We start from the raw sequence: 105,909 nt of genomic DNA, 5'->3' as shown, positions 1-105,909 counted from the left end.
CCAAGGTTGGGGTCGAGGGTTCAAATCCCTTCGCCCGCTCCAAATCTCCCAAAAGGAGATAAATGCTCAAAACCGCCGCAAGGCGGTTTTTGCATTTCTGGCCTATGGTTTGTCAGTTTCCTTAACACCGTCCCACTGAATATGCGCCTTCAGCGGCAGGTGGTCAGAGGCGACGCGTGCCAGCGCCGAATCATGCACAGTCACCGAACCAATTAATTCTTTGCGGTTGGCGATGATTCGATCCAGTGCCAAGACCGGCAGGTTGGAAGGAAAGCTCGGCACCGCTGGCGGCAGAAAACCAAATGCATCACGAAATGTATTGAGTGACGATCCCTTTCCAAGCCGCCACTCATTAAGATCGCCCATCAGAATGGTTGGCAGGCCCTCACGTTCGCCCAAAAGCTCCAGCAATGCCCTCGCCTGTTGCGCTCTCGAATGCCGCAAAAGCCCGAAATGCGCAGCAATCACCCGTAGCGCGCCACCACGCTTCAATTCAAGTTCAGTGACCAGCGCACCGCGTGGCTCAAGACCGGGCAGTTTTACCGTGTGCACATCCCGGATTTTGCCTTCCTTGAACAGCAGCACGTTACCATGCCAGCCATGCGCCTTGCCTGCCGGTGCAATGGGCACGGCGACCAAGCCATTTTCGCGCTCCAGCCTCGCCAGATCGAGCAGGCCACGTCGTTCGCCGAAGCGGGTATCGGCTTCTTGGAGGGCAATAATGTCGGCTCCGATTTCCTGAATGACGCGACTGGTTCGCTCAGGGTCAAAACGGCCGTCCCGGCCAACGCATTTATGAACATTATAAGAGGCGATCACCGGCTGTGACGTGTCCATCAACACGCCGTGCTCCTGACGGCGTCGCCGATTTTTGATGGATGCCATTAGTGCGGCTTGCAGGCTCTCCGTCTTGGTCTTTTCCCTGATACGATTCACGAAATGCCATTCTCCTGCAATTACAGATAAGGTGAGGCCAGCCACAGAACCCGCTCGGTAAAGCGGACCAGAAACGGACGTGCACGTAACGCATCAAGGCTGACCGCGGTTGCGTTCTGGCGAGCCGTCTCCATGCGTTCAGCGATCTGGCGGGCGAAGGCTTCATCCAGCACTTCGATATCGATCTCAAAATTCAACCGCAGCGAGCGCGGGTCAAGGTTCGAAGAGCCGACATAGGACCAACGGTCGTCAATCACCATCAGCTTGGAGTGGTTGAAGGCACCTTCGGCGCGCCAGATACGGCAATAGTTCCTCAAAAGCTGGTCAAACTGCGCCGTCATGGCGTGGTCCACCAGCTTGAGATTGTTGCTGGCCGGCACAATCACATCCACCTGCACGCCGCGGCGCGCGGCCGTGATGATCGACGAGATCAACTCACGGTCAGGCAGGAAATAGGGCGACATGATCAGGATAGAGGAGCGTGCGACTGAGAACGCCCCCATCAGCATCTTGTGGCTGGTTTCGATACTCTTGTCAGGACCCGATGATGCAATACGCGCCATCAACGGAGAGCCCGGTTCGGCATCCGGCAGCACGATGTCCCACACAGGGCCGTCGAGAAGCTCGTCGGTGGTAAAACGCCAGTCCTCGGCAGCAATGGTAAACAGGTCGGCGACGATTGGTCCCGTTACCTTGAAATGTGTGTCGAGCGCGAAATCCTTGCCGGCAAATTCTCCGGTAAAACCTTCTCGTATGTTCATGCCGCCGGTAAAACAGAACTGCCCGTCGACAACCAGGATCTTGCGGTGCGTGCGCAGATTGGCATAGGGCAGCCTCAATCCCATCACCACCTGACCGTTGAACACGTCAGTGGTAACACCTTCTCGCTGCAGATGACCGACGATACTTGGCACGGAATAACGGGCACCCACGGCATCCACCAGCACCCGCACCTCAACACCGCGTTTTTTTGCCTGTGAGAGCGCCTCGACAAACCGCAGGCCAATACGGTCATGGTCGAAAATATAGGTTTCCAGAATGACGCTGCGTTGCGCCGCATGGATGGCATCCAGCATCGCCTTGTAGGCCGCGTCACCAGTTTCCAGCGGCGTTATGCTGTTGCCGGACGTCATCGCATGGCGGGTCACGCGGTCGGCCAGCGTCTTCATTGCCGCAAAACGACGTCCAAACAGCCGGGTGACAGTCTCGCCATCGACGTCATATTGCACAACGCGGTCCATTATACCGCCCTGCACCAGGGAGCGGTGCTGAATGATGGAGCTGCGCCTTATGCGGTTGATGCCGACAATAAAATAGATGACCGCACCAACGATAGGTGACAGCACGATCACACCGACCCAGCCGACGGCGGAGCGAACCTCTTCTTTGGTCATCGTGGCGTGGACGGCAGCGATCGTTCCCAGGACCACGGAAAGAACGGCAAGAATATGCGGCCAATAGGTCACGAACAGATCGAGCATTCATTGAATATAATACGGTTGTTGCGGCACGCAATGCGTGCCGCAATCAAAGGCTGTACTATCGCCGGAAATCCGTCGCCCGTCTTTCAGGGCATTTTAGCGCGATGACATTTCGCGAATGGGCGGCTCAGACCCTTCCGGCAGTGGGCTGATATAGGGCTTCCCTTTACGGCGCCTGACCAGATCAGCCCGTGCAGCCTCACGCAACTGTTCACTTTCCAGCGCAGCCAGACCTGTAGCCGCCATGACCTTGGCCACTGCCACCATGCCCTTGTGGGCCGCCGGGCTCTTGCCCTGCGCGACAAGTTGCCAGGTGTGGAACTGTGTGCCGATGGCGCAGGTTGGACCATCCGCCTGCACGGTTGGTACTACCCAGCTGACATCACCTACATCAGTCGAGCCGGTGCTCAATGTCGCGCGATCATGCGAAGGCACGACAAAATCCGTCAACGGAATATCCCGCTCCGGCAAGCTGAATGCGCGCCAGGTCGCCGCGATATCGTCGGGTGACAGCGCCTTGCGGATTTCCGTGGCAAAGGCACGGTCCTGCTCATCAAACTCAGGCACGCCCAACTGCTCCCATATATCCTGCATGACATCCATTAGTGGCGTGTTGGGCAAAAGATTGGAAACGGCACTGATCACTCGGCTCTCGACCGAGGTTTCCGTCATCAGCGTTGCGCCTTTGGCAACATTTTTGACACGCTCGATCAGCGACAGCATACCGTCGAGTTCTGGCGCACGCACCACATAGCGCACCTTGGCGCGTGCTTGCACCACATTGGGGGAAATGCCGCCCGTATCCAGCACTGCGTAATGGATGCGGCAATCAGACGGCATATGTTCGCGCAGATAATTGACCCCGACATTCATCAGTTCCACCGCATCAAGCGCGCTGCGTCCCAGATGCGGGTTTGCGCCGGCATGTGCAGCACGCCCCTTGAAGGTAAAGTCGACACGGGAATTGGCCAGTGTCGTGCTGCGCTGGACCCCCGCGAAATCACTGGGATGCCAGCAGATGGCAACATCGACATCATCAAACACACCGGCCCGCACCATAAAGGCCTTTGCCGCGCCACCTTCTTCTGCCGGGCAACCATAGTAACGCACGCGGCCAGCAATACCTGTTTCCGCCAGCCAGTCCTTCAACGCAGTCGCCGCCAGCAAGGACGCCGATCCAAGCAAATTGTGGCCGCAACCATGGCCATTGGCACCTTCGGTTTCAGGATCGTGGTTGGTGGCGCCCGCCTTCTGGCTCAAACCGGCCAGCGCATCATATTCACCCAGAAACGCAATGACCGGGCCACCTTTTCCCGCTTCGCCCATCAGGGCGGTTGGAATACCCGCCAGATCGGCCATGACGTTGAAGCCCTGTTTTTCCAGCATGCTGCGGTGTGCGGCGGCCGATGCCGTCTCCATGTAACAGGTCTCGGGTGTTCCCCATACGGTGTCGCTAAGCTCTATGAAGTCCTGCTTTTTATCCTCCACAATCTGCCAGATGCGTGGACGGTTGGAATCTTGCTTTGTCATGCTGAAATACTTTCGTGACAGTCCCGGAATAGGTGCTGGGCGTGACCATAGCTTTTCATGGTAAAATGAAAAGTGTCGCTTCAGGCCAGCCATGCGTAAACAACGGTGGAATATAATAAATTGCTATGCCATGAGAGGCGGCAATGAATGCTAAAGCCTGACAGAAGTGGCGCACCATCGCCGCTCCCGGGCTTCGATTGGAATGTGAGTGTCATGTCTGAAACCGTAAACGGCAGCGTCATCGCCATATCCAGCCAGGTCATGCGCGGTTCCGTCGGCAACCGCGCGGCGGCATTTGCCCTTGAAACACTGGGCTTTCCCGTATGGTCCGTTCCCACCATTGTCATGCCATGGCATCCCGGTCAGGGACCCTCCACCCGGTTGCGTTTTCCCGACGCGGATTTTGAAAAGGCGATGGACGATCTGGCCAATGCGCCATGGACCGGTGAAGTCAAAGCTGTACTAACGGGCTATTTCGGCAGCGCTGCGCAGGTGAGAGCCGTTGCACGGCTGATAAAGACCCTGCGGGAAAAGAACCCCGACCTGATTTACGCCTGCGACCCTGTCATGGGCGACAAGGGCGGGCTTTATGTGCCGCTGGAAACCGCGCAGGCCATTCTGGACGAGCTTATTCCACTTGCCTCGATTGCCACACCAAACCGTTATGAACTTGCGTGGATGAGTGGTGCAGACCTTGAAACCAATGCCACCATCATGGATGCGGCTCTGGCGCTTGGTCCTGCACGCATGCTGGTTACTTCGGCAGTGCCGATGATGGCAGGCGGTATCGGCAATCTGTTCCTCAGCGGTAAAGCCGCCTTGCTGGCTGAACACCGTTCGATCGACAATGTGCCAAACGGCCTGGGCGATTTGCTGGGCGCACTGTTTCTGGCGCGGGTGCTGCAAGGCATGAGCGATGAGAAGGCCCTGCAACTGGCAACGGCCAGCGTTTTTGAAATACTGGCACGCACCATGAAACGTGGCATGAATGAGCTGACGCTGGAAACCGACGCCTCAAGTCTTTCTACGCCAATGGCCATGGTACAGATGCGCCACCTGATGCATCCCAGCCGGGCGAAACAAAAATAACAGCTACTCGATCTGCCAAAAAGGTGTAGATCGAGCTCATTCAGAAAATGCGAAAATACAAAATCATGCGCATTTTCCGCAATCGGGCCTGTCCCTTGCTGCTTCGGGACAGACCTCACCAACTGATTGATATTCAGTCAAAGGAAGGATAATTCGAACCCATGCAGAATTTCCCCCCATCTCTTCTGTCTGGCTACAGAAACTTCATGAGCGGTCGCTACAAGGATGAAAGCGAACGTTATCGCGCCCTGGCTGAAACCGGTCAAAAACCTCAAACACTCTTTATCGCCTGTTGCGACTCCCGCGCTGCGCCCGAAACGATTTTCGATTGCGGTCCGGGAGAACTGTTCGTGATGCGCAACGTCGCTAACATGGTTCCGCCATTTGAGCCCGACGGCCAGTACCACGGCACATCCTCGGCGATCGAATATGCCGTTCAGGTCTTGAAGGTGAAGGACATTGTTGTGATGGGCCACGGCCGCTGCGGCGGCATCCAGGCAGCTCTCGACCCCAATCTGGCGCCCTTGTCGCCCGGCGACTTCATCGGCCGCTGGATGGGCCTTGTGAAACCCGCTGCCGAGCAAATCCAGAGCAACGACATCATGACGGCTGGCGAGCGCCAGACCGCACTTGAGCGCGTCTCGATCCGAAACTCCATCAACAACCTCATGACCTTCCCGTTCCTGAAAACCCAGGTCGAAGCTGGCAAAACGAAAATTCACGGCGCATGGTTCGACATCTCGACCGGTGAACTGTGGATCATGGACAGCAAAACGGGCGACTTTCGCCGCCCGGATGTGTGATTGAATTGAAGTGGTGACGGCCAGACTTACTGGCCGTCGATCGCCTGACCAATATGGGCAATCGCCTGCTGGTAAACGCTTGCAGCATTCCAGCCCTGAATGGCGGCATAGCTCGGCTGACCGGGCTGATAACCGGCACCACGAACCCAACCGTGACCCTTGAGGAAGTTTGCCGTCGAGGCAAGTGCATCGGCGCGCGAGCCAACCAGATCAACGCGACCGTCACGGTCAGCATCAACGCCGTAACGAACCACGTTCAGCGGCAAGAACTGCGTCTGGCCAATTTCGCCGTGTGCTGCACCCTTAGCGCTGGTCGACAGTGAGCCCTTGCCGACGAGCTGCAGAGCCGCATAAAGCTGCTCTGTGAAATATTCAGAACGACGGCAGTCATAAGACAGGGTCGCAACAGCAGACAGCGTGTGCTGGTTGCCCATGAAGCTGCCAAAACCGGTTTCCATGCCCCAGATTGCAATCAGCGGGCCAGCAGGAACGCCATAAGTCTTCTCCAGCTGCGCAAATAGCGCGGCATTGTTGCGCTTCATGGTCTTGCCACGGGAAATGATCATTGCGCCACCACGTTTCTGCATGAACTGGTCGAAGGACAGCTTGAAGCTGTGTTGGCCACGGTCGGCGCGAATGGTAGCGGTATTGTAGGTCACATTGGCAAAAGCGCGGTCAAGAACCGACTTGCTGACACCCTTGGCAGCGGCTTCACTCTTGAAGGCATCAACCCACTGCGAAAAACCAGCAGACGTATTGCCACATTGCGCAGCCATTACAGGCGCAGCCACCAAACCGGCAAACATCGCCACACCAAGGGAAAGTACCTTCATTGCCCGCATCAGAAATTCGTCCTCGATTGTTACTTCAGGGGAACTTCGCCCCTGACAGCGCACGGCCTTGTTGCCGCGTATAAATTGTAAAATGCCTGCTCATGGAAGAAGCGGCAAATAAACTGGCCGTGATGCGGCTAATTTAAAACCCGCCTCTTCTTAACTGAACAGGCGGGTTATATTCAACGTTTCTTACGAAAAAGTATCAAGCAGCAGCTTTGCGTGGCTTGATAAGGCCACGGTTGACCAGAAGCTCGGCAATCTGGATTGCGTTAAGGGCTGCACCCTTCCGCAGGTTGTCGGAAACAACCCAGATGTTCAGGCCGTTTTCAACCGTTGCGTCTTCACGGATACGCGAGATGTAGGTCGCATCTTCACCAGCACTCTCGACCGGCGTGATGTAGCCGCCGTCTTCATGCTTGTCGATGACGAGGCAACCTGGCGCTTCGCGCAGGATGTCACGAGCCTGATCGGCAGTGATCTCGTTTTCGAATTCGATGTTGACGGATTCCGAGTGACCGATGAACACAGGAACGCGAACAGCCGTGCAAGTGACCTTGATCTTTGGATCAAGCATCTTCTTGGTTTCAGCAAGAACCTTCCACTCTTCCTTCGTGTAACCGTCTTCCATGAACACGTCGATGTGCGGGATCACGTTGAAGGCGATACGCTTGGTGAACTTCTTGTTCTCGACCGGGTCAGCCACGAACACTGCGCGGGTCTGCGTGAACAGTTCGTCCATGCCTTCCTTGCCAGCGCCTGAAACGGACTGATAAGTGGACACGACAACACGCTTGATCTTGGCAAAGTCATGCAGCGGCTTCAGCGCGACAACGAGCTGCGCTGTCGAGCAATTCGGGTTGGCGATGATGTTCTTCTTACCAAAAGTATTGATGGCATCCGGGTTTACTTCCGGCACGATCAACGGAACTTCCTGATCATAGCGCCATGCGGAAGAGTTATCGATGACAACGCAACCCTGTGCGCCGATCTTCGGAGACCACTTCTTGGAAATATCGCCACCCGCCGACATCAGGCAGATATCGGTGTCGGAGAAATCGTAGTTTTCGAGTTTGGAAACCTTCAGCGTACGGTCACCGTAGGAAACTTCGGTACCCTGGCTGCGTGCCGAGGCCAGCGCCACAACTTCATCTGCTGGAAACCCTCGTTCTGCGAGGATATTGAGCATCTCGCGACCTACATTACCGGTGGCGCCTGCGATTGCAACTTTGAAACCCATAATCAAGCTCTCTTTCTTCTCTCCTCTTTTTGGTGAGGGGGAACCGCATTGCTGCGATTTCCTGTTCCCCAGCCAAACCGGGGAGAGAGCGGTGGCCAGAGACGTTAGACGGTTTTAATCGTCGTTTTGGCCATAATTCGGATAGAATAAGAAAAGCGTGGTAAAGCCCCGGCTTCATCAGCCGGTCTGTTGCATGCAGCAATGTCACAGACATTCAAATGCAAGGTCGCTCTCCCTTTCGAGGCAAGCTATTAGATGGTTTAGCGGTTCTGTCAAGGCTGTATCGGCTGAAAACTGGTCGCGAAACGCCTGTCATCAGGCAAAAGCTGCGGCACTTTTGCACAAGCAAATTAGACTAAAGTCATAATGCGAAAGCATCGCTCTTCCTCTCGTTAATTTTCTGTCAATCTATTCACTGGTGCATCGTGCCTTTTCAGGCAACCCGGAGGAGAGTTGGGTTCACGCGATGCGACCATTTTACATCTGTGGAGGACAGAAAATGGCAAACGCAGCAGCCGTAAGCGGCTCGTCCCGTCCAATGACGGGAGAGGAGAAGAAGGTGATTTTCGCCTCTTCCCTCGGAACAGTTTTTGAGTGGTACGACTTCTACCTTTACGGTTCGCTGGCCATCTATATCGGCGCGACCTTCTTCAGCCAGTATCCGGAAACGACGCGCAATATCTTCGCGCTTCTTGCCTTTGCCGCTGGCTTCCTCGTTCGCCCGTTCGGCGCGCTGGTGTTTGGCCGCCTCGGCGATCTGGTCGGTCGTAAATACACCTTCCTCGTCACCATCCTCATCATGGGCGTTTCCACGTTCCTCGTTGGTGTTCTGCCGGGTGCGGACACCATCGGTATCGCCGCTCCAATCATCCTGATCATCCTGCGCATGCTGCAAGGCCTGGCACTGGGCGGTGAATACGGCGGTGCTGCCACCTATGTGGCCGAACACGCTCCTAACGGACGTCGCGGTTACTTCACCTCATGGATCCAGACAACAGCGACGCTTGGTCTGTTCCTGTCGTTGGTCGTCATTCTTGGCGTGCAGTTTGCCGTTGGCAAGGAAGCCTTTGCTGCCTGGGGCTGGCGCATTCCGTTCCTTCTGTCCGTCGCACTTCTGGGTGTTTCGGTCTGGATTCGTATGAAAATGAACGAATCCCCCGCCTTTAAAAAAATGAAGGACGAAGGCAAGCAGTCCAAGGCACCGTTGACGGAAGCTTTTGGTCAGTGGAAGAACGCCAAGATTGCCATTCTGGCGCTGATCGGTGCAGTTATCGGTCAGGCTGTGGTCTGGTACACAGGCCAGTTCTACGCGCTATTCTTCCTTCAGAGCATTTTGAAGGTTGATGGGCAATCGGCGAACATCATGGTCGCCTGCGCGCTGATCCTCGGCACCGGCTTCTTCGTACTGTTCGGTTGGCTGTCCGACAAGATCGGCCGCAAGCCGATCATCATGGCTGGCCTTCTGCTGGCGATGCTGACTTATTTCCCGCTGTTTAAAACCCTGACATGGGCCGGCAACCCGGCATTGGCACAGGCGCAGCAGGATGTTCGTGCAACGGTGACTGCCGCACCGGGCGACTGCAAATTCCAGTTCAACCCAACCGGTACTGCCAAATTCACCACCTCATGTGATATCGCAACGGCGTTCCTGACACGCAACTCCGTACCTTATGATGTTGTGATGACAGCTCCGGCCGGTACTCCAGCAACGGTTGCCGTCGGTGGCGCCACCATCAACAGCTATGACGCTGTTGCAGCGGGCGATCAGGCAGCGGCACTGAGCAACACCTTCCAGAAGCAGGTCAACATTGCCCTTCACGATGGTGGTTACCCGCTGGTCCGCGGCCCTGCAAAGGTGCCGGATGCCAAGCTGGATGCCTTCATTGCAGCCAACCCGGAACTCAATCTCAATGCAGAAGCGGTTCGCGCTGGCGAAAAGGCCGTGGTCCCGGCCGACAAGCTGGTGGCTGACAAGCTGGCAACGACGGCGGAACTGAACGGCGCATCGGAAATGGCGGTTTACACCATTGCCGGTGGTGGTGGCTTCACCATGGTGTCCGATCCGGCCGCGGTGAACTGGACAGTCATCATCGCTGTACTGACGGTTCTGGTGATCTATGTGACCATGGTCTACGGCCCGATTGCCGCTTTGCTGGTCGAACTGTTCCCGACCCGCATTCGTTACACCGGCATGTCGCTGCCATACCATATTGGTAACGGTTGGTTTGGGGGTCTGCTTCCGGCAACGGCTTTCGCGATGAGCGCGGCCAAGGGCGATATCTATTATGGCCTCTGGTACCCGATCATCTTTGCAGGGATCACGCTGGTCATCGGCCTGCTGTTCCTGCCTGAAACCAAGGACCGCGATATCCACGCAATGGATTGATCACCTTGCACGACCAAAAGAAAACCCGGCGCAAGACGCCGGGTTTTTTATATCTGCCTTTATGTTCAACACACCATCGGGCACACAGCCTTTGAGCGGCAATTCATTGTGTTGGCAGCGATTGGCTTTGCACCTCACCGCCTTGCATCCTGAACATCTGCGCAAAAAACTGTTCATCCGACAGGCGACGAAGCACCGCCGCAATCATCGCCGTTACAACCACAGCAAACACCACGCGCCCGACAAGAATGCCGTAGACGTCAGCGCCAAGCGAAATCATGATCAGCGTATCCTCGATCACGCTATGCGCAAATCCCATGAAGACGCAGGACAAAAAAATTTGACGCGGAGATACCGTTCCCGAACGAGCCTCGCGGATCAGCAGGCCGGCACCATAGGAAATTCCAAGGAATAGTCCGACAGCCGTCAGATGGCCCGCCTCGCCTCGGATACCGGCAAGCCGCAACACCGGCTCAAGGGCTTTCATCATCCATGCCATCACCCCCGTCACTTTCAGCAGTTCAAGCGCCCAGAACAGCGCAAAAAGGATAACGAACATCAAGACCATGGTTTCGCCAAGGCTCCAGAAATATTCGCTCCACTGCGGCGTGACGCTGAGCGGGATCCAGGCCGGATTAACCGGCGCCGACAACCAGTCCATGGCCTGCAAAACATGATGCAGAAGAAAGGCGTAGAGCAGACCGCCTGCAACACGCAGCACGGTGGTGACAACCATGCCAGGACCAGCCTTCTGGATAATCTTCTGCTCGATAGGTAGACCGTGCGCAAACAGGATCAGTGCCGAAAAGACAGTGATATCCGCAACAGTCAGCGACGAGACCGGCACAAGCGCAAAAATAAGCGGCACCGCGCCCCAGATCCCGACCAGCATTGCCGTCAGCCATGCCAGACCAAGTTCATTGGGCAGGCCAACCAGGCTCATCACAGGGGAAAAGGCCGGCGCGACCGCCTCGATCACTCCCATGCGCGACAGAAGCTCCGTCAGAAGGGCGATGGGAACGGTAATCCGGACAAGCACCCAATAAATATCGATGGTATCGCGCGTTTTTAGCATGAAGGTTGATAGCAGTGGCTGCATCAGAGGCTCCTTTGACTGTGCCCTGATCTGCTACCGCAGGCCCATTCGAATTTTTGGTCAAAGATTGCAGCTTCGTGCAATCTTATTGCAAATCCAATTTCATGAGCCTTATGTTGCCAGCATGGACAAGATCGATCAGAAACTACTCAACCTCATGCAACGCGATGCATCACGCACCAATGTCGAAATGGCCGACGAGGTGGGTCTTTCGCCGTCCAGTTGCCTGCGGCGGGTGCAGCGGCTCCACAAATCGGGGATCATTGATCGCATCGTGGCGATCCTCAATCCCTCGAAAGCCGGGCGTGGCATCAAGGCATGGGTGACGGTTGAGCTGAAACTGCATGGCGAACAGCATATGCGCCGGTTTCTGGATCTTGCATCTGCTGAGGCCGCCGTGACACAGGCCTATGCCGTCACCGGTGAAGCGGATGTCGTGCTGATGTTGCGACTGCGCGACATGGAAGAGTTCGATGCACTCTGTGAGCGGCTGTTTCGGGATCAAACCAATGTCGCAAGGTTCTTCACTATGGTCGTCATCCGCACGGCAAAAGAAGAAACCGCCATCCGTCTTTAAAGGACGCTGGGTTACAGCGTCCGGTAACTGCGGTTGAAATAGAGCAGCGCTTCACCCTGCCCGTTATGGCGAATGCATTGCACATCGCAGATCAATATGTCGTGGGTGCCACCATCATGAATGTCACGCACCACGCAATCCAGCGACACCATGGCACCGTCAAGCGCCGGTGAACCAGTTTCAAGCCGTGACCAGACACCGGCTGCGAAACGTTCCACCATCGGTGTCTTTCCGCCAAACAATGCACTGAGGGTCTGGTGCTCCGACGTCAGCGTGTTGATGCAGACGACGCGGTTTTTGATAACCGATGGATGGGCGGACGAGGCCCGGTTGATGCAGACCAGCATGGTTGGTGGATTGTCTGAGACACTACATACCGCTGTTGCGGCAAAGCCAGCCATGCCACCTTCCCCGTCTGTTGTCACGATATTAACCGCTGCGGCCAGATGCGACATGGCATTACGAAATGCCAAACTGTGCTCAGCCGAAGATGGTGTTGTATCCTGCGTGGTCACGGTCAGAATTTGTGCCTGCATCGGTTCATCCTGCTTTCACAACAACAGGCCCGAAATCGTATTTCAAAGGACCTGATTTCAATTTTGAAAATCGCTGCGCCAGTACCGTCGGAACAAGCGCATGGCGCAATCACGTCACGCCAGCACGCATGCCTCTTCAAAAGACAGGCGCGGCAATCGGCCGAACAATTTCGAAGGATCACCGTGGCCGAGATTGATCAAGAAGTTGGATTTCCAGCTGGTCCCGGCAAAAAATGCCTCATCGACCTTTGCCTTGTCGAAACCGGACATCGGCCCCGTATCCAGTCCCAGACTACGCGCCGCCAAGATGAGATAACCTGCCTGCAAGGTTCCATTGCGGAACGCGGTTTCCTCTGCAACGGCAGGGCTTGAGGTAAACCAGGACTTGGCATCCGCATGTGGGAAGAGTTCCGGCAGTTTCTCAAAGAACTGCGCATCGATTGCGGCGATCACCGTGACCGGTGCTGCCATGGTCTTTTCCAGATTGCCCGAAGACAAGGCCGGACGCAGTTTTTCCTTGGCCTCAGCCGAGCGCACGAACACAAAGCGCGCTGGCGAGCAATTGGCCGATGTTGGCCCCATGCGGGTCAGTTCGTAAATTTTCTGCAGTTCCGCATCGGTCACGGGCTGATCGCTCCAGCCATTATGGGTCCGTGCTTCTGTAAACAGCGCAGCCAGCGCGTTGCTATCAAGTGGCAATGTCATGACGTTCCGTTTCCGTTTTGATTGCTGCTTTTTCCTGCAACAGGAAAGCCAGCATATCCTTATTGAAGCGTGTCGCTTCAGTGATGTTGACCGCATGGGCACCGAAGTCGGCAAGCAAAAGCTTGGCGTTGGGCAAGCCATCGGCCAGCCTTATAGAGCGCGTGTAGGGCACAAGCAGATCATCTTTTGTCGCAGTCACCCAGGTCTCAGTGTCGATCGCACCAAGACGGTCATCGATATCGAATGCCCGCAGTGCCGCAATGCGTCGCAACACATTGGTCTTGCCCTGAAAATGGGCGATGCCGTGCGCTTCATCTGCAGCCATTCGCTCGGAATGTTCACTCATCCACACGGCAGGATAGAGAAACAGCGGCTGCGCTTTCACAAACGCCTCGACACCGGAATTTTCCAGAAGCGAAATGCGCGTATCGAAACACCGGCCCGAATGCGGATCCGCTTTGCTCCACGCATTGATCAGCAGCAGTTTGCCAAGCATGTCAGGCTGGCGCAGTGCCAGCTCAAGTCCAATAAGACCGCCCAGCGCATGCCCCATGAAATGAAACCGCGTCAGCTTCAATGCATCGGCAATCTGCAGCACATCGTCGACCATGGCGGAAATACCGCCCTGTTCAGGCACCTCTCCGCCGGTGCGACCAGTTCCACGATGATCATAGGTCACAACGCGGAAATGTTCGGCAAGATCAGCTATCTGTGGTGCCCAATAGCTTCCCGATCCCCCCAGTCCTGAAGACAGGAGGATCGTTTCGACATCGACGCCCTGTTGGCCGTGAACCTCGAAATACATCTGGCCTATTTCCCACCAATATGGGCAACGGTTGCAATTTCCACCAGCGCATCCGGTTTGACCAGGCCGCACTGAATGCAATAGCGGGCCGGTTTGTCACCCGGGAAATATTCGGCATAGACCTTGTTGACGGCCTGATAATTTGCCCAGTCGGTGATGAAAATATGGTTCATCGTCACATCGTCCATGGTGCCACCGGCAGTCTCAATTACCGATTTGATGGTTTCCAACACATGGCGCGTCTGCGCGCCGGCATCGCCCACATGCACAACATCGTTGTTCTTGTCGAAAGGCAGGGTGCCGGACACATAAACAACGCCATCAGCAAGGGTGCCGGGTGAATAGGGAGCAATCGGCTTCTGGGTGCCTTCCGGGACAATAATCGATTTCGGCATTTCAATTCTCCTCTTGGAACGGGTGATGACGACGTTCAGGCGTTTTCCGGTGCAGCCTGCGAAATGACGGCGCAAAAATCATTGACCGTCGCGACCCAGCCGAAAAACTTCTCGATGTTGTAGACCGTGGCCTGCTGAATGAAGTCAGGGCCGAGATGATGGGTGGCGTCTTCCAGCATCACCCCGAAATATTCGAGGTGGAATGCGTCTCGTAGCGACGATTCAACACAAACATTGGTGGCAATTCCCACAAAGACCAGATTGCGAATGCCACTCGCCCGCAGCACGCTGTCCATATTGGTGTTGAAGAACCCGCTGTAACGGGTCTTTGGCACAAGGATGTCGCCCGGCTGGGGTTGCAGCTCATCGACAATAGCGTAGTCCCAGGTGCCTTTGGCCAGTAACTTGCCCTGCAGATCCGGCCGCGCCCGCATGGTTTTTAGGGCATTGGACTTGTGCCAGTTGGGAGAACCCGGGCCACCCGCCTCGACATAGTCCTTGTCCCAGCCATTCTGGAAATAGATCACCTGCACCCCGGCAGCCCGCGCCGCATCCAGCGTTTTGCCAATATTGGCAATGGTGGATTTGGCACCGGAAATATCAAAACCAGCCAGATCGACATAACCGCCTTCGGTGGAATAGGCATTTTGCATGTCCACCACCACGACAGCCGTTTCCGATGGTTTGAGTGTGATCGGCTCTGGTCGCGCCGGCAGCGTTACACTTTGTGTGCGGCTTTTTGGGGCAACATATCCTGCAACAACGGGCTCGCTCATTCTGCAGCCTCCAGTGCAGGCTTGATGTGCTGGCGGCATTTCATCAGCGGCTGGATTTTGGTGCCAAAATCTTCAACGCCCTTCACAAAGTCATCGAAGGTCAGCAACACGCCGCCGGTCCCCGGAACCGTTGGAACTTCATCCAGCATCCTGGCCACCGTCTCATAGGACCCGACCAGCGTGCCCATGTTGATATTCACGGCAGAGACCGGGTCGGCCATCTGGCGGATATTAGTGTCGGAGCCGGATTTGGTGTCGGCAGCCCCCTGCAGACCGAGCCAGGAAATGGCCTCCTGATCAGCACCGGCCTTATAATGTTCCCACTTGGCGCGAGCCGCCTCATCCGTTTCATCGGCAATCACCATGAACAGCACAAAGGACGAGACATCACGGCCAGTCTTGGCGGTCGCTTCTATCAAACGTTCCGCGGCAGGTGCAAAAGCGGTTGGCGTGTTGACGCCAACACCAAAGCAGAAATTGTAATCAGCATATTTGGCGGAAAATTCCATGCCGGCATTGGATGAACCGGCACAGATGACCTTCATGTCAGCCTGCGGACGCGGGCTGAGACGGCAATCCTCCATCTTGAAGTAGTCGCCCTTGAAGTCACTCTGGCCATGTTCCCACAACTCACGCAGCACGGTGGCGTATTCGCCAAGATAGTCATACCGTTTGGAGAAATATTCATCGCCCGGCCACATGCCCATCTGGGAATATTCCGGACGCTGCCAACCCGTAACCAGATTGAGACCAAAACGGCCATTGGAGATGCTGTCGATGGTCGAGGCCATGCGTGCCACGATCGCCGGTGGCATGACCAGCGTTGCCGCCGTCGCAAACAGTTTGATCTTGGTTGTGACTGCCGCAAGACCGGACATCAGCGTGAAGGATTCCAGATTGTGATCCCAGAATTCCGTCTTGCCGCCAAAGCCGCGCAGCTTGATCATCGACAGCACGAAATCGAGGCCATATTTTTCGGCCTTGAGCGTAATTTCTTTGTTCAGTTCAAAAGTCGGTTTGTACTGCGGCGCATTTTCAGACAGCAGCCAGCCATTGTTACCGATAGGAATGAAAACGCCGATTTCCATGTCAACACTCTCCTGTGCCAATGCCTCAAGGGCGAGAATTCTTGACAAAAGAGAAGCAGGTTCCGTGCCAGATTATAAAATCAATATATTTCAATAATTTGGACAGTTGGTATTTTAGAGTTTTTATCAGAAGATAAAATTTTTATCATTTGATAAAATATTTTCGCCCAATAAATCGCCCGAGATCATTATTTAGGCACCTGTCGGAAATCAGCCCGCCGCTACTCAATGAGCGTAGAAATCCGGCGCTTGAAAGCTGGTGATGCGAGACTCAACAACGCACCTGCAGGACCTGCACTTGTTTGCTTCATTCGCGGTACCCAGATAGCGTCTGACATTTATGTTGCATGCGAGTATCAATGAACGACACACCCCATCCGCCCATCCGTACCGAACGCCTGACATTGCGACAATTTGCCAGAGATGATCTGGCCGCCTACAGCGCCTATCACACACGCGCCGATGTCTATCGCTTTCTTTACACCGCACCACCTGCGGCAGAAGCGCTGAAAGCCCAGTTTGAGGCAGTGCTGTCAGCACCTTTTGCAAATGATGGTGACACACTGCGTCTGGCGGTGACGCGGTCCCAGGACGGCGCACTGATCGGTGAAGTTATTTTGAAAATTGCCAGCAAGGCTGCCCTGCAGGCGGAAGTCGGCTACATCTTCAACCCCGCCTTTGCCGGTAAGGGATATGCAACGGAGGCTGTGCGCGCGATCATTGATCTGGGATTTGACCAGCTCGGCTATCACCGCATTTTTGCCCGACTAGATACACTCAATCATGGATCGATTGGCGTCGTTGAACTGCTGAATATGCGCAAGGAAGCGCACCTCATCCAGAATGACCGGTTCAACGACACCTGGGGTGATGAGTTCATCTACGCCATGCTGAAATCCGAATGGCAGGCCTCATACGCCCAAGACATGAGAAGTAACCCATGAACCTCATCGAAGAACGGGTCGCCATGGCGCGCGCCGGTACAAACCCGTTTGTTATTTCCCGCCTGCCTTCCGGCTGGCTGGTTATTGGCGATGTGCAGCCACTTCCCGGATATTGTCTACTGCTGGCCGACCCAGTTGTGCCCAGCCTCAACGCACTCGACACCAGACAGCGGATGGAATTCCTTCATGACATGGCTATGGTCGGCGACGCATTACTCGCGGTGACTGGCTGCGACCGCGTCAATTACGAAATATGGGGCAATAGTGAACCTGCCCTGCACGCCCATATTATGCCACGCTATGCGACAGAAGCCGATGGCAAACGTCAGCGGCCGGCCTGCATGGGATACTCCTGGAGCGATTCCCCCAAATCATCCAGCGATGAATATAAGGACCTCAAGGACAAGCTGCGGGCCTATCTGAAACAGAAATATCAGCCGGCCTGAGACCCAGATAGCAAAAGGGCGGGAAATCCCGCCCTTTCAAACATCAGAATTCTTCAGTCCAAATCAGCCGAGCTTTTCAACAGCATAAGCATGCACGGCGCGGAATGCATCCGACGCTGCAGCAACTGCGCGCTCTTCTTCTTCCTCGGTCAGCGCGATCTCATCGAGCGCTGCGGTGAATGTACGCCAATGCAGACCACGACCCTCTGGCGCACCGGCCAGATGGCGCGCGCCGAATTCTTCGTTCAGGCCAAGTTTGGCAGCATCCTTCAAAAGGAAGGCGGCGCCGAGATTGGAACCCTCGACCACATAAAGCCAACCCATGGCTTCCGGCAGATCAAATGCACCACCCTTGACGAAACGTGGCTCAGCAGATGGCGCAGGAACGTCAAGCCCAAGATCGGCTAGATCCTGCCTGATAAAGTCAAGACGGCGGCGACCCAACAGGTCCGGCAACATGCCATCCAGCTTTTCATTGTAGAAAAATGCATCCAGATCGCGGTGGAAAAGATACTGCGTCTGCACAAACTTGCCGAAATTTTCGCGGCTGGCAAAAGGTGCTGCACCGGTAATGAACTTGTCGAGGACCTCATGCGCTTCACGGGTCGCAGCCTTCATGCGCTTGGTGCGGCTTGCTTCTTTTTCCTGCCCAGCGGCAGCTGCCTGCGTGATGTCCATAAGGTGCCCCTCTCAAATAAGCGTGTTCCGCGACGCAATAAATCATGAGCCTATTACTCCATTTAGAGTAAAAGGCAAACCCGCATCGGGTTGCAGAGAGGTTTCTCACCCGTTTTTGGCGTTCATCCTGCATTCACATTGCAAATCGCACATTCCCGCCCGGTCACACCGCCTATGTGGCCTTGCGAGACCCGGTCGGGGGACCAAAGCTAGATTGGGTCTCGCAGAAGACAGCATGCCGTCACACCAATAAAATATAAGGGAGGACGCTTGTGACGTACGAATGGGACACGCGGAAAGCCCGCAAAAATCTTGCACTTCGAATCTGCACAAAAATGCTGGCCGCCATCGTCATCACAGCCATGCCGCTTGGCATCATGCTGTACACGATCGCGCATTGATTCTGTTTAGGTAGGAAATTTTGAAATTTATCTGGGAATGTTTGGTGGAGCTAAGCGGGATCGAACCGCTGACCTCTTGCATGCCATGCAAGAGGTCATGCCTACCTCCAGTTTCACTGCCCATCATCCACCACCCAAAAACGCTTTCATTGCAACGGATCCGGGTAAACATCACTCGAGATGTTTACCCTAGTTGTCGGAATTTATCGAACCGACTCGACAGTTATCTCAGCCCATGAGCAAATAAGGCACCCTGACACAATCGCGCTGGTGGTCTCATGAGAACTGCTCTCTCCGCTGTAATGATCGTCTGTATGGCGGCTTTGCCCGCTCGATCCGAAACCATCCTTTGGAAAGACGTCGGGAATTGGACGATCCGCATGGACCCCTCCATGGGTAATGCCTGTTACGTCTCTACCAGTTACGAAGACGGTACAATTCTCCGACTGGGGTTTAACTTTTTAGGCAATACGGGCAGGCTCTATTTTTCACTTGGCAACGCGAAATGGAAATCTCTGGAGGTTGGAAAGGATTACCCGATCCGAATTCAATTCGACAAGGAATCCCCATGGGAAGCGACCGCCTCGGTGATAGAGATCGACACGATTCGCCATTTGCACATCAACACTCAGAACACAAATTTTGCCCAGGAGTTTAGCAGGAAGCTCGGGGTTAGCGCCTATTACGCAGGCAAGGAGATTACCTCATTGAGGTTGCGGGGCTCTTCTAAGGCAATAAATGAGATGCTTGCCTGTCAGGACGTAACCAGTCAACTCATCACCAAAAAGAACCAAAAACAAAAAGAAGAAGACCCCTTCGCTGGTGACCCGCAAGTCAAAGCCTCGGATGACCCTTTCGAACTCTAGTTCGACTAAGCGCTGGCGGTTTCAGCCCCCTCACGGAATTTGTAGATGACTGGCACGTGTCAATGCGCTGCCTAGGCGGTGATGATATACCAGACTGCACCGCACCCCAGTCGTTATGACTAGGGGCATAAACCCGAAATTGCTACGCCGCACTTCCCGATTCATAGTTCGAGAATCCACAAAAGCAGTTAAGTTTGTAATGCTTGCATTTCACTGGGAAGATTTGGTGGAGCTAAGCGGGATCGAACCGCTGACCTCTTGCATGCCATGCAAGCGCTCTCCCAGCTGAGCTATAGCCCCATCAAGGGTTCCGGTTTTTCATCCGGTTCCGGGAAACCGAAGCGGTTTGTTTCCGTTCGGTGGCGGCTTATTACTTCCGCTGTTGGAAGATGGCAAGCCAAAAAATTCACCCGATGACATTTTTCTGTCATCGGGTGATTTATCAACAGGATCAGACTTCTTCGTCGTCGCCAGTCACACCAATGATACCGGACATATCGTCATCGTCATCATCTTCGTCGGCTTCGAGGAATGTGTCGTCGTCGTCGTCCAACTCGACGTCATCGTCACCGATATCTGGAATGTCATCGCCGCTGTTGTCGCCATCAGCATCTTCCAGCGACACAAGTTCGACTTCCGTGTTTTCGGTATCGACTTCTGCCACATCCTCTTCTTCTGCCTGCTCCAGCTTGGCTGCTGCTGTGCTTTCCTCGAAGTAGGACAGCGGCCAGGACTTGCCGGTGTAAGGAGAAACGATCGGGTCACGGTTGAGGTCGTAGAACTTCTTGCCGGTATCCGGGTCTACGCGCTTGGTTCCAAGTTCCGCTTTTGCCACTGTCAAAGCCTCAATTTTTTTGAATGAGTTCGGTCTGTACGCCGTGGTTCCGGCAGTAGACGATAAAATTTCTAGCCGGTCCCCATAATCGTTGCAGTGTTGCCTGTCAAAGATAAACTTCAATTACCGCATCATCGACAAGTTTTCGGCACGAACGGGATGAATGCAAGCCTTCTTTATGATATCGCCCCCTCAACAGACAAAATGCCATCAGGATAACTGCAGCATGACCTTTACCATTGCCATCGACGGACCGGCCGCAGCCGGCAAGGGCACTCTTTCGCGCCGCATTGCCGAAACATACGGGTTCCATCATCTCGATACTGGCCTTACTTACCGTGCCACTGCTAAGGCCCTGCTCGATGCCAACCTGCCGCTGGATGATGAAGCAGTCGCGGAAAAGGTCGCTCTCGAGCTGGACCTTATGGGTCTTGATCGCTCGGTGTTGTCGCGCCACGAAATTGGCGAGGCTGCATCCAAAGTTGCCGTTATGCCAGCCGTGCGCCGTGCGCTGGTTGAGGCACAGCGCAAGTTTGCGACAAAGCAGCCGGGAACCGTGCTGGATGGTCGCGACATCGGCACCGTTGTCTGCCCCGCCGCACCGGTGAAGATTTATGTGACAGCATCGGCAGAGGTTAGGGCAAAACGTCGTTACGACGAAATTTTGGCCAATGGCACGGCAGCAGATTACGACGCCATTTTTGACGATGTGAAAAAGCGCGACGAACGCGACATGGGCCGTGCCGACAGCCCTTTGAAACCAGCTGAAGACGCGCACTTGCTTGATACGACAGAAATGAGTATAGAAGCCGCGTTTAAGGCCGCGAAAACCATCATAGACGCAGCCTTGCAAAAGAATTGACGTGACGGCGGAACCGGATCATCCGGTTTCTCATTTCACGGTAATGACCCGAAACGCGTCCCCGCGCCGAATAGCCTTCTTTGAAGGCGGATGTGATTTTCGGGTGTGATCAACACCAACACCGGCGCTCTTGTGTCCTTAACGGGGCACATTCAGGAGATTTCATGTCAGTAGCAAACCCCACGCGGGAGGATTTCGCAGCCCTCCTCGAAGAATCCTTCGCTTCCAACGATCTCGCCGAAGGCTATGTTGCCAAGGGTATCGTAACGGCCATCGAAAAGGACGTTGCAATCGTTGACGTCGGCCTCAAGGTTGAAGGCCGCGTACCGCTGAAGGAATTCGGCGCCAAGTCCAAGGACGGCTCGCTCAAGGTCGGCGACGAAGTCGAAGTTTACGTTGAGCGCATCGAAAACGCTCTGGGCGAAGCAGTTCTGTCGCGCGAGAAGGCTCGCCGCGAAGAGAGCTGGGTCAAGCTCGAAGCCAAGTTCGAAGCTGGCGAACGCGTCGAAGGCGTTATCTTCAACCAGGTCAAGGGTGGTTTCACCGTCGATCTGGACGGCGCTGTTGCCTTCCTTCCACGTTCGCAGGTCGACATTCGTCCGATCCGCGACGTTACTCCACTGATGCACAACCCACAGCCGTTCGAAATCCTCAAGATGGACAAGCGCCGTGGCAACATCGTTGTATCGCGTCGTACGGTTCTCGAAGAGTCCCGCGCTGAGCAGCGTTCTGAAATCGTTCAGAACCTCGAAGAAGGCCAGGTTGTTGACGGCGTCGTCAAGAACATCACCGATTACGGTGCGTTCGTTGACCTCGGCGGCATCGACGGCCTGCTGCACGTCACCGACATGGCATGGCGCCGCGTCAATCATCCTTCGGAAATCCTCAACATTGGCCAGCAGGTCAAGGTTCAGATCATCCGTATCAACCAGGAAACCCACCGTATCTCGCTCGGCATGAAGCAGCTCGAGTCGGATCCATGGGATGGCATCTCCGCCAAGTACCCAGTTGGGAAGAAGATCTCCGGTACCGTCACCAACATCACCGACTACGGTGCATTTGTTGAGCTGGAGCCAGGCATCGAAGGCCTGATCCACATTTCCGAAATGTCCTGGACCAAGAAGAACGTACACCCCGGCAAGATCCTGTCCACAAGCCAGGAAGTTGACGTTGTCGTTCTCGAAGTTGATCCGTCCAAGCGCCGTATCTCGCTCGGTCTCAAGCAGACCCTCGAGAACCCATGGCAGGCATTTGCCTACAACCACCCAGCCGGCACTGAAGTCGAAGGCGAAGTCAAGAACAAGACCGAATTCGGCCTGTTCATCGGCCTCGAAGGCGACGTTGATGGCATGGTGCACCTGTCTGACCTCGACTGGAACCGTCCAGGCGAACAGGTTATCGAAGAATACAACAAGGGCGATGTCGTAAAGGCTGTCGTTCTGGATGTAGACGTCGAGAAGGAGCGTATTTCGCTCGGCATCAAGCAGCTCGGCAAGGACGCTGTTGGCGAAGCTGCTTCGTCCGGCGACCTGCGCAAGAACGCTGTCGTTTCGGCTGAAATCACTGCCGTTAACGAAGGTGGCATCGAAGTGAAGCTGGTCAACCACGAAGACCTGACTTCCTTCATCCGCCGTGCTGACCTTGCTCGCGACCGTGACGATCAGCGCCCTGAGCGTTTCTCGGTTGGCCAGACTGTCGACGCTCGCGTCGTCAACTTCTCGAAGAAAGACCGCAAGGTCATGCTTTCGATCAAGGCTCTGGAAATCGCAGAAGAGAAGGAAGCTGTTGCACAGTTCGGTTCGTCCGACAGCGGCGCTTCGCTCGGCGACATCCTCGGCGCAGCTCTGAAGAACCGCAGCGAGTAATCGTTACGGCTTTCGTCAGAAAGCGTTAGAAACAAAGAACCCGCCGAACCATTCGGCGGGTTTTTTATTGGCTATCGCATAACGGTATCATGTCGAAGGTGACCGATGCTTTAGGCCAATCCGCCCATACGCAAATAATAGGCTTCAGCACTCTCGCTATCGCTGGCTACAGTGCCATCATCAACTGTCTCATCGGTATTCTGCTCAGCCTCGGCTTGTTCATCCGGGGATTGCCCCTCATCGCCTTGCGCGTGAGCATCTTGCTGCCCTTCCTCACCGTCATCACTGGAAGACGGCCACCGACCGCGATGCGGAGACGAGGAATCCGGCTCGTCCTTGGCCTGCGGATTGGCCACAAAGGGCATGCCCAGACCTTCCTTGCTGAGACTAGCAAGAGCTGATTGCAGAAGCGGTTGTTCAAGTGCGGCTTTGGCATCTGCCAAGCCCAGACCCTGCGGCACGCCGTCAGCACCATGACGTGCGGCAGGCAATGGCGTTTCAGGATCTGATGATGAGGAAGCGGCAAATCCCGCAGCATTGGCCGCAACACCCGGTTTGCCGGTGTCCTGCTGCGTGCTTTCCAGCATCTGCGAAATAGCGGCGAGATAGGTAGAAGAACCGTCCGCCCGCTGCGGCAACTTCTGCCCCGCAAGCGATGTCAGCAGCAGGTTTTCCAAATCCGTTTTGGTCAGTGTGCCCTTCGGATCCATGCGCCCGCCCGCTTCAGCGTTTTTGGCGGTTTCAGCCGCGCGGCCATCAACATGCGCTCGCGGCAGAGCGCGTTCGTCACGGGAAACCAATGGCTCTGACGACGATTTCTCTGTCTTTGTTGTCGCAGCTTCATTGATGTTGCGGTTTGCCACCTTTGCAGGATTGTCGCCCGCGATATCTTCTTGCTGCAAAGCCGGTCCAGCTGCATTGATCACGTCCGGTTTGGCACCAGTTGATGACGCTGCAGTATCCTTTTTCGTCGGTGCAGCAGAAGTACTCGCAGACGCCGCTGCGGCAACACCGTGGCGTCCTCCCGTCTTTGCGTCATCAACGGTATCATCAGGTGAAACAACTACGGCCGACAACAACGCTTTTTGCGCCTGCTCTGACGCCTTTGCGCCGGCAGCGTCAGCCTGTGTCGGCGGCCCCTGCATGGTGGCAGGACGAGGCTGTTGTGATTGACCTGCAGCCTGATCTTTGACCGGCAATGCTGCAATAAGATCATTGCCGGTATTCTGGCGATAAGACGATACGACGGCCTTGGCCGCCATATCACCCTTATATCGGGTCATTTCCAAGAGAACAGCAAGCCGCGCAGCATCCGGACCTGCCGGATTTTTCAAAACCTCGGCAATGATCTTCAAGGTCAGTCCCTGCAACACCTTGGCAAGTTGCTGGTTCAGCACTTCACGCTCGCTGGAAGACAGACCGCGAATGGCCTGCACAAGTCGATTGGCGTAATCATCAACACTCTCGGCGTCCTTGCGCGGAATATTGAGTATACGTCCCAGCGCCTCAGCCAGCACTGTCACACTTTGCGATAACTGCAACTGACCGGACAGCGCCAAAACGCTGGCGCGGCCAAGATTGGTGTTTTCCTGTGGGGCAACATTGCTGGAAGCCCCGCTATTGGGCGTCATTGTGCTGGCCGCACCGCCCTGCTGCTGGCTGGTGTAGCTGTTAAACGAGATATCCGTATTCGCAACTGCACGGACAGGCGTAAGCATGACGCGCTCCATTCAGGTTGAAAGACTACCCGCAACAAATGACCTTGCGTCTGTGCTTGCTGAATGAGCGTATTGATGGTGTAAGCCCATCAATAACAAGCCGCACGGACGGTAAAATTCATGACCGCTCATGCGGGTGTCCCGGCCAGTGTCGCCTTTTTCAGCTGAAAAAACCGAACCGTTCCCAACCATGGGACACGCCTGCGAATTCACAGCAGGCGCTTTGTGAATATAAAGAATCACTGATGTAAGGATGCGTTGAAAAACTTAATAATTCGCTAACCATAAGCCGCTGGCTGTAGCTTGAGAGCTGCCACTCTTAAGGCGAGACGCCGACAAACATCCGGTAAAGGCCGTTATCGTCGGAATTGACAGAGGAAATGCTGGCCTTTGGCGGCTCAACGCTGTCAGCCATAGTCTGTTGCTGCGGCAACAGCGCATCGAGCCAACTGGCCTTGGGGTAAAGTCGAACCCGGGCCTTGGGGCGCATGTCTTCCATTTCATCGAGCGGGGTGATCGAATATTCGTCAACCGAAAACGGGTCAGCGGCCATTGATGGTGCCACGACATCCATCATGTTGCCGTTGGTCGTGCTATTATCAGCGTGAAGCATATCCAGAATGTCAGGCATTACAGAACTCACATCATGTTTCGTTCATGGCATCTGCGAATGGCACAATCACGCTGCATTGCGCTTGAGCAATTCGTATAATCCGTTGTCATCCACGCTGACCCAGAAAGGCGCGTCGCTTTTTCCGTCCTGCACGGCATCGAGAGCGTCAGCATAATCAGCCGCCTGCTCATCCAGACCCGTCTTTTCAGCATCATTATTGTCAGACGAGCCTGATGGCTCCTCTTCCGCAGCGTCCGCCTCATTGTCATTATCAGCAGTGGTTGTTTTCTCGACCGACAGTCCGGCCGATAACAGCTGGATCATCTGGGCGGCAGCGGCAGCCTCGGCATTGCCTGTGTCGTCGCCGTCCTTGCCATTCTTCGCCTGTTCCAGGCCCTCACGAACGGCTTCGTGCATGTCGATAACGTCATCCAGCTTTTGCGCGTGCTGGCGCTGCTCGATATCGGCCTCACGCTCAAGCTGCACCTCGGTGTCATTCACCTCGGTCGGGTCGCGTTTGGTCTTTTCCTGTTTTAACTCTTCAAGCGATTTGGGATCAGCCACGTCTTCCAGACGCTGGATCACCTTGCGCATTTCAAGCGTCATTCCCTGGTCGAGCTTGCTCTGCTCGTCCAGTATGCCCTTTATCTTCTGCGCGGCCTCGCCATAGGGACTGGCGACAGCGGAAATCAATTCGTTGATGGAAACACCCATGGCTTTCAGGCCGGTTGTTTCCTCAAGCTGTCTGGTGTTTTCGGGCAGGGCTGCCCGCATTGCCGTCAGATACCCTGCCAGCTGCTCATTGAATGCATCGGGATCATCAGTGGCAAGATTGCCCTGTGTTGCCAGTCGCGCAATCAGTTGCGTCGCCGCATCCGGCTTCAAACCTTTTTCCTGAGCAGTGCCATCCATCACAGAAATGATCGTCGAGACATCAAGGTTCAGCGAAGAGGCGCTGACCACTGTTGCCTCACCGGAAGAATTTGACTTTGGTACCATCTCCATAAAGGAGACGGCGTCCTGCAACCGTCGTGCAAAGGAAAAACCACTTTCATCCACGCCCTGCGTAATGCCAAGCGCAGACGCAACCCGGCCAATCAACGCGGCCATCTGGTTGCCTTCCTGCTTCAGATTACCGAAGAAATAGGCATTGATCTTTTGATTGGCAGCAGCAGTGACCGGATCATGCGTGATCTTCTCTTCAGCCGCATCATCCTTCTTCAGGCCCTTGAGCTCGTTTTCACGCTCCTGACGCCGCTCTTCTGCTTCCTCAAGCATTGAACGCATCAAATCGGATGCAATGATCCCGGAACCTGTCTGTAATGCTGGCAGCATGCGAATATCCCGACTGCATCCCTGTAGAGAATACACCCGAAGATAGGCACCAATCGTAAAGCAAGATTTAAAAGCCGGGCCCCAAAACTACCCGGTTTAAAGCAACGTAGAGCTTATCAATTGCCTTAGTACGCAGTGACTTCACGCTCCGCTACGGCCCTCAGCTATGGGCAAAAATATCAGTCTCTTCCCAGCCGAGAAGATCAAGCTTCGCCCGAGTTGGCAGGAACGCGAAACAGGCGGTTGCATGGTCTTCCCGTCCGTCACGCACCAGTCGCTCGTTCAACTTGTCACGCAAGGCATGCAGGTAAAGAACGTCGGAAGCTGCGTATTCAAGCTGTGCCTGCGACAGCTTGGCTGCCGCCCAGTCGGAAGACTGCTGCGCCTTGGAAATATCAACCTCCAGCATTTCCTTGAGATTGTCTTTCAGGCCATGCCGATCGGTGTAGGTGCGGGTCAGGCGTGACGCAATCTTGGTGCAGAATACTGGGGCAGAGGTGACCCCGAAGGTGTGGAACAGCACGGCAATATCAAAACGGCCATAGTGAAAGATCTTCTGACGCGCCGGATCGGCCAGCATCGCCACAAGGTTCGGCGCTTCGGTCTGCCCTGCCGCAATGCGAATAACATCCGCCGAACCGTCACCAGGTGAAAGTTGTACCACACACAGTCGGTCACGGCGCGGAACCAGACCGAGCGTTTCCGTATCGATGGCGATTGCCCCGGTATAACGCGCCGCATCCTCTGCACTGATATCACCCTCGTGACAGCGGATTGTCGTCGCCATTTTCTGCTCCAGACCTGATCTTTTCATCGTTCCGGCTATAGCGGAAACAGCGGTGCGACGATACCGCTTTTATATATTTTCACCATTGCCGACACTCATCGCCTGGCCTGGGCTTGCCTTCATGCTTCATCGCAAGATAGGTTGGCCGTCTTCCCTCAATTGCGACGAAAAACTCCATGACAAAAAAGCTATATCTTGCCGGACCGGAGGTATTTCTCTCCAACGCGCGCGAAATGCTGGACAGAAAAGCAGCACTGGCCCGTGAAGCCGGTTTCATACCGCTCTCGCCCGGTGATCTCGCCATTCCGCCTGCAGCAACCAAGACTGAGCATGGCTGCAACATCAACGCCATCGACGAGCAGATGATGCTTGAAGCCGACGGTGTGATTGCCAACCTCACCCCGTTTCGCGGTATCGCAGCCGATACCGGCACGACCTACGAGCTGGGTTTCATGTGTGCACTGGGCAAGCATGTTTTCGCTTACACCAATGTCGCGGACAATCATTTCACCCGCATCATGAACCATTATCACGGCATCGCCGCACAGGACGACGAAGGCCGTTATCGTGGCGCGGACGGACTGTCGATCGAGAACTTTGACATGGCTGACAACCTGATGCTGCACGGTGGCATTTTGCGCCGTGGCGGATCACTGATTGTCGGTGATGCAAAACCGGACGAAATCTACACCGATCTCACGGCATTCAAGCAATGCCTGAAGGTCGCCGCTGAAAAACTTCTGTAGCAACGGAACCGGATAACTGGACTTTTGTTGGGAACGACAAAAGTCCAGCAATGGAGACAACGGCATGAACGGAACAATCCTCATTACCGGCGCAACGGCTGGTTTCGGCCGCGCAACGGCAAAGCTTTTCATCGCCAATGGCTGGAAAGTCATCGGCACCGGCCGTCGCGCAGAACGCCTCGAGACCCTGAAACAGGAACTGGGCGACAATTTTTACGGCTCAGTTTTCGACATTACCGACGAAGCCGCCATGCGTACCGCACTTGAGGCGCTTCCCGAGGCTTTCCGCGACATTGACATCCTGGTCAACAATGCCGGCCTGGCACTTGGCACGGGAACCGCGCCACAGGTTCCGCTAAAAGACTGGCACACCATGATCGACACCAACGTGACCGGTCTGGTGAACATCACGCATAGCATTCTGCCAACCTTGATTGAGCGCCGCGGCATCATCATCAATCTGGCATCGGTTGCGGCAAACTGGCCTTACACAGGCGGTAATGTCTACGGCGCAACGAAAGCCTTCTTGCGGCAGTTTTCGCTCGGCCTGCGCTCCGACATGCATGGCAAAGGTGTGCGTGTTACGTCGATTGAACCGGGCATGTGCGAGACAGAGTTCACGCTGGTCCGTACCGGTGGCAACCAGGCTGCGTCTGACAACCTCTATAAGGGCGTCAATCCGCTGACGGCAGATGATATTGCCAACACCATTCACTGGATTGCCACCCAGCCAAAGCACATCAACATCAACAGCATCGAGATCATGCCGGTCAATCAGTCCTTTGCAGGTTTCCAAATCTATCGGGAAACCCAGTAAAACAAGGCTTTTTCGCCTGCAGTGATCAAAAACAATGCAGCAAATACCGACCTATGCAAAAATGCATTGCTGCGTTGCGAGACTTGCGCTATTCATCGGCGGAGATTGGTTTATATATCTAAACATCGAAGCGACGCACTCCTCCTCCCAGCGTCGCTAGATGTGGATCGGCGATACTCCTCCTCCCAATTGCCGATCAAGTTTAAAGCCTGCCGCACCTCCTCCCGCGGCAGGCTTTTTCCGTTTCAGAGCCCTGAAAACAAAAATCCCACGCACCGTACCTCATGCCGGCAACGGAACGATCAAGTCTGGTCGACAGGGAAAATATTCATTGAATGAATTCGGCAAATACCCGGGGGATGACCGCCGCCCAATTTGGTGTGGGCAAATCCCAACAGCCTGAGCCGGGCACACCTTGGCGGCGGCCCGAACAGCAGAGCCTAAAAGGTAAGCGAAGCTATTGAGCGACGTCGAGCGAATAACGATCGATACGACCTTGAAGCGCAGTCACGACAGCAGACAGGAACTCACGGCGGCGGGGTTCGGCGGCTGTCTGCAGCGTCACGTTCAACCGGTCACAAATCTTGCTCATAAACCCCACATGGTCGAAACGGTCAGCTTTGATGTTGACCTCAACCTCATCCATATAATGGGCCAGATGCGGCTCGAACTCCAGGTTCACATCCATCTGGTAGTGGGTGGCCATCTGTTCGGCGAGCGTCCCCATCTGTACGTAGGGTCCAAATTCGTGTCTCATCAAGTCTCCTCTTGTCTGTATGGCGACTTAGATAGGTGTTGCTTGTAACAGGTGCGAGATCAACTGCTTGATGAACATGAGACAGGAGCCGTAATCACAGCTTTGTGATTACGTAGCCGTGTAGTGGCAAGGAAGCCGGATTTCTCCGCCAACCCGCAAACCAATTTGGTGTTTTGAAAATGGCTGTATTTCGTTGGTGTCCACGAGAGGATTCGAACCTCCGACCCCAGGATTCATACCACTTCGGCTTTAGCCGCCGTCATCAGACGTTCGTGGTCTGGACTGTCCCTTCACCATGGACCTTGACGGCCGTTAGGTGCTGCCCATCCAGTCTCTACACCTTCACCGGATTTCTCCGGAGCTTGGCTCGGGATTGGCATGCTGGATGCCCAGCGAAGCGTTCCCCGACTTTGAGCAGATCGATTGTGCGGTTTCCCGGCACAACCCCCAATTTTAACTTAGGAATCCTGTGCTCTATCCTGCTGAGCTACGTGGACACTCAACGCCAGCTTCTTAACCCGCCAAAATGATTGGATCAACCGCCTTGTTGGCGTGCGCCACTGAAAATCAGGGAATGCCTGCCAAGGACCATGGGATCAATCTGCCAGCCTCTGCTCAACCAGCCGTACCCAGTACGAAACACCGTAAGGAATAACTTCGTCGTTGAAGTCATAGGCCGGGTTATGCAGGCCTGCAGTTTCACCATTACCAATGAAGATAAAGGCGCCGGGACGTTCCTTCAACATATAGGAAAAGTCCTCCCCTGCCATCGAAGGATCGACCTCGGTATTCACATTGGTATCGCCAACGATCTGGCGTGCAACCGCTGCTGCGTGATCCGTCTCAGCTGCATGGTTGAAAGTGACCGGGCAGGCGCGCTCATACTCTAAATCCGCCGTTGCACCATGCGCAGCGACAAGGCCTTCCACCACCTGATGGATACGTTTTTCCGCCAGGTCCCGAACCGTCTCATCCAATGTGCGCACCGTACCAGCCAGCACCGCTTCGTTGGGAATGATATTGAAGCTGGATCCGGACTGAAACTTGGTGACCGACACGACAATGGAGCGCGCGGGGTCAGTATTGCGCGACGCGATCAGCTGCAGGCTGCCAACCAGCTGGGCAGCGATGGCGATCGGATCGATGGTGCTGTGCGGCTGCGCAGCATGTCCGCCCCTGCCCTTTACGGTAATGAAAAACTTGTCAGGCGCTGCCATGATGCCACCCTTACGAATGGCAAATTCACCAAGTGCAATGCCCGGCATGTTGTGCATGCCGTAAACTTCATCAATGCCAAACCGGTCGATGAACCCGTCCTCAACCATGGCCAGCGCACCTGCGCCACCTTCTTCGGCCGGCTGGAAAATCACTGCAACGGAACCGTTGAAATTACGTGTTTCGGCCAGATATTTCGCAGCCCCTAGCAACATCGCCATATGCCCGTCATGTCCGCAGGCATGCATTTTGCCGGATGTTTTCGAGGCCCAGGCCTTGCCGGTTTCTTCCACCATTGGCAGCGCATCCATGTCTGCCCGCAGGCCGATAACACGGTCGCTGTCACCCTTGCCACGGATGATGCCAACCACGCCGGTGCGGCCAATACCGGTCACGATCTCGTCAACACCGAAAGATTTCAGTTTTTCTTCGACGAAGGCTGCCGTGTTGAATACGTCGTAGAGAATTTCAGGGTTCTCATGCAGATGATGCCGCCATCCGGTAATTTCTGCTTGCATTTCAGCGGCTCTGTTCAAAATCGGCATGATGAAAATTCCCGGGCCTTCAATATAAAAGTGTGAATCGTTGAGTTCGGTTGCGGATAGTGCGCCGCAGTATTGACGTAATCAATGTACTTTGCCATCCCTTGGTCATATATGGTGAATATTGCCAATCCCGGATTGAATACGGGAATTTGAGGACACGTCTTGCCACACGCACACAGATCACCTGCAGCACGCCGTTTGATAACGGCTCTGGTCGCCGCTTCCACCAGCCTGATGGCAATCGCCACAACCGCGCAGGCCAACCCCAAGATGGTGGTGGATGTCAAAAGTGGCAAGGTTATCGCTCATGAAGAAGCGTTCCGCAAATGGTACCCGGCATCACTGACCAAGCTGATGACCGCCTACATTGCATTCAGCGCCATGAAGTCGGGCAAGATCAGCCCTGAAACGGAAGTGATCGTCAGCAAACGCGCGGCCGATCAGCCCGCCAGCAAGATGTATTTCAAGCCCGGCCAGAAACTGACCATGGACAGCGCGCTCAAGCTGCTGCTGATCAAATCCGCCAACGATGTCGCCGTAGCCATTGCCGAAAGACTGGGTGGCACCAACGAAAACTTCGTGGCGCAGATGAACGCGCAGGCCGCACGGCTTGGCATGTCTTCGACCCATTTCATCAATCCGAATGGTCTGCCCGGCAAAGGCCAGTACACCACGGCCCGCGACCTTGCCGTGCTGGCGCTGATCCTCAAGCGTGAATTCCCTGAATATGCCGGTTATTTCTCGCTGGAAGGCGTGACCACCGGCAAGAAAAACTATGCCAACTACAACATGCTGGTCGGCCGCTTCGATGGCGCTGATGGCATGAAGACTGGCTTTATCTGTGCATCCGGCTTCAACCAGGTATCGTCTGCAACCCGTAACGGCCGCTCGGTGATCTCCGTTGTGCTTGGCGCAGACAGCCTTGGTGGACGTACCGACGCATCTGCAGACCTCCTGCAGATGGGCCTGACCTCGTCGTCGGGGGCAGGAACCTCGATTGCGTCGCTCGCTGCCTACGGCCCGGGACAGGATGCCGTCACCGACATCAGCTCGGAAATCTGTAATCCCAAAGCCCAGAAGGTGCGCAGCGAAGGCCGCGACGATGCCGGGCGCATGATTACCCACTCGCCCTACATTCAGGAAATGACACGCCCACCGCAATATTCCTTTGCTGGCCTCATTCCGGGCAGTGAAACCGTTGCTGCCAACGACACCAAGGGCAGTGCAGTCAATGTTCCAATCCCGATCCCGCGTCCGTCTTTCTGACTGAGCGCATAAGACAACATCGTATCATGGCACAGACACGCATTCCCGTTTCGATCATCACCGGCTTCCTCGGAGCTGGTAAATCAACGTTGCTCAACCACCTGCTGAAAGATCCTGTGATGCAGGATGCCGCCATCATCATCAATGAATTTGGTGATGTCAGCATCGATCACATGCTGGTTGAATCCTCCAGCGATGCGATTGTCGAACTGGCCGATGGCTGCCTGTGCTGCACCGTGCGCGGTGAACTGGTGGATACGCTTGCTGAACTGATGGACGGTATCCAGACCGGCAAGATCAAACCGATCAAGCGCGTGGTCATTGAAACAACTGGGCTGGCCGATCCGGCGCCGGTGATGCAGTCCGTCATGGGCAATCCAGTCATTGCCCAGAACTTTGTCCTCAACGGCATGATCACTGTTGTCGACGCTGCCAATGGGGCACAAACCCTCGACAATCATATTGAAGCGGTAAAACAGGCGGCTGTCGCCGACCGTCTGATCATCTCAAAAAAAACACTCGCCGACCCAGAAAAGCTCAAGCAGCTGATGGAGCGTCTGAAGGTGCTTAATCCGCGTGCCCCGGTTCTGGATGCGGATGACAGGGCCAACCTGACATCTGCCATTCTCGAGAATGGCCTTTATGACACGACCAGCAAACATGCAGATGTAAGCCGCTGGCTGGGTGAAGAAGATCACGCCCATCACCACCATGAACACAGCCACAGTCATGGTCATCAGCATGATGAGCATGAGCATGAGCATGAGCATGAGCATGAGCATGAGCATCATGGCCACCACCATCATCACGATGTAAACCGCCATGATGAGAGCATCCGCTCTTTTTCGATCATTCACGACCGCCCGATAGAGCCTACGGCTATCGAGATGTTCATTGACCTTTTGCGCTCCGCCCATTCCGAGCGATTGCTGCGCATGAAAGCCATTATCCAGCTGGCGGATAATCCCGAGCGACCTTTGGTCCTTCATGGTGTGCAGAACATATTCCATGCACCGGAGCGGCTTGCCGCATGGCCAGACCCGAACGACCGTCGCACCCGTATGGTGATGATCACCAAGGATCTGCCGGAAGCATTTGTGCAGGATCTTTTTGGCGCCTTCGTTGGCAAGCCACGCATCGACAAGCCGGATGCGCAGGCTTTGAGCGATAACCCGCTTGCCATTCCTGGCATGCGCATGTGACGCGCCGACTGTCTCATTCAGGGTCGTAATTGCAGCTGTGCTCACCCAACCGGGTGAGTATTTTTTTACTTTCCGACCCTATGCTCAACATTCGAATAATCACCTATTCGAAGATAATGCGATGAACGCATACGATGCACTCGATCGGTAATCGCGCATATGACGACAACGGGCTTGAAGACCGTCTCATCACAGTCGACAGTCACCGCAGCTGATGCGGCAGCGGGTATCCGCGCCATGCGCAAAGGCGATATCGATGCGGCGGAAACATTGTTCAGCGCCGCCTTTTGCAAAAAAACGCCCCCAGCCGGCTCGGAACTGCGCGCTTACATTGCCAGCCTGTTTTTTGACAGCCCACCCTATACGACCGACAATGGCAGCATCGTTCACGACGATGGCAACGGTAACATCGACAGCGCAATCTTTGCCTTGCCCATGACATTTCACACCGTGGACCGCACCACGGTGGCACGTCTGTTATGCGCCTTTGTCTCCAGCGGCGCCAAAGGGGCACTGGGTGCTGCACGTCTGGCCCGCAACGTGCGCGCCACCCAGCAGGACATGTGTTTTTCCGACACGTCATCGGCTACCAGTGCGGACCACTGCATTGCCGCCGGAGGCATTATCCTGCCAATACAAAGCCTCGACTGGCACCGGGTATTCCAACCGGTCGCAGCGCTGGCGCTGCGGCTGCAAAAGCGCATAAACCTGCCCGGCATCGATCTAATGTTACCGCTCTGCCGTATGTTCGATACGGCACTGGCCAAATGGAAGCCCGGTTTCAGACCGGTCGGTGAATTTGGTTTTCAATGCAAACTTGAGGAGCCATCGGCCTTTTTTGAACATATCGCCCCGATGACCCGCCGTTTTGCCATTCGCCCTGAATGGAGGAAAATCGAATTTGACTGGCTGATTGAAAAGGCAAAATTGAACCGTAAACTCGGCAAGCTGCAATGCGGCATCGTCGAGGACCGCCAAGGCACTGTTATCGGCGCCTTCCTGTTTTTCGGCAATAAAAAGCGGGTCGCCACGGTTTTGAACATTCTGTGCCAACCGGGCAAGGAACTGGACGTGACGCGGGAAATGTTCGCGTTTCTCAATATCGCCGGTTACGCAACCTCACAGGGCATGGCGCAACCCTTCCTGATGAACGCGCTTGGTCGACAGCGTTTGATGAGTTTCCGGCACCGCGGATATTTCTGCATCAGCACGCGTCATGACGACCTGAAACAGGCAGCGCTGTTGGGCGACATCTATATTGGCGGTCTGGCATCCGAACAATGGAGCCGGATGCTGACAGATTTCTAGCATCCACCAACGCGTCCGAACTACCACAGGAAACATGAGGGGGGCCCCTCATGCATGCTGCAAACGTTTTTCCCGACGCTGCGCCTGAATATGCGGATCAGGATCAAGTCCGGCAGCCAGAAGACGACGTGTATAGTCCTCACGCGGGTTCTCGAAAATCTGCCGCACGGTTCCGCTTTCCACCAATTCGCCTGATTTCATCACCATCACATGGTCGGCAAAGTCCCGCACTACGGGCAAATCATGCGCGATGAAAATAAACGCGATGCCCAATTCACGGCGCAGCTTGTCCAGCAGGGCGATAACCTGCGCCTGTATCGACACGTCAAGCGCCGACACGGCTTCATCGCATACGATGAGTTCCGGTTCCAAGGCGAGTGCGCGGGCAATGGCAATACGCTGCCGTTGGCCGCCCGAAAACTGGTGCGGATAACGATCGGCATGAGATGCAGAAAGACCAACCTGCAGCAGCAATTCTTCAACGCGTGCCCGCCATTTGTTCTTCGGCAGGATTTCCGGATGGATGACCCAGGCCTCGGAGATAAGTTGATAGACGGACATGCGCGGGTTCAGCGACTGCGTCGGATCCTGAAACACCATCTGCAATTGCCGGCGAAGACCATAAAGCTCCTTCTTCGGCATGGTCAGCAGATCATGCCCTTTCCATAACGCTTTGCCGGAATCGGCATCTTCCAACCGCAGCAAAGCCCGCGCCAGCGTCGACTTGCCAGAGCCACTTTCGCCAACCACAGCCATTGTTTCACCCGGCATGAGGTTGAAGGAAACACCTTTCAGCGCATGAAAGGCACCATAGGTCTTGTAGAGGTTTTCGACCTTCAACAACGGTTCGCCGGTGGCAACAGGCTCATGCATTTCACCCTGACCGGGAGCCGCCGAAATTAGCTTCTTGGTGTAGGGATGGCGCGGGTTGTGGTAGACCTCATCCGGTGTTCCCGTTTCCACGATCTCACCGGAATTCATGACAACCACACGGTCTGCAATTTCCGCCACGACGCCAAGGTCGTGGGTGATCAGCAGCAGGCCCATGCCGGTTTCTTTCTGCAACTCGCCCAGCAGTGCCAGAACCTCGGCCTGAACAGTTACGTCAAGCGCCGTTGTCGGTTCATCGGCAATGACAATATCCGGCTTCATCGCCAAAGCCATGGCAATCATCAGGCGTTGCCGCTGGCCGCCGGAAAACTGGTGCGGATATTTACCCATCGCGGTGTCAGGCGCAGGCAGGCCAACGCGCTTCAACAATTCCAGCGCCCGTGCCCGGGCCGCATCCGCGTCCACACCATGAATGCGCATGACTTCAACGATCTGCCAGCCGACCGTGTAAACCGGATTGAGATGGCTGAGCGGATCCTGAAACACCATGGCGATCCGTTTGCCATTGATGCGCTTGCGCGCATCGTCACTCATTTTCAGCAGGTCCTGCCCGGCAAACAGGATTTCACCACTGGTAATTTCCGCCGGTGGCATATCCAGCAGGTTCATGATGGTCGACGCGGAAACCGATTTACCCGATCCGCTTTCGCCGAGAATGGCAAGCGTTTCACCACGGTCCAGATGCCAGCTGATATTGCGTACCGCCTGCACGATGCCAGTCGCCGTGTGAAACTGGACAGACAGATTGCGAACCTCAAGCAGATGTTCAGCCATTTTTCTTGCCTCCGATTTCAAGTCTCCAGCGCTGCACAGGATCAAGCACGATGCGCATCCAGTTGGACAGGAGATTGAGCGACAGGGTGGTGAGGATGATTGCCAGGCCAGGCCAGAAGGCCAGCCACCAGGCATTGGTCAGATATTGTTTGCCCTGCGCGACCATCAGGCCCCAAGTCACTTCAGGTGGCTGGATGCCAATGCCCAGGAACGACAGAGACGATTCTGCCAACATCACAAAGGCAAAATCCAAGGTGGCAATGGTCACCAGTGTCGGAATGACCATCGGCAGGATATGACGGAACACGATGCGCATCGACGATGCACCCATCACCTGCGCCGCCTGCACGAACATGCGCTGGCGAATTTCCAGCACTTCAGCACGGGTGGTACGCAGATAGATCGGGATGCGGGTGATGGCCAAAACGATGACGATATTGCCGACCGAAGGCGCCAGCATGTAAAGAACGATCACGGCCAGCAGCAGTGACGGGAACGACATGATGACATCCGCCAGACGCATGATGACATTCGACACGCGCGGCGAGGAATAACCGGCAACCAGCCCGAGAAGTGCGCCAATGACACTCGAGCAGATTACGGCGGCCGCCGCAATCATCAGCGTGTTCTGTGCCGCAACAACAATGCGTGCCAGAAGCGAGCGGCCAAGCGCGTCTGCCCCCAGAAACAGCAGCCAGCCATTTTCCAGCGAAAACGGTGGCAGGTTACGTGCCCGCAGGTTCTGCGCCACTGCCGCATCTCTCAGCAGCATCGGACCGAAAATAGCGCAGAATGTCGCGAGGATCAGGAACAGGGCAGCAAAGAACGCGAACTTGTCACGCCACAACATGCCAAGCAGCACCGAAGCCTGGTTGCGAGGTTTGGCTGAAACAGCCTGTACATTTGGAAGAGTATTGGTCATGGACATGGCCTTCAGGTCCGCAAACGAGGATCGAGCAAGCTGTAGATGATGTCGATCAGCAGGTTCATGATGAAGATGGCGAGTGCCGTGACCATGATCGCGGCAAGGATGACATTGAAGTCGCGCTGCAGGATGGAATCGATCATCAGCTTTCCGACACCGGGAAAACCAAAAATCGTTTCAACAATCACCGCACCGTTCAACATGGCAGCGGCCTGATCGCCGATAACGGTGATGACCGGCAGCATGGCGTTGCGCAGTGTGTGAACGAAGATGATGGAGCGGTTACCGACGCCCTTGGCGCGCGCGGTCTTGACGTAAGCCGAACCGAAGGCCGTCAGCATAGAGCCACGCACCACCTGAAGAATGAGACCGAACGGGCGAATGAACAGCACGGCAATCGGCAGGATCCAGTGCCAGATCGTCCCCGTGCCAGAGGTTGGCACCCAACCCAGCGTCACCGAAAATACCACGATGCCAACGATGGCAATCCAGAAATCAGGAGCGGAAGCGCCGATCAGCGACAACAGGGAGACAAGCCGGTCAAATACACCGCCGGGACGGAAAGCCGCCAGCGAACCAATGACAATTGCCGCAACAGTCACCAGCGTAATGGTGATGAGCGCAAGCTGCAACGTCCAGGTGAAAGCTTCCAGCACCACATCGATGGCAGGACGTGCCTTGCGGATGGATTCGCCGAAATCAAGCTGCATCACATCGCGCACATAACGCGCAAACTGCTCGATCAGAGGATCGTTCAAACCATGCAACTCGCGGAACTTGTCGAGCATTTCCTGACTGGCGTCGATCGGCAGGAACAAGGCCGCCGGATCACCTGTCAGTCGTGACAGGAAGAACACGATAACGATAAGCGTGACCAGCGAAAAAAAGCTCGCCACGATGCGCGTGAATATCTTTTTTCCCATCGCGTCTACTCCCGAAAGAAACGGAAGGGCGAAGACAATTCTCCGCCTTTCCTTGAGGGTGGAAAGGCTTATTTGAAGCCGATTTCAGACAGTTGAAGCTGCGAGTTCGTCGCGATGGTCGGGGTGAAATCGATACGCGGATTGACGCGAGCGAAACCAACCATGTGGAACATCATCACATCTGCAACGACATCGTTGTAGAGATAAGCGATGAGGTTCTTCCAGTCTTCCGTGCGCTTGTCTCCAGTCGCAGCGGTCGCGTCAGCAATCATCTGGTCGACCTTCGGGTCGGAGATACCGGACTGACGGCCCTTGCTGTCATACTTGAAGTACATGGAGAACACCGGGTCACCGCGCGAATTGTCGTGCTGGGCAGCAACGAGCTGTGGCCCACGGTTTTCCGGATAAGGCTTGGAATACTGCTTTTCGAATTCTGCCACTTCATACATCTGCAATTTGACCTTGAAACCGACGGCTTCAAACATCTGCTGGGCAGCTTCCAGAACTTCAACGACGTTCGGGAAGTTGTTGGTACGGCCAACAATGGTGATTGGCGTATCAACGGCAACACCGTCAGCCTTGGCTTCTTCCAGCAGCTTCTTTGCGCCTTCCGGGTCAAACGGCAGTGGTTTTACATCCGGGTTCCAGCCAAGTGTGCTTGGAGGCACCATGGCAACGGCCTTGACGGCACCCTTCGGCAGCAGCGTGCCGATGAAGGCGTCGCGGTCCAGTGCCATGTTCAGAGCCTTGCGAACACGAACGTCATCCAGCGGCTTGATGGATGTATCGACGCGCATGTAGAAAGTTTCAGAGTTCAGGTAGCTGAAGTCCATCTTCGGATCGGTGGCGTCGAGCTCCGAAATATTAGTTGCCAGATCGGCTTCGCCGGCGGCCACCATGGCTGCACGAACCGCTGGGTCAGCGCGGAAGACATAGGTTGCCTTGGTCACAGCAGGCGCTGTGCCCCAATAGTCGTCGCGGCGCTCAAGCGTAATGCTCTGGCCAGCCTTCCATTCGGTCAGCTTGTATGGACCGGTGCCGATTGGCTGACGGGTAAACTCGATTGGCGTTTCCGAAGGAACGATCGTTACCAGCGTCATCAGCAGTGGCAGAATTGGCTGTGCGGGCGTCGCGGTAATGTCGATTGTCTTGTCGTCGACAACCTTGGCTTCGATTTTGGTATCACCGAAATAACGTGGCGTTTCGCACGAGATCTTGTCGCTCATCGCGCGTTCGATGGAGTGTTTGACGTCGGCAGCATCAAATGCCGAACCGTCAGAGAACTTGGCATCCTTACGTAGATGGAAACGCCATGTGCCAGGCTGGCTTTCTTCCCACGTTTCCGCCAGTCGTGGCATCAGGCCCTTGTTGGTGCGCACATCCAGTTCGGTCAGCGTCTCGGATACGTTCTGCAGAATGATACGGCCAATGTTCGAGCGCGTTGCCATGCACGGCTCAACCAGATCAACCTCTTCATCCAGAACGACAGTCACATCCTTGGAAGCCTGCGCATAACCGGTCGTGACAACCGAAGTGGCCATCAACATCCCGAGTAAAATCCGTTTGCCTTTCATCTGTTCCTCCCTTTTTGATGCAGCACCTTGCGATTTTCCGCCCACGGCTGCGCTGCGAATGCCGTTACGAATTTTCAAGCTAGATATCGCGCTCGGCCGCAGCCTGCGCACGCCGTTTGAGGCGCCCTCCTCCCGCCACGGCCAGCGTGGACAGGAAAATCACTCCGGCGCCGATCCAGGTTGAAAAACCTGCGACCTCGCCAAACAGAACCCAAGCCATGACCGCAACAAATGGCAGACGCAGGAAATCCATAGGCGCAATATGCGACGCCTCTGCCATGCTGAAGGCCTTGGTCATCAGTGTCATGTTGATCGCACCCATCACACCCTGCAGGGCAAGCAGCGAAAACTGACGAAGATCGGGCGTCGCCCAGAAGAACAGTGCCGGAATGGCCGCCAGCGGCACGGTGACGATGAGGTTCCAGGCCACCAGCGTTTCCGTATTGTCCTTGTCCGACATGCGCTTGAGCATCAGTTGCACCAGCGCCTGAAGCGCCGAACCACCCAGCGCAAACAGCAGGGCTGGCGCAACGGCGCCCGCGGCACCGGGCTGAATAATGACAAGTGTACCGAGAAACCCGGTTACCACAGCAAAGAGTTTTGTCAGCGTGAAGGCCTCACCCAGCCACAACCAGGCACCAATCATCAGAAAGATTGGCGTCATGAACATGATCGCCATCGCATCAGCGAGTGGCGCGGCGGCCAACGCCACGAAATAACAAACGAGTGCTGCCAGCTTCAAAGCGGCGCGGCTGACATGCTGGAACCTGTAACCCGATTTCAGAATGTGCGGTCGCGTCGCGATCAGCGGCAGAATAACTGCCAATCCGAAGACACTTCTGAAAAAGCCAATAACAAAGGGATGCACTTCGCCGGCAAGAAGACGGATCACCGCAGCGTCCGCAGCGGCCAGCGCTGCAGCCAGTGCAACGTAGCATGACGCCACCATAATGGTGCGATCATTTCGCTGGACATCCGCCGTAACCATGATTTCTCCCTGTGCATGCTCCCACATTCACCGACACAAGCTTGCTACAACATAGACAATTTGTCAATTCGTTCGATATTAATGTTCGAATAAGAATTTTTTAAAAAAAATAAATATATGATATTAAACAATAAAATTTACTCAAAACCTCGAAATCGACAAAAAACAAAAACAGACATAACTTGACAACATATCAAATTCAGCAATGATGAACGTGAAAAAAGCATCATAGGGAGGATGCGTAAGTGACACCGGAAGAAATAGCCGCCAGCATGGATGGGCGCATCGCCGCATCCGAAGGCGGACTGACGCAGGCATTTCTGCCCTCACCGAAAATTCAGAACCACGCAGCCTTTTTGCGGTTCCTACCTGACGGCACACTTGCCTGCGCATGGTTTGGCGGCACGCTGGAAGGAAAGTCCGACATTTCCATCCACGTCTCGACGCTGGCACCACAGAGCAATCAATGGTCTGAAGCCAGCCAGCTGAGCGACGATCCGAACCGCTCCGAACAGAACCCGATGCTGTTTGTCGAGCCGGACGGTTCCATCAGCCTTTTTCATACGGCGCAGCCTTCCGGAAATCAGGATGAAAGCCGCGTTATCGCAAGGCCGATCTCATTCGACGGCACAATGACGGCTGGCAACCCACGCGACATTGGTCTTGCAAATGGCACCTTCATCCGCGCGACCATCGTGGTGCGCGATGATGGCGCTTGGATGTTGCCTCTGTTCCTGTGCAATCCACGCCCCGGCGCACGCTGGACCGGCACTCACGACACCGCAGCCGTCGCCGTCAGCACCGACAACGGCAAGACCTGGAGTGTGACGGATGTGCCCGATAGCTTCGGCTGCGTGCATATGACGATCGTGCCACTGGACAATGGCAAGATGGTCGCCTTCTTCCGTCGCAGGCAGGCCGATTTTGTTTATCGCACGCAAAGCCTTGATGGCGGCAGAAGCTGGTCAGCACCAACTGCCACCGACGTGCCCAACAACAATTCATCGATTGCCGCTATTCGACTGCGGGACGGACGTGTGGCGCTGTTGTGCAACCCGGTATCATCAGCCGAATTTTCGCAGCGTCGTGCATCGCTCTACGACGAGTTGGAAGAACAGGACGATCGCCCGAATGCCGAAGGTGGCATCGTGCCGATCTGGGGTGTGCCACGTGCGCCCCTCACGCTTTGTGTTTCAACGGATGATGGCCACACCTTCCCGACGCGTCGTATCGTTGAAGACGGCCCCGGCAACTGCCTTTCCAACAATTCTGTTGACGGTCACAATAAGGAAATGTCCTACCCGGCCATGGTCGAAGACGGACAGGGCAACTTGCATCTGGCGTACACCTATTATCGCCGCGCCATCAAATATGTCCGCCTGAACAAGGGCTGGATAGACGGAGAAACTGCATGAGCACACTCGTTGGAATAACCATGGGCGATCCCGCAGGCGTTGGCCCGGAAATCACCATAAAGGCACTGGCCGAAATGAGCACTGAGGACCGCGCCAATACGCGGGTCTATGGCAATCTCAAACAGCTGGAAGCCGCCAAAGCAGTGCTCGGCATCGATCTGGACCTGACCGGACTGGTCGTTGACGTGGAAGTGGAAGGAGCACCCGTTGCCTGGGGTAAACTCAGCGCCATCTCCGGCGATGCCTCATTCCGCTTCATCGATACTGCCGTGAAAGATTCAATGGTCGGCAAGATTGGCTGCATCGTCACCGCGCCAATCAACAAGGAAGCACTGAATTCGGCCGGCCACCACTATGATGGCCATACCGGCATGCTGACGTCACTGACCGGCTCGAAGTCCGCCTTCATGTTACTGGCGTCCGACCGGTTAAAGGTGATCCATGTTTCGACCCATGTGTCGTTGAAGGACGCCATCAACCGCGCCAAACCAGAGCGTATTCTGGCGACCATCAAGGCCGGAAATGATCACCTGAAACGTATCGGTTATGCCAAGCCGAAGATTGCCGTGGCAGGCATTAACCCGCATTGCGGTGAAAACGGTCTGTTCGGCACCGAAGACGATGAATTCATCGCGCCGGCCGTTGCCCAGGCACGCGCCGAAGGCATGGATGTTTACGGCCCTATTTCGGCGGATACCGTGTTCCACCGCGCCTATCAGGGCGGGTTTGATCTGGTGATTGCCCAGTATCACGATCAGGGTCACATCCCGATCAAGCTGGTGGCCTTCGATACGGCCGTCAACGTCTCCGTCGGCCTGCCGATTGACCGCACCTCTGTCGATCACGGCACCGCCTTCGACATTGCCGGGACCGGCAAGGCCAATCACGTCAACATGAACGCAGCCATCGCCTATGCGCGCAAGCTGATAGCCGGGAAAAATGCACATGGCAAAGTTTGAATTCAGCGGCGTTTATTGCGCGGCAACCACCCCGGTTACGGCCGATGGCAACCCGGATTTCCAGCTGTTTACCGCCCATTGCAAAGCGCTGCTGGACGAAGGCTGCGATGGCGTCGCACTGCTTGGCACCACAGGCGAGGCAAATTCCTTCGGCCTGAAACAGCGTATGGATATTCTGGAGAAGGCGATTGCCGGTGGCGTAGCACCTGAAAAACTGCTGCCCGGCACCGCCCAGACGGCCATTGCCGACACCATTGAAATGACACGCCATGCCGTTCAGGCCGGTGTGCACGGCGTGGTCTTGCTGCCGCCATTCTACTACAAGGGTGTCAGCGCCGAAGGCATCTACCGTGCATATGCCCGTATTATCGAAGGCGTGAAAGACGACCGCCTGAAAGTGGTTCTCTATCACATTCCACAGGTATCGGGCGTCGCCATTCCGCATGAGGTTATTGCCCGCCTGCGCAAAAATTATCCCGGCGTCGTTGTTGGCATCAAGGACAGTTCAGGCGATCTGGAAAACATGAAGGCGATGATTGCCGCATTCCCGGATTTCGGCGTGCTGGCAGGTGCCGATCCGCTGCTTCTGCCGCTGATTCAAGCCGGTGGTGCAGGCTGCATTACCGCCAGCTCCAATCTTGTCGCCGCTGAACTTCGTTTTGTGTTCGACAATTGGAATGTGCTGGGCAAGGAAGCCGCAGTCAAAGCAGCACAAGACAAGATCGTCGCCTGGCGCGAACTGACCAACGCCTATGTACAACTGCCGACCGTGAAAACCATGGTTGCTAAACGTCGCGGCGACAATGGCTGGCTGCGCGTCACACCACCGCTGATCGAACTGTCGGACGCAGAACGTGCAGATGTCTGGTCGCGCATGGACGCGCTTGAAAGAGCTTGAGGGAGAACCGCCATGGATGGAATGGCTAGACCGATCACCCTGCATCAACCCAAGCGCCTTGAAATAGGCGCTGGCGCCTCTGCCAAGCTGGGCGAATGGGCCAATGGCGCATCACGCATTCTGGTGATTGCCACCGAACACACGCTTGGTTTTGTCGACCGACTGAAGCTGACTGGCGCGATCACCGTCTTTGCCGACATTCCACCGGAGCCGGATGACAAAGCGCTCAATGCAGCCATTGAAATGGCACGTAGCGTTCAGCCGGATCTGGTGGTTGGCCTCGGTGGTGGCTCGGTTCTCGATGTCGCGAAACTCGTTGCCGCTCTCTGGGACGGTCAGCAGGCGCTGGATGACGTTGTTGGCCCCAACAAGGTGGCTGGCCGCAAAACAGCGCTGGCTCAGGTGACAACAACAGCTGGCACCGGGTCTGAAGCCGGTATTCGCGCACTGATTACCGACAGCCTTAGCCATTCCAAAAAGGCGGTCGAAAGCCCCTACCTGCTGGCCGACATCGCCATTCTCGATCCGGAACTGACCTGGTCGGTACCACCGGCAGTAACCGCCGCCACGGGCATTGATGCTATGGCTCACTGTGTGGAAGCCTTCACCAATATTCGCGCCCATGACCTGATTGATGGTTATGCGCGCATGGGCATCCAACTGGTCGGCAAATATCTGGCGCGTGCCGTGGAAAACGGCAAGGATACCGAAGCCCGCGCCGGCATGATGCTCGCCTCCTATTACGGCGGCATCTGCCTCGGACCCGTCAATACTGCGGCAGGCCACGCCCTTGCCTATCCTCTCGGCACCAGGCTAGGTCTGCCGCATGGCCTGGCCAATGCCATCATCTTCCCGCATGTGCTGGCCTATAATGTGCCGGTGCGAGCGGAAAAAACTGCCGAAGTTCTTGATGCACTTGGCCTTGCTATCTCCAAGGATCCGGCCGCCGTGCTCACCGCGACCTATGGTTTCTGCAAGGCACTTGGTGTGGAAATGAAGCTGTCGGTACATGGTGCGCAGCAGGAGCACTTGCAGAGCTGGGCAGATGAAGCTCATGCCATCCGTAGACTGATGGATAACAATCCACGGGACATGTCAGCGCAGGATGTGCTGGCAATCTATAACGCCGCGTTCTGAAACCTGCCTGTCAGGCACTCCAAATTCAAAACAGCAAACAAAACCCCGGTCAAAAGCCGGGGTTTTTATATGTGCAAAACAGAAAGCCTTATGCCCCCTGGGCAAGTTCGGGCCTGCGCCCCTCAAACAACCGGTCACGCGAACCACGAAGGTGCTGGCGCATCAGGTTTCTGGCCAGATCGGAATCGCGCGTGCGGATTGCCTCGTAAATCGCGGCGTGTTCATCAAAAACATGTCGCAGTCCACTGGCTGAATTCTTCAGCGACAGGCCATGGAACTGCATTCCAATGGCAATATGATCTTTCAAGGCCTCCATGGCCGTTGAAAAATATGTATTACCCGAAGCCTGCGCAATCGACAGGTGGAACATGAAGTCGGCATCTTCGCGGTGCCTTTGCCGGCTCGTTGCATCCTGCAATGCTTCAAGCGCCAGACGAATGACCCGGATCTGCGTATCGCTGTGCCGTTCGGCAGCGCAGGCCGCCGCTTCCGGTTCCACGGTAATGCGGAATTCATAACAGTTGTGCAGATCGGCAATATTTTCCAGTGGCCCGAACCCAAGGGGTTGCTTGACCCCTTGTATGCGCACGAAACTGCCAGCCCCCTGACGCGAATACACAAGCCCTAGATCGCGTAACTTCTTCAGGGCATCACGCACTACCGGGCGCGAAACCTCAAATTCCGCCGCCAATTCATGTTCGGTAGGCAATCGTTCATCGCTCTGATAGGCGCCGGATTTGATGGCATGTTTCAGCCGTTCAAACACCACCTCGCTCAGGCTTTTACGATGTGAAATCTGCTCCACTGTCCGCATTATTTCACGCCTTCATGTCCGAGAATTTTCTCCGCCACCTGCACCAGTGTTTCCGCATCGCCGAAACCGCCCGACTTGGTGATGAAATGACGATCGCCATATTTGGCAACGGGCAAGCCTGGCATAATCTCACCCAGCAAGGTCAAAATGCGAATACCCTGCTTGTCGAAATAGGCTTCCGCCGACGCACCGCCCGACAGGAGCAAAGTGTCATAACCCGCATCAAGCGCCGCAACCGATGTTGCAAGATTGTCCGCGACTTCAACGGACGACAGTTCCGTTGCACCATCAACCGCCTGAACGAGGGTGAGCGCCGATGAAAGTGGCGCGGCAGCAACGGCTGTTTTCCCAACAGCACCACCTGGCGCAGCAATGTAATTCAGATGAGAAGCCGCATCGCGCAAGGTACCAACTTGCGAAACGGTAATCGGATCGCGCGACCCGATGGCAATCAGCAGCTTGTTGCCTTTCACGCCGACACTGTCCAGTCGCAGGCGACCCGATTGTGCCGCAAGCGCATTTGCCAGCGACAATGCGCCGACCAAAAGATCATTTTCCTGCAAAAGACCCAATGCCGCCTGCATTGCCTCAACGGTGCTGGTGTCTGGAATGATCGATCTTTCAGCAACGGTCCCCAGCCGATCAGCAATGGCGATAGGTGTTTCAACACCAAAACCGCTGATCATGCCATTGGTCACAACCCGACCAAACTCAGGAATGGCAGGCAAAACAACTGCACGCTCGAACTCAAGCGCTGAAATCTCGGCCTCGACATTGCCTTTCAGCCGTGAGTCGACCTTTTTCAAAAGCGCCATGCGGCTGACCAGCTGTTTTTGTGCCAGCGCCACACGGTTGGCGGCTTCATCCGGTGCAATTTCCCGGCTGCGGGTGGTCACGGCAACCACATCTGCGCCACCAGCAACGGCCTCACCCAGCGCAGCCTGATCGATAACGACCGTAACGGAATAACCATGAGCGGCGAAAGGAGCAGCGGAATCCAGCGCACCCGTCAAATCATCCGCAACGATCATTAACCTGTCGACTTCAAACTTCATGCTGCTGTACCGATTTTACAAATTTTCCATAAATTGGACTCTCAAAGGGCCGCAATTCCTTTGGTAAATCATCGCATAACGGGAAATGAAAACAACAAAAATTTACAAGTCGAAAACAAATTATCGCAACTTGTGTGGTTGAATGTGACCTAAATGCACATTCCCTAAACCACAAAAATATTGAGGCAGAAAACACCGGACAACAGCACCGGGTAACGCACAGACCAAGCGCCAGTAATCCCCAACCAAATAGCCGGAGCGTAGAACTCAAAACGCCTTGAATTCAAGGAATCGGACAGCGCCGGAGAAAAAAGAGGCATTCTATTTAAACTTAAAGAAAACTTCGCAAGCGCGACTTCAGAGCAAATTTCATCAAGTAAAAGAATTTCACGCGACAGTCGAAAAATAAAAATCAGGCAGACAAAACCATTCTCAAGCGCTCATATTAGCGCAAAAAACTCATTACCCATATAAAATACAACCCGTAATTTCATATATCAAAAATACCTAACCTTGAATTTCCAATTTACCCGATGACTCGCCACAAAATGAAAAATCTTGAAATATCGGCACGTTAATCACGTTTACAAAATTTTAATTACCTAATCATTTCGGGTCATTTCTTTAATGAGGTTTTCATATTAGCATAATTAACAAGTGATTAATAACAATGGACATGCATCATTTCGCGGATTCGAAATAAAAAACACAATAAGAAAGTAAAAAATGCGTATCGCTCAGGGAGGCATAAATGTTCATGGTATCTTCTAGAATGACTCATGCAGAACGCATAAACAACACATCAGTAACAAACCAGACATTACTTTTAATCGCGGATGCGGATCTGTTTTCCGAATGCCTGGTTGAGGCACTCGGCAAAAAGTTCCCCATGTGTAATGTCATCAGCATTAACCAACCACAAGCAATCGAAGACGGGTATACATCCGATGTGAAACTGGTCCTGCTGTACAGAATTGCTGGCCAGCAGTTGCAAGATGCCCTGAACAACATCCGGGAAAAACATCCTTCAGCATCGATCGGCCTCGTTATTGATGCCGTCGGCATGCTGGAATCCTATCTCAAACAGCTGGTTGAAACACGGATCATTGATGGCGTATTGCCACTCAGTCTGAGGCTGGATGTATTCATGGCCGCAGTCGATCTGTTGATCAAGGGCGGAGAACATTTCCCGTCCGCGCTGCTTGGACGCCTTGTTGAGACCAAGTCACCAACCAATGCTATGCCGCATGCTGGCACGCCCATTGGCTTGGCGTCGGCTGCAAAGCAGCACCACCATGACTTCAACGGCCTCACGACACGGGAAGTCCAGATTTTGGATCTTCTGTGTAAGGGAACCCAGAACAAGATTATCGCGGACAGGCTGCATCTGTCGGAAAATACTGTCAAAGTACATGTGCGAAACATCTATAAGAAGATGCATGTGCGTAACCGTACGGAAGCCGCATCACGCTTCTTCGCATTCGACCATGCAGAAATGACCCATCACGAATGGAAAAACTGAGCGTCGTCGTACAAAAGTTGCAGTTTGCTTTTGTACGAAACTCTCCTGAGCTCATCGCGGCTCAATGAGCTTTTTGTGAAGCAACATTGATCCGCGACACCACGTTATGCCTGACAGAAGCAGATATTAGCGCAGGTAGCAGCGAGCCTTCTGGCCAAAACCGCTCGGCGAGCAGGTATAAGGCGATGAACCGAAATCATTGACCTTGGTAACGGCAACAGCAGGCTCGCTCTCCGCTTCAACGCTTGAGACCAGCGTGACAGACGCCTTGTCATAGGCATAGGACTTCTTCGGTGCGGAAACGCGATGACTGACTTCGTTCTGGATTTTCGGTGCGCTGTTATCGGACAGAAGCGGAGTCTCGACGGCGGAACAGGACGCAACGGAAAAAGCAACAACGGCAATAGAGCACGCCATTTTGGCAAGGCGCGCAGGGTTCAATGCCCCCGCGCGGTGATGAATAATAGACATATTTGTCCCCAATGCCGCAAAGTGCGGCCAGCTGCGATGCGTTTGTGGCAAATAGCCCGTCAAACACACTCGTGTTGATATTTAACTCATGCACCTCTGACCAAGGCAAGCATGTCACACCACACACAATCGCTCCCGGTGGCCAGCACACCGAACGCCGTTTCAGGCTCGGCACGCACGCTACCCTAACCTCATTCGATTGAGTGAGGCTTGCGCTCTTGCTTGATAAGAAAGGCATTATGTAGGCATGGTTAAAAATACGTACACAATGGGATTAATCAATGTATTTCCCCGGTAATCAATTGTAATATTTCAGAATTTTCGCATTGACGAAAACAAATAACAAAATATGATCTTCTTAAAAGAATAAAAAAATGGCATGAATCAAGTAAAGTCGGCCCACAACAATAAGTAATAAAGCCGCCGGAAACTCAAAAAAATCAAAACGAGCGACACAACTACACGGAAACGGTGCTGCTGTTTCCTGGTAGGAAGGAGTGTGTGTAATGCGTAAGTTCGTTCCCGATAACAATGACTCCAACGTAAACATCTATTCGAACTGGAAACCGGGCCTCCGGGCACTTGTCAATGGCGGCGCAGGTTTTCTCGGTTCACACCTGTGCGAAAGGCTGTTGCAATGCGGCCATGAGGTTATCTGCCTCGACGACTTCTCCAGCGGCAGACGCACCAATATTGAACATCTGACGTCCAATAGCCGTTTCACTGTGGTGGAGCACGACGTGCGCAAACCCTATGATCTCGATGTATCTGTCATCTTCAATTTTGCGTCACCCGCATCCCCACCTGATTACCAGAAGGATCCGGTAGGCACGCTTTTGACCAATGTGATCGGTGCCCTGAACGTGCTGGAACTGGCACGTCGCACCGGTGCAACAGTTGTCCAGTCCTCCACATCGGAGGTCTATGGCGACCCTCTTATCAACCCGCAGCCGGAAACCTACTTCGGCAACGTCAATCCCATTGGCCCGCGTGCCTGCTACGATGAGGGAAAACGCAGCGCTGAAACGCTGTTCTTCGATTATCACCGCAATTTTGGCGTCGATATCAAGGTTGGTCGCATCTTCAACACCTATGGCCCGCGCATGCGCCAGGACGATGGTCGTGTTGTTTCCAACTTCATCGTGCAGGCCCTGCAGAACAAGGACATCACCATCTATGGCGACGGCAAACAAACCCGTTCCTTCTGCTATGTGGATGACCTGATTGAAGGTTTCCTGCGCTTCTCGGTCAAAAGCCCAGAATGCTGTGGCCCGATCAACATTGGTAATCCTGCAGAAATTCCGGTGCGGCAACTGGCAGACATCGTCATTGCCATGACCAACTCCAGCTCACGCATCATACACCTGCCAGCCGCAGTGGATGACCCGCAACAACGCCGGCCGGATATTACCCGCGCCAAAGAAGAGCTGAGATGGCAACCGCGCGTCAATCTTGAGCGGGGCCTCGCAAAGACCATCCACTATTTCGATGCGCTGCTCAGCGGTAAAAAAATGGCGGAGGCCGTATGAGATGCCCCGCTACATCCTTGTCACAGGCGGAGCCGGCTTCATAGGAAGCCATATCTGCAAGTCGTTATCGCTGTCCGGCATGGTGCCGGTGGCTTATGACAACCTGTCCACCGGCCACAGCGATGCTGTGCGCTGGGGACCGTTGATCACGGCTGACATTGCCGATCACAGCATTTTGCGGGCAACGCTTGCCGAGTTTGCCCCTTCCCACGTTATCCATTGCGCTGCCAATGCCTATGTCGGTGAATCGGTAACCGACCCGCGCAAATATTACCGCAACAACGTGGCCGGCAGCCTGACACTGCTGGAAGCCTGCATGGACCACCATGTCGAAGGACTGGTCTTTTCCAGCAGTTGCGCCACCTATGGCATTCCGGAAATCCTGCCGATCCGTGAGGAAACGCCACAAATACCGGTTAATCCCTACGGCCGTACCAAGCTTATTTTTGAAATGGCACTGGAAGACTATGCCGCAGCCTATGGGCTGCGGTTTGTCGCCCTGCGCTATTTCAATGCCGCGGGGGCTGACCCGGGCGGAGAGCTTTCCGAACGGCATGAGCCTGAAACCCACCTTGTGCCACGGGCGCTTCTAGCCGCCGCACACAAGGTTCCGCAACTGGATGTGTTCGGGAATGATTACGACACGCAAGACGGAACCTGCGTGCGTGACTACATTCATGTCAGCGATCTGGCTGACGCTCATCTCGCAGCGATCCGTTATCTTGTCGGTGGTGGCGAGACGCTGCGTGTCAATCTGGGCTCTGGCCGTGGCGCATCGGTTGCCGAAATCGTCGGTGCCATTCACCGTGTGACCGGCCAGCAGGTACCTGTCCAGTACGGCCCGCGTCGCGCCGGTGATCCACCCTCACTGTTTGCAGATATTGGTCGCGCCAAAGCCGTGCTTGGCTTCACACCATCACGCTCGGACATCGAAACGATCATCCGCACTGCTGCACCGACGTTCGGACTGGAGACCAGCCGATGAGCACGACACAGTTCATCACAACCGTTAACACCCAAAAGGCCAAACATAAGGTCCATGCCACAGTGTCTGACGCGCTGTTCGACCCGGTCTTCACCGGGTGGAACCGTATTGCCTATCTGCTGGGTATCGCAGGCTGGCTGGTAACCTTGGTTTATTTCTGGGGCTGGTGGCTGGATACTGACCACATGCTGTCGATGCCCTATTTCATCGCCGTCAGCGTCTCGGTGTTCTACGTCACCATCCTGCCTGCCTATTTCGTGCTGATTTTCCTCAATGCGAAAGTCGTCAAACCGGAGACACCCTTGCCCGAGGGGCGTGTTGCCATGGTGGTGACCAAGGCTCCATCAGAACCCTTTTCGGTGGTCAGAAAAACCATGCTGGCCATGCTCGAACAGAAAATACCGATAGAATACGACGTCTGGCTGGCCGATGAAGATCCGACACCGGAAACCAGACGCTGGTGCGGCGAACATGGCGTATTGATTTCCACCCGCAAGGGTGTGGAAGCCTATCACCGTGCACAATGGCCGCGCCGCACACGCTGCAAGGAAGGCAACCTTGCCTATTTCTACGATCATTATGGGTATGACCGTTATGACTTCGTGGCGCAGTTCGATGCGGACCACGTACCGGAACCAGACTATCTCTATGAAATCCTGAAGCCTTTTGCGGATCCCGCGGTCGGTTACGTGTCGGCACCTAGCATTTGTGACGCCAATGCCGATGAAAGCTGGGCGGCACGGGGCAGGCTATACGTCGAGGCTGGCCTGCATGGCGCGTTCCAGACCGGTTATAATAACGGCTGGGCACCCCTGTGTATCGGCTCACATTATGCCGTGCGCACCAAAGCTTTGCGCCAGGTGGGTGGCCTTGGACCGGAGCTGGCAGAAGACCACTCCACCACCTTGCTGATGAATGCGGGTGGCTGGCGTGGAGTGCATGCCTTGAACGCTATTGCCCATGGTGATGGACCTTCAACCTTCACAGATCTTGCCGTGCAGGAATTCCAGTGGTCGCGTAGTCTGGTTACAATTCTTCTGCAGTATTCGAAGCACTATGTGCCGGCACTGCCAGCCAAACTGCAATTCCAGTTTCTGTTTTCGCAGATGTGGTATCCGCTGTTTTCCGTTGTCATGGCAGTCATGTTCGTCATGCCGGTTATCGCCCTTCTCGCAGGCCGTCCACTGGTCAATGTCAGCTACCCGGAATTCATGCTGCATTTCCTGCCGTCTATCCTGATGCTGACGGTGTTCACCTTCTTCTGGCGGGCAACCGGAACCTTCAGGCCGCATGATGCACGGCCGTTCTGCTGGGAAACATTTGCCTTCCTGTTCCTGCGTTGGCCCTGGTCGCTGGCAGGCTGCCTGGTCGCCATACGTGACAGGATGAACGGTTCCTTCGTGGATTTTCGCATCACACCGAAAGGTGGCGAAAAGGCCGGATGCCTGCCGCTGCGCATCGTCGCCCCCTACATCGTGCTGGCCGGCTTCACAGCGCTTGCCATGATGCTGGCGCCGGACAGCCGCAGCACCCAGGGCTTTTACATTTTCGCAGCCATGAACGTGACGGTTTACGCCTTCCTCGTTCTGCTTTTGATGTTCCGACACGCTTCGGAAAACAGCCTTTCGGTATTGCCACGCACATGGGGCACTGCACTCGCAACAGTGTCTTCCTTCATCATCATTGCCAGTGGAGTGGTGCAACTCAACACCCATGGCCTTGGTGGCCTGGAAGCGCTGTCGCACGGCCAACCCTATGTCAGCTTTACCGAAACACGCTTCAACGCTTCCGGTGCAGGCGTTGGTGGTACCAAGACCATAAAGATGAAATTCCGGGTGAAATGGCACGGCATCCAGCCTGAACAGGAAGTGCAGGTAAAGCCGCAGCCCACTCCACCACAATACGGAATCATCATGCTGGCCAAGGCCAGACAGGATGGGTCCCTCGAGAAAGGAAGACTGTCATGAAAACTATAATCAAAAACCTCAGGCTTCCAGTCCTTCTGCTCAGCATGAGCATGCTGACACCAAGTCTGGCGCTTGCCGCAAAAGAGGTCAAAAAATCCCCACAGCTTCTGACAGCATCGGAAGTGGTGAATATGTACAAGGACAAAACCTGGCGCTGGCCAAGTGGCGGCGGACGGTTTGATTCGCAAGGTCGGCGCTTTACCGCAATGACCGAAGAAAACGGCAAGAAGTCCATCGGCGAAGGCACATGGTCAGTCGATAACCTCGGCAAGATGTGCATGAACGCCACCTGGACGACGGACGGCGAGGCCGCCAAGGCAAGGACATGTTTTTCCCATGGCAGGCTTGGCAACGTGATCTACCAGAAGCGTTTGCCAATGGGAGACTGGTACGTGTTTCGCAGTGCCAAACCCAGAGCAAGCGATGAATTTTCGAAACTTGTGAACACCGACAGCGTAACCGTTCAGGCGTTGGCGGCCAAACAGGTCATGTCAGTCAAAAAATAGTTGGAGAGGAGAAAGCCATGAAGAAGCTGAACAAAAAAATCCTGTCCGCAGCGGCTATAGCAATCCTGTTTTCCGCCGCGGCCTACCCGGTGGTCCAGTCACAGGCACAAAATGCCGCAGGCATGACAGCCGCCACCTTGCGTTCCATAACGGACAAACGCCCGACACTGCATGCCGATGGCATAAAGTTCGGCGCCTATGATCCACATGGCGACTTCGGTCAGCAACAGGGTGTAGCGACCGAACACCTCTTCCTGCCCTGGGAAGACGTGGATCTGGATAGTTTGAAAACGGCCGATGCCTATGCGTTGGAACGCAAACGCAATGTGCTGATTACCGTTGAACCCTGGTCGTGGGACGTCAGCTGGCGCCTGACCTCCGATGAGTTGCGGCGGAAAATCCTGCAAGGCGGGTATGACGAAAACATGCACGCCATTGCCCGCATGGTCTCGCAAATGAAAAGCCCTGTCATCATTCGCTGGGGCCAGGAAATGGAAGATAAATCCGGCCGCTTCTCGTGGTCCGGTTGGGCACCGAATGACTACATCACTGCCTACCGTCACATGATGGATATCGTGCGCAAGGAAGCGCCCAATGCCAAACTGATGTGGTCTCCAAAGGGTGAAGACGGCCTGCAGGCCTATTATCCCGGCGACAACTATGTCGACTTTGTGGGGCTGTCGGTGTTCGGTCTCGAGGCCTTCGACAAAATCGAACATGGCGGCCCATGGACCTTCGGACAATCCCTCAAAAAGGGATACAGTCTGGTGGAAAAATACAACAAACCGATATGGGTCGCCGAACTGGGTTATGAAGGCAATGATGCCTACATCAAACCCTGGATGAACGACGTGACGTTGAAAACCACCGAGTTCCCCAAGCTGGAGGAAGTCGTCTATTTCAACGACAAGGACGTCCATCCATGGCCGCATAACCTTGGAAAACCCGACTGGCGCGTGGTGCGCAACGACCAGACCAACTGAAGCGTTGCCATGCCAAACCACCCATAAAAAAGCCCCGCACGACAGGTGCGCGGGGCTTTGTTGTTAAGTGATACAGCCGCGATCAATCCTCTTGGATATGGCTCGTATGCTTGGTGTCGCGCATGCGGATGTAAACGATCAGCGATAGGCCAATCATGATCGTGACGTACCAGAAAAACCAATCTTCATGGCCGATCTGCTTGAACTTCAAGGCCACGAACTCTGCCGTACCGCCAAACACCGTATTGGCCAGCGCGTAAGGAAGCGCAACACCGAGTGCACGGATGTGCGCCGGGAACAGTTCCGCCTTAACGACGGCATTGATCGAGGTGTAACCGGTGACGATCAACAGACCCGCAAGAACCAGAGCGAATGCTGCAAAGGCATTTGTCGTTACAGCCAAAGTCGAGAAAATCGGATAGGTGCACAACAGACCGAGCACACCGAACCCGACCATCAGCGGCTTGCGACCGATCTTGTCGGAAAGCGCACCCGCGACAGGCTGGAACAGCATGAACACAAACAAAGCAGCTGTGGTAATCTCCGTCGCACTTTCCTTGCTGAAGCCCGACGTATTGACGAGGAACTTCTGCAGGTAGGTCGTGTAGGCATAAAAGGCCAATGTACCACCGGATGTCAGTGCCATAACCATCAACGCTTCACGCGGATAATGGCGGAACAGGGCCCAGCCACTGGACTTCGGCTTTTCAGCCGTATCAGCCTTGGCATTTTCAAAAGACTGCGTCTCAACCAGACCACGACGGATGTAGAACACCGCAATGGCGAGGAAGCCGCCAATCAGGAATGGGATACGCCAGCCCCACGAGCTGAGCTGTTCCGGCGTCAGCACACGCTGAAGAACCAAGAGAACCGCCAGCGCCAGCAACTGACCGGAAATCAGCGTGACATATTGGAAGCTTGAGAAAAAGCCGCGACGGTTCTTGCCAGCCATCTCACTGAGATAGGTGGCGCTTGCGCCATATTCACCGCCAACACTGATGCCCTGCAGCAAACGTGCAAACACCAGAATGGCTGGCGCCGCAATGCCAATGGTCTCATGGCCCGGCGTAATGGCAATCAACAGAGATCCGAGACACATCAGCGTCACCGACAGTGTAAGGCCAGCCTTGCGGCCCTTGCGGTCTGCGTAGGTTCCCATGAACCAGGCACCGATCGGGCGCATCAGGAAGCCGACCGCGAAAACGGCCGCTGCGCTCAACAATTCGGCGGTCTGGTTGCCGGAAGGAAAAAAGATCGGCGCAAAATACAACGTAAAGGCCGAATAAACATACCAGTCATACCACTCGACGAGATTGCCTGCGGAACCGCCAATAATGGATTTCAAACGGGTTTTCTGGTCCAGGACTGGAGCACCAGCCGGACTTGATGACATCTTATTCACAGTAACTCCAATTCGTAATTATCTGGAGATGAGGCGCGCGGAAGGTATGAGATGCGATATTTTGCCGCGCCATAAGACGGCTATACACCCGGATTGCTGCGATGCGCAAGTTTATGATGCACTGCAGCAATATCACATTAGACCAAAGAACTAGGCGCGAAAAACCGGTATCGTGCAGAACAGGAATTCGTTCCTGCGGAAATCTTTATCAAATTATCGATGTGAAGATTTTGGTGCCCCTTGCCGGAATCGAACCAGCACTCCTCTCGGAACCTGATTTTGAGTCAGGCGCGTCTACCAATTCCGCCAAAGGGGCAACAGGAGCGAAGTCCTGTGGTATGGCGCCGGACTATACGAATGAACCGGTTCCGGTCAACCGGTTTTTACAAAAATCAGCAATTCACGAAACTTTGCTCGATCACCGTGTCGGGCGGAACATTCACCACATTTACATTCCCGCATGTACTGGATTACAGGTTACAGCATGATGCCGGGCAGGACGGCACCCACATACCCCTCCTTTCCTGTCCCATGCGTGGGCAATTTTCATCACGCAGATACCAAAGCAAGAGTGAAATCCATGGCACAGACACAATCCGCGCAATCCGGTCTTACCATTTCTTCCGTTCTGGTCACCGCAGGTATGATCTTCACCGTCGGCTCGGCGCTTGGCTTTCAGCACATTGGCGGCTACACGCCCTGCGCGCTTTGCCTCTTGCAGCGTGATCCCTATTATTACGCCATTCCGCTCGGCATTCTCGCCATCCTCGCAAGCCTTCTGAAGCTGCCCTCATGGACCGTCAAAACACTTCTCGTGCTGATTGGTATTGCCATGCTGATCGGCGCTGGCATGGGCGTTTATCATTCCGGCGTTGAATGGGGTTTCTGGGAAGGCCCGACGACCTGCGCCACGGGCGCACCGTCGATCACAACCAATGCAGGCAGCCTGTTGAGCGACCTTAACGCCATCAAGGCACCTTCGTGCAACACCGCAGCATTGCGCGTGCTTGGTCTGTCGTTTGCGGGCTGGAACGTGATTGCAAGCGTAGCGCTGGCCGCAATCGCCTTCTACGGCGCAACCCGCAAAAAGATCTGACCGGGAACCGGCTTCATCAAGGCTGAAGCTCGGTATCCCAGTAAAGATAGTCCATCCAGCTTTCATGCAGGTAATTGGGCGGGAACAACCGCCCATTGTTATGCAGGTCCTGCACGGTTGGCTGGTATGGTCTCTGGTGCGGAAGCATGCCAGCCTGTTTCGGCAATTTACTGCCTTTGCGCAGGTTACATGGTGAACACGCCGCAACGACGTTCAGCCATGTGGTTTCACCACCATGCGCACGCGGAATAACATGATCGAATGTCAGGTCGTCATGAGAGCCGCAATACTGGCATTGGAACTTGTCGCGCAAGAAGACATTAAAGCGGGTAAAGGCAGGGTTTCTGGCCGGTTGCACATAGGTTTTGAGGCTTATGACACTCGGTAATCGTATCGAGAAACTCGGCGATGAAACCGAGTGATCATACTCTGCTATGATATTCACACGATCTAGAAAAACCGCCTTGATCGCGTCCTGCCATGACCAGAGCGACAAGGGATAATAACTCAGTGGCCTATAGTCAGCGTTCAGAACGAGCGCTGGCAAAGCCTGTGGGGAGACTGCAATCGTCAAGGGCTTCTCCTGATCGATTCGGCATCTGCATTGTGTATATTAGGTCTGTTGTTACAGTATTGTGAAGCCTATAAATGAAGCGCTCAAAGAAAGGCATATTTCAGGCGACTGGCAGCGCCTCACGCCGGGTTATCGCAGCGTAATAAGACCAGAAAAGCCGGGCCGCCACCGAGCGCCATGGCGACCATTTTTCTGACAAAACAGCCAGTTGACGAGCGGTCGGGCGCGCCTCTAGGTCAAGCGCATGGGCAACCGCAGCCTGCAAAGCGACATCCCCGGCCGGAAAAATATCCGCGTGGCCACCGCAGAACATCAGATAGACCTGCGCCGTCCATGGCCCTACCCCTTTGACGGCTGTCAATTCGGCCATCGCAGTCGCCGCATCAATCTGGCTCAAAGCTTCGAGATCCAGACCACCTTCGGCAACCGCCGTGGCAATACGTTGCAAGGTCTGCGCTTTGGCACGGGAAAGGCCAAAACCGGCGGCAATATCCGGGTGAACAGCCAGATATCGGTCCGCCGTCATCACCTGCGTCCCCGCGACAATCCGACCCCAGATCGCATCAGCACTGGCACGTGATACCATCTGAGACACGACAATACTGGCAAGACCGGCAAAGCCGGGTTCGCTGAGACGTAACGGCACCGGTCCACACCGGCTGGCAATAAGGCTTAAGGATGGATCGAGCGCAAACAGGGCCGTAAGCCCGTTGGTAATATCGTCATCCCCACGAATAACCGTCATCGAATTTCCCAGTCAAACCACAGCCTATTAGAGGGCCCAGGGTCAACACGTCCACCGACCCTTGGCAAACAGAAAAAAATAATGCCTGTAGAGATCATGTCTGATCTGCCACGTCAAAATTGCGTTACCCGTTTTGCTCCCAGCCCCAATGGGCCACTGCATCTGGGTCACGCCCTTTCTGCCTTCATGAACGCCGATATGGCCAGAGAAAACCAGGGTCGTTTTCTGCTGCGCATAGAGGATATCGATCAGACCCGCTGCACTCCGCAGTTTGAACGGGACATTTACGACGATCTGTCCTGGCTTGGCCTGTCATGGGAACAACCTGTCCGGCGACAGTCTCAGCATTTCGACGACTACCGACTTGCACTGGAAAAACTTGTTGCCATGGATCTTGCCTATCCGGCATTTATGACGCGCGGCGAAGTGAAGGCAATCGTCAAGGCATCAGAGGCAGGTGGCACGCCATGGCCACGCGATCCTGACGGCGGGGCGCTTTACCCTGATAGCGACAAACAGCGGACACCGGCCCAGCGACAAAATCGCATGGCCTCGAAGGCACCATTTGCATGGCGATTGAACATGCAAAAGGCCATTGCCCAGCTTGATGAACCATTATTCTGGGACGAGTTCGGCAGCGGCCAGCATCAAACAATCAAAGCCGATCCCGCCCAGTGGGGCGATGTTGTGCTATCGCGTTCGGATGCGCCATCAAGCTATCACCTTTCCGTGGTGCTGGATGACGCGTTGCAGGGTATTACCGACGTGGTCCGCGGAATGGATCTCTATCATGCCACCGCCATTCATCGGCTCTTGCAGCAACTGCTGAGTCTTCCAGCACCACGCTACCATCACCACAGGCTTATTCTGGGTAACGACGGACGCAAACTTTCCAAAAGCCAGGGCAGCACCGGACTGGCAACGTTGCGCGCAGCCGGCAAAACACCCTCAGATATCCACCGCCTGGTCGGGCTCTGAACTTTCCTTGATGGTTTTCCCATTGATGGTGCGCTTGATGATGCGGCGGACCTGATACTTCATCAGGGCTGCATTGACCTCTGCACCCAGCATGAAGATCACCCCAATCATGTAGAGAAACACCAGCACGATCATCACCGACGCCAGACCGGCATAGGTGGCGGTGTAATTTGCAAAGGTGGCAAGATAGGAAGCAAAAAGCAGCGCGCCTGCCACCCAGAACAGCAATGTCAGCACGATGCCCGGCAGCACATCCAGCAAACGCCGCCTGCCGGCTGGCAGCCATAGATGTGCAATCACCAGGCCGGTAAATAGAACGATGATAGTTCCGTAAACACCAAGGCTGGAGATAGTACTGAGAAAATCGGTCATCCACGGAAAGCGCACTTCCGCAAAAGCAAGAGCCACCGGCACCGCCACCAGCACCGTGCTGATTGCAGCAAAGATGATGACCGCCATCAGCACATAAAACAGGCTCCACAGACGGGTCACATACCACCAGCGCGTTTCCGAAACGCGGTAGGCGCGGTTGAGCGATATGCGCAACGCCTCTACCCCGTTAGACGCAAAGTAGGCGGCAGCCAGCACCGAAACTGTCAGCAGTCCCCCGCGCGGAATGGTCAGGACCTGCTGCACCTGGGCCGCAATAGGTGCGGCAATCGCCTCCGGCCAGGTATCAAAAATCAGATGAACGGCTGTTTCCGAAAAACTGTCCGCGCCAAGGAAACCGGCCAATGCCGTCCCGAAAATCAGGAACGGAAAAAGCGCAAGCAAAATGGACAATGCCACGTGACTTGCCATTGCCCAGCCGTCATCCTCCGCAAAATGGAAGTAGGCGTCAAAGGCAACCTTGTAGGCCAGTCGCAGAGTGGCGAACATGTCACCTCCTGATTCATGCATGCTGATTGTAACTTAGTGGCGAATATGGGAAATCAGCATCGCTTTGTACAGGGAAGAGGCATGACAGACAAACCGGTTATCATCATTACAGGTTGCTCCTCCGGCATTGGCGCCCATTGCGCGACAGCGCTGCAAGACGATGGTTGGCGGGTTTTTGCGACTGTCCGGAGAACTGAGGATATGGCGGCGCTGGAAAACCAGGGCATTGAAACCCTCCTGATGGACTATACCGAACCCACCTCGATTGCGGCGCTGGTCGACACGGTTGCGGCCCGCACTAACGGACGCATCGATGCGCTGTTCAACAACGGTGCCTATGGCCAGCCCGGCGCAGTGGAAGACCTCTCGGTTGATACGCTACGCAGCCAGTTTGAAACCAATGTTTTTGGCTGGCATGACCTGACCTGCCGCGTCATTCCCTTCATGCGCAGACAGGGCAAGGGCCGCATCGTGCATTGCTCATCCATTCTCGGCCTTGTGCCATATCGCTATCGTGGCGCCTACACCGCTTCAAAATTCGCACTCGAGGGACTGGGTGTAACCTTACGCATGGAACTGGAAGGCAGCGGCATCCATGTCAGCATGATCGAACCGGGACCAATCGCATCAAAATTTACCGCTACCGCCCTTTCGCATATCGAGGCCAATATCGACCTGAAGAACTCGGCGCATGCGGCGCAGTACGAAAGACAACTGGCGCGCCTGGACGGAACAGGTCCGGTTAACAAGCATAAGCTTGGTCCTGAAGCAGTCTATAAAGTGCTCAAGCATGCCTTGACCGCAACAAGACCGAGGCCGCATTATCTTGTTACCGTTCCAGCCAAACAGGGTGCGTTTTTGAAGAGGATATTACCCGCCGACATGTTCTATCGGCTGCTGCGCAAGTTCGACTAGCCAGAAACGGAAATTCAAAGCAGAGTTTCGCAATGTGCATTGCGAAAACTTGAAATGATGATGCGTATCAAACGCACGGCACCTCAGGGAAACAACAAGGATAAAATCATGTCGGGGTTTACAACAGTTCTTGCCCTCATCGTCATGGGACTTGTCGTTCTCGTGCTGATCCGTGGCCTGTTCAACATGCTCAAGGGAACGGATGGCAACAAATCCAACAAGCTGATGCAACTGCGTCTGGTTCTTCAGGCATTGGCCATTGCGCTGATCATGCTGACATTGTGGATTACCGGTGGCGGACGTTAAGACAGGAAAAACATGGTCAAGCTGAACAAAATTTACACCCGCACAGGCGACAAGGGCACCACAGCTTTGGTGTCTGGACCACGCCGCCGCAAGGACGACCTGCGTGTTGAGACCTACGGCACGGTGGACGAAACCAATTCGGCCATCGGCATGGCACGCCTGCACACCAAGGCATTTCCCGAACTGGATGCCATGCTGATGCGTATCCAGAACGATCTTTTCGATCTGGGGGCCGACCTTGCCGCGCCGGATACGGGAGAGCCGCTGGGTTATGAACCGCTGCGGATCATCGCAGCCCAGGTGACCCGGGTGGAAACCGAAATCGATGCGTTGAATGCAAACCTTTCGCCGCTCACCTCATTCGTGTTGCCCGGCGGTTCACCGGCATCGGCCTATCTGCATCTGGCGCGCACCATTTCCCGCCGCGCTGAACGGCAAATCGTGGAGCTGTCTTTTACCGATGGCGAAACGGTAAGCCCGGCGGCACTGCAATACATCAATCGTCTCTCCGATTTTCTGTTCGTGGCAGCGCGTTTCACCAATGACGGAGGCGCTGCCGATATTCTTTGGGTGCCGGGCAAGAACCGCTGAAAATGATCATGCATCAGAGGAAAATCGATGTTCATACCGTTGCATGATTCGAACTCCCTCAAGCACATCAAAACCCAATACGTCACGATTTCGCTGATCGTCATCAATACGATTGTTTGGCTTGTGACCGGTGCCTTGGTTTCAGACGAAACTTTCGGTCGCGCGGCCATGGGGCTTGGCTTCATTCCGGCAGTGGTGTTCGACTATGCACATCTGGAACCGGCGTTGCAGATGATACCCGATGACGCCACCTTGATCACCTACGCGTTCCTGCACGCCGACTTCTGGCACCTTGCTGGCAACATGGTGTTTTTGTGGGTGTTCGGCGACAATGTTGAAGATGCGCTCGGCCATGTCAGGTTTCTGCTGTTCTATCTGCTTTGCGCTGCGGCAGGCGCCCTGTTCCATGGTCTGGTCGCGCCCATGTCGGAAGGTCCGCTGATCGGCGCATCTGCAGCCGTGTCAGGGATTGTTGCCGCTTATTTTCTACTGCATCCGAAAGTCCGTGTCTGGGTGCTGGTGTTGTTTCGTATCCCGCTTCCGCTACCGGCGTTTATTCCACTCGCACTGTGGATCGGCCAACAGTTTCTGATGCTGGCAGCTGGCATGGACGATAACGTCTCCTGGGCTGGGCATGTCGGTGGCATTCTGGCCGGCAGCATCCTGGTTTTGTTCCTGCGACGCAAAGGCGTACCGCTGTTTGATCGGACAATTGTCACGCCAAAAGCAGTCAAACACACGACCGATGATGTAAAAACAATACCGGTGTCGCAAAATCAGCGCTCCAATGGCGGCATCCGATGGGGTCGCTGAAAAGAAACCGCTTTATTTTATCTTCACGTAAACGTCAGATATCAATCCAACGCATGGCATCATGAGCAATGGTCCGTTGAATTTATGGAAAAAATGCGTATCCATGTGCCCACTCGAAAATATGGTGGTCGTATGCTCTGTCCACATGATTGAAGTTGAAGGAAAGCTCCATGAAGATCCTTGTGCCCGTTAAACGAGTTGTCGACTACAACGTGAAAATTCGCGTGAAAGCAGATGGCACGGGCGTTGAACTTGCCAACGTCAAAATGTCGATGAACCCGTTTGACGAAATCTCCGTCGAAGAGGCTCTTCGTCTGAAGGAAGCTGGCAAGGCCGAAGAAGTGGTCGTTGTGTCAATCGGTCCGGCCAAAGCCGAGGAAACGCTGCGCACGGCGCTGGCCATGGGTGCCGACCGTGCAATCCTGATTGAAACCGATGAAACGGTTGAGCCGCTGGCAGTCGCCAAGCTGTTGAAGGGCGTGGTCGATGCGGAAACGCCGGATCTGGTTATCCTCGGCAAGCAGGCAATCGATGACGACAGCAACCAGACCGGCCAGATGCTGGCGGCATTGCTCGGCTGGGGTCAGGGCACCTTCGCATCGAAAGTCGAGATTGCTGACAGCTCGGTTGCTGTGACCCGCGAAGTCGACGGCGGCCTGCAGACCGTTTCGCTGAAATTGCCTGCCATCGTGACCACCGACCTTCGCCTCAACGAACCACGTTACGCGTCGCTGCCGAACATCATGAAGGCCAAGAAGAAGCCGCTGGACAAGAAGACCCCTACCGATCTGGGTGTTGATATTGCGCCGCGCCTCAAGGTTTTGAAGACCGAAGAACCGGCTGGCCGCAAGGCAGGCGTCAAGGTTGGCTCGGTCGCAGAGCTGGTATCGAAACTCAAGGCCGACGGCGTATTGTAAGAGACGGATAAGGGAGATTTTATTATGGCCATTCTTCTTCTGGCAGAACACGACAACGCAACCCTTTCCGACCAGACCGCCAAGACGCTGACGGCAGCCGCCAAAATCGGTGGCGACGTGCATGTGCTGGTGGCTGGCTCCGGTGCAAAGGCTGCGGCCGATGAAGCTGCAAAGCTGTCCGGCGTTGCCAAGGTGCTGCTTGCTGACGACGCGTCCTACGCAAACCAGCTGGCAGAACCGCTTGCTGCGCTGATCGTATCACTGAGCGGCTCTTACGACGTCATCATCGCACCTGCGACCGCATCGGCCAAAAACGTTGCGCCGCGCGTTGCAGCTCTGCTCGACGTCGCACAGGTATCCGAAATCACCGAAGTGGTTTCCGCTGACACCTTCAAGCGCCCAATCTATGCCGGTAACGCCATCCAGACCGTACAGGCAACTGACGCCAAAAAGGTCATCACCGTTCGCACGGCATCTTTCGCTGCGGCTCCAGCCGGTGGTTCCGCTGCTGTTGAAGCGATCGCTGCTGCGACCAACCCAGGCGTTTCGTCCTTCGTGTCGGACGCACTGGCATCGTCTGATCGTCCTGAACTGACATCTGCCAAGATCATCATCTCCGGTGGCCGCGCACTCGGCTCGTCGGAAAAGTTCAAGGAAGTCATTCTGCCGGTTGCTGACAAGCTGGGCGCGGCCGTTGGCGCATCGCGTGCGGCTGTTGACGCCGGTTATGCACCAAACGACTGGCAGGTTGGCCAGACCGGCAAGGTGGTTGCTCCTCAGCTTTACATTGCTGCTGGTATTTCCGGTGCCATCCAGCACCTGGCTGGCATGAAGGACTCGAAGGTCATCGTGGCCATCAACAAGGACGAAGAAGCACCAATCTTCCAGGTTGCTGACTACGGCCTAGTGGCAGACCTGTTCGACGCTCTGCCTGAACTCGAAAAAGCACTGTAAGAAAACAGGCACTATGCCTTGATTGCCGGGCAGGAAACTGCCCGGCAATATTTATTAATCCCTGCACCCATATATAATGCCCGCATAACTGCACCCGCTTTGCCCGGAGGAAACAGCACCATGACCGTTACATTGAAAAATATCGGCATTATCGGAGCGGGCCAGATGGGTTGTGGCATCGCCCATGTTTCGGCATTGGCCGGATACAAGGTGCATATTTACGACCTGAGCCAAAGCGGCATTGAAGCTGGCCTTGCCACCATCAACGGAAACCTGGCCCGTCAGGTCAGTCACGGCAAGCTGGAAGACGAAAGCCGCAAGAACGCGCTGTCCAAGATCAGCGGTTCGACCGATATCAATGATCTCGCATCGATGGATCTGGTGATCGAGGCGGCAACTGAAAACGAAGACATCAAGCGCAAGATTTACGCGCAGGTTTGCCCGGTTCTGAAACCTGAGGCACTACTGGCGACCAACACCTCGTCGCTGTCGATTACCCGCCTTGCATCCGCCACCGACCGCCCGGAACAGTTCATGGGCATCCACTTCATGAACCCGGTTCCGGTGATGAAGCTGGTGGAACTGGTGCGTGGTATCGCAACCGGCGAAAAAACATTCGACACCGCCAAGGGATATGTTCGCTCGCTCGACAAGGCGATCACTGTCGCCGAAGATTTCCCGGCCTTCATCGTCAACCGCATCCTGCTGCCGATGATCAATGAAGCGATCTACACGCTTTACGAAGGTGTTGGCACGGTTGAAGCCATCGATACCGCCATGAAACTCGGCGCCAACCACCCGATGGGTCCGTTGCAGCTGGCAGACTTCATCGGTCTCGACACCTGCCTCTCCATTATGCAGGTGCTGCATGATGGTCTCGCAGACAGCAAATATCGCCCCTGCCCGCTGCTGGTCAAATATGTCGAGGCTGGATGGCTGGGTCGTAAATCAGGCCGTGGCTTTTATGACTACCGTGGCGAAACACCGGTTCCGACCCGCTAACAGTTCGCCATTACGCGGGGGAGAAAAGGTAAATTCACCCCCGCCATATCATTGGATCACGGCCCCTTGGCCGCCGTGATCAGGGCTTTGGCATCAGGGCTGTCCCATGCAGCCGGCCCATTCATCGATGCCAGCAGACATCCCTTGCCATCAAATAGCAGGGTGGCAGGCAGGCCAAAGGCCAGACCTTCCTTTTTCAGCACATTAAAAACGCCCATCGAACTGTCGCGGTAGTAACCGAGCGCACCGATCTTGTATTCGTCAAGGAAGGTTTTCGGCTTTTCATCGCCGCCCGTATCAATATTGACGGCAACCACTTCAAAGTCCTGCCCACCGATCTCCTGCTCGAGAGCGTTGAGTGCCGGCATTTCTTCACGACATGGCACACACCACGTGGCCCAGAGGTTCAAAAGCACCGTCTTTCCGGCAAAATCCGCCATCGTTAGGCTCTGACCTTCCGGCCCCTTGAAGGTAAGGTTGAGCGGACGCGGCTCCGACGCCGGTGCCATCGCAGCCACCTGCCCCTTGGAAAAGGGCGTCAACGCCGCAATACGGTCGCCTGCACCTTCACATAAACCGGCGACATTGGCCTGAGCCTCTTGAACCGAGCTGCCAGACCCAATATGCCTCATGTAAACCGCACCTGCACCGGCGATGATACCGGCAAGGGCAGCAATTCCAACAAGCTTGGCAGAGGGAAGGCGAAATGGTCTTTTTTCTGTCACTACATACTCCGGGACTGGCAAACCATGGCTGACGGCAACGACACGAAATCCTCTAACCAGATGTGGGGCGGGCGATTCGCATCCGGTCCGGCCGCAATCATGGAAGAGATAAATGCCTCCATCGGCTTCGACAAGAAACTTTATGCCCAGGACATCCGCGGCTCTATGGCGCATGCTGCCATGCTGGCTGAAAAAGGCATTATTTCGCACGAAGATAAAGACAAGATCACTGAAGGCCTGAACACAATCCTGTCAGAGATCAAAAACGGCACGTTCGAATTCTCGCGCAAGCTTGAAGATATTCATATGAATATCGAAGCCCGCCTCGCCAACCTGATTGGCCCTGCTGCAGGACGCCTGCACACCGCCCGTTCGCGCAACGATCAGGTCGCGCTCGATTTTCGCCTGTGGGTGAAGGAAGAGCTTCAGAAAACCGAAGCCATGCTGACGGATTTGATTGCTGCGTTCCTCGACCGCGCCGAACAACATGCAGACACCGTCATGCCGGGCTTCACGCATCTGCAAACCGCCCAGCCTGTTACCTTCGGTCACCACTGCATGGCCTATGTCGAAATGTTCGGCCGTGACCGCGCCCGTGTTCGCCACGCCATCGAACATCTGGACGAAAGCCCGATCGGTGCTGCCGCACTTGCCGGCACCGGTTATCCGATCGACCGTCACATGACCGCCAAGGCACTCGGTTTCCGCGAACCGACCCGCAACTCCATCGACACGGTTTCAGACCGCGACTTCGCGCTGGAATTCCTGTCGATTGCCTCGATCTGCGCCACGCATCTGTCGCGTCTGGCGGAAGAAATCGTCATCTGGTCGACACCACAATTCGGCTTCATCCGTCTGTCGGATGCATTTTCGACCGGCTCTTCGATCATGCCGCAGAAAAAGAACCCGGATGCTGCTGAACTGGTGCGCGCCAAGACCGGTCGTATCAATGGTTCCCTGGTTGCCCTGCTGACCGTGATGAAGGGCCTGCCGCTGGCCTATTCAAAGGACATGCAGGAAGACAAGGAACAGGTCTTCGATGCCGCAGAAAGCCTCGAACTGGCGATTGCCGCGATGACCGGCATGATCCGCGACCTCGAAGTCCGCACCGACAAAATGCGCGCAGCTGCCGGTTCTGGTTACTCCACGGCAACCGATCTGGCCGACTGGCTCGTACGTGAAGCCGGCCTTCCGTTCCGTGATGCGCACCATGCCACCGGCCATGCTGTGGCACTGGCCGAAAAGAAGGGCTGCGACCTCGCCGACCTGTCGCTTGAGGAATTGCAAGCCATCAACCCGGCTATCACCAACGGCATTTTCGATGTTCTTTCTGTCGAAGCCTCGGTTGCCAGCCGCACCAGCTTTGGCGGTACGGCACCGTCTGAAGTCCGCAAACAGATCGCCTGGTGGCGCGCGCGCAACTGATCAATTTAGCGTTACACCAGCATCACAAGAAACAGGGTGCACAAGCGCCCTGTTTTTCTGTATCAGAAGAGCAACTTTTTCCTTTGGACAGACCCATGCTTTCAAAAACGGTTCGTAGCTTCCTTCTTCCCCTTGGCATGACGCTGGTCGTCAGCCTCGTCGTTACCGGTTGCGGCCGTAAAGGCGCGATTGATCCGCCAAGCACGCCGGTAGAGCTGCGCAACAAACGCCCGGCAGATGGCCAGGAAGTCAAACAGGTTACGCCTGAGCGTCCTTTCGTTCTCGACCCGCTGCTTTAACGGAACTTAGACCGTGAACCATTTTCAGTATATTGACGGTGTCCTGCACGCCGAAAACGTGGCCGTGCCAGAAATCGCCAAGGCCGTCGGCACCCCCTTTTATGTCTATTCCACAGCCACGCTGGAACGCCACTACAAGGTGTTTTCGGCAGCCTTTGCCGATGTCGATTCCATGGTGTGCTACGCCATGAAGGCAAATTCCAACCAGGCTGTGCTCAAGACATTGGCCCGTCTGGGCGCCGGCATCGACGTCGTGTCCGGCGGTGAGCTACGCCGCGCACTGGCAGCCGGTGTTCCCGCCAACCGCATCATGTTTTCAGGCGTTGGCAAGACCGTTGTCGAAATGGATCTGGCACTGGAAGCAGGCATTTACTGCTTTAACGTTGAGTCCGAGCCGGAACTGGAAGTGCTGAACCTGCGCGCCATCAAGGCTGGCAAGAAGGCACATGTTTCCTTCCGCATCAATCCGGATGTCGACGCGCGTACCCATGCCAAGATCTCGACGGGCAAAAAAGAAAACAAGTTCGGCATTTCCTACCAGCGTGCCCGCGCCGTTTACGCCCATGCGGCAACGCTTGAAGGTATTCAGGTTACCGGCATCGACATGCATATCGGCAGCCAGATTACCGAATTGCAGCCGTTCGAGGACGCATTCCGCCTGCTGCGCGAACTGGTTGAAGAGCTGCGCACCGAAGGTCATGTGATTGATCACGTCGATATCGGTGGCGGTCTCGGTATTCCCTACAAGGACGACAACAACCCGCCGCCACTGCCAGATGCCTATGCCGAGATCGTCAAGGCACAGCTTCGCAGCTTGAATTGCAAGATCGTTACCGAACCTGGCCGCCTGATTGTTGGCAATGCCGGTATTCTGGTAACCGAAGTGCTGTTCGTGAAGGACGGCGGTGAAAAGACCTTCGTGATCGTTGACGGCGCCATGAACGACCTCATTCGCCCGACCCTTTATGAGGCCTATCACGAAATCCGTCCGGTCAGAATTTCTGCCGCCAATGCACCGCGCATCAAGGCCGATATCGTTGGCCCAGTCTGCGAAACCGGTGACTATCTGGCGCTTGATCGTGAAATGGCGATGCCGAAGCCCGGTGATCTCATTGCGGTCGGTTCGGCTGGAGCCTATGGCGCGGTTCAGGCGGGCACGTATAATTCACGCCTGCTCGTTCCCGAAGTGCTGGTCAAGGGCGATGAATTCCACGTCATCCGTCCGCGTGGCACCTATGAAGAGCTGATCGGACTTGATTCCGTGCCAAAGTGGCTGGATTGAGATCGGCATTCCCGATCACTTTTGAGAGAAATCATCGGAAAAATGAGGGTGAGCAGCCGCTTGCCCTCGTCTTCGCCATAAACAGTGTTATCTTGTAGACATTGCACCAGCACGTCAGGCGTCCGTTTGGACAGCTGATCGGGGTGTGGAAATTTCGATGTGCGTGTCGTGCTTTGCGAAAAGCGATTAGGATTTTCGCACCGATACGCTAAAATATTTTGCGATTCCGGTTATTGCGGGATCAGGTGGCCAGAACCGGGAGAACGGATTGATGACCACATCCAGACAAGGCAGAAAAGGCGCCTTCGAAGGACAACCTGCGCTGGCCCGGAAGGTCGCAGCGAAGCGGTTTGTGGCCAGATTGGTGCTGCTGGCTGAGCGCGCCGCCCCCCTTTCCATTTTACCGCTGTCGATTATCGCCATTTTCCTCTCGCTGGCTTGGTTCGGTGTTTACCGTCAATTGCCGGACTGGCTTCGTCTCGGCGTCGTTTTCATTCTGGTCTTCGGCCTGCTGTCGTCGCTGTTACCGTTCCTGCGTCTGCGCTGGCCATCAGCCGATGAAGCTGGGCGCCTGCTTGAAGAACGTAATGATCTGCCGCACCAGCCTGTCGGCGTGCAGGAAGACGAGCCAGCATTCGACACGCCGTTTGCCCGCGCGCTGTGGAAAGAACACCAGCTGCGCATGGCGCAACGTATCGCCACCCTCGATGCCGGCCTGCCGAAACCCGATATTGCCCGCCATGACCGTTTTGCGCTTCGCGCTATTCCAGCACTTGTTCTGGCAGCAGCGTTCGGCTTTTCCTATTCCAATGGTGCCGGCACCGTTGTTGAGGCATTCCGCAACACTCCCGCAGCCGGACCAATCAATCCTGATTTGCGCATCGACGCATGGGTCACACCACCCTCATACACCGGGCGTGCACCGATTTTCCTGACCGGACGTAACGAGGCTGCGACTGAGGCCGTGGCGGTGCCACAGGCATCGAAACTGACAGTTCGTGTCACCGGCGGTGAAGGTGGAGAGCAGGTCAGCTTTGAGCCGGAAGTGGCAGGCCGTTTGCAACCCCTGCAGCCAGAAACAACCTCAAGCGGACAGACACCACCGCAAGCAGCGGCAAACAACGCCCCTGCTCCCGAAGCAGACAACAAACAGCTTCCGCCACGAACCTACTCGCTAGAAATCGCCGAAAGCGGCACCCTTGTTGCAAATGGCGAACAATGGGTCTTTGACGTTATCCCGGATAAGCCACCGGTCATCTCCTTCGACAAGATGCCGCGTCGTGCCGTGAACGGCGCGCTTGAAATCGGCTTTATCGCTTCGGATGATTACGGCCTGCGTGAAGCGCACGCGATCATCGAACCTGCGGAAACAAACGAAGACGCAACACCTCTTTATCCCCTGCCGGAATACAAGCTGGACCTGCCACGTCAAAACAGCCGCGAAATCAAAGGTCTGACCAGTCGCAACCTGACGGAACATCCGTTGGCGGGCAAAAAGGTGCGCATCACTCTGGTCGCCAGCGATGGCGCCGGACAGGAAGGTCGTAGCCCTTCACATGAAATGGTTCTACCCGGTCGCGGCTTCAGTGAACCACTGGCAGCAGCGGTTGCCGAACACCGCCAGATTTTCGCACTTGATACCCGACAGATGCCGAAAGCCATTGCCTTTAACGAGGCGGTGACAATGCGTCCGGAAGAAACCATCCCCAACAAGACGCATTATCTGCTGCTGCGCTCTGCTCATACCCGCATGAAACTTGCCTACGACGAGGCTAGCCTGAAGGACACTGCCGATTACCTCTGGGAAATCGCCCTCGGCATTGAGGACGGTGATCTGTCGCTGGCCGAGCGCCGGTTGCGCGATGCACAAAAGCAGCTTTCCGACGCGCTTGAACGCAACGCACCGGACGAAGAAATCGCCAAGCTTATGGAAGAACTGCGCAACGCCATGCAGGATTTCATGAGCGAAATGGCGCAGCGTATGCAGAATGCGCCGCAATCCAACATGAACCAGCAGGCGCAAAATTTCCTGCGCCAGCGTGACCTGCAAAACATGCTGGACCAGATTGAAAATCTGGCCCGCTCCGGCAATAGAGATGCCGCGCAGCAGATGCTGTCACAGCTGCAACGCATGATGAACAATCTGCAGATGGCACGCCCGCAGCAGGGTCGTCAGAACCAGCAGAACAGCCAGCTGCGACAGCAGATCGACAAGCTCGGCGAAATCATGCAGCAACAGCAGCAACTGATGGACCAGACCTTCCAGTTCGATCAGGCACTGCGTGACCGCATGCAACGCGGCGATCCACAGCAGGAAAGCGAAAACGGCGAACAGCAACAGGGTCAGCAAGGCCAGCAGGGTGACCAGCAACAGCCAGGTCAGGGTCAGAATCCCACCGACCAAATGACGGCGGAGCAGCTTCGTGAAGCTTTAAAGCAACTGCGCGCGCAGCAGGACGCACTTGGCAAGCAGCTGGGTGAATTGCAGCAGGGTATGAAAGATCTTGGCATGCAGCCCGGCGAAGGCTTCGGCAAAGCCCAGCAGGAAATGCAGGGTGCCGGTGAAGCCTTGGGCCAGGGACAGGGCGACCGCGCTGTTGAGGGTCAGGGCAATGCCCTGAATGCTCTGCGCCAAGGTGCACAGGACATGATGAGCCAGATGATGCAGGCCATGCGCCAACAGGGTCAGGGCCAAGGTCAGGAAGACGGCATGATGGGTCAGGGCGGCCAGAACGGCCGTGATCCGCTCGGTCGTCCACGGGCCACCAACGGTCCGGACTTTGGCGATCAGGTGCGTGTGCCCGATGAAATCGATGTGCAGCGAGCCCGCGAAATTCTCGAAGCAATCCGCGAGAAACTGGGACAGAACCCGCCGGGCGAAGCGGAACGCCGCTACCTCGAGCGTCTTCTGGATATCCGCTAGGACCTTATTCCAAAAGCGGTTGGACCGCTTTTGGAGAGCCCAGATACTGTCGTCAGGTCAGATCGTGCAGTTCTTTGCCAAGTGGCGCGGTGAGTTGAAAATCTGAGAAACGGACCTTTAACCCTGCCCGTTCAGGCGTGCAGGCCATCGGGCCCACCAGATAAAGGTCAGCGACATCAAAAGGCGCGAGCCGCACGAGCGGCCAGAACTGGCCATCGGCAGACACCTGCACGCGGATAACACCCTTTTCAACCGTGACCCGCATCCAGAAATCATCAGCATTGCCTTCGTATGGCGCAGTTGACCAGTCGGAGCGACCGTTGGTCAATACACTCGCCAGCATCGCGCGACCGTCGGAAAGCTCGATCCCGGCCTTGATCCAGCGGCGCTCATCAATCCGCACCATGATGCCAGCCTGATCGTAAAGCGCCTGATAAGCGCCGCGAATACGAAACTGGCATGTAAAAGCCGGTGGTGTCTGGACGCCGAAAAAATGCCCGCTGTCACGCGTGAAGCCGTAATAGGTCTCACGCCAATAATCAGAACCCTCGTCCGTCACCAGATCAAGAATACCATCCTTTAGCGACCAATCCTTCGGCTCATTCAGCCAGACACCGTTTTTCAAGTCACGCTCCTGTCAGCAATGTTGGGAAGGTTTTAAACTGCACCGGTTTTAAATGAGGATATAGAAAAGGAAAACTGCAATGCCTACGACACAAACGCAAGGCAGCTCAAGCCGCCGTGCGGGCCGCCAAGGCACGTGCAACAGCCATGCGAATATCGGGCAAGGCAAATGGCTTGGAAACCACGTCTACGACCTTCTCCATCAGGTCGTCAGCCCGCTCCCGCTGTTCGGCATAACCGGTCATCAAAAGAATGCGCATGTCAGGAAACTGCGAGGCCGCGCGGTGGGCAAGCTCAATGCCGTCCATAACCGGCATGCGGATATCAGACAAAAGCAAATCAAAGTTATGTTCCTGCAGTTTCTCCAGCCCCTCGGCGCCATCAGCCGCCTCATGGGTCTCGTGGCCATCTAGGCGCAAGGCACGCGCCACAAATGAACGCAGCGAATCCTCGTCTTCGGTAATCAAAATTTTTGCCATAATAACCATTGCTCCTGGCAGTCATCTCCAGCCGTGAGCAAAATCGCCGCTGCACCTTTTCAATCGGTAAAGATTGCGCCCTTTGTTACAAGATAAGACGCGATGCAGCGGACATGGTTAACAAGCGGTCATCAAAACGGAGGCGCTTACGCCTCCGCATCACCCTTCACGACGCCAACAAACGGCAGTTCGCGGAAGGCATAGGCCACGTCCATGCCGTAACCAACGACGAAATAATCGGGGCATTCGAAACCGACATAATCAGCCTCGAGGTTTTCCTTGCGCTTGACCTTCTTGTCGAGAAGAACGGCGATGGTCACGTTGCGGGCGCCACGCTCATAAAGCAGTTCCTTGGCGAACAGCAACGTGCGGCCAGATTCGAGAATGTCATCGATCAGCAGAACGTCGCGGTCCTTCACATCGCTGTCTATGTCTTTGACGATCCGTACACCTTGCGAAACCGTGCCAGCACCGTAGCTCGACAGGGTAATGAACTCGACTTCAGGCGCAAGACCACTGTCATGCAGCGAGCGAATGAGATCGGCAGCGAAAATGAACGAGCCTTTGAGAACCGCGATGACCAGCAGGTCTTTTGTTGGACCCGAAGCGATGCGCTGCGCCATATCCCGGTTACGCTCGGCGATTTGTTCCGCCGTATAAAGCGGCTCGATGATCTTTCCACGAACGACGGGCAATGCAATCTCCTTGACTGACTGTCGGGCAGACCTTGACCTACCCGTTCAACGAAAGGAAATCCGCTACCACAATCACGAACCGGAAACACCCGTTTCCATGAAGGAAAGCTTCACACGTGGCGTTTTTCCACCGGGATGGCGCAATTTTGTCGTGAATCCGTGGCTTTGACGCCCCAGAATTTCGCTAACCGGTGCTTCGATGACAACACTGGCAACCAATTGGCCATTTTCGGACAGAAGATCAGCACGGATATCTGGAACCGCCACCACATCGCCGCCATGGTTCTCGACAATACCGTTGATGGACAGCACTTCCATGCCATCTGCATCCTGCGGTGTGATGGTGACATGGGAAAGCCCAAGCGGATTCACCTGTTCCTGCGCAGCAGACGGGGTGCCCGAAACGAGTGTGAAACCACCGGAAACGCCGAAGACCACGATGACAGAAAGCGCCACCAATGCCGAATAAGCATCGACAGACAATTTGCCAAGGCGTCTTTCCACGCGCTGCATTACGCCGGAGACCGGACGAGACGGCATCACACGCTGTTGATAACGGCGTTGCCGATTGTCATTGCCATAGCCGCGTGCCGGTGTTTCCTTTACCGTCACAAATTCGGCATCGACCACATCGTTTGCTGGCGTGCCGGAACGGGGCGCTTTTCGCGCGGGATGTTCAGGCAGGAGAAGATCGAAATCGAATGTGTCATGACGACGCGACGAACGGAACATACCCATGGAATTTCCTCTATGGTTTTCCGCCCTTTGAAAACTGGGCATTGAAACAAATACTCACCAAACGTAAATTTAAATGGTTAATGCTTCGCAAACATCGGGTCATCGCAGACACCGCACCACGGGCATGAAACCATGCAGCGACCTGAAACGTTCCATGCAAAATTGCCGTTGTGAAAGAGAAAGACTGGAAGTCCGTTGATCCATTTCGAAAATGTCGGGTTACGCTATGCTATGGGCCCCGAAATCCTCAGGGACATGACCTTCGATATTCCCAAAGGATCATTCCAGTTTCTGACCGGCCCTTCCGGTGCTGGTAAAACTACTCTTCTACGGCTTTTGTTTATGTCACTGCAGCCAACCCGCGGCATGATCCGCATGTTTGATCGTGACATTTCCCGCATTCCCCGCGCAGAACTTCCACTTTTGCGCCGGCGTGTTGGTATCGTGTTTCAGGATTTTCGCCTGCTTGAACATTTGACGACCTATGAAAATGTCGCGCTGCCGCTGCGAGTGCGCGGCAAGGACGAAAGCTCCTATCGTTCCGATGTGATTGAGCTTCTCAAATGGGTGGGACTGGGCGAACGCATCAACGTGTTGCCACCCATTCTATCCGGCGGTGAAAAACAACGTGCAGCAATTGCCCGTGCCCTGATGGATCAGCCGGAAATTCTGCTGGCCGATGAACCGACCGGCAACGTCGACCCTCCCATGGCCAAACGGCTTCTCAACCTTTTTCTCGAATTGAACCGGCTGGGAACCGCCGTTGTTATCGCAACGCATGATTTTGCATTGATGGATCAGATCGACGCACGCCGCATGATCCTTACCGAAGGGCGGCTCGACATCTATGAATGAGATCAACCGCCAACAGCTTTCACCGCAACAGAACCGCAAGCAGCGGCCTGCCATGCGCATCCGTCCGATGGGCCCGATCCTGCCCCCGTCCAATATTCAGGGCAACGCACTGATCGTCGTTATCGCCATCATGGCATTTCTTGCCTGTCTGACGCTGGGTGCTGTCAGCATGATCCGCGCAACGGCATCATCTTGGCAAAGCCAGATTTCCCGTGAGATTACCATCCAGATAAAGCCGGAGGACGGTCTGGACATGGCCGCCGCGCTGAGCAAGGCGCGCAACCTTGCTCTCACCTTCGTCGGCACCCGCGAAGGCACCATTCTCGATGACGCGGCCACAGCCCGCCTGCTCGAACCATGGCTCGGTTCGGGCCTTGATCTCAACGAACTGCCTGTGCCACGCCTCATCGTCGTTACCATCGACGAAAACAATCCACCTGACTTTCAGGCCATGCGTGACTTGCTGAAAACCGAAGTGCCGCAAGCCTTTCTCGATGACCACCGCACATGGGTAGACCGTCTGGTGTCTATGGCGCGAACAACCGTGATGATCGGGATCAGCGTGCTGGGTCTGGTTTTCATTGCTATGGTGCTGACCGTGGTCTTTGCAACACGCGGCGCACTTGCCGGCAACAGACACATCGTGGAAGTTTTGCATTTCGTCGGTGCGGAAAGCAAATTCGTTGCGCATGAATTCCAGAAACACTTTCTCAAGATCAGCTTCAAAGGTTCAGCCGCTGGCGGATTGCTCGCCTCAGCTGTGTTCCTGCTGGCGGGCTTTTGGCAATCACGCTCCATCGCCACTCCGCAAAGCGATCAGGCTACAGCACTGTTCGGCACGTTTTCGGTTGGCTGGACCGGTTACCTCGGCATCTTCGGCACGATGATCTTCATCGCGCTGCTCACCACCCTGACGGCAAGGATGACCGTCATTCGCACGATTGACGATATTGACCAGATGCGTTCTGACGCTTCCCGCACTGATGGAATTCCTCCGGGCTGAAATTGATTGGCTTGGAAATGCCTGTTCCTTGCCTCAATCTGCCATTATTGATTAGACATGCTGATGAGTCGGTCGCAACGCAACGATGAGACAAATATCTCACGGGAAAGCAGATCTGGAAAGGATTTGCTTTCGCGGCGTGGACCATTGCGCCGCACGGCGCGTTATCTGATCCTCATTATCCTCATCATTACAGCCGTTGTTTTTGCCGGTTTCCTGCGCTTTGCCGATGCGGTTGCGACCATGCGACCGCCAGAAGATATCAAGGCAGATGCGATTATCGTATTGACCGGTGGCTATCAGCGGATCGATCAGGCCGTCGAACTTCTACGCTCCGGTGCTGGTACACGGCTGTTGATTTCCGGAGCCAATCCTTCGACCAGCCGCGCCCAGATCCGCAAGATGACACAAAGCTCGAGCGATCTGTTTTCCTGCTGCGTTGATGTTGGTTATGACGCTATCGACACCATTGGTAACGCCAATGAAGCGGCGCGCTGGATTACCGATCACGACTATTCGAGCGTTCTGGTGGTGACGAACAATTACCACATGCACCGCAGCCTCTATGAACTGCGCCGCGCAAGCCCAAAGACCGAATTTGTCGCCTACCCGGTTGTCAGTTCGGACCTAACCCGAAAGAACTGGTTCGCCGACCCGGATGTGTTGCGCACCCTGCTCTATGAATATGCAAAATATGTTGGTGCAGCCGCCCGTGATATGGTTGGCATGGGCAAAAGCAATGGCCTTCGCGGCACAGCCTCTCAGGACGCAAAATAAAACGGCACTTGCCGTAACTGCGCCTTTTCGTGTAGGCGTGCGGTAATTGCACCCGATATTGTGGTTTCGAAATATCTCCCCTCGAAACAGCGGATGTGCCCGGAGAGTTGCCCTTTATGCTCAAGCTGCGTTCCGCACTGTTCAACACCCTGTTTTATGCCAATCTCATCCTCAGGATGGTCGTGCTGACGCCGATCTACTTCATCCTGCCGCGCAAGATCGCCTATGAGATTCCCAAGAACTGGGCCCGTTCCAGCCATTGGCTGATGAAAAACATTGTCGGAACAACCTTCGAGATCGAAGGTCTGGAAAACATCCCGACCACTGGCTGCATTTTTGCGCCCAAGCACCAGTCCTTCTGGGACACCTATGCATTGCTGCCAAACCTCAATGATCCGGTTTACATCCTCAAGCGTGAACTGCTTTGGATCCCGCTGTTTGGTTGGTACGCGATGAAGCAACGCATGATCCCGGTCAACCGTGCCGCACGCGGCAAGGTTATGTTGAAGGTGATGGAACGCGCTAAGCAGGAAATGGCGAAAGGCCGTGAGCTCATCATTTACCCTGAAGGTACTCGCCGCCCGCCGGGTGCTGAGCCACAGTACCGTTACGGCATCGCCCGCCTTTACCGTGATCTCAATGTTCCGGTCGTTCCCGTTGCCATGCATCCGGGCCTGTTCTGGCCACGCCGTTCGACCATGCGTTATCCCGGCCACTTCAAAGTGCGCATTCTGCCGCCGATTGAACCGGGTCTAGATCCGGATGCGTTTTTCAAAAAGCTGATACAGGTCACCGAACAGGCAAGCGACGAGTTGCTGGTCGAGACGGCAACCAGTAATCCGAACCTTCCCTTGCCGCCAACCGCCATCAAGCGTCTGGAAGAAATCAAGGCGATGAAAAATCCACACGGCTGAAGGTCGCTTCCAAACCTGTCACGGCAGGAAAGCGACCCGTCTTGCTAGCACTTTCATGACAGGGACGTTTGTTACAATATTGTGTACTAGTCACGGTTTTGCCGCTTATGGCCGTTCTCATTGTAGTTGTCGCCCTGCGCTGCTGCATCCATAAGAGTGGATTACCGTTTGGGCGACGAATCGCCCAAACGACCCCGGGAGAGACGACGTCTATATGATTGTAATGAAACAGATGAGGTGGGGCGGAGCGGCCTTGCTGGCCTTAAGCTTCGCATGCGCTGGAATATTACCCGCATGGACTGGCTATGAAAATGGCCCGATTGAGAATGCCCAGGTTTTGATATTGCTGGGTGGCGCAGTCGTGGCAATGGTTTTCGCCGCAGATCAACAATCAACGCTGCGATGGTTCTGGTTGGCCGTCATGCCTGTCTGGATCGTTATGGCGCTGCGCGAATTGAGTTGGGGGGGCGTCTTCATGCCGGCCCTGTCCGTCAGTGAACACGGACCATATTTCTCATCCTCTCAGCTTTGGTATAGATCTTACATCGTACCAATGCTGGTGGCAGTGAGCCTTCTGGTTGCCGTGCTTTTTATCAAGGCCAAAGGCCCGCATATTCTGAAGTACTTGGTCACTACGCGGCAGCTTCCCTACGCTGATATTGTGCTTGTTATTCTCGCAATGATCATTTCAGCCGGCGCCGAGGGGCATATGGGCCTGAATTTCGGTGATTGGGGTCACATGCTGGTTCTGGAGGAGATGTCAGAAACGGCGGCTTATGTTTTCCTGCTCTCCGCCCAGGCGCGGGTGGGGCTGGCGCTTCGGCACTACAGCCCCAACTAATCCCAATACGGCGACAAATGGGAGGGAGATAGCGGCTTAACCGCCGCTCTGCTCTAGGCCAGATGCAACATTTTCCAGCCATGGATCACGAATACCGATATCCGCCAGATGCTGGATTGTGTTGACCACGTAATCAGTGTTGGGGCCAGACCGACCAACACTTGATCTCACGATCCGGGCGGCATCTTCGGCGCTCAAGCCACCGGCATATTGTTCGTGCAGCGGGTCGGCCACATAGGTCACGGCACTGACCTTATGCCCGGCCGCCAAGCTAACCGGGACAATACGTTCTTTATAAACATTGGTGACAAGTTCGCGCTCGCGCAGGTAGCCGATAACCTCGCCGTGATTGCTTCCCTTGACACGGAAAGCCACGCCACGGCAGGAGCCACCGCGGTCCAACCCCAGAACAAGACCAGGCTTTTCCAACGTACCACGGTAAACGCTCGACCATATGCACAGAGAGCGTCGGTAACCATGCAAACGGGCCGTCTGACGTTCCTCAAACGCAAAACCCGGGTTCCACATTAAGGAGCCGTAGCCAAATACCCAAAAATCGTCCATATCGCACGCCAGATCATTATTATGTTTCGTCGCCAGCCTTGGAGAACATCATGGCAGCATCAAGCCAATCGACAAGCAACAAAAAATTTCTCTTGCTCGGTTCGGGCATTGTGCTGGCAATCGCTGTTTATACCGGCGGCTGGTTCTATGCCGCATCGGCCTTGCGTGAAACGGTCTTGAAAACCATCAGCCCGGCCGGTGGCAAGGAAATCACCGGCGAATGCGTGGACATGGATTTCCGCGGTTATCCATTCCGCATCGGTCTGTTCTGCTCCAAGGTGAATGTCGATGACAGCACCAACGGCATTTCTGCTTCGTTCGGCTCGCTGCGGTCGGCAGCGCAGGTCTACGCCCCCAATCACATCGTCATGGAACTAGACTCCCCGGCGGAAATCCGCACGGCTCACGGCCTGTCGATCAATGCCGCATGGGAAAACCTGCAATCCAGCCTGATTGCCAAGTTGAAGGGTGTTGATCGTACCTCAACCGTTATCGACGGGTTGAAGGCCACAGCGGTCTCTTCCGTCAGCGGCCAGACAATCAACTTTAATGCTGGGCACACGGAAATTCACCTGCGACAAAACAATGCCGATCTTGATGCCGCCATTTCCATGACCGATTCGGCAACCGTGATTGAAGGCTGGCCGCAGGTGCTGCCGCGCCTTTCCACCAATCTGGACGTCACGCTTGTCGGCAAGGCCGGTATGATTGATGGCAGCGACGAAGCGGGGCTTTATGGCGCAACCGGCGAACTCCGTCAGGCCGTTGCAGATATCGGCGAAGGCCGCACCATGACGCTGACTGGCCCGTTTTCTTTCGATGAAAGCGGTTATCTCTCGGGCAAGTTCAAGCTGGAAGTGCAGCAGCTCGGTAAATGGGGCAACAGCGCCAAGGAAGTGTTTCCGCAGCTGGCACCGACCATAGACAGCGCCACTAAGCTGCTGCGTGCGCTTGCGGGCGGCAGCCAGCGTGTATCGGTCGATCTGGTGGTGGATCGCGGCCGCGCGACCGTAAGTGGCTTTATTCCTCTGGGAAATATACCGCCGATCTGAACCGGCGGCAGGGTTTTCCAAATTACTTCTTGTCGAGGATATGCCGGCCGAAATCCGGCGTATCCACATCCTGCCCCGCCTGAACGATAGAACGGCGGATGGCACGTGTGCGGGTAAACAGCTCAAACAGCTTGTCGCCCTCACCCCAGCGAATGGCGCGCTGCAAATAGGCCAGATCTTCGGAAAACCGTGACAGCATTTCAAGGATGGCATCCTTGTTGTGCAGGCAGATATCCCGCCACATGGTTGGGTCGGACGCGGCAAGACGCGTAAAGTCACGGAAACCCGACGCGGAATATTTGATGACTTCCGATTCCGTCACCGTCTCCAGATCGTCGGCGGTGCCAACAATATTGTAGGCGATGATGTGCGGAAGATGCGAAACGATAGCCAGCACTTTATCATGGTGCTCGGGCGTCATTTCATCGACCATGGAGCCGAGTGTCTTCCAGAAGGTCTTCAACTTTTCCAGCGCCTGCGGATCGGTGCCTTCAAGCGGCGTGAAGATGCACCAGCGGCTGCGGAACAGTCCCGCAAAACCGGCATCTGGGCCGGACTTTTCGGTACCGGCCAGCGGGTGCCCGGGAATGAAATGAACACCCTGTGGCATATGCGGCTGCATCTGCGCGATAACTGATGCCTTGGTCGAGCCCACGTCGGTAACGATCGCACCGGGTTTCAGATGCGACGCAATCTCGATCGCCACGCGTTCGGAAGCACCAACAGGCACCGACACGATCACCAGATCGGCATTCTTGACGGCCTCGGCCGCCGAAATTGTATAATGCGTGCCGAGTTGCAGTTCTTCCGCACGCTTCAGCGTCTCGGCACTGCGGGTCGACACCACAACATCGTTGGCGATGGACAGTTCCTTGATATCGCGTGCGATGGACGAACCGATAAGACCGATACCGATCAGGGCAATTCTCTCGAAATGAACATCGCTCATGCGCTGCGTCCCATAAATTCTTTCAGAGCAGATATAACGCCAAGATTGGCCTCTTCCGAACCCACGGTCATGCGCAGCGCATTGGGGAAGCCATAGCCGCGCACAGCGCGCAGGATGAAGCCGCGGCTGGTCAGGAATTCATCGGCATCCGTTGCCCGCTTGCCGTCAACGTCAGGGAAATGAACCAGAACGAAGTTGGTCACGGATGGCGTGACAGTCAGGCCAAGGTCGGTAAACTCCTGCGCCAGACGCTCCAGCCAGATCTTGTTGTGGGCGACGGCCTTTTCAACAAAAGCCTGGTCACGAATGGCAGCGGCACCGGCAGCGAGCGCAGGTGCGCTCATATTGAACGGACCGCGCACGCGATTTACCGCATCAACAACGTCAACCGGTGCATACATCCAGCCAACACGAAGTGCAGCAAGACCGTAAACCTTGGAGAAGGTGCGGGTCATCACCACGTTGCGGTTGGACGACACCAGTTCAAGCCCGGCCTCATAATCATTGCGGCGAACATACTCGGCATAGGCCGCATCAAGAACCAGCAACACATGTCTTGGTAGGCTCGCCTGCAGCCGACGAATTTCCGCAACGGGAACATAGGTGCCGGTCGGATTGCCGGGATTGGCGATGAACACCATTTTTGTCTTTGGTGTAACAGCTGCCAATATTGCATCGACATCAACCGTGCAGTCACGCTCTTTCACGGTCACTGGCGTTGCGCCAGCACCCATGATCTGAATGCGGTACACGAGGAAACCGTGCTCGGTGATGATCGCTTCATCTCCAGCGCCGAGATACACATGGCACAGCAGACCCAGCAGCTCATCGGAACCATTGCCACACAGAATGTTGGCAAAGTTCAAACCATGAATGTCAGCAATCGACTGCCGCAGAACGGTGGCCTGACCGTCCGGATAGATTTCAAGATGGCTGGCGGCCGTGCCAAAAGCTTCAATCGCTTTGGGGCTTGGGCCAAGCGGCGTTTCGTTTGACGAAAGCTTGTACACCTTGGCGACACCCGGCGCATGTTCCTTACCCGGAACATAAGCGGCAATGTCCAGAATGCCCGGACGTGGAACGGGTTGGCTCAGCTCTTCATGCATGGAAACGACCTTTAGAAAAACGCCTGCTCAAACGGCATGGTGAATACCGGAAATTACAGCACCCAATCTGCGATTGCTCCCATCGCAATTAGGAACGCCATAACCTGTTGAATGCCGATTGCTCCTAGACCGGAACGCAGGATTTGTCGAGGGTTAGGCCGTGTTGACTGGTCGTGTTTGGGCCGTTGCCTGGAAGGAAATGACGCAAGCCTCAGCAGCACGACCGAACGTCGCGCCGATATCCACTCATTTTCGCGACACAAACCTGGAGATTTTCACCGAGCTCAGCGCCGTTTTGTCTCGCTCGACCGCGTGCGGGTGGTCGGTATTCCCTGCGGCGCCAGCACCGGCACGAATACGCGGCGGGAGGCGCGCTGTGAAACCGGCAGGCCCTGATAAAGGCGCTTCTGCGCTTCCACGATAATCACGCCGGAAAACACCGGCCACAGCTTGCGGCCAATAGTTTCAAAATAGCGCCGCAGCTTGAGAATGAATTTGAGCTTCGACGGCGGAAACAGCAGCGCTTCCGTCGACACACCCGGCGTGAAGTTTGCCTCGCGCAGCAAAGTCGTCAGCTGCCCGCGTGAATAGGGTCTGCCCGAGCCGAACGGTGTGTGCTCCATACGCGCCCAGACGCCACGACGATTGGGAACAACGATCACCAGCCGTCCACCGGGGGCCAGCACACGCCAAAGCTCGGTCAGCGTTTCACGCGGATTTTCGGCAAACTCCAGCGAATGCACCAACAACACACGATCAATCGACGCGTCCGGTAGCGGCAATTCTTCGTCAAACACCAAAGCAGTGGAAGACAGCTCTCCGGCTGGCCAATTCACCGCGCCCTGCCCGGCAGGCATGAAAGCAAAGGTCCGCTCGGTATCGGCACGAAAACGATCGAGATAGGGCACAGCGTAACCCAGCCCCAGCAGGCGTTCCTCCGGCAGCGGCGGCCACATGGTGGAAAGCGCCATCACGATGGATTGCTCAGCCAGCCTTCCCAGTGTGGAATGATAAAATTCGCGCAGATCGACAATATCGGTGTTCATAGCCAGAATGTAGCAGCAGCCGGTTGGACTTCAAGGACAATGCACTTACATGAAAGAACGCACAACCGTAAGCCAAGGAGGAGCCTGCCATGAAACCTTTGGAAATAGAAACCTTCCTGTGCCGCAGTGATAATTTCGGCGTGTTGTTGCACGACCCGGTATCAGGCGAGACGGCTTCCATCGATGCGCCGGAGGAGCAGCCGATCATCGAGGCGGCAAATCGCCGTGGCTGGACGCTCACGCATATTTTCACCACACATCACCACCACGACCATGTCGATGCCAATCTCGCGCTGAAAGAGAAGTTTCGCTGCACCATTCTTGGGCCTCACGGCGAAGCAGTTGCGATTCCCGGCCTGGACAAAACGGTGATGGATGGCGACGAGTTCGAATTTTCCGGACGCAGCATCACGGTGATCGAAACACCCGGCCACACCGCTGGGCACGTTTGTTATTACCTCCCCGAGGACGGCTTGCTGTTTGCCGCCGATACTTTGTTTGCGATGGGGTGCGGCCGCCTTTTCGAGCGCCCAGCAGCCGATATGTGGCACTCCTTCCAGAAACTGATGGCCCTGCCCGATGAAACCAAAGTTTATTTCGGTCACGAATATACCGTCTCCAATGCCAGTTTTGCCTTAACTGTCGACCTTGAAAACCCGGCACTGAAAACGCGTGCCGCCGAAGTATCCGCCCTGCGAGACGCCGGCAAATTTACGATCCCCACAACGATCGGCCTTGAAAAACAGACCAATCCCTACATGCGTGTTGGCGATGCGGCGATACGCCAACACCTGGGTATGATCGATGCCAGTGATGAGGACGTATTTGCAGAAATCCGGACCCGGAAGGATAATTTTTGATGACAGCGCAGGCCATCATCAGGGAGCTTGAATTGCAACGCCATCCGGAAGGTGGCTGGTATCGCCAGACCTTTCGCGACACGCAGGGCAGCCAGCGCGGTCACTCAACGGCCATTTATTATCTGCTGGAAGCCGGTGAACGCTCTCACTGGCACCGGGTGACCGATGCGGTGGAGGTCTGGCACCATTATGCTGGTGCACCGCTGAAATTGCATATTTCGGAAAATGGCACGGATAGCACCACCATCAATCTCGGCCCGGACGTTCTGGCGGGCGAGCGGCCGCAGGGGCTTGTTCCGGCGGGCTGGTGGCAATCGGCAGAAACAACGGGAGAGTTTACCCTCGTTGGCTGCACGGTGTCGCCGGGCTTCGAGTTTTCAAGCTTTGAAATGGCTGCACCGGACTGGCAGCCTGAAAGCGCCTGAGCGCCGTCAGGTCAAACCGTCAGCCGCCATATTTGGTCGCCGTTATGTAAACGGGGCCAACCTTGGTTGGAATACGTGCGTAGACTGGCGCGTAGAGATCCATGTTCTCGGCCTTTGCAAACCAGACTTCCATGGAAATGGATTTCAGGTACTCGATATCGGCGCGTCCCTCACGAAAGCCTGATTTCGGCACATAACGAAGGGTGCAAACGATAGCATCACCACTAAAGCCGGTTGTCGAAAACGGCCGTGTACCCTTCGAACTCAACACCAGATCCATGCGCGATTCACCGTCATAGATCGGCAGACGGCTGGGGCATACGCGGCCACCAGCCGGAATGATCAGACCGGAAATCGGATCGAGAACAGAGCGCAGGTCTCTGTCACGCACCTCAACCCAGTTTTTGGGTTTGGTCTTTGGTTCAGGTCGCACGACCGTCGCTGTCACGTTGCCGTTGCGATAACGGACCTCGTAGGTCCGCGTGCGTTTGCCATCCTTGTAAACCAGCGTGTATTGGTTTGCGAGCATACGGTTGCCACGCTTGATGCCGGATACCGTGGTACGACCGGAAATGTCCTTGATGACGCTGGCTATGCCGGCGGCGTTGAACGACCCGGTGATCGAATAATTGCCATCAGTCATCTTGGTCGAGAACGACGCCTTGGCAATCGGCAGAATTCCTAGGTTAATGCTGTACTCGCTTTTGTGATATGTATCGGCAGCCTGCGACACGCCAAATGACGCCAGCAAGAAAGCAGTGGCCTGTAGATATTTCCGTCCGATGGCTATCATTCTCGCCTACCTTTGGCCCCGCAACCGTTTCGGACTGCATCATATAGCTGCACTTATGGCAATAAAATAGCAGTGAATGGCGGGAAAACTCGGAAATTCCGCCTCAAAGCCAATGAGCGGCTTGACTGCGCCGCCCCACCTGACTATAGAACCGCAACTTTCCAATCATGGCCAATTGGATTGCCTTCCGGTTTTTGCCGGGAAGCTGGTTCAAAAGGCAAACACAAGAATAGGTGTACCCATGTCCCGTGTATGCGAATTGACCGGCAAGGGCGTCCAGACAGGCAACAACGTCAGCCACGCCAACAACAAGACCAAGCGCCGCTTTTTGCCAAACCTCTGCAGCGTTACGCTGATTTCTGATGCTCTTGGCCAGCGTTTCAGCCTGCGCGTATCCGCTGCAGCGCTGCGTACGGTTGAACACCGTGGCGGTCTCGACGCTTTCCTTCTCAAGGCAAGCGAAAACGAACTGAGCATGCGCGCTCGTCTGCTGCGTCGCCAGATCGCAAAGAAGACTGCTGAAGCAGCCTGATCTGCCCAAGCAAGAAATACAAAGGCTTGATGGGCACCGCTCATCAAGCCTTTTTTATTGAATAAACATTGTTATCCCTCCAACTGGTGGCATCACCCAGGATAAAAAAATGCCCTACCTGCGTTACACATTTATCTATGTCGTCCTTATGACGCTTGTCGTCGTGGCTTCGAACATCCTCGTTCAGTACCCGCTCAGCGGCACACTGTACGGTATCGCCCTTGGCGATCTCCTGACCTGGGGTGCGTTCACCTATCCCATCGCTTTCCTGATTACCGACCTCACCAACCGCCAGTTCGGACCATCCATCGCACGTCGTGTGGTGTTTGCCGGTTTTGTCGTTGGTGTCAGCCTGTCATTCTGGACATCCATTCCACGCATCGCCGTGGCATCGGGCACTGCCTATCTGATTGGTCAGCTTCTGGACATCTCGGTATTCAACCGTCTGCGCCGCCAGAGCTGGTGGCAGGCACCGCTGGCAGGTTCGATTGCTGGCTCCGTGCTCGACACCGCGCTGTTCTTCTCGATATCCTTTGCACCGGCATTCGCCTTCATTGGCCCCAACGATGCCTTTGCAATCGAGAATGCTCCAATCTTCGGTGTCATGGCAGCAGAGGCTCCACGGTGGATCTCCTGGGCACTGGGTGACCTCAGCGTCAAGGTCCTAGTCGGCTTGGTCATGTTGCTGCCCTACGGCGCACTGATGACCACGCTGAAGCCAATGCCCCCGGCAAAGACTGCATAACCCCATAAGAACAAAGCCCGCTTCTGCGGGCTTTATTCATTCAGGCGAAACTCCAGCATCATATTGCGCTGAAGAAATGAGTGGTTGTCATCAGACACCAGAATGATGTGCGTGGCACCATCTGGCCCAGCAATCACATCCATACCTTCCATATTGTCGATTTGGCTTTCCATGCCAGCCTCAAAGATCACAGGACCGTCGAGAACTGCGCCCGGCTTGATAGTCGCAGCTGGAATGCGGCGAATACGAACACCCACACCTTCGGCAAGGTTGAAGCGGCGTTCCAGTAATAGAAGACCACCATCAGGCAAAAACGCACTGTCTGTCACATCAAATGAAGGATGGCGCGAAACGGTAAAAGCGCCCTTCAGCGGACCTTCCAGAATGGCACCGAGAAGATTGCCATCCTCATCGATACTCTTTTCAGCCACCACGACCAACGCCCCTTGCAGGGGAGAATTTGCGGGTGAAAGGCCAAGTGCTTCCATACCGCCATTGGCACGCAATTCCCCCGATGGAATAAGATGCGGAATACGTTTGACAGGCCGCGACGTGGCAAAGCCTGGATCAGGATACACATCAATCCGGTGACGCTGCTCGTAGCTGACGATCACCTGCCCATCCCTCAGAACCAGCCCTTCGGCATCCATTTCCATCTTGCGATGTGGTTCGCGTCCTGCGGCATCCAGCATCGGTGTTATTTTAACGCCGGTGACACTGAAGAGCTTTCCATTAGTATCGCGCTGGATTTGCCCCGTCAGCCAGTGGCCGGTATCGAGAACCGCAACAAAATTTCGACCATCGGGACGGAAACGTATACTGGACATGGCGCCGAACAGTGGCTCGCGCGAACTGAGCACCAGTCCGCCGACAAATTCGAGCTCTCCGAAATGGGTCTCCTTGCCGCTGACCTTGAAACCCTGCAACACCCGCGCACTGACAGGCGCGTCAATACTGTTTGCAGCAAAAACCGGCAGCGGCATGAACAATGCGACACCGGCGACCACCGTCGCCAGGACGCCAGTCAGAGATGCCGTATTTTTTGTCTTGCTGTCTGTATACCGCGTGCGCTGCTTATCCCGCACGGCGCGCTCGTCCGGAAGCCTTTGTCGTGCCCTGCTCCTCAAACAGCGAGGCAAGCTGTTCCGTCATCGCACCAGCAAGTTCATCCGCATCCACAATCGTCACCGCGCGGCGGTAATAACGTGTCACATCGTGACCGATACCAATGGCCAGCAACTCGACCGGCGACCGTGTCTCAATCTGCTCGATAACAGCGCGCAGATGCCGCTCGAGATAATTGCCCGGATTGACCGACAGTGTGGAATCGTCGACCGGCGCACCATCGGAAATCATCATCATGATCTTGCGCTGTTCGGGGCGGCCGATCAGACGGTTATGCGCCCACATCAGCGCTTCACCATCGATGTTTTCCTTCAGCAGGCCTTCACGCATCATCAGACCGAGATTGCGGCGTGAACGCCGCCATGGCGCATCGGCGCTCTTGTAGATGATGTGACGCAGATCGTTGAGACGACCCGGCGAAGCAGGTTTGCCATTGGCAAGCCATTGCTCGCGTGACTGGCCGCCCTTCCAGGCCTTGGTAGTGAAACCGAGAATTTCGACCTTGACGCCTGAACGTTCCAGCGTCCGTGCCAGAATGTCGGCGCAAGTCGCAGCAACAGTGATCGGACGACCACGCATCGAACCGGAATTATCGATGACAAGCGATACGACGGTGTCCCGGAACTTGGTGTCGCGTTCCTTTTTGAAGGACAATGGTTGCATCGGATCAATGATCAGACGCACCAGCCTTGCAGGGTCCAGGTAACCTTCTTCGAGATCGAAATCCCAGGAACGGTTCTGCTGCGCCATCAGGCGGCGCTGCAAGCGGTTTGCGAGACGTCCGACAGCACCCTGCAAATGGGCAAGCTGTTTGTCGAGGAATGCGCGCAGCCGATCCAGTTCAGCCTCTTCGCACAGTTCCTCGGCATGAATTTCTTCATCGAATTCCTGCGTGAAGATACGGTAGTCGACCTTCTCGTTAAAATCGTCAAACGGACTGTTGGGGCGACGTGTTTCACCCGGCGTTTCGGAGTCGTCATCGAGATCGTCGGACATTTCGTCCTCCGACATCTCGGCGCCATCCATCTCGCCTTCTTCCATTTCTTCCTGTGAGGCTTCACTGTCCTCGGCAGGGGCAGCATCAGAACCGGCTTCTTCTTCTACCTGCTCTTCTTCTGTCTCGTTGCTGCGTGGCTGATCTTCATCGCTCTGCGCTTCCTGATCATCGGCCTCATTATCAACGTCGCCAAGATCTTCCGCCATCTGCATCGAGGTCAGCATATGACGCACGAGCTTTGCGAAAGCCTTCTGATCGTGAATGGCCGAACCAAGATTATCGAGATCGACAGAGGCCTTTTCTTCGATGAAAGGACGCCACAAATCCAGAACCTTGCCCGCACTTGCCGGCGGTTTTTCACCAGTCAGACGTTCGCGAACCAGCAAGGCCACAGCCTCGGCAATGGGTGCGTCATCCTGTTTCTCAATCGTCGAGAAATTGGCTTTGGAATATTTCTCTGTATTCATACTGCGAATGTTGGAGGCAACACCCGGCATGCGCAGCGAACCGATGGATTCGACACGCGCCTGTTCCACAGCATCAAAAATGACGCGCGCATCTGCACCCTGCGGTGCGAGGTTTGCGTGAATATCATTGTCGTGGCAGGCCAGTCGCAAAGCCATGGAATCGCCAAGACCACGCGTGATTGCAATTTCCTGTGCCGTCGGCTTTTTGGAGATTTCCGGAAGACGCATACGCTCGCCAGCAAGACCCGGACGCTCATTGGCGAACACGACCTCAACCTGCGCACTGCCGGCCACGGACCGCACACTGCCGGCAATTGCATTGCGCAACGGCTCCGTATCGATCACCGTACCGCTTTTCGCTCTGGAATTATCGCCACGCATTGCCATGCTATTACCCATTCACCTGAGAAGCTCCGCCCCCGCACGCCGTGACGGCAAAACCGTCACACAGTTTCACGTGGCATGCCATAAGGGGCGTAAAGCATTCTCATCCCTTGATAATCCGAATGTTCGATCAACCCTCAAAGAGGGGTGGTCTCACGCGGAGAGAACGATGTTTGCTGCACTTTCTTTCAGCTCAACGCCAAAGGCGCGCTGATAAAGTTCGGCAACCAGAGTGCGCTCAAGTTCGTCGCACTTGTTGAGGAATGTCACGCGGAAAGCAAAGGCGACATCGCCAAAGATTTCAGCATTTTCTCCCCAGGTAATCACAGTACGAGGGCTCATGACGGTCGAAAGGTCGCCATTGACGAAGGACGAACGCGTGAGATCAGCCAGACGCACCATTTTGGAAGCGGTTTCGCGGCCTTCCTTGGTGTTCAGCTTCTTCACCTTGGCAACAACGATATCAACTTCCTTGTCATGCGGCAGGTAGTTCAGCGTCGTGACGATAGACCAGCGGTCCATCTGTGCCTGGTTGATCTGCTGCGTGCCATGGTAAAGACCGGTGGTATCACCAAGGCCAACCGTGTTGGCGGTTGCGAAAATGCGGAATGCAGGATGAGGACGGATAACGCGGCTCTGGTCGAGCAGCGTCAGGCGACCGGAGGATTCCAGAACGCGCTGAATAACGAACATCACGTCGGGACGGCCGGCATCGTATTCATCAAACACCAGCGCAACATTGTGCTGGTAAGCCCAAGGCAAAATGCCGTCCTTGAATTCGGTAACCTGTTTGCCGTCCTTTAGAACGATAGCGTCCTTGCCGACGAGGTCGATACGGCTGACATGGCTGTCGAGGTTGATACGAACGCATGGCCAGTTCAGGCGCGCAGCAACCTGCTCGATATGCGTGGACTTACCCGTGCCGTGGAAACCGGACACCATGACACGGCGGTTGTGAGCAAAACCCGCAAGGATTGCCAGCGTCGTCTCGCGGTCAAAAAGGTAATCCGGGTCCAGATCCGGTACATAGGCATCGCCCTGGCTATAGGCAGGCACGACCAGATCGGTATCAATACCAAAAACATCCCGAACAGAAACGGTTGTGTCCGGCAGGTTGGAAATATCAAGATCAATTTTGCTCATCACGTCTCCAAGGCGGGTAGCAAGCACCCAACCACATATCATCAGGCAATTATCAAGCGAGTTTAAGGTTCGCAGACCCTAACAGAAACCAGACTGCTTTAACAATTGATACGCTTGAATAACAGTCCGAAAACGCTCTTCCGAACCGCGATCGCCACCATTAGCATCAGGATGATGCTTTTTGACAAGTTCCTTGTAGCGGCGCTTGATTTCGTCCTGGGTTGCACTGGCTGCCAAGCCGAGCGTATCAAAAGCCTGGGCTTCCAGTGTTTTCAACTTGCGGTTCTGCTGGAACCGTTGTCCGCCGCTACGCGCGCCACCGGAGCCGGTAAAACCAAACGGGTCGCGAATACGTGCATTTGCGCCGGCAGCGCCTGATTTCAGCGTGGAATGCAAAGGGCTATCGCGGGCGGTCTTGTTGACCCCAACCGTCCAGGTCGGACGATGACCTGTAATCGCCTCTTTTTGATAGCGCGCAATGTCGCTATCAGACAGGCCGGAGAAGTAGTTATAACCCTTGTTATACTCCTTCACATGCTCGAAACAGAACATGAAGAATTGCCCCTCGGCGTTGCGGCCGACGGGTGCACGATGGGCACCAGGGCGCTCGCAGCCGTCCCATTGACAGGTAGGAGCTTGAACCTCCTGCTGACTGTCCTTTTTCCGGCGCGTGCGGATGCGATCAAAGTATTTCGAATCCAGTTTCATGATAGCCTGATTATGGGGTACGCAAAGGTACACAACAAGAATTGACAAACAGGAATGTTGCTGGCTTTTAAAGAGCCCCTTTTAGAATGGAATGAGACGATGTCACTGACCGCCCGCATAGAAAAAAAACTGAACGACGCTTTCGCACCGCAACGCCTTGCCGTCATCAACGAGAGCGGTAAACACGCAGGCCACCAGCCAGGAATGACCGGGGATGGGGAAACCCATATGCGTATCCAGATAGTGTCAGAAAGCTTTTCCGGCAAGTCTCGCATCGACCGCCACCGGGCAATTAATGCCCTGTTGCAGCCTGAACTGGACGAAGGTCTGCATGCTCTCGCCATCGAAGCTGCGGCACCGGGAGAACCCACCCGCTTTTAAGATATGTGGCCGTCAATCTGAGCAGCAGCAGGATTGGCATCGTAAGACACGATGCCAATCTCAAAAACATCAAGCCGGATGTTTTTCTTTCAGGAAGGATTCGACTTCGGAGGCGGCAACATTATCCGCAACGAAGGACTGGCCAATACCATGGGTCAGGATGAAGGTAAGCTTGCCGCTTTTGACCTTCTTGTCCTGTGCAATCGCCGCCATCAGCATTTCAACCGGTGGCAGGGTGCCGGGAATTTCATTCATCGAAACAGGCAGACCAACCGCTTTCAGATGCGCCTCAACCCGCTTAGCGTCATCCGGGCTGGCCAGATTGAGCCGCGACGAGAACTGGTGCGCAAGAACCATGCCGATGGCAACACCTTCGCCGTGCACCAGACGTTTGCTGTCATATTCAGTTGCCGCTTCCAGCGCATGTCCGAAAGTATGACCGAGATTAAGCAATGCGCGACGTCCGTTCTCGAATTCATCTTCGACAACCACATCGGATTTTGCCTGGCAGCTGGTGGCAATGGCTTCAATGCGCGCCGGACCACCGGCAAAAACCTCCTGCCAATTTTTCTCAAGCCACTCGAAGAAATCCGGTTTGTCAATAAGGCCGTATTTGACCACTTCCGCATAACCGGCGCGGAATTCGCGCTTGCTCAACGTATCGAGCACCGACGAATCCGCCAGAACCAGATCCGGCTGATGAAACACACCAACAAGGTTCTTGCCGTGACGGGTGTTGATGCCGGTTTTGCCACCGACCGACGAATCCACCTGTGAAAGCAGCGTGGTCGGTATCTGTACAAACCGCACACCACGCCGCACTGTGCCGGCGGCAAAGCCGGTCAGATCACCGATTACACCACCGCCCAAGGCAATGACTGCATCATTACGTTCAATGCGTGCCTCAAGAATGAGGTCGCAGACTGCCATGTAATGTTCGAAGCTTTTGGTCTTCTCACCCGCTGGCAGGGTCAAGGAAACGGCCTCAATGCCATCGGTCTGCAGGCTATCCATCACCATATCAAGATAGAGAGGTGCGACATGTTCATCCGTAATGATCGCCGCACGGCGCCCTTTGAGACGCGAAGAAATTTCTCCGCCAGCCTTGGTCATCAGACCTGGCCCGATCAGAATGTCGTAAGCGCGCCCTACCAACGGCACATGCACGCGCCGCTCCTGCGATGATCCTGTCGAGGTCGTCATGATTTGGCATTTCCATTCTTGGAGGTAGCGAGGTCACGTCCGGCCACTGCGGCCAGAACCTCAGTCACAATGATATCTTTGCCCACATCGCGGGATTCGATGACCAAATCAGCTTCGGCATAGATCGGGTATCTCTTTATCATCAGGTTTTCGAGCGTGGCTTTTGGGTTCTCGGTTTTCAACAACGGCCGATGATCGCGCTTGTTGACGCGCTCCCACAATACATCCAGATCAGCCCTCAGCCACAGAGAAAGACCGGCATTCTTGATATGATTGCGCGTAACGTCGTTGATAAATGCGCCGCCGCCTGTCGAAACCACCTTAGGGCCACCGCGCAAAAGCCTTCTGATGACACGAGCCTCAAGTGCACGGAATTCGTTTTCGCCGTATTTTGCAAACAGGTCAGTGATCGTCATGCGCGATACGCGCTCGATCTCCGCATCCGTATCGACAAAAGTAATGCCAAGTTGCTGCGCGACCAGACGGCCGATCGCAGATTTACCAGCGCCCATAAGACCGACAAAGACGATATTGCGTCTTCCGAGCTTCGCCCGTGCTTCCTCAGCAAGCGTGGGAACGGGAAATGTGAAAGATTCGCTCATTAATGTGCAGGTCCGGTTCGATTCCGGTATCTGCAAATGTTTAGCCAGCGTCAAGAGATATTCCTTATGGCTCAGGCTAAAAGCCTCAGACATTAACGGTCAATGATTGAACGCGTCTGGTTGCCCTTTGCTTTCATCTTTTGCATATGGGACAAGACAAACCCAATCTGGCACAGCAATGATAGATGGAGGGCCAATGCCAACCCTGTTCCGCTTTTTGTTTATCTGCGCCGCCATTGTCGGAATTGTTTACGGATCCATGGTTTCACTTGTGATGCTGGTTGAACCCCGAGAACGCGATATAACCGTGCGCATTCCTTCCGAGCGCCTTAACCCGCCGGTCCAGTGAGACCAAGAGACCGCCAATGAGCAAGATGGACAGTGCCCGTCTGGAAAGTTTCCTGGAAATGATGAGCGCGGAACGGGGCGCAGCTGACAATACGCTTCAATCCTATGAACGTGATCTTTCCGACCTCTGGCAGTTTCTGATCGATAACGGCACTTCGCTGATGCAGGCGCAGCAGAGCGACCTTTCAGCCTATCTTTCTCATCTGGCCACACTTGGCTTTGCCGCCTCGTCACAAGCACGCCACCTGTCCAGCATGCGCCAGTTCTACAAATTTCTGTATGCCGAGGGTCTGCGCGACGATGACCCGACCAGCATCCTCGACGCACCAAAGAAAACAACGCCGCTGCCCAAAATCATGAGTGTGGCCGATGTGAACCGCCTTTTACAGCAGGCCTCAGCTGAGGCAGAGCAAGAAGGACCAGGGCAGCTTTCGCGATTGCGTATGCATGTTCTTCTGGAACTGCTTTATGCCACCGGCATGCGCGTCAGCGAACTTGTATCTCTGCCGCTCACGGCATTGGCACAAAAAGAGCGGTTCTTGTCGATCCGCGGCAAGGGCAACAAAGAGCGGCTGGTCCTGCTTTCGCGCACGGCAATGGACGCGATGTCAGCCTATGGCAGCGCCCTGAAGGCCAATAGCGACCCGAAAAACGAAAATCCCTGGCTTTTTCCTTCTTATGGTAAATCGGGCCACTTGCCGCGTCAGGTATTCGCCCGTGACCTGAAAGATATTGCCATTCGTGCCGGTATAAACCCTTCTGCGATATCGCCACACGTCATGCGACACGCCTTTGCCAGCCACCTTTTGCAAAATGGCGCCGATCTGCGTGCGGTACAGGAATTGTTGGGTCATTCCGACATTGCAACGACACAAATCTATACACATGTACTGGAAGAACGCCTGCAAGAACTGGTACAAACACACCACCCCCTTGCCAAACAGGGCAAAAAACACGATTAGAGCCTGCGGAACCGCCGGTAAGGACCGGATAAACCTTGGGCAAAACGATCGGAAACGGATCTCATGCACAACTACCTCGACTTCGAAAAACCAATCTCCGACCTGGAAGGCAAAATCATAGAGCTGAAAAAGCTCGCCACCGAGGACGAGAGCATAGACACCTCGGAGGAGATCACCCGTCTGGAAAGCCGTGTTCAGGATGCGATGCAGGACATCTATTCCAAACTGAACCCCTGGCAGAAGACGCAGGTAGCGCGCCACCCGCAGCGTCCGCATTTCGTGGACTATGCAACTGCGCTGTTTACAGACTTCACACCATTGGCGGGCGACCGCAAGTTTTCCGAAGATGCCGCCATTCAGGCAGGCCTCGGCCGCTTCAATGGCCAGCCGGTTGCCATCATCGGTCAGGAAAAAGGCAACGACACCAAGTCGCGCCTCAAGCACAATTTCGGCAGCCCGCGCCCAGAAGGTTACCGCAAGGCTATCCGCGTGCTGGAACTGGCTGATCGCTTCTCGCTTCCGGTCATTACGCTGATCGATACCGCAGGCGCCTATCCCGGCGTTGGCGCCGAAGAGCGCGGACAGGCCGAAGCCATCGCTCGCTCGACCGAAATGTGCCTGAACGTCAAGGTCCCGATCGTCTCCGTTGTTATCGGCGAAGGTGGTTCAGGCGGCGCCATTGCCATTGCAACGGGCAACCGCGTTTACATGCTTGAACACGCAATCTATTCGGTGATTTCACCTGAAGGTGCAGCATCCATTCTCTGGCGCGATTCCACCCGTGCAAAGGAAGCCGCCACCAACATGAAGATCACCTCGGAAGATCTGAAGTCGCTGGGCGTTATCGACGGCATTATTCCAGAGCCGATTGGCGGCGCACATCGTGATCCTGCCAAGGTCATCACCGCGACCGGTGACGTGATCAACAAGGCACTTTCTGACCTGTCGTCCCATTCTGCCAACCAGATTCGCGCGGAACGTCGCCAGAAATTCCTCGATATCGGCAGAAATCTCTGATTATGTCCGCATTACCAGCGAATATGGCCTAAACTAGGCCATATTCTGATCACAGACATGTGTGCGACGGAGGCAACCGGGGTGGATTGCCGATCAGTTAAGAACATGTAAACGGTTAACGCTGTATTTTAAATGACATGCTGTTGACGGAACAACGCCAACGGCGGCTTGTTTTTTCGGATCGATCTTCATGCGTTTGATACATCTTGCTCTTCTGGCGTGCACAGCCTTCGCATTGACAAGTTGCAACGATACGCTCGACACCGTCGAAGCGGACGTCTCGCACATCAAAAACAAGGTCGGCCACCCGCTTTCCCCGGCAAGACTTGCTGAAATGCAGAAAAAGGACATGGAGCGCAATGCGCCCATCATGATCCGCATTTTCAAGGAAGAAGGCGCGCTTGAAATCTGGAAAGCGAAACGTGACAACCGTTTCGACAAGATTGCCGAATATCAGATCTGCGCATGGTCGGGTAAACTTGGACCGAAGGTCAAGGAAGGCGACCGGCAAGCTCCGGAAGGTTTCTATAACCTGACACCTGGCCACATGAACCCGAATTCCAGCTATTATCTGGCCATCAACACCGGATTTCCGAACCGCTATGACCAGGCCAACGGGCGTTCAGGTACCAACCTGATGATCCATGGTGCCTGCTCCTCATCCGGTTGTTATTCGATGACCGACGCGCAGGTCCTGGAAATCTACGCTTTTGCCCGTGATGCGTTTACTGGCGGCCAAAAGACCATTCAGCTGCAGGCATTCCCCTTCCGCATGACAGCGGAAAACATGGTACGCCACCGCCACAGCGAAAACCTTGATTTCTGGAAAATGCTGAAGGTCGGCTACGACAATTTTGAAGTGACCAAGCGCCCACCGGAAGTAAATGTCTGCGATAAGAAATATGTCTTCAACCAGCAGACCGAAGGTGGATCGTTTAACGCTTCGGCACAATGCCCTGCCATGAGCACACCGCCAGCATTAGCGAGCGCACTGGCAGGGTATGGCAAGACTTATGATCTTGCCTATGAAAAGGCAGTCAAAAAATACGATGGCATGGCGTGGTATGACCCAAGCGAGGCTGAGCGCAAGGCAGTTGTTGCCGACAAGCGCAAGGGCCGCGAAGCCGCTTACGCCCCAACCGGTTCTTCGCTGAAGGCTGGTAAGCTCATGAAGGAAGCGGAATTCGCTGCCCTCATGGACAAAAAGAACCATGTCACTCCGGTTTTGACACCACAGACGCCTGCGGCAACAGCCTCGACACCACGACCGGCCACACCGCAACTGTCTACAGTCAGCACTGGTCAGACGGCTATCGCTTCGAACACGACGCAGCCAGCCGCCGGCATGACAACCGCTTCGGTCCCTGTTCCGTCGATGAACCCGCTCGCCTTCGCGCCACAGCAGGCACCAGAGCCAGAAAAGAAGAAACCATTCTGGAAGCTTTGGGCAACGGAATGACCTCCAGCGGTCCGGAAGTGCTTGACCTGCGTGGGCTGCGTTGCCCCCTGCCGGTTCTGCGAGCCAGAAAGCTACTTGCCAAAAAACAATCCGGATTCGAATTTATCATCGAGACCACTGATCCTCTCGCTGTGATCGATATTCCCCATCTTTGCAATGAAGACGGACACGCACTGCTGGACAGTACTGCGCTGGAAAACAGCCACCGCTTTCACATTCGCAAGGGTTGAGCCCTCAACCTTGGCAATGCGTTGAAGATAACAAAGCCAAGATTGCCTTGCATAGCTGAAACCTAAAAAATCAGGTTGTCAGACAATGAAGAATGGTTTCTTATAAAACTGACTTCCCGCCTTTTACATGCATTTGGCACGCGCCCTACACCGGCGTCGGTCAGAACCCAAGATATGAGCTTTCAATGCAAGCCAAGACCACCGGCCTCCTTTATGCGCTGATTGCTTTCAGCATTTTTGCGGTTCAGGACGGTATCTCGAAATATCTTGGCACCCATTATCCGCCGGTCTTCGTGACCATGATCCGCTATTGGGCGTTTGCACTGTTTGCGATCTTCATGGCCATCCGATCCCGCGAAGGGTTACGGGCAACAATCGCGGCAAAGCGGCTAGGCCTGCAAATCAGCCGAGGCGTAATCCTTGCAGTACAGATCTCTCTGTCGATCACATCTTTCGCCATTGTCGGCTTGGCACACTCCCATTCGATTCTGGCCTCCACACCACTGATGGTGGCAGCGCTGTCCGTCCCCATTCTCGGGGAGCGTGTCGGCTGGCGTCGCTGGTCGGCTATTCTCGTCGGTTTTATCGGGGTGCTAATTATCCTCAAACCGGAAGGCGATGGATTTGACCCCATGCTGATCGTCACCTTCATTGCCGCATTTCTGCTTGGGCTTTATGGCGTTTTGACACGGCTAGCCAGCCGTACGGACAGTGCCATGACCAGCTTCTTTTATACCGGCGTTGCGGGCGCAGCCGCGCTGACCTTTGTCGGCCCCTTTTATTGGGTTTCTTTTGCGCCGCATGATATTGTCTGGATGCTTGCATTGTGTGCCACCGGCATGAGTGGCCACTATCTGCTCATCAAAGCCTTTGAACTGGCCGATGCAGCCTCGGTACAGCCGTTCTCTTATTACCAGCTTGTTCTGGTCTCGATCATCGGCGTGACGCTGTTTGGCGAGAGCCTGAGCACCAATATGATCATTGGCGCTGTGATCGTCGTTGCCGCGGGTATTTTCACCATTTGGCGTGAACACATGGCCGCACGCAAAAACCGCAAGACGGAGGGCTGACAGCCCTCCTGTTCCTTATGCGGCTGGGGCATTTGCTGTAGTTACCATATAGGTCTCAAGCACTTCAATCTGCTCTGCGGTGAGGTGGAGTCCAATCTTGGTACGGCGCCAGACGACATCGACGGCATGGTTCGCCCATTCCTGCGTCATCAGCCAATCAACCTCTTTGGCGTAGAGATCTGCGCCAAAATGTTGACCGAGGTCGGGAAGCTGCGTGGCCGAGCCAAGCATTTGGGTGGCATTAGTGCCATAAAGCCTGACCAGGCGTCGTGCATGTGATGTTTCCAGAAATGGATAAGTAGCGGAGAGCTTTTTGACTTCGGTCTCATAACCCGTAACTACAAAATCACCACCCGGCAAACGGCTCTTTGCAGTCCATGGCGAACCCTTGATGACCAAGGCCTTGCCAATGATTTCCATCGCATGTTCAGCAAGACGGCGATAGGTGGTGAGTTTGCCACCGAACACGTTGAGAAGCGGAGCTTCGTCAGTGGCTCCATCCAGTTTCAGCACATAGTCACGGGTCGCTTCCTGCGCCTTAGAGGCACCGTCATCATAGAGCGGACGAACAGCGGAATAGGTCCAGACGATATCTTCTGCGCGAACCGGCTCAGCAAAATATTCGCTGGCGGCATTGCACAGATACTGAATTTCCTCGTCACTGATCTTCACGTCCTTCGGATCAGCCTTGTAGTCACGATCTGTCGTGCCGATCAGCGTGAACTCATTCTCATAGGGAATGGCGAAAATGATGCGGTTGTCAGGGTTCTGGAAGAAATAGGCACGCGGATCATCGAACTTCTTTTTCACGATGATATGGCTGCCCTGCACAAGCCGTACATTATGCACGGCATTGCGCCCCATGGCCTGCCCCAGCACATGGTCAACCCACGGGCCCGCCGCATTGACCAGCATGCGGGTTTTAACCGCCGTGACCTGCCCGCTGACTGTATCGGTCAATGTCAGCGACCAGAGCTTTCCATCACGCTTCGCCGACGTCACTCTGGTGCGGTTCATGATGTGCGCGCCACGGTCGGCCGCATCCCGCGCGTTCAGGACCACCAGCCGTGCGTCATCCACCCAACCGTCAGAATATTCGAATGCCTTGTCGAAAATCGGCTTCAGAGGTTTGCCTGCCATATCGCGGCGCATATCCAGCGACTTGGTCGGTGGCAACAACTTGCGGCCACCTAAGTGGTCATAGAGAAACAGGCCGAGGCGAATGAGCCAGGCAGGACGCACACCACCCTTGTGGTAAGGCAACACAAACCGCATCGGCTTGATGATGTGTGGCGCCATTGCCCACAGCACTTCACGTTCCATCAGCGATTCACGAACCAACCGGAACTCGTAATGTTCGAGATATCGCAAACCACCGTGAATGAGTTTGGTGGCACCAGATGACGTACCTGCAGCAAAATCGCTCATTTCAGCAAGGCCAACCGAGTACCCACGGCCAGCAGCATCGCGTGCAATGCCGCAGCCATTGATACCGCCACCGATAATGAAGAGGTCGTGTATTACTTCCTGCTGCAAGTCCGTCTCCCCAAAGGAAAATCTCATTGTATCCGGAACAGCTTACAGCACCGAAGATAATGAAATTCAAATGAAACTATGACGAATTTCAGCAGAATAACGTCATGAGTGTCAATCTGGCCAATGGGAGGCGTAAACAGATTACCCGACCTTTATCAGGCCATCGCTGCCTCACAACGCAGCAACATGCCGAATAGATCGCGAGGATCATCCGGGTCAGCAAGGAGATCCAACTCCTCGAAAAGCCCTGTGTCGTGCAGTTTGGCACGCACATAACGCAGAGCCGAAAAATCCTCGGTCGCAAAACCGACGCTGTCAAAAAGAGTAATCTGGTGATCGTCCACCCGGCCGGCCGTCATGCCAGCCATCACCTGCCACAACTCCGTGACCGGATAATCGGCCGGTAACTGCTGTATCTCGCCTTCGATGCGGGTCTGCGGCGGATATTCAACAAAGATATCCGATCGCAACAGGATATCCTTGTGCAGTTCCGTCTTGCCGGGGCAATCACCACCAACAGCGTTGATGTGTACGCCAGGGCCAACCATGTTGTCACTGAGGATGGTGGCATATTGTTTGTCTGCCGTAACCGTGGTGATGATATCAGCACCTTCGACAGCATCCTGCGCAGTCGGACAAATCACAATATCAAAACCCTGTCCGGCAAGATTACGCCTGCATTTCTCACTCGCGGCGGGATCAATGTCATAGAGACGCAGTTGATCGATACCGAGGATAGCCTTGAAGGCACGCGCCTGAAATTCGCTTTGGGCACCATTACCGATGATCGCCATGTTGCGCGCGTTCTTGCGGGCAAGATGTTTGGCCGCAACGGCTGAGGTCGCAGCGGTTCTGAGCGCGGTCAGGATCGTCATTTCGCTCAGCAGCATCGGATAACCGTTGCCGACGTCAGAAAGTACGCCAAATGCCGTTACGGTCTGCCGGCCTTCCCGCGTGTTCTTGGGATGGCCGTTGACGTATTTGAAGCCGTATAAAGTGCCATCGCTGGTCGGCATTAGCTCAATAACACCATCGGTCGAGTGCGACGCGATGCGGGGCGTCTTGTCAAAACTCTCCCAGCGCAGGAAATCTTCTTCGACAACTTCCGCCAGTTCACGCAGGAATGTATCGATGCCGATCTTCAAAACCAGCTTCATCATGTGATCGACACTGACGAATGGAACGATATTCAGATTAGGTACGATTGTCATAGTCATCTCCTCCGCAATCAGCCTGCCCGGTTCGGGCGATCCATCACACTCTTGCCCATCAGGCTGGCAGCAAGATCGACCATCAGCGTTGCCGTCCGTCCTCTTTCATCCAGAAACGGATTAAGCTCGACCAGATCAAGGCTCGAAACCAGACCGCTGTCATGCAGCATTTCCATCACCAGATGTGCCTCACGGAAGGTAGCGCCACCGGGGACCGTTGTGCCGACTGCCGGCGCGATGGCGGGCTCAAGAAAATCGACGTCAAGGCTGACATGTAGCAGACCGCTTGCGGCCTCAACCTTCACCAGAAACTCGCGCAGCAGCACGGCGACACCATGTTCGTCGATCATGCGCATATCATGCACGGTGATACCAGAATCCTTCAAGGCGGCGCTCTCAGCCGGATCGACGCTTCGAATACCGATCATGCAGATGCAGTTTGGATCAACGGGGTGTTCAAGCGGTGGGAAATAGCCCGAAAAACTTTCTCGCCCGCTGTAATAAGCAACAGGCACGCCATGCAGATTACCGCTGCGCGTTGTCTCAAGGCTGTGATAATCCGTATGGGCATCAAGCCAGAGCACAAAAAGCGGACGGCCCATTTCTGCAGCACGCTTTGACACGCCGGCAACCGTTCCCGCCGATATCGCATGGTCACCGCCCATGAAGATCGGCATGCCAAGCCCGCTTTCACGATAGGCCGCTTCACTCAGAGCTTCCGTCCAGGCAACAGTCTCACCGAGGTGGTGAACGGCGGCGTTGGGATGTGGGATTTCTGCGAACGCCTTGGGCGCCACATTACCGATATCAGTGACCGTGTGACCAAGAGCTTGAAGCGCGGCTATAAGACCTGCAATCCTCAGAGCACTAGGCCCCATCTCGCAGCCCAACTGCCCTGCTCCAATCTGCAATGGTGCACCAATCAGTCTGCATTCCATGGCCATCACTCCTCTTGAATTCTATTGAGGGGATCAAACCATGTTTAACTGGCGAGATGAACAATAATTATTGGCAAATAGCGCCAATAGCTTTACCATTTTGGTCACTCATGGAGACAAAGTGGCAACATGGATCCGCTCGACGAAAAACTCATCACGCAATTGCGCCATAATGGACGTCGCAGCATTTCGGATCTGGCCGCAGAAACCGGCGCATCGCGTGCCACAGTGCGAGCGCACATAGAACGGCTGGAAAAGACAGGCGTTATTCTGGGCTATACCGTCATTCTACGGGCTGACGCCGTTGAAGAGGCGGTGCGGGGCATCATGATGATCGAAATCGAGGGGCATGTGACGGATCGCGTGATCCGCGCACTCGAAGGCATTGCTGAAATTTCTGAAGTTCATACCACCAATGGCCGGTGGGATCTGATCGCTGAACTTAGCGCTCCAACACTGGCCACCTTCGACGCGATCCTACGCCGCATACGTCTTATTCCCGGTATCACCGGCAGTGAAACCAGCCTGTTATTATCCTCGCCACACTCAACACGGGCGAGATTGTAAGCAAAGCGAATTTCCTTTGCTAAAAACGCATTTTGAGCTTGCATCAGGGGTTAAATCATTTATATGACGCCCTATCAGAGCGGCGCAGCCACTTCGCAGCGTTGGGGAATAGTTCAACGGTAGAACGACGGACTCTGACTCCGTTAATCTTGGTTCGAATCCAGGTTCCCCAGCCAACTCTCTTTTCCAAAAAATATAATATAATACAGTGAGAAAACGCTTCAGTGAGCTGGCATTATATGTGTCTGCGTATGAATCGTAACTCACACCTTTCCCAGAACTTGCATCCTGTGACCTGCCATAACTGGGTTAGTTAATCACATTATGTCGCGTCTGATTCGGCAGCTTTTTCTTGTAGAATCCGTTGACGTCGCGGGCACCCGACCTGCCTTTGAAGCGGCCGAATTATGTTGGCCCATGCCTCAACTTCTATTCCGTGCGGCTTTGCATGTACTCTCTTTAATTGGCTGCTCCCGCCTTTTAGATGCTGGCTGTATTTTGCGCGCGATTATATCGGGACCTATTCTGATACGCTGGCCGCCTGCTTTCAGCTTTTGCTTCATTGCGATGTACGCCTCTCTCTGATCCGTTCGTCCGCCCACGACGACATAGGAGCTGGCCTGTTGCAGTGCCGTTCCTATGCCTCTGTGGCCCCCGTCCGACTTTTGCTTTTAGGTGATTGCGGTTTGCCCGTGATGTAGGTTTGCGCCTTCCAGTTCGCCTCCAGAGGCCGATTGCGCAGAGTTATTCTGCAACGGGTTGACAGACGCCGCTTAAATTGCGGTCATTATCGGCGACTGCGATGTGACGGAAAGTCGATCGATCAGCTCTATTACGCCCTGCTTTTCGCGCCAGCCGATCATAAGAAGTGGTGCAGCACGTTGTGCTGCCTTTTTTGGCGCCGGCCGTCGTGTTGTGTCGGTCTCCGCTGCGTGCCTT

General features: G+C 55.1%; 107 protein-coding genes and 4 tRNA genes. 57 read left to right on the top strand and 54 right to left on the bottom strand.

The window, feature by feature from the left end; translation table 11 throughout:
* Window positions 1-102: 102 nt before the first annotated feature.
* The 3 genes from PYL13_RS26640 to PYL13_RS26630 all read right to left on the bottom strand — a co-directional run bounded on the left by PYL13_RS26640 (window position 103) and on the right by PYL13_RS26630 (window position 3,947).
* Window positions 103-885, bottom strand: coding sequence for an endonuclease/exonuclease/phosphatase family protein (locus PYL13_RS26640; protein ID WP_259149508.1), 783 nt, complete (start codon window positions 883-885; stop codon window positions 103-105).
* A gap of 71 nt (window positions 886-956) precedes the next feature.
* Entirely contained in the window at window positions 957-2,417 is a 1,461-nt protein-coding gene (locus PYL13_RS26635) for a phospholipase D-like domain-containing protein (RefSeq protein WP_250985592.1), read from the bottom strand.
* A gap of 96 nt (window positions 2,418-2,513) precedes the next feature.
* On the bottom strand, window positions 2,514-3,947 hold the full coding sequence (locus PYL13_RS26630) for a M20 family metallopeptidase (RefSeq protein WP_275643708.1): 1,434 nt from the start codon (window positions 3,945-3,947) through the stop codon (window positions 2,514-2,516).
* A gap of 213 nt (window positions 3,948-4,160) precedes the next feature.
* Between PYL13_RS26630 and pdxY the strand changes: the two genes are divergently transcribed.
* The gene (pdxY, locus tag PYL13_RS26625) at window positions 4,161-5,036 is read left to right on the top strand and encodes a pyridoxal kinase PdxY (RefSeq protein ID WP_275643709.1); all 876 of its coding nucleotides are present in this window, start codon (window positions 4,161-4,163) and stop codon (window positions 5,034-5,036) included.
* A 161-nt stretch (window positions 5,037-5,197) separates the two neighbouring features.
* Complete coding sequence (locus tag PYL13_RS26620; protein ID WP_192491465.1) at window positions 5,198-5,839, top strand: carbonic anhydrase; 642 nt, start codon at window positions 5,198-5,200, stop codon at window positions 5,837-5,839.
* 26 nt (window positions 5,840-5,865) lie between these two features.
* Here PYL13_RS26620 and PYL13_RS26615 read toward each other — a convergent pair whose 3' ends face one another.
* Entirely contained in the window at window positions 5,866-6,681 is an 816-nt protein-coding gene (locus PYL13_RS26615; RefSeq protein ID WP_275643710.1) for a lytic murein transglycosylase, read from the bottom strand.
* A gap of 196 nt (window positions 6,682-6,877) precedes the next feature.
* Window positions 6,878-7,912: an aspartate-semialdehyde dehydrogenase gene (locus PYL13_RS26610; protein ID WP_275643711.1), complete on the bottom strand. Its 1,035-nt coding sequence runs from the start codon at window positions 7,910-7,912 to the stop codon at window positions 6,878-6,880.
* A 499-nt stretch (window positions 7,913-8,411) separates the two neighbouring features.
* Here PYL13_RS26610 and PYL13_RS26605 point away from each other — a divergent pair, with 499 nt between their 5' ends.
* Window positions 8,412-10,298, top strand: a complete 1,887-nt coding sequence (locus PYL13_RS26605; protein WP_275643712.1) for an MFS transporter — start codon at window positions 8,412-8,414, stop codon at window positions 10,296-10,298.
* Window positions 10,299-10,401: 103 nt separating this feature from the next.
* Here the strand turns inward: PYL13_RS26605 and PYL13_RS26600 are convergent, their stop codons facing one another.
* Window positions 10,402-11,397 carry a nucleoside recognition domain-containing protein gene (locus tag PYL13_RS26600; RefSeq protein ID WP_275643713.1) on the bottom strand — a complete coding sequence of 332 codons (996 nt, stop codon included), beginning with the start codon at window positions 11,395-11,397 and terminating at the stop codon, window positions 10,402-10,404.
* Window positions 11,398-11,518: 121 nt separating this feature from the next.
* Here PYL13_RS26600 and PYL13_RS26595 point away from each other — a divergent pair, with 121 nt between their 5' ends.
* Window positions 11,519-11,971 (top strand): Lrp/AsnC family transcriptional regulator, encoded by a 453-nt coding sequence (locus tag PYL13_RS26595; RefSeq protein ID WP_250985587.1) that lies wholly within the window; start codon window positions 11,519-11,521, stop codon window positions 11,969-11,971.
* Between the two features lie 11 nt (window positions 11,972-11,982).
* On the opposite strand, the gene PYL13_RS26590 is transcribed toward PYL13_RS26595, so the two are convergent.
* From PYL13_RS26590 to rutA, 6 genes are all read right to left on the bottom strand, one after another.
* Window positions 11,983-12,507 carry a flavin reductase gene (locus tag PYL13_RS26590; protein WP_259149398.1) on the bottom strand — a complete coding sequence of 175 codons (525 nt, stop codon included), beginning with the start codon at window positions 12,505-12,507 and terminating at the stop codon, window positions 11,983-11,985.
* A gap of 114 nt (window positions 12,508-12,621) precedes the next feature.
* Window positions 12,622-13,212, bottom strand: coding sequence for a malonic semialdehyde reductase (locus PYL13_RS26585; protein WP_259149406.1), 591 nt, complete (start codon window positions 13,210-13,212; stop codon window positions 12,622-12,624).
* Window positions 13,196-14,017: a pyrimidine utilization protein D gene (rutD, locus tag PYL13_RS26580; protein WP_275643714.1), complete on the bottom strand. Its 822-nt coding sequence runs from the start codon at window positions 14,015-14,017 to the stop codon at window positions 13,196-13,198. The genes PYL13_RS26585 and rutD overlap by 17 nt, the downstream gene beginning before the upstream one ends.
* Before the next feature lie 5 nt (window positions 14,018-14,022).
* A complete protein-coding gene (rutC, locus tag PYL13_RS26575; RefSeq protein ID WP_250985583.1) occupies window positions 14,023-14,412 on the bottom strand; it encodes a pyrimidine utilization protein C in 390 nt (129 codons plus the stop codon).
* Between the two features lie 35 nt (window positions 14,413-14,447).
* Window positions 14,448-15,188 carry a pyrimidine utilization protein B gene (gene rutB / locus PYL13_RS26570; protein WP_275643715.1) on the bottom strand — a complete coding sequence of 247 codons (741 nt, stop codon included), beginning with the start codon at window positions 15,186-15,188 and terminating at the stop codon, window positions 14,448-14,450.
* A complete protein-coding gene (gene rutA / locus PYL13_RS26565) occupies window positions 15,185-16,276 on the bottom strand; it encodes a pyrimidine utilization protein A (RefSeq protein WP_275643716.1) in 1,092 nt (363 codons plus the stop codon). Before rutA ends, rutB begins: the two co-directional genes overlap by 4 nt.
* Window positions 16,277-16,635: 359 nt before the next feature.
* On the opposite strand from rutA, the gene PYL13_RS26560 reads away from it, so the two are divergent.
* Both PYL13_RS26560 and PYL13_RS26555 read left to right on the top strand, forming a co-directional pair.
* On the top strand, window positions 16,636-17,220 hold the full coding sequence (locus PYL13_RS26560) for a GNAT family N-acetyltransferase (RefSeq protein WP_275643717.1): 585 nt from the start codon (window positions 16,636-16,638) through the stop codon (window positions 17,218-17,220).
* Complete coding sequence (locus PYL13_RS26555) at window positions 17,217-17,666, top strand: HIT family protein (protein ID WP_250985579.1); 450 nt, start codon at window positions 17,217-17,219, stop codon at window positions 17,664-17,666. Before PYL13_RS26560 ends, PYL13_RS26555 begins: the two co-directional genes overlap by 4 nt.
* Window positions 17,667-17,729: 63 nt before the next feature.
* Here the strand turns inward: PYL13_RS26555 and PYL13_RS26550 are convergent, their stop codons facing one another.
* Window positions 17,730-18,344, bottom strand: coding sequence for a biliverdin-producing heme oxygenase (locus tag PYL13_RS26550; protein ID WP_275643718.1), 615 nt, complete (start codon window positions 18,342-18,344; stop codon window positions 17,730-17,732).
* Between the two features lie 272 nt (window positions 18,345-18,616).
* On the opposite strand from PYL13_RS26550, the gene PYL13_RS26545 reads away from it, so the two are divergent.
* On the top strand, window positions 18,617-18,745 hold the full coding sequence (locus PYL13_RS26545; RefSeq protein WP_275643719.1) for a hypothetical protein: 129 nt from the start codon (window positions 18,617-18,619) through the stop codon (window positions 18,743-18,745).
* 42 nt (window positions 18,746-18,787) lie between these two features.
* On the opposite strand, the gene PYL13_RS26540 is transcribed toward PYL13_RS26545, so the two are convergent.
* Window positions 18,788-18,860: transfer RNA gene (locus tag PYL13_RS26540), tRNA-Ala, on the bottom strand.
* A gap of 163 nt (window positions 18,861-19,023) precedes the next feature.
* Between PYL13_RS26540 and PYL13_RS26535 the strand changes: the two genes are divergently transcribed.
* Window positions 19,024-19,611 (top strand): hypothetical protein, encoded by a 588-nt coding sequence (locus PYL13_RS26535; RefSeq protein ID WP_275643720.1) that lies wholly within the window; start codon window positions 19,024-19,026, stop codon window positions 19,609-19,611.
* Window positions 19,612-19,835: 224 nt separating this feature from the next.
* On the opposite strand, the gene PYL13_RS26530 is transcribed toward PYL13_RS26535, so the two are convergent.
* Together PYL13_RS26530 and PYL13_RS26525 are read right to left on the bottom strand one after the other, a co-directional pair.
* Window positions 19,836-19,911 (bottom strand) — tRNA-Ala (locus PYL13_RS26530).
* A 151-nt stretch (window positions 19,912-20,062) separates the two neighbouring features.
* Window positions 20,063-20,446 (bottom strand): TIGR02300 family protein, encoded by a 384-nt coding sequence (locus PYL13_RS26525; RefSeq protein ID WP_250985577.1) that lies wholly within the window; start codon window positions 20,444-20,446, stop codon window positions 20,063-20,065.
* Between the two features lie 226 nt (window positions 20,447-20,672).
* On the opposite strand from PYL13_RS26525, the gene cmk reads away from it, so the two are divergent.
* Window positions 20,673-21,308: a (d)CMP kinase gene (gene cmk, locus PYL13_RS26520; RefSeq protein WP_259149419.1), complete on the top strand. Its 636-nt coding sequence runs from the start codon at window positions 20,673-20,675 to the stop codon at window positions 21,306-21,308.
* Between the two features lie 164 nt (window positions 21,309-21,472).
* Window positions 21,473-23,173 (top strand): 30S ribosomal protein S1, encoded by a 1,701-nt coding sequence (rpsA, locus tag PYL13_RS26515; protein WP_192491482.1) that lies wholly within the window; start codon window positions 21,473-21,475, stop codon window positions 23,171-23,173.
* 110 nt (window positions 23,174-23,283) lie between these two features.
* On the opposite strand, the gene PYL13_RS26510 is transcribed toward rpsA, so the two are convergent.
* The 4 genes from PYL13_RS26510 to PYL13_RS26495 all read right to left on the bottom strand — a co-directional run bounded on the left by PYL13_RS26510 (window position 23,284) and on the right by PYL13_RS26495 (window position 27,626).
* A complete protein-coding gene (locus tag PYL13_RS26510) occupies window positions 23,284-24,891 on the bottom strand; it encodes a hypothetical protein (RefSeq protein WP_275643721.1) in 1,608 nt (535 codons plus the stop codon).
* 319 nt (window positions 24,892-25,210) lie between these two features.
* Window positions 25,211-25,522 carry a hypothetical protein gene (locus PYL13_RS26505; RefSeq protein ID WP_275643722.1) on the bottom strand — a complete coding sequence of 104 codons (312 nt, stop codon included), beginning with the start codon at window positions 25,520-25,522 and terminating at the stop codon, window positions 25,211-25,213.
* A gap of 48 nt (window positions 25,523-25,570) precedes the next feature.
* The gene (locus tag PYL13_RS26500) at window positions 25,571-26,839 is read right to left on the bottom strand and encodes a hypothetical protein (RefSeq protein WP_275643723.1); all 1,269 of its coding nucleotides are present in this window, start codon (window positions 26,837-26,839) and stop codon (window positions 25,571-25,573) included.
* Window positions 26,840-26,999: 160 nt separating this feature from the next.
* Window positions 27,000-27,626 carry a ribonuclease D gene (locus PYL13_RS26495; RefSeq protein WP_192491485.1) on the bottom strand — a complete coding sequence of 209 codons (627 nt, stop codon included), beginning with the start codon at window positions 27,624-27,626 and terminating at the stop codon, window positions 27,000-27,002.
* 176 nt (window positions 27,627-27,802) lie between these two features.
* Between PYL13_RS26495 and PYL13_RS26490 the strand changes: the two genes are divergently transcribed.
* Both PYL13_RS26490 and PYL13_RS26485 read left to right on the top strand, forming a co-directional pair.
* Window positions 27,803-28,372 (top strand): nucleoside 2-deoxyribosyltransferase, encoded by a 570-nt coding sequence (locus PYL13_RS26490; protein ID WP_192491486.1) that lies wholly within the window; start codon window positions 27,803-27,805, stop codon window positions 28,370-28,372.
* A 64-nt stretch (window positions 28,373-28,436) separates the two neighbouring features.
* Entirely contained in the window at window positions 28,437-29,189 is a 753-nt protein-coding gene (locus PYL13_RS26485) for an SDR family oxidoreductase (protein WP_275643724.1), read from the top strand.
* Between the two features lie 457 nt (window positions 29,190-29,646).
* Here the strand turns inward: PYL13_RS26485 and PYL13_RS26480 are convergent, their stop codons facing one another.
* Both PYL13_RS26480 and PYL13_RS26475 read right to left on the bottom strand, forming a co-directional pair.
* Window positions 29,647-29,946, bottom strand: a complete 300-nt coding sequence (locus PYL13_RS26480; protein WP_250985571.1) for a hypothetical protein — start codon at window positions 29,944-29,946, stop codon at window positions 29,647-29,649.
* A gap of 596 nt (window positions 29,947-30,542) precedes the next feature.
* Complete coding sequence (locus tag PYL13_RS26475; RefSeq protein ID WP_275643725.1) at window positions 30,543-31,706, bottom strand: M20 aminoacylase family protein; 1,164 nt, start codon at window positions 31,704-31,706, stop codon at window positions 30,543-30,545.
* A gap of 234 nt (window positions 31,707-31,940) precedes the next feature.
* On the opposite strand from PYL13_RS26475, the gene PYL13_RS26470 reads away from it, so the two are divergent.
* From PYL13_RS26470 to PYL13_RS26460, 3 genes are all read left to right on the top strand, one after another.
* Window positions 31,941-32,972, top strand: a complete 1,032-nt coding sequence (locus PYL13_RS26470) for a D-alanyl-D-alanine carboxypeptidase family protein (RefSeq protein ID WP_441296709.1) — start codon at window positions 31,941-31,943, stop codon at window positions 32,970-32,972.
* A 26-nt stretch (window positions 32,973-32,998) separates the two neighbouring features.
* Window positions 32,999-34,174, top strand: coding sequence for a CobW family GTP-binding protein (locus PYL13_RS26465; RefSeq protein WP_275643727.1), 1,176 nt, complete (start codon window positions 32,999-33,001; stop codon window positions 34,172-34,174).
* A 159-nt stretch (window positions 34,175-34,333) separates the two neighbouring features.
* Entirely contained in the window at window positions 34,334-35,482 is a 1,149-nt protein-coding gene (locus PYL13_RS26460) for a GNAT family N-acetyltransferase (protein ID WP_275643728.1), read from the top strand.
* Between the two features lie 48 nt (window positions 35,483-35,530).
* Here the strand turns inward: PYL13_RS26460 and PYL13_RS26455 are convergent, their stop codons facing one another.
* The 5 genes from PYL13_RS26455 to PYL13_RS26435 all read right to left on the bottom strand — a co-directional run bounded on the left by PYL13_RS26455 (window position 35,531) and on the right by PYL13_RS26435 (window position 41,557).
* On the bottom strand, window positions 35,531-37,147 hold the full coding sequence (locus tag PYL13_RS26455) for an ABC transporter ATP-binding protein (protein ID WP_275643729.1): 1,617 nt from the start codon (window positions 37,145-37,147) through the stop codon (window positions 35,531-35,533).
* A complete protein-coding gene (locus PYL13_RS26450) occupies window positions 37,140-37,997 on the bottom strand; it encodes an ABC transporter permease (RefSeq protein ID WP_246788313.1) in 858 nt (285 codons plus the stop codon). Before PYL13_RS26450 ends, PYL13_RS26455 begins: the two co-directional genes overlap by 8 nt.
* A gap of 83 nt (window positions 37,998-38,080) precedes the next feature.
* Window positions 38,081-38,995, bottom strand: a complete 915-nt coding sequence (locus tag PYL13_RS26445) for an ABC transporter permease (RefSeq protein WP_275643730.1) — start codon at window positions 38,993-38,995, stop codon at window positions 38,081-38,083.
* Window positions 38,996-39,063: 68 nt separating this feature from the next.
* Window positions 39,064-40,536 (bottom strand): ABC transporter substrate-binding protein, encoded by a 1,473-nt coding sequence (locus PYL13_RS26440; protein WP_441296708.1) that lies wholly within the window; start codon window positions 40,534-40,536, stop codon window positions 39,064-39,066.
* Between the two features lie 112 nt (window positions 40,537-40,648).
* A complete protein-coding gene (locus PYL13_RS26435) occupies window positions 40,649-41,557 on the bottom strand; it encodes a DMT family transporter (RefSeq protein WP_259149454.1) in 909 nt (302 codons plus the stop codon).
* Between the two features lie 245 nt (window positions 41,558-41,802).
* On the opposite strand from PYL13_RS26435, the gene PYL13_RS26430 reads away from it, so the two are divergent.
* From PYL13_RS26430 to PYL13_RS26415, 4 genes are read left to right on the top strand one after another with little or no spacing between them, the layout of a single operon-like run.
* Window positions 41,803-42,972 carry a sialidase family protein gene (locus PYL13_RS26430; protein ID WP_275643732.1) on the top strand — a complete coding sequence of 390 codons (1,170 nt, stop codon included), beginning with the start codon at window positions 41,803-41,805 and terminating at the stop codon, window positions 42,970-42,972.
* Entirely contained in the window at window positions 42,969-43,931 is a 963-nt protein-coding gene (gene pdxA, locus PYL13_RS26425; protein WP_275643733.1) for a 4-hydroxythreonine-4-phosphate dehydrogenase PdxA, read from the top strand. The genes PYL13_RS26430 and pdxA overlap by 4 nt, the downstream gene beginning before the upstream one ends.
* On the top strand, window positions 43,918-44,829 hold the full coding sequence (locus tag PYL13_RS26420; RefSeq protein WP_259149457.1) for a dihydrodipicolinate synthase family protein: 912 nt from the start codon (window positions 43,918-43,920) through the stop codon (window positions 44,827-44,829). Before pdxA ends, PYL13_RS26420 begins: the two co-directional genes overlap by 14 nt.
* A 12-nt stretch (window positions 44,830-44,841) precedes the next feature.
* Entirely contained in the window at window positions 44,842-45,966 is a 1,125-nt protein-coding gene (locus tag PYL13_RS26415; protein ID WP_275643734.1) for an iron-containing alcohol dehydrogenase, read from the top strand.
* Window positions 45,967-46,054: 88 nt separating this feature from the next.
* Here the strand turns inward: PYL13_RS26415 and PYL13_RS26410 are convergent, their stop codons facing one another.
* A complete protein-coding gene (locus tag PYL13_RS26410; RefSeq protein WP_259149459.1) occupies window positions 46,055-46,780 on the bottom strand; it encodes a FadR/GntR family transcriptional regulator in 726 nt (241 codons plus the stop codon).
* On the bottom strand, window positions 46,780-47,835 hold the full coding sequence (locus PYL13_RS26405) for a four-carbon acid sugar kinase family protein (RefSeq protein ID WP_275643735.1): 1,056 nt from the start codon (window positions 47,833-47,835) through the stop codon (window positions 46,780-46,782). The genes PYL13_RS26410 and PYL13_RS26405 overlap by 1 nt, the downstream gene beginning before the upstream one ends.
* A 751-nt stretch (window positions 47,836-48,586) precedes the next feature.
* Between PYL13_RS26405 and PYL13_RS26400 the strand changes: the two genes are divergently transcribed.
* Entirely contained in the window at window positions 48,587-49,357 is a 771-nt protein-coding gene (locus tag PYL13_RS26400; RefSeq protein WP_275643736.1) for a helix-turn-helix transcriptional regulator, read from the top strand.
* Between the two features lie 126 nt (window positions 49,358-49,483).
* Here PYL13_RS26400 and PYL13_RS26395 read toward each other — a convergent pair whose 3' ends face one another.
* Complete coding sequence (locus PYL13_RS26395) at window positions 49,484-49,828, bottom strand: hypothetical protein (protein WP_275643737.1); 345 nt, start codon at window positions 49,826-49,828, stop codon at window positions 49,484-49,486.
* A 506-nt stretch (window positions 49,829-50,334) separates the two neighbouring features.
* On the opposite strand from PYL13_RS26395, the gene PYL13_RS26390 reads away from it, so the two are divergent.
* Genes PYL13_RS26390 through PYL13_RS26370 form a run of 5 tightly spaced genes read left to right on the top strand, consistent with a single transcriptional unit; the run spans window position 50,335 to window position 55,798 of the window.
* Window positions 50,335-51,357, top strand: a complete 1,023-nt coding sequence (locus PYL13_RS26390; RefSeq protein WP_275643738.1) for a UDP-glucuronic acid decarboxylase family protein — start codon at window positions 50,335-50,337, stop codon at window positions 51,355-51,357.
* Window position 51,358: 1 nt separating this feature from the next.
* Window positions 51,359-52,342: a UDP-glucose 4-epimerase GalE gene (gene galE, locus PYL13_RS26385; protein ID WP_275643739.1), complete on the top strand. Its 984-nt coding sequence runs from the start codon at window positions 51,359-51,361 to the stop codon at window positions 52,340-52,342.
* Window positions 52,339-54,309 (top strand): glycosyltransferase family 2 protein, encoded by a 1,971-nt coding sequence (locus PYL13_RS26380; protein WP_275643740.1) that lies wholly within the window; start codon window positions 52,339-52,341, stop codon window positions 54,307-54,309. The genes galE and PYL13_RS26380 overlap by 4 nt, the downstream gene beginning before the upstream one ends.
* The gene (locus PYL13_RS26375; RefSeq protein ID WP_192491508.1) at window positions 54,306-54,815 is read left to right on the top strand and encodes a DUF995 domain-containing protein; all 510 of its coding nucleotides are present in this window, start codon (window positions 54,306-54,308) and stop codon (window positions 54,813-54,815) included. Before PYL13_RS26380 ends, PYL13_RS26375 begins: the two co-directional genes overlap by 4 nt.
* A 17-nt stretch (window positions 54,816-54,832) precedes the next feature.
* Complete coding sequence (locus tag PYL13_RS26370; RefSeq protein WP_192491509.1) at window positions 54,833-55,798, top strand: glycoside hydrolase family 26 protein; 966 nt, start codon at window positions 54,833-54,835, stop codon at window positions 55,796-55,798.
* A gap of 82 nt (window positions 55,799-55,880) precedes the next feature.
* Here the strand turns inward: PYL13_RS26370 and PYL13_RS26365 are convergent, their stop codons facing one another.
* Complete coding sequence (locus tag PYL13_RS26365) at window positions 55,881-57,191, bottom strand: MFS transporter (protein WP_275643765.1); 1,311 nt, start codon at window positions 57,189-57,191, stop codon at window positions 55,881-55,883.
* Window positions 57,192-57,431: 240 nt separating this feature from the next.
* Window positions 57,432-57,516: transfer RNA gene (locus PYL13_RS26360), tRNA-Leu, on the bottom strand.
* A gap of 264 nt (window positions 57,517-57,780) precedes the next feature.
* Between PYL13_RS26360 and PYL13_RS26355 the strand changes: the two genes are divergently transcribed.
* Window positions 57,781-58,296 carry a disulfide bond formation protein B gene (locus tag PYL13_RS26355; RefSeq protein ID WP_275643741.1) on the top strand — a complete coding sequence of 172 codons (516 nt, stop codon included), beginning with the start codon at window positions 57,781-57,783 and terminating at the stop codon, window positions 58,294-58,296.
* Between the two features lie 16 nt (window positions 58,297-58,312).
* On the opposite strand, the gene PYL13_RS26350 is transcribed toward PYL13_RS26355, so the two are convergent.
* Together PYL13_RS26350 and PYL13_RS26345 are read right to left on the bottom strand one after the other, a co-directional pair.
* Entirely contained in the window at window positions 58,313-58,870 is a 558-nt protein-coding gene (locus PYL13_RS26350; protein WP_192491511.1) for an HNH endonuclease, read from the bottom strand.
* 100 nt (window positions 58,871-58,970) lie between these two features.
* Window positions 58,971-59,615, bottom strand: coding sequence for a DNA-3-methyladenine glycosylase family protein (locus tag PYL13_RS26345; RefSeq protein WP_275643742.1), 645 nt, complete (start codon window positions 59,613-59,615; stop codon window positions 58,971-58,973).
* Window positions 59,616-59,696: 81 nt separating this feature from the next.
* On the opposite strand from PYL13_RS26345, the gene gluQRS reads away from it, so the two are divergent.
* Entirely contained in the window at window positions 59,697-60,593 is an 897-nt protein-coding gene (gene gluQRS / locus PYL13_RS26340) for a tRNA glutamyl-Q(34) synthetase GluQRS (protein WP_275643743.1), read from the top strand.
* On the opposite strand, the gene PYL13_RS26335 is transcribed toward gluQRS, so the two are convergent.
* Window positions 60,564-61,472 (bottom strand): YihY/virulence factor BrkB family protein, encoded by a 909-nt coding sequence (locus PYL13_RS26335; RefSeq protein WP_250985547.1) that lies wholly within the window; start codon window positions 61,470-61,472, stop codon window positions 60,564-60,566. The genes gluQRS and PYL13_RS26335 overlap by 30 nt on opposite strands.
* Window positions 61,473-61,553: 81 nt before the next feature.
* Between PYL13_RS26335 and PYL13_RS26330 the strand changes: the two genes are divergently transcribed.
* The 7 genes from PYL13_RS26330 to PYL13_RS26300 all read left to right on the top strand — a co-directional run bounded on the left by PYL13_RS26330 (window position 61,554) and on the right by PYL13_RS26300 (window position 66,970).
* Window positions 61,554-62,387, top strand: coding sequence for an SDR family oxidoreductase (locus tag PYL13_RS26330; RefSeq protein ID WP_275643744.1), 834 nt, complete (start codon window positions 61,554-61,556; stop codon window positions 62,385-62,387).
* A gap of 108 nt (window positions 62,388-62,495) precedes the next feature.
* A complete protein-coding gene (locus PYL13_RS26325; protein WP_192491515.1) occupies window positions 62,496-62,693 on the top strand; it encodes a twin transmembrane helix small protein in 198 nt (65 codons plus the stop codon).
* A gap of 12 nt (window positions 62,694-62,705) precedes the next feature.
* A complete protein-coding gene (locus PYL13_RS26320; protein ID WP_259149471.1) occupies window positions 62,706-63,284 on the top strand; it encodes a cob(I)yrinic acid a,c-diamide adenosyltransferase in 579 nt (192 codons plus the stop codon).
* Window positions 63,285-63,311: 27 nt separating this feature from the next.
* Window positions 63,312-64,097, top strand: a complete 786-nt coding sequence (locus PYL13_RS26315; protein ID WP_275643745.1) for a rhomboid family intramembrane serine protease — start codon at window positions 63,312-63,314, stop codon at window positions 64,095-64,097.
* Window positions 64,098-64,267: 170 nt separating this feature from the next.
* Complete coding sequence (locus PYL13_RS26310; RefSeq protein WP_259149475.1) at window positions 64,268-65,014, top strand: electron transfer flavoprotein subunit beta/FixA family protein; 747 nt, start codon at window positions 64,268-64,270, stop codon at window positions 65,012-65,014.
* A 24-nt stretch (window positions 65,015-65,038) separates the two neighbouring features.
* A complete protein-coding gene (locus PYL13_RS26305) occupies window positions 65,039-65,968 on the top strand; it encodes an electron transfer flavoprotein subunit alpha/FixB family protein (protein ID WP_275643746.1) in 930 nt (309 codons plus the stop codon).
* A gap of 120 nt (window positions 65,969-66,088) precedes the next feature.
* Window positions 66,089-66,970 (top strand): 3-hydroxybutyryl-CoA dehydrogenase, encoded by an 882-nt coding sequence (locus PYL13_RS26300; protein WP_192491520.1) that lies wholly within the window; start codon window positions 66,089-66,091, stop codon window positions 66,968-66,970.
* Between the two features lie 56 nt (window positions 66,971-67,026).
* Here the strand turns inward: PYL13_RS26300 and tlpA are convergent, their stop codons facing one another.
* Window positions 67,027-67,695, bottom strand: coding sequence for a thiol:disulfide interchange protein TlpA (gene tlpA / locus PYL13_RS26295; RefSeq protein WP_250985541.1), 669 nt, complete (start codon window positions 67,693-67,695; stop codon window positions 67,027-67,029).
* Between the two features lie 24 nt (window positions 67,696-67,719).
* On the opposite strand from tlpA, the gene argH reads away from it, so the two are divergent.
* From argH to PYL13_RS26275, 4 genes are all read left to right on the top strand, one after another.
* A complete protein-coding gene (gene argH / locus PYL13_RS26290) occupies window positions 67,720-69,120 on the top strand; it encodes an argininosuccinate lyase (protein ID WP_259149479.1) in 1,401 nt (466 codons plus the stop codon).
* Between the two features lie 95 nt (window positions 69,121-69,215).
* On the top strand, window positions 69,216-69,419 hold the full coding sequence (locus PYL13_RS26285; protein ID WP_250985539.1) for a hypothetical protein: 204 nt from the start codon (window positions 69,216-69,218) through the stop codon (window positions 69,417-69,419).
* 13 nt (window positions 69,420-69,432) lie between these two features.
* Entirely contained in the window at window positions 69,433-70,701 is a 1,269-nt protein-coding gene (gene lysA, locus PYL13_RS26280; RefSeq protein WP_275643747.1) for a diaminopimelate decarboxylase, read from the top strand.
* 271 nt (window positions 70,702-70,972) lie between these two features.
* Window positions 70,973-73,624, top strand: a complete 2,652-nt coding sequence (locus tag PYL13_RS26275) for a TIGR02302 family protein (protein ID WP_275643748.1) — start codon at window positions 70,973-70,975, stop codon at window positions 73,622-73,624.
* Window positions 73,625-73,676: 52 nt separating this feature from the next.
* Here PYL13_RS26275 and PYL13_RS26270 read toward each other — a convergent pair whose 3' ends face one another.
* The 4 genes from PYL13_RS26270 to PYL13_RS26255 form a co-directional block, all read right to left on the bottom strand.
* Window positions 73,677-74,249, bottom strand: coding sequence for a DUF1349 domain-containing protein (locus PYL13_RS26270; RefSeq protein WP_275643749.1), 573 nt, complete (start codon window positions 74,247-74,249; stop codon window positions 73,677-73,679).
* A gap of 106 nt (window positions 74,250-74,355) precedes the next feature.
* Window positions 74,356-74,727: a response regulator gene (locus PYL13_RS26265; protein ID WP_192491527.1), complete on the bottom strand. Its 372-nt coding sequence runs from the start codon at window positions 74,725-74,727 to the stop codon at window positions 74,356-74,358.
* Window positions 74,728-74,873: 146 nt separating this feature from the next.
* Complete coding sequence (gene hpt, locus PYL13_RS26260; RefSeq protein WP_192491528.1) at window positions 74,874-75,422, bottom strand: hypoxanthine phosphoribosyltransferase; 549 nt, start codon at window positions 75,420-75,422, stop codon at window positions 74,874-74,876.
* 72 nt (window positions 75,423-75,494) lie between these two features.
* On the bottom strand, window positions 75,495-76,154 hold the full coding sequence (locus PYL13_RS26255) for a hypothetical protein (protein WP_250985626.1): 660 nt from the start codon (window positions 76,152-76,154) through the stop codon (window positions 75,495-75,497).
* Between the two features lie 201 nt (window positions 76,155-76,355).
* Between PYL13_RS26255 and ftsE the strand changes: the two genes are divergently transcribed.
* From ftsE to PYL13_RS26230, 5 genes are all read left to right on the top strand, one after another.
* Complete coding sequence (ftsE, locus tag PYL13_RS26250) at window positions 76,356-77,015, top strand: cell division ATP-binding protein FtsE (protein ID WP_275643750.1); 660 nt, start codon at window positions 76,356-76,358, stop codon at window positions 77,013-77,015.
* Window positions 77,008-78,018, top strand: coding sequence for a cell division protein FtsX (locus PYL13_RS26245; protein WP_250985535.1), 1,011 nt, complete (start codon window positions 77,008-77,010; stop codon window positions 78,016-78,018). The genes ftsE and PYL13_RS26245 overlap by 8 nt, the downstream gene beginning before the upstream one ends.
* A gap of 63 nt (window positions 78,019-78,081) precedes the next feature.
* Complete coding sequence (locus PYL13_RS26240; protein ID WP_405049472.1) at window positions 78,082-78,795, top strand: YdcF family protein; 714 nt, start codon at window positions 78,082-78,084, stop codon at window positions 78,793-78,795.
* A gap of 116 nt (window positions 78,796-78,911) precedes the next feature.
* Complete coding sequence (locus tag PYL13_RS26235) at window positions 78,912-79,709, top strand: lysophospholipid acyltransferase family protein (RefSeq protein WP_275643751.1); 798 nt, start codon at window positions 78,912-78,914, stop codon at window positions 79,707-79,709.
* Between the two features lie 214 nt (window positions 79,710-79,923).
* On the top strand, window positions 79,924-80,550 hold the full coding sequence (locus PYL13_RS26230) for a hypothetical protein (RefSeq protein ID WP_275643752.1): 627 nt from the start codon (window positions 79,924-79,926) through the stop codon (window positions 80,548-80,550).
* 36 nt (window positions 80,551-80,586) lie between these two features.
* Here the strand turns inward: PYL13_RS26230 and PYL13_RS26225 are convergent, their stop codons facing one another.
* On the bottom strand, window positions 80,587-81,114 hold the full coding sequence (locus PYL13_RS26225; RefSeq protein ID WP_192491534.1) for a gamma-glutamylcyclotransferase: 528 nt from the start codon (window positions 81,112-81,114) through the stop codon (window positions 80,587-80,589).
* 50 nt (window positions 81,115-81,164) lie between these two features.
* Between PYL13_RS26225 and PYL13_RS26220 the strand changes: the two genes are divergently transcribed.
* Window positions 81,165-82,166: a DUF2125 domain-containing protein gene (locus PYL13_RS26220; protein ID WP_275643753.1), complete on the top strand. Its 1,002-nt coding sequence runs from the start codon at window positions 81,165-81,167 to the stop codon at window positions 82,164-82,166.
* A 22-nt stretch (window positions 82,167-82,188) separates the two neighbouring features.
* Here PYL13_RS26220 and PYL13_RS26215 read toward each other — a convergent pair whose 3' ends face one another.
* From PYL13_RS26215 to PYL13_RS26205, 3 genes are all read right to left on the bottom strand, one after another.
* Window positions 82,189-83,115 carry a prephenate/arogenate dehydrogenase family protein gene (locus PYL13_RS26215; protein ID WP_250985529.1) on the bottom strand — a complete coding sequence of 309 codons (927 nt, stop codon included), beginning with the start codon at window positions 83,113-83,115 and terminating at the stop codon, window positions 82,189-82,191.
* Window positions 83,112-84,221: a histidinol-phosphate transaminase gene (hisC, locus tag PYL13_RS26210; RefSeq protein WP_250985528.1), complete on the bottom strand. Its 1,110-nt coding sequence runs from the start codon at window positions 84,219-84,221 to the stop codon at window positions 83,112-83,114. Before hisC ends, PYL13_RS26215 begins: the two co-directional genes overlap by 4 nt.
* A 284-nt stretch (window positions 84,222-84,505) precedes the next feature.
* Window positions 84,506-85,267: a class I SAM-dependent methyltransferase gene (locus PYL13_RS26205; RefSeq protein ID WP_250985527.1), complete on the bottom strand. Its 762-nt coding sequence runs from the start codon at window positions 85,265-85,267 to the stop codon at window positions 84,506-84,508.
* 89 nt (window positions 85,268-85,356) lie between these two features.
* Here PYL13_RS26205 and gloB point away from each other — a divergent pair, with 89 nt between their 5' ends.
* Window positions 85,357-86,127 carry a hydroxyacylglutathione hydrolase gene (gene gloB, locus PYL13_RS26200; RefSeq protein WP_275643754.1) on the top strand — a complete coding sequence of 257 codons (771 nt, stop codon included), beginning with the start codon at window positions 85,357-85,359 and terminating at the stop codon, window positions 86,125-86,127.
* Complete coding sequence (locus tag PYL13_RS26195) at window positions 86,127-86,552, top strand: cupin domain-containing protein (protein ID WP_275643755.1); 426 nt, start codon at window positions 86,127-86,129, stop codon at window positions 86,550-86,552. The genes gloB and PYL13_RS26195 overlap by 1 nt, the downstream gene beginning before the upstream one ends.
* Window positions 86,553-86,571: 19 nt before the next feature.
* Here the strand turns inward: PYL13_RS26195 and PYL13_RS26190 are convergent, their stop codons facing one another.
* Window positions 86,572-87,345, bottom strand: coding sequence for a DUF3108 domain-containing protein (locus tag PYL13_RS26190; protein ID WP_259149493.1), 774 nt, complete (start codon window positions 87,343-87,345; stop codon window positions 86,572-86,574).
* Between the two features lie 241 nt (window positions 87,346-87,586).
* On the opposite strand from PYL13_RS26190, the gene rpmB reads away from it, so the two are divergent.
* Both rpmB and PYL13_RS26180 read left to right on the top strand, forming a co-directional pair.
* On the top strand, window positions 87,587-87,877 hold the full coding sequence (gene rpmB, locus PYL13_RS26185) for a 50S ribosomal protein L28 (protein WP_192491542.1): 291 nt from the start codon (window positions 87,587-87,589) through the stop codon (window positions 87,875-87,877).
* A gap of 109 nt (window positions 87,878-87,986) precedes the next feature.
* The gene (locus tag PYL13_RS26180; protein ID WP_250985523.1) at window positions 87,987-88,622 is read left to right on the top strand and encodes a VUT family protein; all 636 of its coding nucleotides are present in this window, start codon (window positions 87,987-87,989) and stop codon (window positions 88,620-88,622) included.
* A 32-nt stretch (window positions 88,623-88,654) separates the two neighbouring features.
* On the opposite strand, the gene PYL13_RS26175 is transcribed toward PYL13_RS26180, so the two are convergent.
* The 4 genes from PYL13_RS26175 to PYL13_RS26160 all read right to left on the bottom strand — a co-directional run bounded on the left by PYL13_RS26175 (window position 88,655) and on the right by PYL13_RS26160 (window position 93,446).
* Window positions 88,655-89,707: an esterase-like activity of phytase family protein gene (locus tag PYL13_RS26175; protein WP_441296707.1), complete on the bottom strand. Its 1,053-nt coding sequence runs from the start codon at window positions 89,705-89,707 to the stop codon at window positions 88,655-88,657.
* Window positions 89,697-91,598 (bottom strand): cobaltochelatase subunit CobT, encoded by a 1,902-nt coding sequence (gene cobT / locus PYL13_RS26170; protein WP_275643756.1) that lies wholly within the window; start codon window positions 91,596-91,598, stop codon window positions 89,697-89,699. The genes PYL13_RS26175 and cobT overlap by 11 nt, the downstream gene beginning before the upstream one ends.
* 150 nt (window positions 91,599-91,748) lie before the next feature.
* Window positions 91,749-92,738 (bottom strand): cobaltochelatase subunit CobS, encoded by a 990-nt coding sequence (gene cobS, locus PYL13_RS26165; RefSeq protein WP_192491545.1) that lies wholly within the window; start codon window positions 92,736-92,738, stop codon window positions 91,749-91,751.
* Window positions 92,739-92,816: 78 nt separating this feature from the next.
* Window positions 92,817-93,446: a J domain-containing protein gene (locus PYL13_RS26160; RefSeq protein WP_192491546.1), complete on the bottom strand. Its 630-nt coding sequence runs from the start codon at window positions 93,444-93,446 to the stop codon at window positions 92,817-92,819.
* Between the two features lie 99 nt (window positions 93,447-93,545).
* Between PYL13_RS26160 and PYL13_RS26155 the strand changes: the two genes are divergently transcribed.
* A complete protein-coding gene (locus PYL13_RS26155) occupies window positions 93,546-93,827 on the top strand; it encodes a BolA family protein (protein WP_192491573.1) in 282 nt (93 codons plus the stop codon).
* Between the two features lie 69 nt (window positions 93,828-93,896).
* Here PYL13_RS26155 and aroB read toward each other — a convergent pair whose 3' ends face one another.
* Both aroB and PYL13_RS26145 read right to left on the bottom strand, forming a co-directional pair.
* Window positions 93,897-95,030 (bottom strand): 3-dehydroquinate synthase, encoded by a 1,134-nt coding sequence (aroB, locus tag PYL13_RS26150; protein ID WP_275643757.1) that lies wholly within the window; start codon window positions 95,028-95,030, stop codon window positions 93,897-93,899.
* Window positions 95,027-95,632 carry a shikimate kinase gene (locus PYL13_RS26145; RefSeq protein ID WP_275643758.1) on the bottom strand — a complete coding sequence of 202 codons (606 nt, stop codon included), beginning with the start codon at window positions 95,630-95,632 and terminating at the stop codon, window positions 95,027-95,029. The genes aroB and PYL13_RS26145 overlap by 4 nt, the downstream gene beginning before the upstream one ends.
* A 196-nt stretch (window positions 95,633-95,828) precedes the next feature.
* Between PYL13_RS26145 and PYL13_RS26140 the strand changes: the two genes are divergently transcribed.
* The 6 genes from PYL13_RS26140 to PYL13_RS26115 all read left to right on the top strand — a co-directional run bounded on the left by PYL13_RS26140 (window position 95,829) and on the right by PYL13_RS26115 (window position 100,718).
* Window positions 95,829-95,981, top strand: coding sequence for a hypothetical protein (locus tag PYL13_RS26140; protein WP_192491549.1), 153 nt, complete (start codon window positions 95,829-95,831; stop codon window positions 95,979-95,981).
* A gap of 16 nt (window positions 95,982-95,997) precedes the next feature.
* Complete coding sequence (gene xerD, locus PYL13_RS26135; protein ID WP_250985520.1) at window positions 95,998-96,942, top strand: site-specific tyrosine recombinase XerD; 945 nt, start codon at window positions 95,998-96,000, stop codon at window positions 96,940-96,942.
* Between the two features lie 63 nt (window positions 96,943-97,005).
* Window positions 97,006-97,959: an acetyl-CoA carboxylase carboxyltransferase subunit alpha gene (locus PYL13_RS26130; RefSeq protein ID WP_250985519.1), complete on the top strand. Its 954-nt coding sequence runs from the start codon at window positions 97,006-97,008 to the stop codon at window positions 97,957-97,959.
* Between the two features lie 190 nt (window positions 97,960-98,149).
* Window positions 98,150-99,418, top strand: a complete 1,269-nt coding sequence (locus PYL13_RS26125) for a L,D-transpeptidase family protein (protein ID WP_275643759.1) — start codon at window positions 98,150-98,152, stop codon at window positions 99,416-99,418.
* Complete coding sequence (locus tag PYL13_RS26120; RefSeq protein WP_275643760.1) at window positions 99,415-99,648, top strand: sulfurtransferase TusA family protein; 234 nt, start codon at window positions 99,415-99,417, stop codon at window positions 99,646-99,648. The genes PYL13_RS26125 and PYL13_RS26120 overlap by 4 nt, the downstream gene beginning before the upstream one ends.
* Before the next feature lie 185 nt (window positions 99,649-99,833).
* Window positions 99,834-100,718: a DMT family transporter gene (locus tag PYL13_RS26115; RefSeq protein WP_275643761.1), complete on the top strand. Its 885-nt coding sequence runs from the start codon at window positions 99,834-99,836 to the stop codon at window positions 100,716-100,718.
* 15 nt (window positions 100,719-100,733) lie between these two features.
* On the opposite strand, the gene glpD is transcribed toward PYL13_RS26115, so the two are convergent.
* The 3 genes from glpD to rocF all read right to left on the bottom strand — a co-directional run bounded on the left by glpD (window position 100,734) and on the right by rocF (window position 104,403).
* Entirely contained in the window at window positions 100,734-102,254 is a 1,521-nt protein-coding gene (glpD, locus tag PYL13_RS26110; RefSeq protein WP_441296706.1) for a glycerol-3-phosphate dehydrogenase, read from the bottom strand.
* Between the two features lie 155 nt (window positions 102,255-102,409).
* Entirely contained in the window at window positions 102,410-103,465 is a 1,056-nt protein-coding gene (locus PYL13_RS26105; protein WP_275643763.1) for an ornithine cyclodeaminase, read from the bottom strand.
* A gap of 17 nt (window positions 103,466-103,482) precedes the next feature.
* On the bottom strand, window positions 103,483-104,403 hold the full coding sequence (gene rocF, locus PYL13_RS26100) for an arginase (RefSeq protein WP_275643764.1): 921 nt from the start codon (window positions 104,401-104,403) through the stop codon (window positions 103,483-103,485).
* Window positions 104,404-104,532: 129 nt separating this feature from the next.
* Here rocF and PYL13_RS26095 point away from each other — a divergent pair, with 129 nt between their 5' ends.
* Window positions 104,533-104,970, top strand: a complete 438-nt coding sequence (locus tag PYL13_RS26095) for an Lrp/AsnC family transcriptional regulator (protein ID WP_192491558.1) — start codon at window positions 104,533-104,535, stop codon at window positions 104,968-104,970.
* 102 nt (window positions 104,971-105,072) lie between these two features.
* Window positions 105,073-105,146: transfer RNA gene (locus PYL13_RS26090), tRNA-Gln, on the top strand.
* Window positions 105,147-105,909 lie beyond the last annotated feature (763 nt).

Source organism: Agrobacterium sp. Azo12 (assembly GCF_029193765.2).
In the GTDB taxonomy this organism is placed as follows: domain Bacteria; phylum Pseudomonadota; class Alphaproteobacteria; order Rhizobiales; family Rhizobiaceae; genus Agrobacterium.
This window is presented reverse-complemented; position numbering and strand designations above follow the sequence as displayed.

Excerpts from the sequence above, each read along its gene's own strand:
- PYL13_RS26640 (WP_259149508.1), bottom strand. The coding sequence starts at position 885 with ATGGCATCCATCAAAAATCGGCGACGCCGTCAGGAGCACGGCGTGTTG.
- PYL13_RS26635 (WP_250985592.1), bottom strand. The coding sequence starts at position 2,417 with ATGCTCGATCTGTTCGTGACCTATTGGCCGCATATTCTTGCCGTTCTT.
- PYL13_RS26630 (WP_275643708.1), bottom strand. The coding sequence starts at position 3,947 with ATGACAAAGCAAGATTCCAACCGTCCACGCATCTGGCAGATTGTGGAG.
- pdxY (WP_275643709.1), top strand. The coding sequence starts at position 4,161 with ATGTCTGAAACCGTAAACGGCAGCGTCATCGCCATATCCAGCCAGGTC.
- PYL13_RS26620 (WP_192491465.1), top strand. The coding sequence starts at position 5,198 with ATGCAGAATTTCCCCCCATCTCTTCTGTCTGGCTACAGAAACTTCATG.
- PYL13_RS26615 (WP_275643710.1), bottom strand. The coding sequence starts at position 6,681 with ATGCGGGCAATGAAGGTACTTTCCCTTGGTGTGGCGATGTTTGCCGGT.
- PYL13_RS26610 (WP_275643711.1), bottom strand. The coding sequence starts at position 7,912 with ATGGGTTTCAAAGTTGCAATCGCAGGCGCCACCGGTAATGTAGGTCGC.
- PYL13_RS26605 (WP_275643712.1), top strand. The coding sequence starts at position 8,412 with ATGGCAAACGCAGCAGCCGTAAGCGGCTCGTCCCGTCCAATGACGGGA.
- PYL13_RS26600 (WP_275643713.1), bottom strand. The coding sequence starts at position 11,397 with ATGCAGCCACTGCTATCAACCTTCATGCTAAAAACGCGCGATACCATC.
- PYL13_RS26595 (WP_250985587.1), top strand. The coding sequence starts at position 11,519 with ATGGACAAGATCGATCAGAAACTACTCAACCTCATGCAACGCGATGCA.
- PYL13_RS26590 (WP_259149398.1), bottom strand. The coding sequence starts at position 12,507 with ATGCAGGCACAAATTCTGACCGTGACCACGCAGGATACAACACCATCT.
- PYL13_RS26585 (WP_259149406.1), bottom strand. The coding sequence starts at position 13,212 with ATGACATTGCCACTTGATAGCAACGCGCTGGCTGCGCTGTTTACAGAA.
- rutD (WP_275643714.1), bottom strand. The coding sequence starts at position 14,017 with ATGTATTTCGAGGTTCACGGCCAACAGGGCGTCGATGTCGAAACGATC.
- rutC (WP_250985583.1), bottom strand. The coding sequence starts at position 14,412 with ATGCCGAAATCGATTATTGTCCCGGAAGGCACCCAGAAGCCGATTGCT.
- rutB (WP_275643715.1), bottom strand. The coding sequence starts at position 15,188 with ATGAGCGAGCCCGTTGTTGCAGGATATGTTGCCCCAAAAAGCCGCACA.
- rutA (WP_275643716.1), bottom strand. The coding sequence starts at position 16,276 with ATGGAAATCGGCGTTTTCATTCCTATCGGTAACAATGGCTGGCTGCTG.
- PYL13_RS26560 (WP_275643717.1), top strand. The coding sequence starts at position 16,636 with ATGAACGACACACCCCATCCGCCCATCCGTACCGAACGCCTGACATTG.
- PYL13_RS26555 (WP_250985579.1), top strand. The coding sequence starts at position 17,217 with ATGAACCTCATCGAAGAACGGGTCGCCATGGCGCGCGCCGGTACAAAC.
- PYL13_RS26550 (WP_275643718.1), bottom strand. The coding sequence starts at position 18,344 with ATGGACATCACGCAGGCAGCTGCCGCTGGGCAGGAAAAAGAAGCAAGC.
- PYL13_RS26535 (WP_275643720.1), top strand. The coding sequence starts at position 19,024 with ATGAGAACTGCTCTCTCCGCTGTAATGATCGTCTGTATGGCGGCTTTG.
- cmk (WP_259149419.1), top strand. The coding sequence starts at position 20,673 with ATGACCTTTACCATTGCCATCGACGGACCGGCCGCAGCCGGCAAGGGC.
- rpsA (WP_192491482.1), top strand. The coding sequence starts at position 21,473 with ATGTCAGTAGCAAACCCCACGCGGGAGGATTTCGCAGCCCTCCTCGAA.
- PYL13_RS26510 (WP_275643721.1), bottom strand. The coding sequence starts at position 24,891 with ATGCTTACGCCTGTCCGTGCAGTTGCGAATACGGATATCTCGTTTAAC.
- PYL13_RS26505 (WP_275643722.1), bottom strand. The coding sequence starts at position 25,522 with ATGCCTGACATTCTGGATATGCTTCACGCTGATAATAGCACGACCAAC.
- PYL13_RS26500 (WP_275643723.1), bottom strand. The coding sequence starts at position 26,839 with ATGCTGCCAGCATTACAGACAGGTTCCGGGATCATTGCATCCGATTTG.
- PYL13_RS26495 (WP_192491485.1), bottom strand. The coding sequence starts at position 27,626 with ATGGCGACGACAATCCGCTGTCACGAGGGTGATATCAGTGCAGAGGAT.
- PYL13_RS26490 (WP_192491486.1), top strand. The coding sequence starts at position 27,803 with ATGACAAAAAAGCTATATCTTGCCGGACCGGAGGTATTTCTCTCCAAC.
- PYL13_RS26485 (WP_275643724.1), top strand. The coding sequence starts at position 28,437 with ATGAACGGAACAATCCTCATTACCGGCGCAACGGCTGGTTTCGGCCGC.
- PYL13_RS26480 (WP_250985571.1), bottom strand. The coding sequence starts at position 29,946 with ATGAGACACGAATTTGGACCCTACGTACAGATGGGGACGCTCGCCGAA.
- PYL13_RS26475 (WP_275643725.1), bottom strand. The coding sequence starts at position 31,706 with ATGCCGATTTTGAACAGAGCCGCTGAAATGCAAGCAGAAATTACCGGA.
- PYL13_RS26470 (WP_441296709.1), top strand. The coding sequence starts at position 31,941 with ATGGCAATCGCCACAACCGCGCAGGCCAACCCCAAGATGGTGGTGGAT.
- PYL13_RS26465 (WP_275643727.1), top strand. The coding sequence starts at position 32,999 with ATGGCACAGACACGCATTCCCGTTTCGATCATCACCGGCTTCCTCGGA.
- PYL13_RS26460 (WP_275643728.1), top strand. The coding sequence starts at position 34,334 with ATGACGACAACGGGCTTGAAGACCGTCTCATCACAGTCGACAGTCACC.
- PYL13_RS26455 (WP_275643729.1), bottom strand. The coding sequence starts at position 37,147 with ATGGCTGAACATCTGCTTGAGGTTCGCAATCTGTCTGTCCAGTTTCAC.
- PYL13_RS26450 (WP_246788313.1), bottom strand. The coding sequence starts at position 37,997 with ATGTTGTGGCGTGACAAGTTCGCGTTCTTTGCTGCCCTGTTCCTGATC.
- PYL13_RS26445 (WP_275643730.1), bottom strand. The coding sequence starts at position 38,995 with ATGGGAAAAAAGATATTCACGCGCATCGTGGCGAGCTTTTTTTCGCTG.
- PYL13_RS26440 (WP_441296708.1), bottom strand. The coding sequence starts at position 40,536 with ATGGCCACTTCGGTTGTCACGACCGGTTATGCGCAGGCTTCCAAGGAT.
- PYL13_RS26435 (WP_259149454.1), bottom strand. The coding sequence starts at position 41,557 with ATGGTTACGGCGGATGTCCAGCGAAATGATCGCACCATTATGGTGGCG.
- pdxA (WP_275643733.1), top strand. The coding sequence starts at position 42,969 with ATGAGCACACTCGTTGGAATAACCATGGGCGATCCCGCAGGCGTTGGC.
- PYL13_RS26420 (WP_259149457.1), top strand. The coding sequence starts at position 43,918 with ATGGCAAAGTTTGAATTCAGCGGCGTTTATTGCGCGGCAACCACCCCG.
- PYL13_RS26415 (WP_275643734.1), top strand. The coding sequence starts at position 44,842 with ATGGATGGAATGGCTAGACCGATCACCCTGCATCAACCCAAGCGCCTT.
- PYL13_RS26410 (WP_259149459.1), bottom strand. The coding sequence starts at position 46,780 with ATGCGGACAGTGGAGCAGATTTCACATCGTAAAAGCCTGAGCGAGGTG.
- PYL13_RS26405 (WP_275643735.1), bottom strand. The coding sequence starts at position 47,835 with ATGAAGTTTGAAGTCGACAGGTTAATGATCGTTGCGGATGATTTGACG.
- PYL13_RS26400 (WP_275643736.1), top strand. The coding sequence starts at position 48,587 with ATGTTCATGGTATCTTCTAGAATGACTCATGCAGAACGCATAAACAAC.
- PYL13_RS26395 (WP_275643737.1), bottom strand. The coding sequence starts at position 49,828 with ATGTCTATTATTCATCACCGCGCGGGGGCATTGAACCCTGCGCGCCTT.
- PYL13_RS26390 (WP_275643738.1), top strand. The coding sequence starts at position 50,335 with ATGCGTAAGTTCGTTCCCGATAACAATGACTCCAACGTAAACATCTAT.
- galE (WP_275643739.1), top strand. The coding sequence starts at position 51,359 with ATGCCCCGCTACATCCTTGTCACAGGCGGAGCCGGCTTCATAGGAAGC.
- PYL13_RS26380 (WP_275643740.1), top strand. The coding sequence starts at position 52,339 with ATGAGCACGACACAGTTCATCACAACCGTTAACACCCAAAAGGCCAAA.
- PYL13_RS26375 (WP_192491508.1), top strand. The coding sequence starts at position 54,306 with ATGAAAACTATAATCAAAAACCTCAGGCTTCCAGTCCTTCTGCTCAGC.
- PYL13_RS26370 (WP_192491509.1), top strand. The coding sequence starts at position 54,833 with ATGAAGAAGCTGAACAAAAAAATCCTGTCCGCAGCGGCTATAGCAATC.
- PYL13_RS26365 (WP_275643765.1), bottom strand. The coding sequence starts at position 57,191 with ATGTCATCAAGTCCGGCTGGTGCTCCAGTCCTGGACCAGAAAACCCGT.
- PYL13_RS26355 (WP_275643741.1), top strand. The coding sequence starts at position 57,781 with ATGGCACAGACACAATCCGCGCAATCCGGTCTTACCATTTCTTCCGTT.
- PYL13_RS26345 (WP_275643742.1), bottom strand. The coding sequence starts at position 59,615 with ATGACGGTTATTCGTGGGGATGACGATATTACCAACGGGCTTACGGCC.
- gluQRS (WP_275643743.1), top strand. The coding sequence starts at position 59,697 with ATGCCTGTAGAGATCATGTCTGATCTGCCACGTCAAAATTGCGTTACC.
- PYL13_RS26335 (WP_250985547.1), bottom strand. The coding sequence starts at position 61,472 with ATGTTCGCCACTCTGCGACTGGCCTACAAGGTTGCCTTTGACGCCTAC.
- PYL13_RS26330 (WP_275643744.1), top strand. The coding sequence starts at position 61,554 with ATGACAGACAAACCGGTTATCATCATTACAGGTTGCTCCTCCGGCATT.
- PYL13_RS26325 (WP_192491515.1), top strand. The coding sequence starts at position 62,496 with ATGTCGGGGTTTACAACAGTTCTTGCCCTCATCGTCATGGGACTTGTC.
- PYL13_RS26320 (WP_259149471.1), top strand. The coding sequence starts at position 62,706 with ATGGTCAAGCTGAACAAAATTTACACCCGCACAGGCGACAAGGGCACC.
- PYL13_RS26315 (WP_275643745.1), top strand. The coding sequence starts at position 63,312 with ATGTTCATACCGTTGCATGATTCGAACTCCCTCAAGCACATCAAAACC.
- PYL13_RS26310 (WP_259149475.1), top strand. The coding sequence starts at position 64,268 with ATGAAGATCCTTGTGCCCGTTAAACGAGTTGTCGACTACAACGTGAAA.
- PYL13_RS26305 (WP_275643746.1), top strand. The coding sequence starts at position 65,039 with ATGGCCATTCTTCTTCTGGCAGAACACGACAACGCAACCCTTTCCGAC.
- PYL13_RS26300 (WP_192491520.1), top strand. The coding sequence starts at position 66,089 with ATGACCGTTACATTGAAAAATATCGGCATTATCGGAGCGGGCCAGATG.
- argH (WP_259149479.1), top strand. The coding sequence starts at position 67,720 with ATGGCTGACGGCAACGACACGAAATCCTCTAACCAGATGTGGGGCGGG.
- PYL13_RS26285 (WP_250985539.1), top strand. The coding sequence starts at position 69,216 with ATGCTTTCAAAAACGGTTCGTAGCTTCCTTCTTCCCCTTGGCATGACG.
- PYL13_RS26275 (WP_275643748.1), top strand. The coding sequence starts at position 70,973 with ATGACCACATCCAGACAAGGCAGAAAAGGCGCCTTCGAAGGACAACCT.
- PYL13_RS26265 (WP_192491527.1), bottom strand. The coding sequence starts at position 74,727 with ATGGCAAAAATTTTGATTACCGAAGACGAGGATTCGCTGCGTTCATTT.
- PYL13_RS26255 (WP_250985626.1), bottom strand. The coding sequence starts at position 76,154 with ATGTTCCGTTCGTCGCGTCGTCATGACACATTCGATTTCGATCTTCTC.
- PYL13_RS26245 (WP_250985535.1), top strand. The coding sequence starts at position 77,008 with ATGAATGAGATCAACCGCCAACAGCTTTCACCGCAACAGAACCGCAAG.
- PYL13_RS26240 (WP_405049472.1), top strand. The coding sequence starts at position 78,082 with ATGAGTCGGTCGCAACGCAACGATGAGACAAATATCTCACGGGAAAGC.
- PYL13_RS26235 (WP_275643751.1), top strand. The coding sequence starts at position 78,912 with ATGCTCAAGCTGCGTTCCGCACTGTTCAACACCCTGTTTTATGCCAAT.
- PYL13_RS26230 (WP_275643752.1), top strand. The coding sequence starts at position 79,924 with ATGATTGTAATGAAACAGATGAGGTGGGGCGGAGCGGCCTTGCTGGCC.
- PYL13_RS26225 (WP_192491534.1), bottom strand. The coding sequence starts at position 81,114 with ATGGACGATTTTTGGGTATTTGGCTACGGCTCCTTAATGTGGAACCCG.
- PYL13_RS26220 (WP_275643753.1), top strand. The coding sequence starts at position 81,165 with ATGGCAGCATCAAGCCAATCGACAAGCAACAAAAAATTTCTCTTGCTC.
- PYL13_RS26215 (WP_250985529.1), bottom strand. The coding sequence starts at position 83,115 with ATGAGCGATGTTCATTTCGAGAGAATTGCCCTGATCGGTATCGGTCTT.
- hisC (WP_250985528.1), bottom strand. The coding sequence starts at position 84,221 with ATGCATGAAGAGCTGAGCCAACCCGTTCCACGTCCGGGCATTCTGGAC.
- PYL13_RS26205 (WP_250985527.1), bottom strand. The coding sequence starts at position 85,267 with ATGAACACCGATATTGTCGATCTGCGCGAATTTTATCATTCCACACTG.
- gloB (WP_275643754.1), top strand. The coding sequence starts at position 85,357 with ATGAAACCTTTGGAAATAGAAACCTTCCTGTGCCGCAGTGATAATTTC.
- PYL13_RS26195 (WP_275643755.1), top strand. The coding sequence starts at position 86,127 with ATGACAGCGCAGGCCATCATCAGGGAGCTTGAATTGCAACGCCATCCG.
- PYL13_RS26190 (WP_259149493.1), bottom strand. The coding sequence starts at position 87,345 with ATGATAGCCATCGGACGGAAATATCTACAGGCCACTGCTTTCTTGCTG.
- rpmB (WP_192491542.1), top strand. The coding sequence starts at position 87,587 with ATGTCCCGTGTATGCGAATTGACCGGCAAGGGCGTCCAGACAGGCAAC.
- PYL13_RS26180 (WP_250985523.1), top strand. The coding sequence starts at position 87,987 with ATGCCCTACCTGCGTTACACATTTATCTATGTCGTCCTTATGACGCTT.
- cobT (WP_275643756.1), bottom strand. The coding sequence starts at position 91,598 with ATGGCAATGCGTGGCGATAATTCCAGAGCGAAAAGCGGTACGGTGATC.
- cobS (WP_192491545.1), bottom strand. The coding sequence starts at position 92,738 with ATGAGCAAAATTGATCTTGATATTTCCAACCTGCCGGACACAACCGTT.
- PYL13_RS26160 (WP_192491546.1), bottom strand. The coding sequence starts at position 93,446 with ATGAAACTGGATTCGAAATACTTTGATCGCATCCGCACGCGCCGGAAA.
- PYL13_RS26155 (WP_192491573.1), top strand. The coding sequence starts at position 93,546 with ATGTCACTGACCGCCCGCATAGAAAAAAAACTGAACGACGCTTTCGCA.
- aroB (WP_275643757.1), bottom strand. The coding sequence starts at position 95,030 with ATGACGACCTCGACAGGATCATCGCAGGAGCGGCGCGTGCATGTGCCG.
- PYL13_RS26145 (WP_275643758.1), bottom strand. The coding sequence starts at position 95,632 with ATGAGCGAATCTTTCACATTTCCCGTTCCCACGCTTGCTGAGGAAGCA.
- PYL13_RS26140 (WP_192491549.1), top strand. The coding sequence starts at position 95,829 with ATGCCAACCCTGTTCCGCTTTTTGTTTATCTGCGCCGCCATTGTCGGA.
- xerD (WP_250985520.1), top strand. The coding sequence starts at position 95,998 with ATGAGCAAGATGGACAGTGCCCGTCTGGAAAGTTTCCTGGAAATGATG.
- PYL13_RS26130 (WP_250985519.1), top strand. The coding sequence starts at position 97,006 with ATGCACAACTACCTCGACTTCGAAAAACCAATCTCCGACCTGGAAGGC.
- PYL13_RS26125 (WP_275643759.1), top strand. The coding sequence starts at position 98,150 with ATGCGTTTGATACATCTTGCTCTTCTGGCGTGCACAGCCTTCGCATTG.
- PYL13_RS26120 (WP_275643760.1), top strand. The coding sequence starts at position 99,415 with ATGACCTCCAGCGGTCCGGAAGTGCTTGACCTGCGTGGGCTGCGTTGC.
- PYL13_RS26115 (WP_275643761.1), top strand. The coding sequence starts at position 99,834 with ATGCAAGCCAAGACCACCGGCCTCCTTTATGCGCTGATTGCTTTCAGC.
- PYL13_RS26105 (WP_275643763.1), bottom strand. The coding sequence starts at position 103,465 with ATGACAATCGTACCTAATCTGAATATCGTTCCATTCGTCAGTGTCGAT.
- rocF (WP_275643764.1), bottom strand. The coding sequence starts at position 104,403 with ATGGAATGCAGACTGATTGGTGCACCATTGCAGATTGGAGCAGGGCAG.
- PYL13_RS26095 (WP_192491558.1), top strand. The coding sequence starts at position 104,533 with ATGGATCCGCTCGACGAAAAACTCATCACGCAATTGCGCCATAATGGA.